Consider the following 112,015-nt stretch of genomic DNA (forward strand, 5'->3'; position numbering starts at 1 on the left):
CGAGTACCTCGACCTGCCGGTGGACATCACCGAGCGCGAGGACCCCGTCCGCCTCGACCGCGCCAAGGGCGAGGTCCGCCTGGAGGACGTCCACTTCGCCTACGACACCAAGAGCGGCCCCACCCTGACGGGCATCGACATCACGGTCCCGGCCGGCGGTTCCCTCGCGGTGGTCGGCCCGACCGGATCCGGCAAGAGCACGCTGAGCTACCTCGTGCCCCGGCTCTACGACGTCACCGGCGGCCGGGTCGCCCTCGACGGGGTGGACGTCCGCGACCTCGACTTCGACTCCCTGGCCCGTTCCATCGGCGTGGTCTCCCAGGAGACCTACCTCTTCCACGCCTCCGTCGCCGACAACCTGCGCTTCGCCAAGCCCGACGCCACCGACGAGGAGATAGCGGAGGCGGCCCGCGCGGCCCAGATCCACGATCACATCGAGTCCCTGCCCGACGGGTACGACACCCTGGTCGGCGAGCGCGGCTACCGGTTCTCCGGCGGAGAGAAGCAGCGCCTGGCCATCGCGCGCACCATCCTGCGCGACCCGCCGGTGCTCATCCTCGACGAGGCCACCAGTGCGCTGGACACCCGCACCGAGCACGCCGTGCAGCGCGCCATCGACAATCTCTCCCGGGGCCGCACCACCATCACCATTGCCCACCGGCTCTCCACCGTCCGCGACGCCGACCAGATCGTGGTGCTCGACGGAGGCCGGATCGAGGAGCGCGGCACCCACGAGGAACTGCTGAAGGCCGACGGCCGGTACGCCGACCTCGTCCGCCGCGACCGGGAGAGTGCGCTCAAGCCGGAGACCTCGGCGTCCGGAGGGCTCCTGTCGGGGGCGCTCGGTTCCGAGATGCGCAAGGCGGATCTGCTCAAGCCCGGGACGTTCAAGCCGGACACCCTGCGCGGCACCGAGCCGACCCCGGTGAACGTGTGATCGTATGACCGGCACACGGGTCGGATGTCGGGAATCTGGCGGTTCGCGGGTTAGCGTGCCCGCATGCGTCATGAGAACCGGCCGTCGTCACCGCGTTCCCGGCTCACCCGCCGGGGCAGGCTGGCGCTCTTCCTCGGAACCGTCCTGGGACTCGGGGCGGCCCTCCTGATCCCCCTGTTTCCCGGCAAGGAACCGCCCGAGAAGCCGCGCCAGTTGCTGATCCCCGAGGGCTGGCGGGCCCCGCAGGTCTACGCCGCCATCGACCGCGAACTGAAGCTCCCGGCCGGCTCCGCCAAGGCGGCGGCCGCCACGGCCGCCCTGCCCCTGCCCGCCGAGGCGAAGGGCAATCCGGAGGGGTACCTCTTCCCGGCCACCTATCCGGTGACCTCACGGTCCACTCCGGCCTCACTGCTCACGTACATGGTCGAGACGGCCAACAGGAGCCTCGCCACCAAGGCCGTCGCTGACGGCGGCAAGGCCCACGGGATGACCCCGTACCAGACGGCCACCCTCGCGAGCATCATCGAGGCGGAGGCCGAGACCCGTGGAGACATGGGCAAGGTCGCCCGGGTGGTCCACAACCGGCTGGCGAAATCGATGCCGCTCCAGATGGACTCCACCATCAACTACGCGCTGAACCGCTCCACGGTGGACACCAAGCTGAGCGAGACGAAGATCGACAGCCCCTTCAACACGTACGAGCGCCAGGGACTGCCGCCCACCCCGATCGACAGCCCCGGCCTGCAGGCCATGGCGGCCGCGGTGGCCCCGACGCCCGGAGACTGGCTCTTCTTCGTCACCGTGAAGCAGGGGGACACCCGCTTCTCGGCGACGTACGAGGAACACAAGCGGCACGTGGCCGAGTTCAACCGGATCCGGGCGGCCTCGCGCACCACCTGATCCGAGCGCCACGCCTCAGGGTCCCGCCTCAAGGGTCACGCCTCAAGGGTCCCGCCTCAAGGGCCACGCCTCAAGGGTCACGCCTCAGTGGATGCCGGACCGGGTGCGGGTGAGCAGGCGGCCGATTTCCCGGACCGCGGCGCCGCCGGCGCGGTTGGCGCCGATGGTCGATGCCGACGGGCCGTAGCCGACCAAGTGGATCCGCTCGTCGCGGACCGCGCGGGTGCCGTCGAGCCGGATGCCGCCGCCCGGCTCGCGCAGGCGCAGCGGAGCCAGGTGATCGATGACCGGGCGGAATCCGGTGGCCCACAGGATCACGTCCGCTTCGACCCGGGTGCCGTCCGACCAGGCGGCGCCCGCTCTCGTGAGGTGGTCGAACATCGGCCGGCGGTCCAGGACGCCCGACTCCAGCCCGCCCCGGACGGCCTCGTTCAGCGGCAGTCCGGTGACGCTGACCACGCTCCGGGGCGGCAGGCCCTGCCGTACCCGGTCCTCCACCAGAGCCACCGCCGCACGGCCCTGCGCCTCGCCGAAGCTCCCGTCGCGGAACACCGGGGGCCGGCGGGTGACCCAGGTGGTCTCCGCCGCCACCTCGGCGATCTCCAGCAGGTGCTGCACCGCCGAGGTGCCGCCGCCCACCACGATGACCCGGGCCCCGGCGAACTCCGCGGGTCCCGGGTAGTTCGCCGTGTGCAGCTGACGCCCCCGGAAGAGTTCCTGCCCCGGGTAGCGCGGCCAGAACGGCCGGTCCCAGGTCCCGGTGGCGTTGATCAGCGCCCGAGCCGACCAGGTCCCGGCCGGGGATTCCACCAGCAGCCGGCGGTCCGCCCCGTCGCGCACGGCGGTGACGTCCACGGGGCGGTGTACGCGCAGGTCGAAGCGGTCTTCGTAGGCGGCGAAGTACTCTGCGATCACCTCGGAGGACGGACGCAGCGGATCGGCGCCGGTCAGTTCCATCCCGGGCAGCGCGTGCATGCCGTGGACCTTGCCGTAGGTGAGTGAGGGCCAGCGGAACTGCCAGGCGCCGCCCGGGCGCGGCGCGTGGTCCAGGACCACGTGGCCGATGCCCGCCCGCGCCAGGTGGTAGGCGCCGGACAGGCCGGCCTGCCCCGCGCCCACGACCACCACGTCCACGTCCTGCACCGCGAATTCGTTCACGGTTCTACTAACTGGGAGCGGCGCCGAGATCTTCCCGGAGCCGGAGCCGGAGCCGGAATCCCGGCCCCCGGCCCCCGGCTCAGCGCGCGAGCAGGCCGCGCGCCGCGAGCTCCGGGGTCACCCCCTCGCCGAACCAGTAAGCCTCCTCCAGGTGCGGATAGCCGGACAGCACGAAGTTCTCGATCCCGAGCGCGTGGTACTCCTCGATCCGGTCCGCCACGTCCCCGTGGCTGCCGACCAGGGCGGTGCCGGCGCCGCCGCGCACCAGCCCGACCCCGGCCCACAGGTTCGGGGAGATCTCCAGTTTGTCGCGCGAGCCGCCGTGCAGGGCCAGCATCCGCTGCTGGCCGACCGACTCGCTCGCGCCCAGCGCGGCCTGCGCCGTGGAGATGGACGCGTCGTCCAGGTCGCCGAGCAGCCGGTCCGCCGCCGACCAGGCCTCCTTCGCGGAATCCCGGGAGATGGTGTGCAGTCGGATGCCGAACTTCACCGTCCGGCCCCGCTCCTCGGCCAGCGAGCGGATCCAGTCGATCTTCTCCTTGACCTCCTGCGGCCGCTCGCCCCACGTCAGGTACACGTCCGCGTGCTCGGCGGCCACCGGACCCGCCGCGGCCGACGACCCGCCGAAGAAGATCTCCGGCAGCGGGTCCGGCGGCACCGCCGTCAGCCCGCCGTCGACCCGGTAGTGCTCGCCGTGGAAGTCGAAGGGCCGCCCGCCCCAGACGCCCCGTACGACCGAGAGGAACTCGGCCGTGCGCGCGTAGCGCAGATCATGTCCGAGGTGGTCGCCGAAGCGCCGCTGCTCTGCCGAATCACCGCCCGTCACCACGTTGAGCAGCAGCCGCCCGCGCGTGATCCGCTGGTACGTGGCCGCCATCTGCGCGGCCAGCGTCGGCGAGATCACCCCCGGCCGGAAGGCCACAAGGAACTTCAGCCGCTCGGTGTGCTGCGCGAGGGCCACCGTCGTCAGCCAGGCGTCCTCGCACCAGGTGCCGGTCGGGGTCAGCACCGCCTCGAACCCGAGCCGCTCGGCCGCCTTCGCGATCTGTGCGAGGTACTCGATGTCGGGCTCGCGCACCCCGGCGGCGGCGTGGTTGTTCGCGTAGGCGTGCCGGTCCACCAGGGTGCGGCCGTCGCCGCCGGTCGGCAGGAACCAGTGCAGTCGTACCGTCATCAGGAAGCCTTCCCGTACGTGCGCGCGGGGGTGGTGGAGGGCGGAAGGTCCCGGTTGAAGCGGGTGTCGACGAAGTCCTTGAAGACGACCTTGCCCGGGATCAGCTTGAGCGCGGTGAAGGTGTCGGCGATCTTCTGCTCGGAGGCCACGGCCGCGTCGTCCACGGCCACCGGAACCCGGGTGCCGTTGCTCCGCTTCACCGCGTCGAAGGCCACCTCGTACGGCAGCCCGGTCTCCTTCGACCAGACCTTCGCCCACTCCTCCGGGTGCTTGAACACCCAGTCCTGAGCGCGCTGGAGGCGCTCCAGGTAGTCCCCGATGGCCTTGCTCTTGGCCTCGTCGGCCAGCGCGCCGGGCGCCGCGACCTGGAAGCCGAGCCCGTTGACGATCCCCTCGCCGCTGGTCAGGATGCGGGCGCCGGAGCGCAGCACCTGGGAGGTGTACGGGTCCCAGACCGCCCAGGCGTCGACCTTGCCACTGTTGAAGGCCGCCAGCGCGTCGGCCGGCTGGAGCAGGGTGATCTGCACGTCGGCCGGGGTCAGGCCGGCCTGCTGGAGGCTCGCTATGAGCTGGAAATGAGCCGAACTGCCCTGCGCCACAGCGATCTTCTTGCCGCGCAGCTCGGCGGGGGACTGGAGGGCGGAGCCCTTGGGCACGAGGATCGCCTCGCCGGTGGAGGAGCCGTGCGTGGCCGCCACCACCGTGATCTTCGACTTGGCCGCGGCGGCGAAGACGGGCGGGGTGTTGCCGACGCCGCCGATGTCGACGGCCTTGGCGTTGACGGCCTCCAGCAGCGGCGGCCCGGAGGTGAAGGTGGACCACTTGATCTCGTAGTCGAGCTTGTCCAGTTCACCGGCGGCCCGCAGCAGCGACTCGTAACCGCCCTTCTGGTCACCCACGTTGAGGGTGACCCTGGCGCCGCTCTTCGCGCCGTCCTTCGCGCCGGAACCGGAGTCGGCCGCCGAGCTGCCGCCGCAGGCGGTCAGGGCCAGCGACAGCGGAATCAGCGTGGCGAGCAGGGGCAGGGTGTGACGTCTCATGTCGCTTCTCTTCGATCTCTCGTACGGGAATCAGGGCAGGGGGAGGCGGACGGGCCGGCCGGAGCTCGGCCCGGCGCCCGGCTCAGCCGACGCCGAGCTCGGCCAGCAGCCGGGCGCGCAACGCGGCGAAACCGGGGTCGCCGACCGAGCGCGGCCGCTCCAGCGACACCTCGGTGTCGTGGGCGATGCGGCCCTCGTCCATCACGAGCACCCGGTCGGCCAGCAGCACCGCCTCGTCGACGTCGTGCGTGACCAGCAGCACCGCGCAGCCGCGCCGCTGCCACAATTCGGCGACCAGACGCTGGGCGTTGATCCGGGTCAGCGCGTCGAGCGCGCCGAACGGCTCGTCCAGCAGCAGCAGATCGGGCTCGCGGACCAGGGCGCGGGCCAAGGAGGCCCGCTGTGCCTCGCCGCCGGACAGGGTCTTGGGCCAGGCGTCGGTGCGGTGCTCGAGCCCGACCTCGGCCAACGCCCGCTCTGCGCGCTCGCGTTCGGGCCGCCCGGGCAGGCCGAGCAGGACGTTGCGCCAGACCCGCTTCCACGGCATCAGCCGGGGAGCCTGGAAGGCCACCGCGCGGCGTTCGGGCACCAGGACCTCGCCCTCGATCTCCCGGTCCAGGCCGGCGAGCACCCGCAGCAGCGTGGACTTCCCGCAGCCGCTGCGGCCGAGGAGCACGGTGAACTGCCCGGCCCGCAGGGTCAGATCGAGTCCGTCGATGACGGCCCGGCCGTCGAAGGCCCGGGTCAGCCCGCGGACCCGTACCGCGGTATCGGCCGGGTCCGCCGTGACAGTGGCGGTGGTGGTGGCGGCAGCGGTCACTGGCCGGTGAAGGTCGGTCGCCATTGCAGCAGCAGCCTTTCGAGAGCGCGGACGATGAGGTCGGCGGTGAGGCCGAGGAAGGCGTAGACCACGAGGCAGACGACGATGACGTCGGTGCGGAAGAACTCGCGGGCCTGGTTCATCAGGAACCCGATTCCGGCGTCGGCGTTGATGGACTCCCCGAACACCAGGGCCAGCCATCCGGTCGCCAGCGAGTACCGCAGCCCGGTCATGAACCCGGGCAGCGCGCCCGGCAGCACCACGTGCCGTACCAGGCCCCAGCGGCCCAGCCCCAAGGCCCCGCCCGCTTCGATGAGTTGCTCATCGACCCCGCGGATCCCGGCGTACACGTTCAGGTACAGGTGGAAGGCCGTACCGAGGGCGATGAGGGCCACCTTCGGCGCCTCGCCGATGCCCATCCAGATGATGAACAGCGGGATGAGGCCCACCCAGGGCACGGTGCGCAGCATCTGCACGCTCGCGTCGATCAGGTCCTCGCCGAGCCGGGACAGCCCGGACAACAGCGCCAGCACCGTCCCGACCGTCCCGCCCAGGACGAGACCGATCGCCACGCGCTGGAGCGACACCCCCATCGCGGCGGGCAGGGTGCCGTCCCCGATCAGGCCGGCCGCGGCGCTCGCGATGGTCGAGGGCGGAGCGAGCGTGTCGGCGGGCAACCAGCCGAGGCTGCTGGCCAGTTGCCATGCGGCGAGCAACAGGAGCGGTCCGATGGTGCGCCGTGCCCAACGGGGCGGGGAGCGCCGTTTCGCCGAGGCCGGTACGACCGGGACGAGCGCGGGGGCGGCCCCGGCCGAGGGCACGGATGGTCCTTTGAGGGATATATCCGGCCGCGCATGGCTGGTGAGGGTCATGGGTGCTCCACGGAAGGGGAGAGGAGGGTGAGGGCGACGGGTGAGGGCGGAGGTGAGGGGCGAGGCAGGGGAGCGCACGCCCGTCGGCCCCCACGCCGGTACGGAGGCGGAGTTCGGGGGCGCGGAGCTCGGAGATCCGGAGCCGCCGAGATCCGGAGCAGCACAGGACCGGAGCCGCGGAGGTCCGCGCTCGGGGGATCGGCTGCTCAGGAGATCAGGGGCTCAGGAGATCAAGGGCTCAGGGCGCGCGAAAGGGGAGCGCGGAGCGCTCGTGCCGCAGGTGAAAGGGCGTCAGTAGCCGCGGCAACACGCGGCGGAGGCCACCCGCAGCAGGTCGATGTGACCGCGCGTGGTGAGCATGACTGAACGCAACATGCGGCGAAACTTAGCCATTCGGTCGCCACCGGTCAATGGGCGTCTCGCTCCCTGGGATCCCGGTCTCCCCCATCGGGACGGGATCCGTCAGGACCCGTGCGCGCGGAGGGTGGCCAGGACCTGGTCCCTGGGCTGGAGGGTGAGACCGGGCAGAACCCTCGCGCGGGTCGGACCGCTGTCCACGTGGAAGCGCTGGGCCACGACGGCCAGCACGAGGGCGGCCTCGACCAGCGCGAAGCGGGCCCCCAGGCAGGCGCGCGGGCCGCCGCCGAAGGGGAACCATGCGTGCTCCGGGATCCGGTGAGCGGCGTCCGCATCCCACCGCTCCGGGCGGAAGGCCTCCGGCTCCGGGAACCAGCGCTCGTCCCGGTGCATCGACCAAGGGCTGGTCCACACCGACAGGCCGGCCGGGACCGGGCGCCCGCCGAGGGTGGCGCCCTCCCTCGCCACCGCGGAGATCAGCCAGATCGGCGGATAGATCCGCAGCGCTTCCTTGACCACCTGCTGCGTCCAGGGCAGCCGCGCGTAGTCCTCGTACCCGGGCAGCCGGCCGCCGAGTACCCGGTCCAGCTCCTCCGTCAGCCGTCTCCGTGCCTCCGGCGCCCCCGAAAGCAGCTGCCAGGCCCAGGTCAGGGTGGTCGACGTGGTCTCGTGGCCGCCGATGTACAGGGTGATCGACTCGTCCCGCAGCTCGGTGCGCGACAGCGGCCCGCCGTCCTCGTCGCGGGCGGAGAGGAGCCTGCTGAGCAGGTCGTCCCGCTCCTCGCCGGCTTCCGAGGCCGTCTCGTGCTCCCGGATCACGTGCTCGATCTCGCGGTCGAGGACGTCCACGGCCGCCCGCATCCGCCGCCGCCCCGGAGTCTGCACCCAGGGAGGCAGGAACATGGTTACGCCGCGGAACTCGGCTCCGAGTTCGCGCTGCGCCGTGGCCATCGCGGCGCTGATGGGCGCCTCCCGCCCGGCCGCGTCGCTTCCGAACAGGGTGCGCACGGCGATCCGTTGGGTGAGCCCGGCCATCTCCCGGTGCACGTCGATCCGCTCGCCGTCGCTCCAGCCGGAGACCAGTGCGTCGGCGCACTCGACCATCGTGCCCGCGTACGCGCGCACTTGGCGCGGACGTACCGAGGGCTGGACCAGTGCGCGCTTGCGCCGCCAGTCCTCGCCGGTGGCCACGACCACTCCGTTACCGAGCAACTGGCGGAAGGCCCATCCCAGTTCGGTCGGGCTGAAGGTGGATTCCACTGCGCCGAGCAGCTCTCCCGCGTGCTCCGGCCGCGAGACCAGGACGTTGCGCTGCGGTCCGAGTGCCCAGGGCACCCAGTCCCCGTACTCGTCGCGCAGCGACTCGAAGAAGGCCAGCGGATCGCGGGCGAAGGCGGGGAGGTTCCCCAGCAGGGGCCAGCGGCGCGGTCCGCGCTCGGAGCCCGGGGGCAGCAGGGTGGCGGTCACCCCGGCATGGTGACAGCGCCGCCCGCAGGACGCCAGAGCATGCCGGAACCCCGGGCCGCCGGAGTGCTGCGGCGAGCCCGGGGGCGTCCGGACGGCTCAGGCCGCCCGGGCCGAGGTGACCCAGGTGTAGGCGCTCTCCGCGCTGAACTCCCTCTGCCCGGAGGGGAAGAGGAGCCCGGCCGCCGCGAAGGCGGGGTCGTCGGCGGTGGCCGCCACGTACGGGACCGCCACGCAGCGCATGCCCGCGGCCCGTGCGGCCAGGGCGCCCGGCGCCGCGTCCTCGACGACCACGCAGTCGGCGGGGTCCGCGCCCAGCCGCCGTGCCGCCTCCAGGAACACGTCCGGGGCGGGCTTGCCCTGCGCCACCTCCTCGGCGGAGACCACCGTGGTCAGCAGCTCGTCCAGCCCGGTGCCCGCCAGGACCGCGTCGATCGCCTCGCGCGAGGAACCGGAGGCCACCGCCATCGGCACGCCCTCGGAGTGCAGCCGCCGCACGAACGCGCGCATCTCGGGGTAGGCCTCGGTGTGGGTCCGGGCGAGCTCCAGGTAGGCGGCGTTCTGCTCGGCGAGCAGCTGCTCCACCGGGGCCGGGATCCCGTACTCGTCCCGGAGGATCTCCAGGGTTTCCAGGGTGCCGATGCCGATGTGCCGGGAGTGCTGCTCCCAGGTGAAATCGGGGACCCCGTGGCGCTCCAGCGTGCGTCGCCCGGACTCGTAGTAGTTCGGCTCGCTGTCCACGAGGGTGCCGTCGAGATCGAATATGACGGAGATCATCCGTAGTGCCCGTCCTGCCGGTGCCTGTCTCATGCCTGTCCCGACCATCTTGTCAGGGTTTGCGTGCTGCCCGTCCCACGGACTCGACCAGGGGGAGGAGCCGGTGCGGCACCCGCTCGCGCAGCGCGACCTCGGTCCGGGTGCGCACCACGCCGGGGAGCCGGATCAGCCCCTGGATGACGTCCTCGAGGTGCGCGTTGTCCCGCGCGGCCACCCGGGTCAGCAGGTCCCCGCCACCGGTGATCGAGAAGGCCTCGATGATCTCCGGCACGGAGGCCAGCGCGTCGCCGACCTCGTCCAGGTGCCCCTGGGTGACTTCGATGTGCACGAAGGCCAGGACGGGATGCCCGAGCGCGGCGGGGGAGAGCGAGGGCCCCGTCCCGGTGATCACCCCGGTGCGCTCCAGCCGGTCGAGCCGGGCCTGGAGGGTGCCGCGCGCGACGCCGAGGATCCGGGCGTACTCCCGGACGCTGGTGCGCGGCTGCTCGATCAGCAGGCGCAGGATCCGTGTGTCGAGCTCGTCCACCGCCATGCCGCGACTGTACCAACGGGCCCCGATATCGGAAGGTATCCGACCAAACGCCCCGTCACCTGCGGCGACCCGGCCGCCGGGGCAGGAAGCCACTGGTCCGGGCCTGGTACGCGGCGTAGCCGGGGCGGTCCGCCATGTGCCGCTCCAGCAGCCGCTTCCCGCTGCCGCCGATCAGCAGGTACGACATCACGAGCGGGGAGACCACCGACGCCGCCACCGCTCCGCCCGAGGTCCAGGCGGTCAGCGACAGCCCCCACCACACGCAGAAGTCGCCGAAGTAGTTCGGGTGCCGGGTCCAGGACCACAGTCCGCGGTCCATGATCCGTCCCCGGTTCGCGGGGTCGGCCTTGAACCGGGCCAGCTGGTGGTCGCCGACCGTCTCGAAGAGCAGCCCGCACAGCCACAGCGCCACGCCCGCCACGGCCGCGGCCCCGGGACGTCCGGTCGCGTACGCCGCCGCCTGCACGGGCAGCGAGACCAGCCAGACCAGGGCGGCCTGGAGCAGGTAGACCATGCGCAGCGCGTACGCGTTCGGGTTGCCCGGAGCCCTGGCGAGCATCCGCTCGTAGCGCGGGTCCTCGCCGTGCCCCCGGCCGCGCCACGCGATGTGTGCGGCCAGCCGCAGGCCCCACAGCACCGCCAGGACCGCCGGCAGGGGGTGCCGGCCGCCCGACAGCGTGTACGTGGCCACCGAGACGGCGACGAAGCCCAGGCCCCAGGCCACGTCCACCACGCGGTGCATGTGCAGCCGGACACCGATGGCGAAGGCGGCCAGCATGACGGCGAGGGCCGCCCCCGCCGAGACGGCCAGGTTGAGCCCGAAGGCGCCCCAGTTCACCGGGCGCCACCGCCCGCCGCGAGCCCCTCCGGGGCCGTGCGCGTCAGCAGGAACTGGTGCACGTCCAGGTAGCCCGAGGCGAAACCGGCCTCGCAGTACGCCAGGTAGAAGGTCCACATCCGCCGGAACGTCGCGTCGAAGCCCAGCTCCGCCACCCGGTCGGCCCGCTCGGCGAAGCGCTCCCGCCACAGTCGCAGCGTCTGCGCGTAGTGGGCCCCGTAGGCCTCGGAGCGGGTCACGCGCAGCCCCGTGTGCGAGCGCGCCGTCTCGTCCACGACCCGCACGGACGGCAGCATCCCGCCGGGGAAGATGTACTTGTGGATCCAGGTGTACGTGTCCCTGGTGGCGAGCATCCGCTCGTGCGGCATGGTGATCGCCTGGAGCGCGACCCGCCCGCCGGGCGCCAGCAGCCGGTCCAGCGTGGCGAAGTACACCGGCCAGTACTCGGCGCCGACCGCCTCGATCATCTCGACGCTCACGATGGCGTCGTAGCTGCCCTCGGCCTCCCGGTAGTCGCAGAGCCGCACCTCGACGCGGTCGGACAGCCCCGCGGCCGCGATCCGGCGCAGGGCCAGCTCCCGCTGCTCCCGCGACAGGGTCAGGGTGACCACGTGCGCACCGCGCCGGGCGGCCCGGACGGCCAGCTCGCCCCAGCCCGTGCCGATCTCCAGCAGCCGGGTGCCGGGACCGGTCTCCGCGAGGTCCAGCAGCATGTCGATCTTGCGGTGCTGGGCCTCGGCGAGTTGCTCCCGGCCGGCGGGCAGGGTGCGGAACACCGCCGAGGAGTAGGTCATCGTCGGGTCGAGGAACTCGGCGAAGAGCTCGTTGGACAGGTCGTAGTGGCGTTGGACGTTCGACCGCGAGCCGTCCGGGGTGTTGCGCTCCGCGGCAGGATGCCGGGATGCCCACAGGCCGCGCAGCCGCTGGAGCGGGGCCGGGACCAGCCCCGTCACGTGCCCGGCCAGCACGGTCAGGACGGCGACCGGGTCGCGGGCGTCCCACTCCCCGGCCAGGTACGACTCGCCGAAGCCGATCAGCCCCTCGGCCGCGATCCGGCGTTCGAAGGCGTCCGGGTCGTACACCGCCATCGCGGGTCCGCCCCGGCCCAGGGTCCCGTCGGGGCCCATCCGGACCTGGAGCGGCAACCGGTCCAGGGCCCGGCGGATCAGCAGCCGCCCGACGGCGGCCCTGGCCCGTGAGCAGGGCGGCACGGCCGGGGCGGTGGCGGTGGTGGTGGTCGACGTGCTCACTTCAAGCCCTCCTGGGGTACGTGTCGGGGACGCGGCCGGACCGGCAGGCCGCGCAGCCACAGCCGGACGCCGTGGAAGCGGATGCCGACGCTGACGGCGGCGGTGGACCAGGGCCGGCGCAGCGCCGCGCACAGCAGTCCGTGGGCACCGGCGGGGCGGCGTTCGCCGCGGACGGTCGCGGTCAGCCGGGCACCGTCCGCGCCCCCGGCCAGCCTGACGGTCAGCGCGAGGTGATCGCCCGGCTCGGGCAGCTGCATGCGGTAGGTCCCTTCCACGGCGAGGAAGGGGGAGACGTAGAACTCCTTGGGGACGGGGGCTACGTCCAGGTCGCCCCGGTCGCCCCGGGCCGTCTCCGGAGGGAGCAGGTAACAGTGCCGTTCGCCGTACGTGTTGTGCACTTCGGCGACCACGTGGCGCAGCGAGCCGTCCGGGCCGTGACACCAGTACACGGTCAGCGGGTTGAAGACGTGGCCGAACACCCGGGCGTGCGCCAGCATCAACACCCTTGCCCCCGACGGCAGTCCGGCGCCGCGCGCTGCGAGGAAAGCGTCCAGCCCGGCCCGGATCGAGGGGGCGCCGCCGCCGAAGTGGTCACCCGCCTCGAACCGTGCGAGCGGCCGCAACGGCCTTGGGAGGCGGGGGAGCCGGTCGAGGTCCACCAGCCACAGGTAGGTGCGGTGCCGCAGCCGGTAGCGGCTCCCGCCCGACCGGACGTGCCGGATGTCGGCCAGGTAGAGGCGCGGCTCGACCGGGCCGGGGTTCACCACGTCACCCCCAGCGCGGCGGCCGCCGCCACGCCCGAGCGGCAGCCGTCCTCGTGGAACCCCCACCCGTGGTAGGCGCCGGCGAAGGCCGTCACCGGCCCCGACAGTGCGGGCAGATGCCGCTGGGCCGACACCGACTCCGTGGTGTAGACGGGGTGTTCGTACTCCATCTCGGCCAGGACCAGCTCCGGCCGCACCTCCTCGCCCGCGTTCAGCGTGACCACGTACGGCTCCGGCCCGTCCAGCCCCTGGAGCCGGTTCATGTCGTAGCTGACCCGTACGTGGGCGTCGCCCGGCCGGCACCCCGACAGCCGGTAGTTCCAGCAGCCCCGGGCGCCGGGCGTGCGCGGCAGCACAGAGGCGTCGGTGTGCAGCACGGTCCGGTTGCGGGAGTAGCGGAAGGCGCCCAGCGCGGTGCGTTCCGCGTCGGTCGGATCGGCCAGCAGGCGCAGCGCCTGATCGGCGTGGACGGCGACGACCACCGAGTCGTAGAGGCCGGTGGCCCCGCCGGCGGTGGTGACCGACACGCCCTCCCGGGTCCGCGCGAGGGCCCGTACCGGAGTGGCCGGGTACACGGCGTCGAGCCGGTCGCGGAGCCGCTCCACATAGCGGGCCGAACCGCCCTCGACCGTGCGCCAGCTCGGCGAGCCGCCCACCGACAGCATGCCGTGGTGCTCCAGGAACCGGAACAGGTACCGGGCCGGGTAGCCGAGCGCCGTGTCCGGCGGGCAGGACCACACGGAAGCCACCAGCGGGATCGCGAAGTGCGCGGTGAAGTAGGCCCCGAAACGGCCCCGTTCGAGGAACTCGGCCAGGGTGATCTCGGACGCGTCCGAGTCGGTGTCGGCATCGGCGGCCAGCAGCCGCCTGGCCCGGCGGTGGAACGCCGGGATCCGCGCCAGCATCCGCAGGTACTCCGGGTTCACGGCGGACCGGCGGCGGGCGAAGAGACCGCGCGGCCCGCGCGCACCCGCGTACTCCAGCCCGCACCCCTCGCAGTGCACCGACAGGCTCATCGTCGTCGGCCGGGTGGCCACGCCCAACTCGCCGAAGAGCCGCAGCAGTTGCGGGTAGGTGCGGTCGTTGTGGACGATGAACCCCGAATCCACCGCCCGCACCACCCCGTCCGGACCCTTCACCTCGTGGGTGTGCGCGTGCCCCCCCAGCCGGTCGTCCGCCTCGTAGAGGGTCACCTCGTGCGAGCGCGCCAGGACGTACGCCGCCGTCAGCCCCGACACGCCCCCGCCGATCACGGCCGTCCGCGGGCGCCGCACCCCTCGCTCCGTCATCGTGTTCCTCCTTCGTCACCCCGTCACCCGGCGCACCTCGACACCCCTTCTTCGGAGCCGAGGGGGGTCTTGGATGTGCCGTACGGGGGAATCCCGCATCCGATCCGGTGCGCAACGGAGAATCGGAGGGAGAGGGCGGAGGTACCGAAGAACAGGGCTCGAGGAGCGGAGACAGCCATGACGGGCAAGAACTGCCTGGTCACCGGGGCCACCGGATACATCGGCGGACGCCTCGTACCGGAACTCCTGGACGCCGGGCACCGGGTCCGCTGCCTGGCCCGTGCCCCGGAAAAACTGCGCGACCACCCCTGGGCCGGCGAAGCCGAGATCGTCCGGGGCGACGTCACCGACCCCTCGACCCTCGCCGGGGCGATGACCGGCATCGACGTCGCCTACTACCTCGTGCACTCCCTCGGCACCGGCTCCGGCTTCGAGGAACGCGACCGGGACGCCGCCCGGGCCTTCGCGGACGAGGCCCGCGCCGCAGGGGTCCGCCGCATCGTCTACCTCGGCGGTCTCATCCCGGCGGACGTCCCCGTCCGGTCCCTCTCACCGCACCTGCGCTCCCGCGCCGAAGTCGGGGAGATCTTCCTCGCCGGAGCCGTCCCGGCGACCGTGCTGCGCGCCGCCGTCGTCATCGGGTCCGGATCCGCCTCCTTCGAAATGCTGCGCTACCTGACCGAACGACTGCCCGTCATGGTCACCCCCAGCTGGGTCGGCACCCGCTGCCAGCCCATCGCGGTACGCGACGTGCTGCGCTACCTCGTCGGCAGCGCGGGCATGCCGCCCGAGGTGAACCGGGCCTTCGACATCGGCGGACCCGACGTGCTCACCTACGAGGAGATGATGCGCCGCTACGCCGCCGTCGCGCGGCTCCCCGCCCGCCTGATCCTGCGGGTCCCGATGCTCACCCCGCGGCTGTCCAGCCACTGGATCGGTCTGGTCACCCCCGTGCCGAGGGCGTTGGCCAGGCCGCTCGCCGAATCCCTGCGGCACGAGGTGGTGTGCGCGGAGCACGACATCGCCGTCCACGTCCCGGACCCGCCGGGCGCGCCCATCGGCTTCGACGAGGCCCTCGCGCTGGCCCTCCGGCGGATCCGGGAGGCCCGGGTGACCACCCGCTGGTCCTCCGCCGCCGTCCCCGGCGCGCCGAGCGACCCGCTGCCCACCGACCCCGACTGGGCGGGCGGCAGCCTCTACACCGACCGGCGGGAGCTGACCGTCGAGGCCCCGACGGCCGCGCTGTGGCGGGTGGTGGAGGGCATCGGCGGGGAGAACGGCTGGTACTCCTTCCCGCTGGCCTGGGCCGTACGGGGCTGGCTGGACCGGCTCGTCGGCGGGGTCGGCATCCGGCGCGGCCGCCGGGACGCGGCGCGGCTGAGGGTGGGGGACTCCCTGGACTTCTGGCGGGTCGAGGAGATCGAACCGGGCCGGCTGCTGCGGCTGCGCGCCGAGATGCGGCTGCCGGGGCTGGCCTGGCTGGAACTGCACGCCGATCCGCCGTCCCCGGGGGAGTCCGGCTCCCGCTACCGCCAGCGGGCCCTGTTCCATCCGCACGGCCTGCTGGGCCACCTGTACTGGTGGAGCGTGTCACCGTTCCACGCCGTCGTCTTCGGCGGCATGGCACGCAACATCGCCCGCGCGGCGGAGCGCGCGGATGCCTCCGGCGGTGGTGCGGGGTAGCCCCGTGTGCGGGGGACCGGCGGCCGCGCCGCTGCCCCCGCCGACCGATGCCGCCCGACGGCGTGCGGAGGGCTCCGCGGGCGCGGGATCAGAGGCCCCGAATGCGCAGGGATCCCGGCCGACGGCGCACGGAGGGCTCCGTGAGGAGGCCTGCCGCGCGCGGCTCCGGGCGGGGTGCCGAAGGGCGGGAGCCCGGCGCCCGCCGACCGGCGGCCTTGCCCTCGACGGTGACGGCCGGGTCGGCACGGCGGGGGCTTCCCCGACCACAGCGCACTGCTCCGAGCGCGCCGACACCCTTCGGCGAGGCCACCTGGGAGCCCCCGCACCGCGCGGCAGCGCCCCCGCATCCGGGAGCGGGCCCGGCGCCGAAGTACTTCACGACACCCCGTCCCCACGTCCCCCCCAAGCGGAGCGAACCCCATGAACGTCGCGGTGGTCCTCTACACCTCCGACCTCCGGCTGCACGACCATCCGCCGCTGAGGGCCGCCCTGTCCTCTTCCGAGCAGGTGGTGCCTCTCTTCGTGCGCGACCCGGCGGTCGCCGCCCCGCCCAACCGGCTCGCCTTCCTCGCCGACTGCCTCGCCGGCCTCGACGCCGGGCTTCGCTCCCGCGGCGGCCGCCTCGTCGTGCGGTCCGGCGACCCGGTCGCCGAAACCATGGCCCTCGTACGGGAGGCCGACGCCGACGAGGTGCACATGGCGGCCGGGGTCAGCGCCTACGCCCACGCCCGTGAGGAGCGGCTGCGGGCCGCACTGGAAGCCGAGGGCCGGCGGTTCCACGTCCACGACGCGGTGATCACCGCGGTGGCCCCGGGGGCCGTCACCCCCACCGGGTCCACCGGGGCCGACCACTTCGCCGTCTTCACCCCGTACCACCGCCGCTGGTCCGAGCACCCACTGCGCGCCGCGGCCCCCGCGCCCCGCGCCGTCCCGGTGCCCGACGCCATCCGCTCCGAGCCCCTGCCCGAGCGCGCCGCCGTCACCGGAACCTCCCCGGGCCTCGCCCCCGGCGGTGAACCCGAGGCGCGCCGGCTCCTCGCCCGCTGGCTGCGCTCCGGCATCGACCGCTACGGCGAGACCCATGACGACCTGGCCGGCGACGCCACCTCCCGGCTCTCCCCGCACCTGCACTTCGGCACGCTCTCGCCCACCGAGGCCGTCCACCGGGCCCGCGCCGCCGGTGGCCTCGGCCCGGAGGCCTTCGTACGGCAGTTGTGCTGGCGCGACTTCCACCACCAAGTGCTCGCGGCCAGGCCCGGGGCCGCCGCCGCGGACTACCGGGACCGCGGCGACCACTGGCGCACCGGCCCCGCCGCCGAGGAGGAGACGCTGGCCTGGAAGGAGGGCCGCACCGGCTACCCGATCGTCGACGCGGCCATGCGCCAACTGGCCCACGAGGGCTGGATGCACAACCGCGGCCGGCTGCTGGTCGCGAGCTTCCTCACCAAGACCCTGTACGTCGACTGGCGCGTCGGAGCCCGGCACTTCATGGAGCTCCTCGTCGACGGGGACCTCGCCAACAACCAGCTCAACTGGCAGTGGGCGGCGGGCACGGGCACCGACACCCGCCCCAACCGGGTCCTCAACCCGGTCCGCCAGGGCCTGCGTTACGACCCCGACGGCGGCTACGTCCACCACTGGGTCCCCGAACTCGCCGGACTCCCCGCACCACGCGTGCACGAGCCCTGGCGGCTCCCCGGCCTGGAGCGGGCGCGCTACGACTACCCCGACCCGGTGGTCGGCCTCGCCGACGGCCTGGACCGCTTCCGCAGGGGCCGCGGGACGGGTCCGGATTCCGCGGACGGGCCGGAGCCCGGCTCCGCAGGACGCCCGGGACCGGGGTGACGGCCCGACGGCCCGCCGCGCCGTACGGTGGAGGGGTGGAGCCCGAACCCCCGCAGCCCCGGCCCCGGCATCAGCCCCCGCCGGTCGCCCTCGGCACCGGCGCGGTCGCCCGACGCCTCGGAGTCTCCCCGACGACGCTGCGCTCCTGGGAGCGCCGCTACGCCATCGGACCGGACCGCCGCGAGGAGGGCAGGCACCGGCGCTGGACCCCTGCGGACATCGCCCGGCTGGAGCTGATGTGCCGCCTCACCGCCCAGGGCGCGCCCCCGTCCGAAGCCGCCCGGGTGGCCCGGGGAGTCGCCCCGGACGGCCCGGCCGCGGCCGATCCCGCCGCCCCGGCCCCCGGAGGGCCGCGCGCGCTGCGCCTCGGGGACGTCCGCCCGGAGTGCAGGGGGCTCGCGCGGGCCGCCGTACGGCTGGACGCGCCGGCCGTGGAGGACCTGCTGGCCGCCGTGCTCGCCGAGCTGGGCCCGGTCACCGCCTGGGAGGAGGTCATCGCGCCGACCCTGCACGCGGTGGGCCGCAAATGGGCCTCGTCCGGGGAGCGTTACGTCGAGGTGGAACACCTGCTGTCCTGGTACGTCTCCGCGGCCTTCCACCGGATCCGGCCCGCGCCGGAGCCGCTTGTGGCCCCGCCCGTACTGCTGGCCTGCACGCCGGGGGAGCAGCACAGCCTCCCGATGGAGGCGCTGGCCGCCGTCCTCGGCGAACGGGCCGTGCCGGTAAGGATGTTCGGAGCCGCCCTGCCGGCCGAGGCCCTGTGCGAGGCCGTCCGGAGGACGGGGCCGCGGGCCGTCGTCCTGTGGGCGCAGTCCCGTACGACCGCCGACGCCGCGCTCGCCAGGTCGGTTGCGGGCATCGAGTGGGGCCCGCGCGGCGCCCGCGGCCACTCGGCGCTGCTGCTGGCCGGACCCGGCTGGGGTGCCGGAGCCGCGTCCCGACCAGCCCGGTCCGAGCGGCTGTTCGGGCTCCGCTCCGGGCTGGCCGTCATTGAATCGGTTGTGGCACCCCGGCCCCCGGGAGCCGCTCCGGGGACTGCCTCGGGGGGCGCTCCAGGGACTGCCGCATGACGTGCAGCGCCCGCCGCATGTGGCTCTTGACGGTGCCCAGCGGGAGACCGGTGCGGTCCGCGATCTGCGACTGCGTCAGGTCCGCGTAGAAGGCGAGCCGGAGGACCCGCTGCTGCGCCGACGGCAGCCGGGCCAGCTCGCCGAGCAACAGGATCCGTTCCACGGCCCGCTCCGGCCCCGGCTCCGGTTCGGGCCGGCCCTGCGCGCAGACGCGCACAGCGGCCTGGACCACCCGGGCCCGCCGGGTGCGGGCCTCCAGGGCGTCTGCCACCTTGTGCCGGGTGATGCCGGTCAGCCAGGCCCCGAGTCCGCCCGGTCCGGGCCGGTACCCGGCGCGGCCCCGCCACGCGGCGAGGAAGACCTGCTGGGTCACGTCCTCGGCCTCCCGCTCGTCGCCGAGCGAGCGGGAGGCCAGCGCGTGCACCAGCGGCCGCCAGCGCCGGTAGACCGCCGCCACGCTGTCCTCGTCGCCTGCCGCGAAACCCGCTGCCAGCCGGGTGCCGTCCTGGTCGTCCATGCCCCGAGCCTCGCGAGCGCGGCCCCTCCGGCCAAGTTGCACCGCTTGCGCAGCGTTTTCAGCCCAGCCCAGCCCAGCCCAGCCCAGCCCCGGGCCGCCCCGCTCAGCCCCGCCCCGCCCCCGACCGCCCCGCTCAGCCCCGCCCCCGGCCCGACCGGCCCGATCGACGGGACACCCCCTCAACCGAGGCCTCCCCGCCGGGGTGCATCAGCGGCTGGGTCAGGTACGCCAGCGCCACCGCCACGACCAGTACGGCGGCCGGCAGCAGCAGCCATCCCACCGACCAGCCGGTCCGTACGAGCAGCGCCCCGGCCAGTCCGCCCGCGAACATCGCGCCGACCGACCACGCCCGCCGCACCCAGGCCGCGGTCCCGTACCCGAAGGCCCGGTCCCACCCCCAGGGCGAACGCGGACAGCGAGACGGCGGGCGCCAGCGAGGGCACCGGGCCCGCGTGGGCCACGCCGAAGGCCAGGAACAGCACGTTGCCCGTCTGCATCGCCGTGAAGACGGGACCGAGTGCCAGCAGGCTGACCGCTTCGGTCAGCCCGGTCACCGCGGTCAGCACGAGCAGCAGGAGGGTCAGCGGGGGTCGCGTCGTACGGGAACCGGGGCTCATGAGCCCCGACACCGACAGGACCGGCCCGCTCGCCCGGCGCCGACATGCCGCAGGGACTAGGGTCCGAAGAGTGAGCGACCTGCTGCTGGTGAGGCACGGCGAGACCGCCTGGAGCGCGACCGGACGGCACACCGGGCGCACCGACGTCCCGCTGACCCCGCACGGGGTCGAAGAGGCCATCTCGCTCTTCCCGTACTTCCGGGACAAGCACCCGGCCATGGTGCTGACCAGCCCGCTCCGCCGGGCAGCCGCCACGGCCGAGCTCGCCGGCCTGAGCGGGGGCGTCACGGACCCCGACCTGTACGAGTGGGACTACGGCGGCTACGAGGGCGTCACCACCGCCGAGATCCAGCGCGAGCGCCCCGCCTGGTCCCTGTGGACCGATGGGGTACCGCCCGGCGACGAGGAGCACCCCGGCGAGAACGCCGCCCAGGTCGGCGCCCGCGCGGACCGGGTGCTCGCCCGGGTGGCCGGGGTACTGGGCGAAGGCCGGGGCAACGTCGTCCTGGTCGCCCACGGGCACCTGCTGCGGGTGCTGACCGCCCGCTACCTCGGTCTGCCCCCCGAGGCCGGACGGCTCTTCATGCTCCGGACGGGCACCTTCAGCGCGCTGTCCACGGAGCACGGCCTCCCGGTCATCGCCAGCTGGAACTCCCGCCCCTGGGGCACGCGGCCCCCGGGAACACCGACGCCCGGAACACCGACGCCCGGAACACCCACCCTGGGACCCCCCGTCCCCGAACCGGAACGCCCGCCCCGGTAGCGCTCCCCCCGCCTCGCGCGCCGCCGCCTTCTGCGTGACGATGCGTACATGGCCCATGATGGCTCGGACGGCGGTCTCCCAGAGCCCCCGGAACCGCAACCGGCACCGGACCGGGAGCCGGGCGCGCGTGCGGCCACGGACGCCGACACAGGCGCGGAACCGGGGCTCAAGGCCAACGCGATCGGCTTCCTCGACGCGCTCGTCATCGGCCTGAACTCGACCTCGCCCGCCTACTCCCTGGCCGCGGTCATCGGGCCCATCGTCGCGCTCGCCGGCATCTACGCGCCCGGCGTCATGCTCGCCTCCTTCGTCCCGATGCTGCTGATCGCCGCCGCCTTCTACTACCTCAACAAGGTCGACCAGGACTGCGGGACCACTTTCTCGTGGGTGACGCGCGCCATGGGCCCCTGGGCGGGCTGGCTCGGCGGCTGGGCCATCGCCATGACCGGCGTCCTCGTCATCGGCTCGCTGGCCGACGTCGCCGTCCACTTCGGACTGCTCGCCGCAGGACTCGACAGCTGGGCCGCGAACGAGGCACTGCGCCAGAGCCTGACCGTCGTCGTGATCCTGGCCATGACGGCCGTCTGCGTCATCGGCACCGAGATGTCGGCCCGGCTCCAGGACGTCCTCATCCTCGCCCAGGTCTTCTTCCTGCTGGTCTTCGCCGTCGTCGCCCTCTACCGCGTCTACGCCGGCACCAGCAGCCTCGACGGCACCAGACCCGCGATCGAGTGGCTCAACCCCTTCGGCGCCGGCGGCGCCGCCCTCACCGGCGGCCTGCTGCTCGGCGTGTTCATCTACTGGGGCTGGGAGTCGGCGGTCAACCTCACCGAGGAGGTCGAGAACTCGGCCACCGCACCGGGCAAGGCCGGCATCTGGTCCACCGTGGTCCTGCTGGTGACGTACCTGTCCGTCGGCTTCGCGGTCGTCGGCTACGCCGGGACGAAGTTCCTCGCCGAGAACGCCGGCGAGGAGGAGGCCGTCTTCGCGGTCCTCGCGCACGAGGTGATGGGCGGCTGGGACTGGATCGTCCTGCTCGCCGTCTGCACCTCCGCGCTCGCCTCCACCCAGACCACGATCATCCCCGCCTCCCGTACCGCCCTGTCCATGGCCCGCCGGCACGCGCTGCCGCCGAACCTCTCGCACATCCACCCCCGGTTCCGGACCCCGGACGTCAGCACCTGGTGGGTGGCCGGCATCGCCATCGTCTGGTACCTCGCCGTCAACCAGATCAGCGAGAACGCCCTCCTGGACTCCCTGACCGCGCTCTCCCTGCTGATCTCCTTCTACTACGCCCTCACCGGCCTGGCCTGCGCCGTCTACTACCGGCGCCACCTGCTGGAGAGCGTGCACAACTTCCTGCTGATCGGACTCGGCCCGGTGCTCGGCGCCGGACTGCTGGCCTGGCTGCTCGTGCAGTCGGTCGCCGACATGTCGGACCCGGAGAACTCGGCGAGCGGCGTCTCCTGGTTCGGCCTCGGCCCGCCGCTGGTCATCGGGATCGGCATCGCCGTCGTCGGCGTGCTCGTCATGTGCTTCTGGCGGATCAGGGACGGCCGCTTCTGGCAGGAGCGGCGCGGCGTCGCCGACCCGGCCCTCGTACACGCGGCCAGGAAGCCCCGTAGGCCGGAAGTGCCGAAGCCCTGAACCTCGCCTTCCGCGGTCCCGCGTCCCGTACCACCGGCCGGAAGCCGGAGAGGAGCCCCGATGTCCGTCGTCCTCGGGTACGACGAGTCGCCCGGAGCCGAGCGCGCCCTGCGCGTCGCCCTGGAGGTGGCCGCCGCCTTCGGCGAGCCGCTCGTCCTCGTCTACGGGGCCGCCGCCCCGGGCCCCACCGGCGAGGAGTCCCGCGCGCACCGGGAGGCCGTCCGGGAGGCCGGCCGCAGCGCCCTCTCCCGGGCGGTGGAGGCCGCCGACGAGGCGGGAGTGCCCTCCACGGTCGAGGTGGCCGACGCGAAACCGGCCCAGGCGCTGCTCGACGCCGCCGAACGGCACGACGCCCGGGTGATCATCGTGGGGAGCTGGGGCGACAGCCCGATCCGCGGCGCCCTGCTCGGATCCACCCCGCACAAGCTCCTGCACCTCTCGCCGGTCCCGGTCCTGTGCGTCCCGACGGAGCACGCTCCGGGGGACTGACCCGCCGCCCGGTCCGTTGGTCCGCCCATGGCCGAAGATCGCCGCTCAGGAGTGCGCCAATGGCCCACCAGGGGAGGGCCGACTTGAGCCATTGCCCCTGTGGATGCTTATCTGTGTCCTATCCATGTATCTACGGCGCCACGCAGCGCCGGACGGCAACGAGGCCGCTCCGGACCGTGGCGCCTTCGCCGTGCCCGTGTGCCGCCCACCACCCCCGGGCGGACGCGGGTCCGGCGTGCTCCATCGCAAGGGGGGCGGCACACCGCCGTGAAGAGGATGTTCGTGGCTCCGGATCCGGGGCGCGCAAGACTCAGGAACGCCACGCGGGCCGTCATCGGCGTCGCTCTCGCGGTGGCCGTGGCCGAGCTCTGCGGACTCTCGCTCGTCGCGTCGATCACCGGGGGACTGGCGGCCCTGCTCGCCCTCTTCACCGTGACCGACTCGACCGTGCGCGCCCAGCGGGTGACCACCGCCCTGCTGCCCGCCGCCGGTTTCCCCGTACTGGCCCTGGCCACCACCCTGCACGGCGTGCCACTGGCCCGTGACGCGGCGTTCGTCGCCGTCGTGTTCGCCGGTGTCTACGCCCGCCGCTGGGGGGCGCGCGGCCACGCCCTCGGCATCTTCGCCTTCATGAACTTCTTCATCACGCAGTTCCTGCACGCCCGGCCCGGCCAGCTGCCCGAGCTCTACGCGGCCGTCGGCCTGGCCCTGCTCTCGGCCGGCGCCGTGCGGTTCGTGCTGTGGCCGATCGAGCGGCGCGTCCCGCCCCCCGCCGTACCGCCCGCGGCGCCCGGCACCGGGCTGGCCCGGCCGACCACCCGCCAGGCCTTCCAGGCCACCGCCGCCTGCGCGGTGGCGCTGGGCATCGGCCAGACCCTGTCGGAGGACCGCTGGTACTGGGCGGTCGGCACCGCCTGGTGGATCTTCGTCAACACCGCGTCGCGCGGCGAGACCCTGGTCCGCGGCTTCCGCCGGGTCCTCGGCACGGTGTTCGGGATCGGCGCGGGCCTGCTGATAGCCATCCCGCTGAACGGTGCGCCGGCGCCCACGGCCGTCCTGGTGGCGCTCTGCGTCTTCGGGATCTTCTACACCGCCGCCGTGTCCTACAGCTGGATGATGCTGGCCGTGACGGTGATGGCCGGCCTGCTCTACGGGCTGCTGGGCGTACTCGATCCCGGTCTGCTCGTCCTGCGCCTGGAGCAGACGGCCGTCGGCGCGGTGTGCGCCGGGCTGGCCGTGATCCTGGTGCTCCCGGTGACCACCCACGCGACCAACGACATGTGGATCCAGCGCGCGCTGCGCTGCGTCCGCACCTGCACGGCCGAGGCCGCGGCCCGGCTCGCCGGTTCCCCGGTCGCGGACCCCGCGCCGCACGCCGCGGAGCTGGAGCTCTTCCTGGGCCGGGTACGGCTCTCCCTGGCTCCGCTCGTCCACCCGCTGAGCCCCTACCGCGGCCGCAAGGCCAGGGCCCGCCGGGTGCTCGCGCTGCTCGACGAGTGCGCCGTGGAGGTCCGCGGGCTGGTCTCCGTGGCGGCGGACCCGGACGCGAGCCACGACGCCCGGCTCGCGGCGGCGTGCTGGCGGGTGGAGGCCGCCGTAGAGGCCCTGCTGACGCCGGAAGCGGAACGCGCCACGGGCGCGGAGCACCGGTCGGCCGCCGCGGCCCTGAACCCCGCGCGGTCCGCCTCGGAGCCCGCGCTGGCACATCTGCACGGTCTGGAGCGGCTCCTGGCCCAGCTCGACGGACCCCTGCGCACGGCGTCACGCTCCCCGCTGGTGGGTGCCTGACCCCTGCGGCCCGGTGCCCGTCCCGGCCGGCGTTCGCCGCCACCGCCGCGGATGGTACGTCCCCCCAAGTCCCGTCCGCAGGCCGATCGATGAAGATCACACGGAGGAGTGTTCCGGGCGCGCCTTCTGCACGCCGCTGACCTGCGACGTGTACAACGGGTGATTGTTCATTGCACATTCATCCGGCATGGCGCCGCTTCACGGCGCGCGGGGTGGACCTGGTCGGATCGGACAGGGGGTAACCGCCGGAATGGAAATACTTCAACAGTGCTCGAGCACCGCGCAGGTGTGGGAAGCGGCCGAGGAGTTCATCCGACTGTTCCACAGGGAGAATCCGGGCGCGGGTGATCCGCGCGAGCGGCTCGCCGCCGTACGGGCCGAGCTCGCCGAGACGGACACGTACCGGCACACTCCCGAGGAACTGGAGCACGGCGCCCGCGTCGCGTGGCGCAACAGCAACCGCTGCATAGGCAGGCTGTACTGGAACTCGCTGCGCGTCCGCGACCGCCGCGGGCTCACCGACGCCGACGGGATCGCGGAGGAGTGCTTCGAGCACCTGCGCGAGGCCACCAACGGCGGCCGGGTCCGGCCCACCATCACGGTCTTCGCCCCCGACACCCCGGACCGCCCCGGCCCGGTCATCTGGAGCGAGCAGCTGGTCCGGTACGCCGGCTACGGCGACCACCCCTCGATAACCGTCGGCGACGCCCGCAACGCCGAGCTCACGAGCGCGTTGCTCGCACTGGGCTGGTCCCGCGGCCCGGGCACCCCCTTCGACCTCCTTCCGCTGGTCGTGCAGGGGGTCGACGACAAACCCCGCTGGTTCGACGTCCCCCCGGACGCCGTCCTGGAGGTGCCCATCGAGCACCCCGACGGAGCGGCCGGCGGTGACGGCTGGTCGGACTGGGCGCTGCGCTGGCACGCCGTACCCGCGATCTCCAACATGTGCCTGGAGATCGGCGGAATCCACTACCCGGCGGCGCCCTTCAACGGCTGGTACATGGGGACCGAGATCGGTGCCCGCAACCTAGCGGACACCGACCGCTACAACCTCCTGCCCGCGGTCGCCCGCCGCATGGGCCTCGACACCGGCAGCGACCGTTCCCTCTGGAAGGACCGCGCGCTCGTCGAGCTCAACCGGGCGGTCCTGCACTCCTTCGACCGGGCCGGGGTCACCATCGCCGACCACCACACGGAGTCCCGGCGCTTCCTGACCCACCTGGAGAAGGAGGAGCGCAAGGGCCGTGACGTGGGCGCGGACTGGTCCTGGATCGTGCCGCCCATCTCCGGGTCGGCGACCCCGGTCTTCCACCGCACCTTCGAGGACCGGCCCAGCTCGACCGCCTACGTCCACCACTCCGGCGCCCAAGAACGGGCCCAAGGGCGGGATTTGGTCTAGACCTTCTGTTACCGTCGCTCGGGAACGGATCCGGAACGGCGGAGAGGGGCTTCTCGTGGGCGACGCGGACAGTGGTGTGGGCGGTACGGACCGTACGGCCGGCGGCGGCGGACACCTGGCCTGGATCGGCTCGTTCACCTCGGGGGGCGGCCGCGGTGTCACCACCGCGGCCGTGGATCCGGCCACCGGAGCGCTGACCCCGCTCTCGGCCACGGACGCCGTCGCGGAGCCCTCGTACCTGGTCCACGAGCCCGTCACCGGCGTGCTGTACGCCGTGAGCGAGGCCAAGGAGGGCGCTGTGGGCGCCTTCCGGACGACCGCCGCGGGGCTCGTACCCCTCGGCGGGACCGTCCCCGTCGGCGGCTCCGGCCCCACCCACCTCGGCGTGGCGGGGCGCCGGCTGCTGACCGCCAACTACACCTCGGGCAGCGTCAGCAGCCTCCCGCTCGCCGCCGACGGCTCGATCGGGGGGCCCGCCGCCGTACTGGCCCACCGGGGCTCCGGCCCCGACACCGGCCGGCAGAAGTCCCCGCACGCCCACCAGGTGCTGCCCGCCCCCGGCGGCCGCTGGGTCCTCAGCGTCGACCTCGGCACCGACTCGGTACGGGTCTGCGCGCTCGACCCGGCCACCGGAGCCCCGGTCCTGCACGCCGAGACCGTGCTGCGCGCCGGGACCGGCCCCCGGCACCTCGCCTTCCACCCCTCCGGCGAAGTGGTCTACGTACTGCACGAGCTGGAGCCGCAGCTGACCGTCTGCCGCTGGAACGGAGAGTCGGGCGAGCTCCAACCGGTCGGCGAGGTTCCGGTCGCTCCCGCGGGCGCTCCAGGGGCTCCGCGGGCCTACCCCTCGGCGGTCGTGACCTCGTCCGACGGCCGATTCGTCTGGGCGGCCGTCCGCGGAGCCGACACCATCGTCACCTTCTCCCTCGCCGGCGGCGCGGAGAAGCCGCAGCTCACGGGTACCGTGCCGTGCGGGGGCCGGTGGCCGCGCGATCTCGCCGCCGACCCGTCGGGGCGCCGGCTGTACGCGGCCAACGAGCGCTCCGGGGACGTCACCTGGTTCGATGTGGACCCGGTGACGGGCGAGCCGCGCCGGGCCGGCGCGGTGGCCGTGCCCGCCGCCACCTGCGTGGTCTTCGGCTGAACCCCGGGCGGCACCGGACGGCACCCGACCGCCGTACGTACGAGGGCCCGCGCTCCGGCTCGTTCGATTCGGAACGGTCCGGGGCGCGGGCCCTCGTGCGCACGGCATGAGCGGGGGGTCAGTGGGCGGCGGCACCCTGGGTGATGCCGAGGGCGGCGGAGTACTGCGCGACGGCCAGCTTGCCGAGCGCGGGGTACGCGCCGAGCACGTCGGCGGCGCTGCAACCGGCCTCCTTGCAGGCGGTGTCGAGGAGACCCTCGGCGGCCTCAGGGCCGATCAGGTACGGGGCCAGCGCGAGCTGCGTCGAACCCTCGCGGCGGAGCTGGTCGGCGATGGCGGCCACCGAACCCTCCTCGTCCAGCGCGGCGGCCATCACCGGCACGGCGAGACGGGCGGCCAGCAGCATGCCGGTGATGCCCGCGGCCTGCACGGCCTCCTCGCCGCCGGTGGTGGCCAGGACGATGCCGTCGGCGGCCGTGGTCACGCTGAAGAGCCTGGCCCGGTCGGCGCGGGCGAGGCCGGCCTCGGACAGCCGCACGTGCAGCCCCTCGGCGAGCAGCGGGTGCGGGCCGAGCGGGTCGGCCAGCTCGGCGGCGGCCGAGGAGTCCATGAGGGCCTGGCGCACGCGGCGCAGCAGATCACCGTCGGGGCCGGCCAGCAGGGGCACGACCACGGCGTCCGGACCGGTCGGCGCGGGCACTTCCTGCCCGGCGGCGCGGGCCGACTCCGCGCGCGCGGCGCGGTCGCGGGCGACGGAGTTCAGCACGCCCGACAGGGACGGGAACTCGGTGGCGTCGTCACCGTCGAGGAAACCGACCCGGGCGTCCAGGCCGGGCAGCTCGGAGCGGCCGATGCTGATGATCTCTTCCGCGAGCCCCCGCGAGGCGGCCGAAGGGGCACCGGGCACGGCGAGCACCAGCGCGGGCGCGCCCTCGGGCGCCACCGCGGGCTCGGGCCGGCGGTGCCGTCCGGTCTGGCGGGGTCGCGGCATTCGTACGGGCAGGCCATTTGCGGGCCCAGTGGGGGAGCTCATGGCGCCGCATGCTACTGGTTTATCGAAACCGGGTGTTCGGGCAGGGCCTTCTTCGGCGGCATCTGTCCGTATTTATCCGAGGAATGTCAGATACGGTTCAGGCCTTCGGTCACCCTGCGGAGGGAAGCCGCCAGTCCACGGGCTGCGCACCCTGGCGGACCAGCAGGTCGTTCGTCCTGCTGAACGGCCTCGACCCGAAGAACCCGTTGTCCGCGGACATCGGGGAGGGGTGCACCGATTCCACGGCCGGCAGGTCGCCCAGCAGGGGCCGCAGGTTGCGCGCCTCGCGCCCCCACAACACCGACACCAGGGGCTTGCCGCGGGCCGCGAGCGCGCGGATCGCCTGCTCGGTCACCGCCTCCCAGCCCTTGCCGCGGTGCGCGTTGGGCTTGCGCGGGGCCGTGGTGAGCGAGCGGTTCAGCAGCAGGACGCCCTGCCGGGTCCACGGGGTCAGATCCCCGTTCCGGGGCTTGCCCGTGCCGAGATCGGCGTGCAGTTCGCGGAAGATGTTGTCGAGGCTCGGGGGCCACGGGCTGACTTCGGGGGCCACGGAGAAGGACAGGCCGATCGCGTGACCAGGCGTCGGGTAGGGATCCTGCCCGACGATCAGCACCTTCACCTCGTCGAAGGGCTGCTGGAACGCGCGCAGCACGTTCGCACCAGCGGGGACGTAGGTCCGGCCCGCCGCGATCTCCGCGCGCAGGAAGTCGCCCATCGCGGCGATCTGCGCCGCCACCGGCTCCAGAGCGCGGGCCCAGCCCGGCTCGACGATCTCGTTCAACGGTCGTGCTGCCACGGGGGATCACTCTACTGGCCCAGTCCGCGGCCCGGTGCCACCCCTCGCGGGACGGGTCCCGGGCCGGCCGCTCCTCGACGGGGGTCACGGGCCCCCGGGTGCGGGAACCTCAGGCGTCGCTTCCGACGCCGCGACCGGGGGCGCTCATGTCGCCCGTCGCGGGAGTGCCGTCCGTGAGCCCGTAGCGCAGGAGCACGGTCCCCTTGGTGCCGGTGGCCGGAGGCGCGAGGAGCTCGAGGTTGGTGGGCACGGCGCCGTCGTCGAACACCTTCTTCCCGACGCCGAGCACGATCGGGTGCACCCAGAGGTCGAGGCGGTCGAAGAGCTTCTCGCGCAGGAGCGTCTGGACCAGGTTCAGGCTCCCGACGACCTTCACGTGCTCGTGCCGGTCACGGATCTCGCGCACCGCGCCGGCGAGGTCCGGGCCCAGCCTGGTGGAGCCGGCCCACGACAGGTCGGGCCTGCCACGCGAGGCCACGTACTTCGGGACGCGGTTGAAGAGGGTGGCGATCTCGCCGTCCTCGCCGCCCTTCTGGTGGGGCCAGTAGGCGGCGAAGATGTCGTACGTCCGCCGTCCGAGCAGCAGGGCGTCCGTGCCCTCGTACGCGGCTGCGACCTGCGCCCCGGTGACCTCGTCCAGCAGGGGCGCCTGCCAGCCGCCGAACGGGAACCCCGCCGGGTCCTCGTCGGGGCCGCCGGGCGCCTGCCCGACGAGGTCGAGGGTCGCGAACATTTCGATGTGGATGAGGCCCATGGCGTGCTCCCGGTGATTCGGACGTCTTCGTCAAGGGATAGACCGTCCGGCACCCGAAAACTCATCGCCACGACGGATCGCTCCTGCTGCCGGGCGGTCGGGGCACGGGGACGGGCGGCCGGGAACCCGGGCCCCGTTGTCGCTTCGATACCTGTTCGCAACAGGTTCGATTGCTCCAACTCTCCACCCCGGGCGTCCCATTCAACACCGATGACGTTCGAGGGAGACCGCATGGAGCCCCACGAGGACCGCACGCCCGGCACACTTCGCGCGCCCGGCGCGCCCCGCACGCCCAGCACCCCCGGCACGTCCCGCAGGGGCCGTCCGACCCGGCGGAGAACCCAGGGCAGACTGACCGCCGCGCTCCTCGCCGGCGGCCTCCTGCTGGCCGGCTGCGGAAGCGGCGGCTCGAACCGCAGCGCCGACGGGGAGTGGAAGGGCGGCGACTCCGGGCCGCGGCCGTCCGCCAGCCGCCCCGGCGGAGAAAGCACGGAAGGGGAGAGCGACGGGCGGCGCCCCACCGGACCGCCCGCCGACTACCTCTCCACCTTCGCGCTCGACGTGGACACCGCCAGCTACGGGTACGCCCGCCGCACCCTCGCGGACGGCAAGCTCCCCGACCCCGCCACCGTGCGCCCCGAGGAGTTCGTCAACAGCTTCCGGCAGGACTACCAGGAGCCCGACGGCGACGGCTTCTCCGTCACCGTGGACGGGGCCCGCACCACCGAGCCGAACTGGTCCCTGGTCCGGGTGGGCCTCGCCACCCGCGTCGGGAACGGCGGGGCGGACGGCGCCGAGGCCCGGCCGCCCGCGGCGCTCACCTTCGTCGTGGACGTCTCCGGTTCCATGGCCGAGCCCGGCCGCCTCGACCTCGTCCGCAGCTCCATGAAACTGATGACCGACCAACTCCGCGAAGACGACTCGGTCGCCGTCGTCACCTTCAGCGGGGAGGCCCGGACCCGGCTGCCGATGACCCGCGTCGAGGGCCACCGCGAGCGGATCCAGGAGGTCGTCGCCGCGCTGCGCACCGCCGACTCGACCAACGTGGAGGCCGGGGTCGTCCGCGGGTACGAGGTCGCGGTCGAGTCGCTGCGGCCCGGCGCCACCAACAGGGTCGTCCTGCTCTCCGACGCCCTGGCCAACAACGGCGCCACTTCCGCCGACACCATCCTGAACCGGATCGGCGAAGCCCGGACCAAGCACGGCATCACCCTGTTCGGCGTGGGCGTGGGCAGCGAGTTCAACGACGCCTTCATGGAACAGCTCGCCGACCGGGGCGACGGACACACCACCTACGTCTCCGACGCCGAGGGCGCCCGCAAGGTGTTCTGCGAGGACCTCCCGGCGCAGGTGCAGCTGCGGGCCCGCGACGCCAAGGCGCAGGTCGCCTTCGACCCGCAGACCGTCGAACGGTTCCGGCTGATCGGATACGACGACCGCCGCGTCGCCGACGGCGACTTCAGGAACGACACCGTGGACGGGGGAGAGGTCGGCTCCGGCCACACCGTGACCGCCCTGTACGCGGTACGGCTGCGCCCCGGCGCCACCGGACACCTGGCGACGGCGACGGTGCGCTGGCTGGACCCGCGCACCCGGGCGCCGCACGAGGAGTCCGGCAAGATCGAGGCGGCGGCCCTGTCCGGCGACGTGTGGACCGCGGCGTCCACGCGCTTCCAGGTCACCGCGGTGGCCGCCTACTTCGCCTCCGCCCTGCGCGAGCGCGACGGCGGCTGGGAGCGGGTGCCGGGCGCCGCCCCGCTGGAGAGCCTGGCCGGGCACGCGGACCGGCTGGCCGGGAGCACCGAGGATCCTGCCGTACGCCAGCTGGCGCAGGCCGTGCACCAGGCCCGCTCGCTCACGGGCTGAGGCCCGGACGAGGGTGCCGCGGGGTACGGGTCGCGGCGGCTAGTGGTTCAGCACGGCGGCCCGTACGCACAGGACGTCGGGGAGGTGCTCGGCCAGCAACTGCCAGCTGTCCCCGTCGTCCTGGCTGGCGTACAGCTCGCCGTTGCGGTTTCCGAAGTAGATCCCGGCCGGGTCCGCGTCGTCCGTGCAGAGCGCGTCCCGCAGCACCGTGCCGTAGTGGTCCCCGGCCGGGAGGCCCTTCGTCAGGGGCTCCCAGGTCGTCCCCGCGTCCCTGGTGCGGAAGACCCGGCAGCGGTGTTCCGCGGGGACGCGGTCGCTGTCGGCGTTGAGCGGGAAGACGTAGGCGGTACCCGGCCGGTGCGGGTGCGCGGCCACGGCGAAGCCGAAGTCGGAGGGCAGGCCGTCGCCGATGTCCGTCCAGCGGGTCCCGGCGTCGTCGCTGCGGTAGACGCCCCAGTGGTTCTGTAGGTACAGCCGGCCGGTGTCCCCGGCGTCCTGGGCGATCTTGTGCACGCACTGGCCGAACTCGGGGTCCGGGTCGGGCAGGAACACCGCCGAGACCCCGTGGTTCGACGGGGTCCAGCTCGCCCCGCCGTCCGTGGTCCGGAACACCCCGGCCGTGGAGACCGCCACCGTGACCAGGTCGGGGTCGCCCGGGTCGGTGATCACCGTGTGCAGGCCCTCGCCACCGCCGCCCGGGACCCACTTGTCCCGGGTCGGGTGCTCCCACAGGGGGCGGACCAGCTCGAAGGACTCGCCGTGATCGGCCGAGCGGAACAGGGCGGCCGGTTCGGTGCCCGCGTAGACCACGCCGGGGGCCTCGGGGCCGGCCGGATGGAGCTGCCAGACCCGCTCCAGGGAGGCTCCGGTGTCCTCGGGGAACTTCACGGCGGCCGCGGCGGGCTCCCGCCAGGTCGCTCCCAGGTCGTCGGAGCTGAACACGGACGGCCCCCAGTGGGTGCTGTCGCCGGCGACCAGGAGCCGGGGCGCGCCGCGGCGCCGGTCGATGGCGACGGCCGAGACCGCCTGGGCGTTGAAGTGCGGCTCGTCGAACTCCCAGGTGCCGCCGGAGTCCCGGCGGCCGATGAACAGTCCCTTGCGGGTTCCCGCGAGCAATACCACGTCGGTCATGGCCGACACCTCCGGACGTCTTTGTCCTGCACGGCAGCTTTCCGCCAGTCTGCACCCGGCCACTGACAGGGGCAGGTCGCGGCGCGCGCCTCCGGTCGTACGAAGGGTCTCGTAGTACGAGGAAATTCGTAGTACGGTGACTCTCGTACTTAGCGGCCGGTTCCCCGGCGCGCTTCCGGTCGCCCCTGGAGACCCCTCATGAGTGCTGCTCCCGTTTCCTTCGCCGCCCTGTTCCAGCCGTGGACCATCCGCTCGGTCACCGTCCCGAACCGGGTGTGGATGGCCGCGATGTGCCAGTACAGCGCCGAGCCCTCCGGTCCGGACGCCGGGGTCGCCCACGACTGGCACTTCGCGCACTACGCGGCCCGCGCCACCGGCGGAACGGGCTTGATCATCCAGGAGGCCACGGCCGTCGCCCCCGAGGGGCGGATCTCGCCGTACGACCTCGGGATCTGGAACGACACGCAGGTCGAGGCGCTGCGCCGGATCACCTCCTTCGTGAAGGGCCGGGGCGCGGTCTCCGGCATCCAGCTCGCCCATGCCGGCCGCAAGGCTTCCACCGACCGCACCTGGAAGGGCGGTGGGCCGCTCGGCCCCGAGGCGCACGGCTGGCGGCCCAGCGCCCCGAGCGCCGTGCCGTTCTCCGCGGACCACCAGGTCCCGCACGAGCTGACGGTCCGGGAGATCCGGGACGTCGTGGAGCAGTTCGCGGCGGCCGCCCGGCGTTCGCTCGCCGCCGGCTACCAGGTCGTCGAGATCCACGGCGCCCACGGCTACCTGATCGGCGAGTTCCTCTCCCCGCACAGCAACAAGCGCACCGACGAGTACGGCGGATCCTTCGAGAACCGCACCCGCCTCGCCCTCGAAGTCGTCGACGCCGTACGGGCGGTGTGGCCCGAGGACCTGCCGCTGTTCTTCCGGATCTCCGCCACCGACTGGCTGGAGGAGGACGGCTGGACCGCGGACGAGACGGTCCGGCTGGCCGGCCTGCTCGAGGAGCACGGCGTGGACCTGCTCGACGTCTCCACCGGTGGCCTCGCCCCCGACGTGACGATCCCGGTCGGCCCCGGCTATCAGGTGCCCTTCGCGGCCCGGGTCAAGGCCGAGACCACCCTCCCGGTCGCCGCCGTCGGCCTGATCACCGAACCGGAGCAGGCCGAGAAGATCCTGGCCAACGCGGAGGCCGACGCCGTCCTGCTGGGCCGCGAACTGCTGCGCGACCCGTTCTGGGCCCGCCGCGCGGCCGCCGCGCTCGGCGCGCAGGTCCGTACGCCCGAGCAGTACCACCGTTCCTGGTGAACCGGTGCGGTGCGGGGGCCGGGCTCCCGCGCCGCACCCGGCCGTTCGGCTCCGTTCCTACGATGGTTCTCGTACGATGGAGGAATGCCCGGCATCGCGGCATCACCCAGCGAGTGGAGTACGGACATGACGGAACGTGACGCGGCCCGTGTCCTCGCCCACCCCGAGGCCGCCGAGATCCGGCTCGAAGGCGTCCTGCACGCCCTCTCCGACCCGGTCCGGCTGTCCATCGTCCGCGACCTCGCGGCCACGGACGCCGAGCTGGTCTGCTCGCACTTCCGGCTCCCGGTCACCAAGTCCACGACCACGCACCACTTCCGGGTCCTGCGCGAGAGCGGTGTCGTGCGCCAGTCCTACCGGGGCACGGCCAAGTTGAACGGGCTGCGCCGCGCCGAGCTGGCGGAGCTGTTCCCCGGGCTGCTCGACGGCGTCCTCGCGGCGGCCGCAGCCGAGGAGGCGCGCGACCGGGGCTGAGGCGCACCCGGGACCGAACGCGGCGGGAAGAACCGCGGAGATGGAGCCGGTGCCCGGGGCCGGGACCGCGGGTCAGTCCGTGCCGCCGGCCGCGGCCAGCAGGCCCGCCCAGTCCGGGATCTTGACGGAGCGCCGGCCCAGGGACCGCCCGAGTTCCGCCTCGGCCGTCTCGATGGCCAGCCACCCCGGCCACCGGACCGGGTGCAGCCCGGCCCGGAGCATCGCCTCCAGCGGGTCCCGCTCCCGTTCGCGCCGGGCCAGCGCCCCCGCGTCCTGGAGCAGGGAGGAGGCCGTCTCCTTCGCGCAGGGCCTGTTGGTGCCGATGACCCCGGTCGGGCCGCGCTTGATCCAGCCCGCCACGTACTCGCCCACGGAGGCGCGGCCCTCCCGGAGCACCCGGCCCGCCGCGTGCGGGACCGTACCGCGCCGCTCGTCGAAGGGCAGCCCGCCCAGCGGGACGCCCTGGTACCCCACCGAGCGCAGGACCAACTGCGCCGGGACGTCCTCGTGGACACCCGTGCCGGTGACCCCGCCCCGGCCGTCGGGAGCCGTCCGCTCGAACCGCATCCCGGTGACCCGGCCGTCCGGGCCGCCGAGCACCTCCACCGGGCGCAGGAAGAACCGCAGCGCGATCCGCCGGTCCCCGCCGCTCGCCGGATCCGCCGCCCAGCCGCGCAGCACCTCCACGTTGCGCCGGTTCACCGCGGGCAGGGCCGCGCCAGGGTCCGCGTACGCCGGGTCGAGGGCCAGCTCCTCCTCGTCGGCATGTACGTCCACGCCGGGCAGCGTGCCCAGTTCGCGCAGCTCCTTGGTGGTGAACTTGCCCTGCGAGGGACCGCGCCGGGCCACCATGTGCACCGCGCGCACCCCGCTGGCGCCGAGCGCGCCCAGGGCCGGCTGCGGCATGTCGGTCGGGGCCAGCTCCGGCACGCCCCGGGCCAGGATCCGCGTCACGTCGACCGCCACGTTCCCGGCGCCGACCACGATCGCCGACTCCACCCCGGGCAGCCCGAAGGCCTCGGCCGCGGCGTCCGGATGGCCGCTGTACCAGGCCACGAAGGCCGTGGCGGAGTGCACTCCGACGAGCTCCTCGCCGGGGATGCCGAGCATCCGGTCCCGGGCCGCGCCGACGCAGTACACCACCGCGTGGTACAGCTCCAGGAGCCGGGCGGTGGGCAGGGCGTCCCCGCCCACCTCGACGTTGCCGAGGAAGCGGATCCGCTCGTCCTCCAGCACGGTGCGCAGGCTGCCCTGCAGGGACTTGATCTTCTCGTGGTCGGGGGCCACCCCGTAGCGCACGAGCCCGTACGGAGCCGGCAGCCGGTCGAGCACGTCGACCCGGATCCCCGGCACCTCGCGCTGCTGTACGAGTGTCTGTGCGGCGTAGACCCCGCTGGGGCCCGATCCGACGACGGCGATACGAAGCACGGCGGAGCTCCTCCCGCAGGTGTTCCCAGCATGACACCGGGTGCCCGGGCCGTCAGCCCATCGCGCGCATCCGGTGGACCTCGGCGCTCTGGGTGGCCGCCACCTCGTTGGCCATCTCCTCCACGGCGGCATTGTTGCCCGAGGCCAGGACCTCGCCCGCCATCTTCAGGGCGCCCTCGTGGTGGGCGGTCATCAGGGCGAGGAAGAGCCGGTCGAAGTCCGCACCCCGGGCCGAGGTGAGCTCCTCGAGCTGCTGAGCGGTGGCCATGCCGGGCATCGCCGCGTGGTCGTGGCCTCCCGGGGCGGCGGTGGGCGCCGGGTTGCGGGCCGCCCATCCCTCCATCGCGCCGATCTCGGGCTTCTGCGCGGCCGCGATCCGCTCGGCGAGCCGCTTGACCCCGTCGGCCGCGGCCCGGTCCGGAGCGAGCGCGCTCATGGTCAGTGCCTGACCGTGGTGTTCGATCATGTTCCGCACGTACGCTCGGTCCGCCGCGTTGGGGGTGTCGTCGGGCAGTTCCTTCGCGGCCTGTTCGGGGGAGATGGTGCGCGCCTTCTCGCCGGGTTTGCCGGGGGCGATGACCATCGGCTTGCCGTCCGCCGCGCCGTCCGTCCCGCCGCCGTCCCGGCAGCCGGTGAGGGGGAGCAGGAGCCCAACGGCCAGGGCCGCTCCGACGATTCGCCCGAGTGAGACTTTCGCCATGTCCATGCTAAGGACCATACTGCCGGGGTCCGCGTTCCGTTCCCACGACGGGCGGAATCGACCGGACCCATGGGAGGGCACAGTGACCTCGATGCACAGCAGCAGACGGCGCGGATCCCTGGGAGTGGCCGCAGCCGCGGCCGGACTCCTCACCACGTTACTGGCGGCCGGACCCGCGGCCGCCACCCCCGACCCGGGAGACCTGCTCCCGGGCGGGGGTGCGTCGCAGAGCGCCGCCACCGCGGCCGGCGCGGGCCGCGAGTCGGCGCCCGGCGAGATACCGGGCCAGGACGAGATCGTCCACAGCAGGAACATCAAACCCCTGGCCAACATCCCCAGTTCCGACCCGACCGGAATCAACTCCGACATGGCGTTCCAGGGCAAGTACGCCTACGCGGGCAGCTACAACGGCTTCACGATCTACGACATCGGCAACCCCAAGGCGCCGAAGAAGGTCACCGAAGTGCTGTGCCCCGGCGGGCAGAACGACATCTCCGTCGACGGGGACCTGCTCTTCCTGTCCACCGACTCCTCGCGCAGCGACGACTCCTGCAACAGCGTCTCGCAGCCCGCCACGGAGAAGTCCTCGTGGGAGGGCATCAAGATCTTCGACATCAAGGACAAGAAGAACCCCAAGTACATCAAGTCCGTCGAGACCCCGTGCGGCTCCCACACCCACACGCTGGTGCCGGGCGGCCGGGACGCTTACCTCTACGTCTCCTCGTACAACCCGAGCGACGCGTTCCCCGACTGCAAGCCGCCGCACGACGGCATCTCGGTCGTGAAGGTTCCGAAGAAGAGCCCGACGCAGGCCGCGGTCGTGGCCTTCCCGATCCTCTTCCCGGACGGCGGCAACCCGGGCGCGCCCACCAACCCGGGCGTCTCCAAGACCACGGGCTGCCACGACATCACCGTGCTGCCCTCCAAGGACCTCGCCGCGGGCGCCTGCATGGGCGACGGCATCCTCTTCGACATCAGCAAGCCCGAGGAACCGCGCGTCATCGACCGGGTGCAGGACAACGTGAACTTCGCGTTCTGGCACTCGGCCACCTTCAACGAGCGGGCGAACAAGGTGGTGTTCACCGACGAGCTGGGCGGCGGTGGCGGCGCCACCTGCAACGAGGCCACCGGCCCCACCCGGGGAGCCGACGGCATCTACGAGATCACCGGCCGCGGTGACCAGCGCAAGCTCGTCTTCAAGAGCTACTTCAAGATCCCGCGCATGCAGGCCGACACCGAGAACTGCGTGGCCCACAACGGCTCGCTGGTCCCGGTCGGCGGCGGCCGCGACATCATGGTCCAGGCCTGGTACCAAGGCGGCATATCCGTCTGGGAGTTCACCGATTCCACCAGCCCGAAGGAGATCGCCTACTTCGAGCGGGGCCCGCTGACCACCGACAAGCTGGGCCTCGGCGGCTCCTGGTCCGCCTACTACTACAACGGGCACATCTACTCGAACGACATCGTCAAGGGCCTCGACGTCCTGCGGCTCGACGACTGGCGCACCGACAGCGCCAAGTGGGTGTGGCTGGGCCGGCTCAACGTGCAGACCCAGCCCGAATACCACTAACGGGGCGAGGGAAACGTCCCGCCGGGCGGTCCTCCGTCCGGCGGGACACCCGACTCCCAGTCCAGCCCGTACCGCTGGAACAGCTCGGCCCGCAGCCGGGACGCCGGCATCGGCGCGCCCGGCAGCAGCACCGCCACCACCGCACCCATCAACAGCGCCCGCAGCAACGGGTAGTCGGTGTCCACCTCCACCGATCCGTACCGTACGACGGTGTCCCGCAGCAGCTCCGCGAGCCGCTGCTGCTCGACGCACTGCACGAACCCCTCCGCCTGCAGGATCCCCGCCATGTGGGTCCGCATCAGCCGGGGATGGTCCCGGGCCAGCCCGAGGACCGCGTCGATGGCCCGGGCCAGTCGCTCCCGGCCGTCCTGTGGACGGGGCTCCCGCTCCAGCGCCGCTTCCAGGGTCAGGTGCATCAGCCGGTGCACGGCGGACTGCAGGAGCTGGCGCTTGCCCGGGAAGTAGTAGGACACCAGGCCACGGGCGGCTCCGGCCCGGTCGGCGATGTCGCCGAGGGTGGTGGCCTCGTAGCCGCGCTCCGCGACCAGCTCGACCGTGGCCTGCAGCAGCCGCTCCCGGGAACGCCTGCGCAATTCTTCATTGACCGATGCGCTGCGCGGGGACATGCTTGCTCCTGCGTTGACTGGTTCGGAGCCAGTATACTCAGCGTGCCGGACCGCCTGCTCTGGGCGACACGGGGGATCGCCCAGAGCAGGCACCGTCCGAGACCGAGACCGCCACTGTGAGCGCCACGAGCACCGCGCCCAGCAGCCAGCCCGCCAGGACGTCCGAGAACCAGTGGACGCCGAGGTAGATCCGGGTGAAGCCGACCCCGAGGACCGAGACCGCTGCCAGGAGCAGCGCAAGGGCCGGGACGGACCGGGTGAGCGGGCGTGCGTACGGACGCGCGCGCGGCCCCGCTGACCGGTGTGCGACCAGCCACACCAGCAGACCGCAGACCACCGTCGCCGTCAGGGCGTGTCCCGACGGATAGGCGGCGTAGTCCGCCGAGGCAACCGGATCCGGCCATGCCGGCCGCTCCCGCCCCACCCAGACCTTCAGTCCCTGACTCACCGCCGAGGCCGCGAGGGTGGCCAGCGCGATCCGCAGCGCGCACCGGCCGCTGCCCCGCCACCACAGCCACAGGCAGGCCGCACCCGCCAGGGCCCGCATGGTCCACGGATCCCAGACCCAGTCGCTGAACACCCGCACCAGCCGCGTGACCCCGGAGTGGGAGACGGCGTAGGAGTGCAGGGCCCGCGCGATCCGGCCGTCGAAGGACAGCAGCGGAGCCCAGCCGGTGGCCACCAGGACCGTCAGAACGGTCGACGCGACCGCCACGACCGCCAAGGCGAACAGCGCGCACGCCAGTGGGGTCGGCAACCGTACGTGGGCGTTCCGCATCCCCCGATCCTCGCATCCGGCGGCGTCGACGCCCCGCAAGGGCGGCTGCCCCGCGATCCCCGGCGCTCGGCCCTCAGGCGAGCGCGCCCAGCCCCGGTCCGAAGGCCACCAGCAGCGGAACCGCCGGAGCCAGCGTCGCCAGGGCCGTCAGCCGCATCCGGCGCACCGCCGACAGCCGGGGCGCGGCCGCGAGCAGCCGCCGCACCCGCTCCGGGACGTGCGCGTCCTGCGCGGGGGACGGGCCGAAGACTCCGCGGTCCTCGTTCAGGCCGATCAGGGCCAGGGCCGTGGTCAGGCGCCCGTACCGCCGCGAGGCCACGTCGTCGGCCGCCAGCTCCACCAGCCGGTGCATCTGCGCCTCGAACGCGGCGAAGACGGGGACCTGCGGGAACCCCCCGGACAATGCCCGCGAGCAGTGCAGCAGCCAGTCGTGCCGGGCCGCCGCGTGCCCCTGCTCGTGGGCCAGCACGGCGTCCAGCTGGCTCCCCTTGAGCCGGCCCAGTGCCGCCGTCGTGACCACCAGCCGCGGAGCCGGACCGGGCAGCCACCAGCTGTCCGGCCGCTGCCCCTCCAGGACCACGAGCCGCGCCCCGGAGGCCTGCTCCCCGGGTAGCAGCGGCGCCCGCAGCCTCAGTTCGGCGCCCTGCGCACGGCGTCGGGTGCGGGCCCGCAGGATTTCCCGCGCCAGCATCGCGCCGGTCCACAGCCCGCAGCCGGCCAGTACGACGGCGGTGCCCGCGGCCCAGAGCCCGCCCGAGGCGTCCAGCGCGTAGGCGTCCACCACGCCGTGCGGAGCCGGGGCGAACAGCCCGCCCCGTACGGCCTGCCAGGCGGCGGCCGCGCTCAGCAGCATCGACAGCGCGAGGCACAGGAGTACGGCGCCCACCACGCACTGCCAGGTCCACAGGGCCACGACGGGTTCACGCTCGGGCCATCGGGCCCGGGCCAGCAGGCGGGGCGCGAGCACCGCGGTCAGGGCGCCGAGCAGCAGGAGAACGGCGGGGACCATCATGGGCCCCAGCCTAGGAGGGTGCGGCTACCTGCGGGTATGGTCCGGGCCAAGGGTGATGCAGGACACGTTTGCCGGGCTCGCCCGTGGCCTCACATCGTGAGCAGCATCGCGAACATCCCCATTCCCATGGCCAGTCGGCAGGCGCGGATCACCTCCGCCGGTCCGGCGGGTGCTCCGGGGCCGCCTGCGCCGGGCCCGCCGTCCGCGCCCGGCCCGCCGTCCGTGCTCCGCGGACCGCCGACCGTGACCAGCCGGGAGCCGCCCAGCACCACGTACCCGGCGTAATAGACGAGCAGCAGGCCGGTGAGCAGCGGCAGTCCGGAGCCCTGTCCGTGGGCGTGGCCTGAGGATCCCGTCCCTGTGCCGGTACCCGCGGCCAGCGCCATGTAGACCATGGTCAGCGAGCCCACCAGGTGGTGCGCGTGGTGTGGTCCGCCGCGCAGCAGCCACAGCGCGTGCAGCGCCGCGCCGCAGAAGACCGCGCCCAGCACGGGCGCCTGCCAGCCGCCGCCCAGCCGGAGCGGCACCGCCATCAGGGCCATGCCGAACCCCATCGCCGCCTCCCCGGCCGCCGGTCCGCCGCCGGCTCTGCCCGCGCGCCGCAGACAGTACGCACCGCTCACCGCGCAGAGCAGGACGAGGAGCCAGGCGGAGACGGAGGCGGAGAGGGACGTGGCGGGACCGTGCACGGCGGAACCTCCCGGTTCGTCGGCTTCACCGGAAGAGATGCCCCCTTCACAGGGCCATCACGCCGGGCGAGGTTAGGCTCTGTGCGACCACCGAAGAAGCACGTCGCAGACCTCGCGCAGAACGGAGCCCTCGATGCCGAGCGCCGCCCCCCGGGACTTGACCTACCGCAGTGCTGTGGAGGCGGACATCCCGGAGCTCGTGGAGCTCGTGGAGTCGGCGTACCGGGGAGACGCGAGCCGTGGAGGCTGGACCACCGAGGCGGACTTCCTGGACGGGCAGCGGACCGACGCCGAGGACGTGGCCCGGATCGTCGGGCACCCCGAGGGCATGCTCCTCGTCGTGGAGCGCGCCGGCGAGATCGTCTCCTGCTGCCACCTGGAACACCGTGGTGACCACGTGTACTTCGGCATGTTCGCGGTTCGCCCCGGGCAGCAGGGCGGCGGGCTGGGCAAGGCGGTCATGGCGGAGGCCGAGCGCCGCGCCCGCGAGCAGTGGGCGGCCAAGGAGATGCGGATGACCGTGATCAACGTACGGGAGGAGCTCATCGCCTTCTACGTGCGCCGTGGTTACGAGCGCACCGGCGAGTTGAGCCCCTTCCCCTACGGGGACGAGCGCTTCGGCGTCCCGCTCCGCGACGACCTGGCCTTCGAGCTGCTGGTCAAGCCGCTGTAGTCGCGGGGGCGGGGCCCGAGGGTCCTCCGTGAGCCCTCCGCGGTCCGTCCGCGGTCCGTCCGCCGCCTGCGGAACGCCTTGCGCGGTCCTCAGGCGGTGAAGCGGCCCGTGGAGCGGATCTCCGGGAAATCGGTGAGCACGCCGTCGAGTTCGAGGGCCCGCGCCAGCCTCAGCCGCTCCAGCGTGTTGACCGTCCACCCCGTCACGCGCAGTCCTGCCTCGTGCGCCGACTCCACGGTGTGCAGGGTGAGGTGGCCGATGTTCAGGGCCACCGTCTCCGCGCCCGCCAGGGCGGCCCGGGCGACGACCTCCCCGGCGTCGGCCGGGGTCTGGTTCGCGTAGAGCACGGTCCGCACGCCCGGCACCAGGCGGGCAGCCTCCAGGAGCACCTCGTCGTGGAACGAGGCCACTTCCACCCGGCCGGTCAGATCGCGGCGCAGCAGCAGCTCCGCGAAGGTTCCGACGGCGGCGAGGTCGTGGACCTGGATCCGCAGCGGTGCGCGGACCGCGTCGACGACCTCGTCCAGGACCGGCACGTGCTCGCCGTCTCCGGCGTCCAGCCCGCGCAGTTCGGCGAGCGTCAGATCGGCCACGGCCCCCGAACCGTCGGTGGTCCGGTCCACCTCGGCGTCGTGCAGGACGACGAGGGCACCGTCCTTGCTGAGGCGCACGTCCAGCGCGACCACGTCCATGCCGGACCGTTCCGCGCGGACGAACGACCGCAGGGTGTTCTCCGGTTCGACACCCATGACCCCGCGGTGCCCGATGGTGAGGAAAGTCAAGGTTCTCTCGCTTCCGTCGACGGCGGCCCCGCGCGGTCGCGGTGTCCCGACCGGCCGCGCGCGATATGAGGACGCATGCTAGTGCGCCTCCCGTGCGATGAAACCGCCTTTGCGGGGCCTCCGCAACGGCGTCCGGCCGCCTCCCGACGGGCTCGCCGGGGGCCGGGGAGCCCCCCGAGCGGCCCGCGTGGTCACCCGGGGGTGGGCGCGTCCCCGCCGGCTTGACGTTCCTGCGCGCCGAGGCCCTCCAGGTCCGCCAGCAGCGCCCGCGTCAGCTCCAGTTCGGCCAGGTGCTGGCGCTCGCTCCAGCGCAGGGCGAGCACCGGGAAGGCCCAGTCCGGCTCGGTCGCCGCGTGCGCCATGGCCTCCCGTACGGCGGCCAACTCCTCGGTGGTGCGCTCCAGATGCTCCGTCACCATGCCGCGCAGCCGCTCCGGCTCGGCCAGGTGTCCCAGCCAGACCCGCAGCAACAGCCCGTGCTTGAGCACCGGGGGGCCCGCCTCGGCGACGTCGGAGGCCCAGCCGGCCAGCGCCTCGCGCCCCGCGGGGGTGATGCCGTAGCGGCGCTTGGCCCGCACCTCTTCGGGCCCCGAGCGCACGGAGGCCGCGTAACCCAGTTCCTCCAGACGGCGCAGTTCGGCGTAGATCTGGCTGATGGCCGGGGACCAGTAGAAGAAGCGCAGCGAGGAGTCCGCCCACTTCTTCAGCTCGTAGCCGGTCCGCTCCCCGGGGAAGGAGAGCAGGCCGAGAACCGCCCACGCGGTCGGTGGAAGCTCTTGCTTCTTCGACGTCTGACTACTAGTCATATTTCGAATAGAAGTGAGACCGGGTACGGGACGCAACCCTGGAGGCACCGTGAAATTCTCCGTGATCTTCGAAGCTCAGCTCGCCGACCCGACCGTGGAACGGGAGCACCAGGTCATCCGGGACTGCGTCGAGCAGGCCGTGCTCGCCGAGCAGATGGGGTTCGACCGGATCTGGGCCGTGGAGCACCACTCCTTGAAGTGGTACGCGCACATGAGTGCTCCCGAGATCTTCCTGACCTGGGTGGCGGCCCGGACCAACACCATACGCATCGGGCACGGAGTCGTGTGCATGCCCTTCGCCTTCAATCACCCCGTCCGCGTCGCCGAGCGGGCCGCGATGCTCGACCTGCTGTCCGGCGGGCGGGTCGACCTCGGGGCCGGGCGGGGCGGGACCGTGCAGGAGACCTCGCTGTGCGGGGTGGACAAGGACCGCACCACGGCGGAGGTGGAGGAGGCGCTGCGGATCATCGGGAAGGCCTGGCAGGAGGACGAGCTGGAGTACCACGGGGAGCTCATCGACATCGATCCGCACCCGATCCTGCCGCGGCCGAGCCAGCGGCCCCATCCGCCGCTGTTCCTCGCGTGCAGCCGGGCCGAGACCCTGGTGCGGGCCGCGGAGCTGGGCGTCGGGGCGCTGGTGATGGGATTCGCCGGGCCGGAGTCCATCGCGGGGATGCGTTCCGTCTACGACGCCGCGATCGCCGGCCGGGACGGCCGCCGATTCGTCTCGACGGCGGTCAACGACCACTTCTCGGTGCTCTGCCCGACGATCGTGCTCGACGACCCGGAGGAGGCGCGCCGGATCGGAATCCGGGGACAGCGGTTCTTCGCGCAGTCCATCGGCCACTGGTACGGCGGGGCGGGGGTGCCGGACGAGGCGGTGGCCGAGGGCGCTGACGAGGGGGCGGAGATGCGCAGGGCGGCCGAGCAGGTGGTCGCCCGTCTGCACGAGCAGGACATCCCGGTACGGCCCACCGCCACGGCCACCTTCAACGCGGACCACGCCTACGGGAGCGCGGACGAGGCGATCGCGTACGTGGAGCGGCTGCGGGAGGCGGGGGCCGACGAGATCATGTGCCTGATCCAGATGGGGACCGTGCCGCAGGAGGCCTGCCTGGAGACCCTGCGGCAGTGGGGCGAGAAGGTCATCCCCCACTTCGCGCCCCAGCGGGCGTAGGGGCTCGCGGCTGTGACGGGGGTGACTGCTGGGGCCGCCGGGGTCACTCGGGCGATTCGGGCCGACGGGGTGGTGGACATGGCCGACGGGGTGGATCGGGCCCGCAGGGCTGACGGGGCGGACGGGGCGGACCGGGCTCACGGGGCGGACGGGGCTTCGGGGTCCCGGCCGACCGTGGTGTTCCGGCACGGCGGCGGCTGGGTCCTGGGCGACCTCGGCGCCACCGCTCGGGCGCTCTGCCGCGCCTCCGGCTCCTTCCTGGGGAGGCGTACCGCCACCGGCCGCTCGGCGCCGGGGCCGTTCGGCCCTGGATTCCCGCCCCGGAATGTTCCACGGGTTCCCCGCCCCGGCCGTAGTGCTCCCCGAGGCCCGTCAGGCCTTGGTGCGTCTGGGCGAAGTCACCGACTCCACGCACAAGAACGGGAAGACTTCCCGTGAAACCGGGGGTGACGCAGGATAATTTCCCGGATCTCCTCTTGAGTAAGAGAGCCTCACATGCCTACCCTGTCGCGACGTGAGGTTCTCCTGTGGAGGAAGTGACATGACGGAAACTCTTGTGCCGGGTACCGGCGGTGCCGTGATAACCGCTGGTGTACGGGTGGTCGACCACCCGGCGTGGCCCGAGCTCAAGGCCGCCGTGGAGGAGATCCGGCCCTGGCAGTCGGCCGACGGCTCCATCGACTTCGAGCGCGAGGGGCACCACGCCCGCATCGCGGCTCCGGCCGCGGTCGAGCGCGTGATCGAGGGCATCGAGACCCTGTCTCCGCTGCTGCCGCACGGTGAGGCGTACCACCGTGCCCTCGTCGGCGACCTGCGCAAGTGGTCCGACGGCGGCTTCGGCGTGCCCGACTTCCTCGACTCCCTGCTGGCCTTCGCCCCGGCAGCCGAGCGCGCCGACGGGCTCCAGCACCTCGTGGTCTTCCCCATGTACACGCAGAACGGCAACCCGGACCGCAACCTCGAAGCCGTCGTGCTGAAGATGGTGTGGCCCGAGTGGCTCTCCGAGCTGGAGCGCACCCGGTACGACAACCCGCTCTTCCTCGGCATCACCTTCGAGGACTTCACCCCGGGCTACGACACGCACTCCGCCGTGCTCTTCCCGGAGACCATCGCGGTCCGCGAGGCCCCCGAGCGCTTCACCTGGGGCGGCATCTTCTGCGACCGCGAGGCCGCCCGCTACCGCAAGGTCACCGAGGCCGCCGTGGACATCCTGGGCATCGAGCTGCCCGAGGACATCGCCCGCATGGTCGAGGACCAGGAGCGCTGCGAGAAGGCCTTCGTCCTGTGGGACATGGTTCACGACCGCACCCACAGCCACGGCGACCTGCCGTTCGACCCATTCATGATCAAGCAGCGCCAGCCGTTCTGGATGTACGGCCTCGAAGAGCTGCGCTGCGACCTCACCGCCTTCAAGGAGGCCGTGAAGCTGGAGTCCGAGGGCAACGAGCACGGCCGCGACGTGCAGTACGCCGTTCTCTTCGACCGGATGTTCCGCTTCCCGGTGTCCGGCGACCGCACCCGGAACTACGACGGCCTCGGCGGCCAGCTCCTCTTCGCTTACCTCCACAAGCACGACGTAGTGCGCTGGACGGACAACAAGCTGAAGATCGACTGGATGCGTGCCCCGCAGGTCACCAACCAGCTGTGCGCCGAGATCGAGGACCTCTACCGGGCCGGCATCGACCGCCCGAAGCTGGTCCACTGGTTCAAGGCGTACGACCTGGTCGCCGAGTACCTCGCCCCCCACCCGGGATCCAAGTGGGCCAAGGGCCCCGACGCCCTGGACCTGACGCAGCCGCCGCGCAAGCTCGTGGACGACGTGCTTCCGGACGAGTTTCCGCTGAGCATGTTCTATGAGGCCCTGGCCAAGAAGCTCAAGGGCGTGATCGCCTCGACCAAGGGCATCACGGCAGGGAACGCCGCGGACCGCGAGACCGCCGCGCGGGTCGCCGCGTGAGCGCTCGCCCACAGGAGGCTGCACAGATGAACGGCTCCGGTAACGGGAACGGGAAGCTCCACGGGGCGGTAGTGGCGGTGGCGGGGGCCGGCGGGCCCGCCGGCCGCGCCACCCTGCTCCGCCTCGCCGAGGCGGGAGCCGTGGTCGTCGCCGCCGACGCCGACGCGGCCCGGCTCGCCGAATCGGTGGACGCCGCGCGCTACGCCCACGGCGGCGCCACCATCACGGGTGACACCGTCGACCTGCTCGACCTGGACGCCAGCAAGGCCTGGGCCGAGCAGACCGAGAAGGAGTTCGGCCGCATCGACGGCCTGGTCCACCTCGTCGGCGGCTGGCGCGGCAGCACCACCTTCACGGACACCGACCTCGCGGACTGGGCCTTCCTGGAGAAGCTCCTCATCCGCACGGTCCAGCACACCTCGCTCGCCTTCCACGACGGGCTGCTGCGCAGCGACCGCGGACGCTACGTCCTGGTCAGCCAGTCCGGTGCGCACAAGCCGGTCGCCAACAACGCCGCGTACAACGCGGGCAAGGCGGCGGCCGAGGCCTGGACGCTCGCGATGGCGGATTCCTTCCGCAAGGCGGGTGGCGATGACGGTCCGGGCGCCGCGGCTGCGATCCTGGTGATCAAGGCATTGGTGCACGACGCGATGCGCGCCGAGCGTCCCACTGCGAAGTTCGCGGGCTTCACCGACGTCAAGGAGCTGGCCGAGGCCATCGCCGGCGTCTGGGAGCGGCCCGCCACCGATGTGAATGGACAGCGTCTGTGGCTCACCCCCCAACCGTGAAGACCGGTGCCGTGAAGACCGCGATACGGAAGTCCGCGGCGAAGACCGATGCCCGCCGGCACCACGACCCGGCGGTGCGCGGTTTCGCGAGCGACAACTACGCCGGGATCCACCCGGAGATCCTCGCGGCCATCGCCCTCGCCAACGGCGGCCACCAGGTCTCGTACGGCGACGACGAGTACACCGAGAACCTGCAGCAGGTCTTCCGCGCTCACTTCGGCCCGCACGCCGAGGCCTACCCGGTCTTCAACGGCACCGGCGCCAACGTGACCGCCCTGCAGGCGCTCACCGACCGCTGGGGCGCCGTGATCTGCGCCGAGTCGGCGCACATCAACGTCGACGAGGGCGGTGCGCCCGAGCGGATGGCGGGCCTCAAGCTGCTCACCGTCCCCACGCCGGACGGCAAGCTCACCCCCGAGCTCATCGACCGGCAGGCCTGGGGCTGGGAGGACGAGCACCGGGCGATGCCGCAGGTCGTCTCGATCACCCAGAACACCGAGCTCGGCACGGTGTACACCGTGGACGAGATCCGTGCCATCTGCGAGCACGCGCACGCCAAGGGCATGAAGGTCCACCTCGACGGCGCCCGGATAGCCAACGCCGCGGCCTCGCTCGACGTGCCGATGCGCAGCTTCACGAACGCGGTCGGCGTGGACGTGCTCTCCTACGGCGGTACCAAGAACGGAATGATGGCCGGCGAGGCCGTCGTCGTGCTGAACCCGGACTCCGTCCGGCAGATGAAGCACATCCGCAAGATGTCGATGCAGCTCGCCTCCAAGATGCGCTTCGTGTCGGTGCAGCTCGAGGCGCTCCTCGCGAAGGACCTGTGGCTGCGCAACGCCCGCCACGCCAACTCGATGGCGCAGCGGCTGGCGGCCGGGGTGCGCGAGACCGACGGGGTGGAGATCCTCTACCCGGTGCAGGCGAACGCGGTGTTCGCGCGGCTCCCGCACGAGGTGTCGCGGCGGCTTCAGGAGCGCTACCGCTTCTACTTCTGGGACGAGATCGCGGGCGACGTCCGGTGGATGTGCAGCTACGACACCCAGGAGGAGGACGTGGACGGCTTCCTCCAGGCCCTCAAGGAAGAGCTGGCCCGCTAGCTCGTCCTCGCATCTCACGGCATAAATCTATAGGCATGCGGAACTCTGCATGAGTATGCTCCTGGATCATGGAATTGATCCAGGAGCATACTGGCCTTGCCGCCTATCTGGCCGCTGATGACGTGATAGATCACGGCCATCCGCTGGTCCAGGAGACCGCCGACGCCCTGTGGACCGCCACGGGCGATGCATATTCATACGCCAAAGCGGCCTTCGAGTTCGTCCGCGATACCGTCCCGCACTCCGCCGACTCCGGCGACGACCGCGTCTCGTGGCGCGCCTCCGACGTCCTGGAGACGCGCAACGGGATCTGCTACGCCAAAGCCCACGCACTGACCGCGCTGCTGCGCGCCCGGGGCATCCCGGCCGGCCTCTGCTACCAGCTCCTGGGTGACGACGACGGATCGAACCTCGCCCTCCACGGCCTCGTCGCGCTGCGCCTGCCCGGCGGCGAGGGCTGGTCCCGGGTCGACCCCCGGGGCAACAAGCCCGGTGTGGACGCCCAGTTCACCCTGGACCGAGAACAACTCGCCTTCCCCGTCCGCACGGAGCTCGGCGAGATCGACTACCCCGCGCTGTACGCGGCCGCGCATCCGGGCACGCTCAAGGCGCTCCAGGAGTCCGCGGACCGGCCGCAGTTGTGGCGGAACCTGCCGACGGGCCTGTAGCCGAGGGGCCGGCGTCCGAGGCCGGGGCCGCGTCCCGAGCGGGGCCGCGCGCCGCCACCACGGTGTGCAGCAGAGCCGCGGCCAGCTGCAGGGCGGCGATCGCGAGCACCAGGATCCAGGGCGGCACGTCGGCCGCGAGCCCCACCAGCGCGGCGCCCGTCGACGCGGCCGTCACCTTCAGCCCGGCGCCGAGGGTGAACACCTGGGTCCGCGCCTGCGCGGGCGCGAACTCCGAGCGGATGCGCAAGGTGGCCGTCAGCAGCGGGCCGTCGCACACCCCGGCCGCGGCGAACGCCACCGCCGTGAGGGGTACGGAGGGGGTGAACGCCGCCGCCGTCAGCGCCACCCCGGTCGCCGCCATGGCCCAGCGGGCCAGCCGGCCCGGCGGCACGGACGTGATCCGGCCCAGCGTCAGGGCGCCGGTCAGGGCGCCCAGGGCGAAGGCGGTCATGAGTACCCCGCCGCCGCCGGGGCTGCCCAGCGTGGTGGCCAGCAGCACCGCTGTGGTGGTGAGCGCCCCGATGCCCACGAAGGCCAGGGTCGTGGCCGAGGTGACGGCCCGCAGCTCCCGGACCCGCCACAGGGCGGCCAGTCCGGCCCCCAGGCCGGCCCGGGGTGCGCCTTGGGCCGGTCCCGGGTCCGCATAGGGAAGGGTCGCCGCCAGAGCCGCCGCCACTGCGCCGGACGCCGCGAGGAGGGCCATCGCCGGCCCGGCCGAGCCGAAGGCCGCGACCAGGCTGACGGCCGCCGGAGCGGTGACGGCGGCGCCGTTGTACGTCGACGCGTCCCAGCCGTACGCCCGGTCGCGCGCGGGACCGGCCGGAACCAGCCCCGCCACCAGGCTCGACAGCCCGCCCGTCACCATCGGCCCGCAGGAGCCGCCGAGTACGGCCACCGCGAGCACCACCGGCGTCGGAGCCCGCCCGAGCAGCAACGCCAGTGCCGCCACGGCCGTGGTGAATCCCGCCAGGGCCCCCACCTGGAAGAGGCGCGGCCGGCGCGACCTGGCCGCGGCGGCGCCCGCCAGCGGGGCCGCGAGCACGTGCGGGGCCAGCCAGGCGGTCAGTACGAACGCGCCGTGGGCGGCGCTCCCGGTGCGCTGGAGGGCGAGCAGCACGACGGCCATGCTCATGCCCTCGGAGGCGAAGCGCGCCGCCAGCGCGGCGGCCAAGTACCGTCCGAGCCCCGGCATCCCGGCCCCTTTCGCCCGGTGACGTGGCAGAGGGGTGCGAGGTTACGCCATACGGGTGTAGGGCGAAAGGATCGCTGTTTTCGGTCAATAGGAAACTTTCCTGTCTGACATCGTTGTCAGTCCGGCAGGTGCATGAGTATCTTCGGCCGCAGGAATCCCCCCACGGACCCTGAAGTACCCCTGAAGTACCCCCGAACGCCCCCTCGAAGGACCCTCGAAGGACCCCCCACCTGCGATCTCCGACCTCCGACCGGAAGGCGCTTCATGCGTTACGGAGTCCCCGCCGGGCTGCTCGCCGCGGCCCTCGGCCTGGTCGCGGCGCTCACCCTCGCCCCCACCTCCGCCGCCGTCACCCCCCACACCCCCGTCACCCCCGCGGTGCCCGCCGCGGCCCCCGCGGCCTTCGCCCATCCCGGAGTCCTGAACAGCCGCGCCCAGCTGGACTTCGTACGCACCAAGGTGCAGGCCGGACAGCAGCCGTGGAAGGCGGCCTTCGACGCGATGCTCGCGAGCCGGTACGGCTCGCTGTCGCGGACGCCCAAGCCGCGCGAGATCGTCGAATGCGGCTCCTTCTCCAACCCCGACATCGGCTGCACCGACGAGCGGGAGGACGCCATAGCCGCGTACACCGACGCGCTCGCCTGGTACATCACCGGCGACGTCCGGTACGCCAGGAAGTCGATCGAGCTGATGGACGCGTGGTCCGCCCGGATCAAGGACCACACCAACAGCAACGCCCCCCTGCAGAGCGGCTGGGCCGGTTCCACCTGGCCGCGCGCCGCCGAGATCGTCAAGCACACCTACACCGGCGGCTGGCCGAACCAGGGGCGCTTCGCCACGATGCTGCGCCAGGTCTACCTGCCCGAGGTGATCGGCGGGAAGCCGAACAGCAACGGCAACTGGGAACTGATCATGATGGACGCCGCCGTCGGCATCTCCGTCCACCTCGACGACCGCGCGAGCTACGACAAGGCGATGGCGATCTACCTCGGCCGGGTGCCCGCCTACTTCTACCTGGCCTCCGACGGGCCGCAGCCCGCGTACCCGCCGCGCTCCACCATCGACACCAGGAGCGAACTGATCGGCTACTGGCACGATCAGGGCACCTTCGTGGACGGTCTGGCGCAGGAGACCTGCCGGGACTTCGGCCACACCGGCATGGGCATCGCGGCGACCATGCACGTGGCCGAGACCTCGCGCATCCAAGGGCGCGACCTGTACCCCGAGTTCAAGGACCGGTTCCGCCACGCGCTGGGCTTCCACGCCAAGTACGAACTCGGTGAGGCCGTGCCCTCGTGGTTGTGCGGCGGGAGCCTGGCCAAGGGCCTGGGCCCGGCGACCGAGGTCGGCTACAACGCGCTGCACACCCGGCTCGGCGTCACGATGGAGAACACCCGCCGGCTCACCGAGGGCCGCCGTCCGGCGGGAACCGAGAACCACTTCGAGGCGTGGGAGACGCTGACCCACGCCGAGAACCCGAGCTGACGCACCCCCGACGGCAGACCGCGGCCCCGCCCGATGGGCGGGGCCGCGGTCTGCCGTAAGGGCCGGCAGGCCTCAGCCGGCTTCCTTGACCTGCGCCGGGGTCGGCGCGGTGCCGCCGAGGTGGGCCGGCAGCCACCAGGAGTCCTCCGCGCCCTTGGGCTTGGCCGGGTAGGCGCTCTGGGCGGCTTCCAGCAGCTCCTGTACCCGCTCGCGCACCCGGCGGGTGATGGCCCCGGCGTACTGGTCGGTGGGCGCCTCCAGCGGCTCGCCCACCCGCATCGTCACGGGGATGTGGCTGCGCTTGAGGTCCTTGGGGCGGCCCTTGGTCCACATCCGCTGTGTTCCCCACAGTGCCACCGGGATCAGCGGGACACCGGCTTCCTGGGCCATGCGCGCCGCACCGGACTTGAAGCTCTTGAGCGTGAAGGACTGGGAGATCGTCGCTTCCGGGAACACGCCGATGATCTCGCCGGAACGCAGCGAGTCGAGCGCGTGCTGGTATGCGGTCTCACCCTGGGCGCGGTCCACCGGGATGTGCTTCATCGCGCGCATCAGCGGACCGGACACCTTGTGCCGGAACACCGATTCCTTGGCCATGAAGCGGACGAGCCGCTTCTGCGGGCGCGCGGTCAGCCCGGCGAAGATGAAGTCGAGGTAGCCGATGTGGTTCGACACCAGAACCGCCCCGCCCTTGCGCGGGATGTTCTCGGTGCCCTTCATGTCGATACGGACGTCGAGCGCACGGAAGAGGGCGTGCGCTGCACCGATAACCGGGGGGTAGACGAGCTCAGCCATGGTGGGGAGACCCCGCTTTCTGCCTGGAGGTGCTCCCGGCCGGAAGTTACGGCAGCGTAGGTACGCGGCCATGGGGATCGTGCCCCATACGAGAGCCGCAGGCCAGCCCAGACGCCCGCGCCCGGCGAGATTCTCGTCACGCCGGGAATGCGGCGCGCCCGCGGGGCGCTCCGATCAGCGTACGACCGTACCGGGATGATGGAGAGTGCCCGTACGGGTCAGGCGACGGCGGAGACGGGGACGCGGGTGCGCGCAGGCGAGCGGGACGAGAGTGCGGGCGAAGGCCGGCTGGGCATCGCCGAACTGGGCGTCGAGCCGGGGGAGCGGGCCACGCTCGTGCAGTTCTCCAGCGCCTTCTGCCAGCCCTGCCGGGCCACCCGGCGCATCCTGGACGAGGTCGCGGCCCTGGTCGCGGGCGTCCGGCACATCGAGATCGACGCCGAGAAGAACCTGGACCTCGTGCGGGCCCTCGGCATCGAGAAGACCCCGACGGTACTGGTCCTGGACGCGGCGGGCCGGATCGTGCGGCGCGCCGCCGGAATGCCGCGCAAGGCGGACGTGATCGCCGCCCTGGGCGCCGCGGTATGACGCGGGCGCGGACCCCGGCGGGCGCGGGCGGCGGCGTCCGGTGAGCCGGTACACACATCCGTACGCAGCGTGACGCGTCCTACATCTACCCGTGGAGGCTTGACTGTGTACACGAGAGATCGCCAGGCTTGCGATATGCGGTATGAACTCCTGCTTTACGGACGGGGCACCTCCTGATGACGGCTCCGACGGCTCCGACGGTTCCGTCCCCACGGACCGGCGCCGGCCTGCCCGGCTCGCCCGCGCTGCTGCGCTCGGTGTTCCGCCGGCATGCCGCGGGCGTCGCCGTGATCACCGCCGAGAGCGGCGGCCGGCCGGTGGGTTTCACCGCGACCTCCCTCAACTCCGTCTCGGCGGACCCCCCGCTCCTGTCGTTCACCATCGGCACCGGGTCCTCCAGCTGGCCCGCGATACGGGACTCCGAGCACCTCGGGGTCCACATACTCGGCGAGCGGCAGGGGGAGCTGGCGGGCCTGTTCGCCCGCAACGGGGCCGACCGTTTCGGGCCGGCCACCGACTGGGCGCCGGGCCCGCACGGGGTTCCGGTGCTGGGCGGCGTCCTGGCCTGGCTGGTGTGCCGGGTCGTGGCGCGGGTTCCGGCCGGCGAGCACCGGGTGATCATCGCGGAGGCGGTCGCCGGGGACCCGGTGGGCGACCCCGCGGGGGATCCGGGCGGTGAGGGCCGCCCGCTGCTGTACCACCAGGGGCGCTTCAACGCGTTGAGGGACTGAATCGTCCCTGCTGGGGCCCGTTTCCCCGGCGTTGGCCAGATCACAGTTCACCGGCCTTGCAACCTGACGGAACCCGCTGTGTACTGACGAGTAACATTCCTGAACGGGGCGCGGGCCGCCCCGGCGGGAACGGCCCGAGATGGCGCCTATGCTGCCTGAACAAGGCGGTACCAGAAATGTCGATGCGGTAGGAGAGCCGGCGTGAGCCTGAGGATCGTTGTCTGTGTGAAGTACGTGCCCGACGCCACTGGCGACCGGCAGTTCACCGAAGACCTGACCGTCAACCGTGACGACGTCGACGGCCTGCTGTCGGAGCTCGACGAGTACGCCGTCGAGCAGGCGCTGCAGATCGCCGACGAGGCCGACGACGCGGAGATCACCGTCCTGACGGTGGGCCCCGAGGACGCGAAGGACGCGCTGCGCAAGGCGCTGTCGATGGGTGCCGACAAGGCCATCCACGTCGAGGACGACGACCTGCACGGCAGCGACGTCATGGCCACCTCGCTGGTGCTCGCCAAGGCGATCGAGAAGGCCGGCTACGACCTGGTCGTCACGGGCATGGCCTCGACCGACGGCACCATGGGCGTCCTCCCGGCGATCCTGGCCGAGCGCCTGGGCATCCCGCAGGTCACCCTGCTCTCCGAGGTCAAGGTCGAGGACGGTGTCGTCACCGGCCGCCGCGACGGCGACTCGGCGAGCGAGCAGCTGGAGGCCTCCCTCCCCGCGCTCGTCTCGGTGACGGACCAGTCGGGCGAGGCCCGCTACCCGTCCTTCAAGGGCATCATGGCCGCCAAGAAGAAGCCGGTGGAGTCCTGGGACCTGGAGGAGCTGGAGATCGAGTCCGACGAGGTCGGCCTCGAGGGCTCCTGGACCGCGGTCGACTCCGCGACCCAGCGTCCGGCCCGCACCGCCGGCACGATCGTCAAGGACGAGGGTGAGGGTGGCAAGTCGCTGGCCGCCTTCCTTGCGGAGCAGAAGTTCATTTAAGAACTGTCTGGCCCGGCCGGAAGCTCATCCAGAGCTTCGGTCACCTCTCGATACCCCCTGACTACTTCGCATTCGCAGGAGCATCCCCATGGCTGAAGTCCTCGTCTACGTCGACCACGTCGACGGCGCCGTCCGCAAGCCCACCCTCGAACTGCTGACGCTGGCCCGCCGCATCGGCGAGCCCGTCGCCGTCGCCCTCGGCGCCGGTGCCGAGGCCACCGCCGCCGTGCTCGCCGAGCACGGTGCCGTCAAGGTCCTCACCGCCGACGCCCCGGAGTTCTCCGACTACCTCGTCGTACCGAAGGTGGACGCGCTCCAGGCCGCGTACGACGCTGTGTCCCCGGCCGCCGTGCTCGTTCCCTCCTCCGCCGAGGGCAAGGAGATCGCCGCCCGCCTGGCGGTCCGCATCGGCTCCGGCATCATCACCGACGCCACCGACCTGGAGGCGGGTGACGAGGGCCCCGTCGCGACGCAGGCCGCGTTCGCCGCGTCCTTCAGCGTCAAGTCCCGCGTCTCCAAGGGCACCCCGGTCATCACCGTGAAGCCGAACTCGGCCCCGGTCGAGGCCGCTCCGGCCGCCGGCGCCGTCGAGGCGCTCGCCGTCACCTTCGGCGCCCTGGCCACCGGCACCAAGGTCACCTCCCGCACCCCGCGCGAGTCGACCGGCCGCCCCGAGCTGACCGAGGCCGCGATCGTGGTCTCCGGCGGCCGCGGCGTCAACGGTGCCGAGAACTTCCACATCATCGAGGCCCTCGCGGACTCCCTCGGTGCGGCCGTCGGCGCCTCTCGCGCCGCCGTGGACGCCGGCTGGTACCCGCACTCCAACCAGGTCGGCCAGACCGGCAAGTCGGTCTCCCCGCAGCTGTACATCGCCTCCGGCATCTCGGGCGCGATCCAGCACCGGGCCGGCATGCAGACCTCCAAGACGATCGTCGCGATCAACAAGGACGCCGAGGCTCCGATCTTCGACCTCGTCGACTACGGCGTGGTCGGCGACCTCTTCGCGGTCGTCCCCCAGCTGACCGACGAGATCAAGGCGCGCAAGGGCTAAAACCCTGCCGCAGGCGCTGACCTGCGGGTAAGTGGTCTCCGGGGCCGTGTGGTGTTTCTCACCGCACGGCCCCGAGTCGTTTGTCCAGGACGGCGGAGGGACCATTGACTGAGCGGAACCCCGTGACTAAATTCTGTAATGCGGATCTAAGATTCCGTGAAGCGGAAAAGAGGAGAGTGCACGATGGGTCAGCAGGAGAAGGTGGCGACGAGCCTCGCAGGCGCGGTCAGCGAGGGCATCAGCGCTTCCCTCAAGCCGGTGGACGCGGAACTCGCGCGCCACTACCCGGGCGACCCCGGCACCCGTCAGCCCATCCACACGGTCTACGTGCCCGGTGACGTCTTCGCGGCGGACACCATCCGCACCTGGGGCGACCAGGCCCTCGCGGCCCTGGACGAGCACGCCCCGGACGCCGCCACCTTCGCCAAGGTACTCGGCATCTCCGACGAGCTGGCCGTACCGGTCTACGACCGCGTCCGCGCCAAGCTCGCCTCCGAGCCCATCGAGGACCTCCGCGTCGACTTCGAGGACGGCTTCGGCGTCCGCTCCGACGAGGAGGAGGACCAGGCCGCGGCCCGCGCCGCCCGCCTCGTCGCCGAAGCCTTCTCCAACGGCACGAACGCCCCGTACATGGGCATCCGGATGAAGTGCATGGAGTCCAACGTCCGCGACCGCGGCATCCGGACCACCGACATCTTCCTCTCCGGCCTGCTCGCGCACGGCGGCCTGCCCGAGGGTCTGGTCCTGACCCTGCCCAAGGTCACCTACCCCGAGCAGGTCACGGCCTTCGTGCAGCTCCTGGAGGCCTTCGAGACCGCCCGCGGCCTGCGCCCGGGCCGGATCGGCTTCGAGATCCAGATCGAGACCAGCCAGTCCATCCTCGCCTCCGACGGCACCGCCGCGGTCGCCCGGATGATCGAGGCATCGAAGGGCCGCGCCACCGGCCTGCACTACGGCACCTTCGACTACAGCGCCTGCGTCGGCGTCTCCGCCGCGTACCAGTCGAGCGACCACCCCGCCGCCGACCACGCCAAGGCGATCATGCAGGTCGCGGCCGCCGGCACCGGCGTGCGCGTCTCCGACGGCTCGACCAACGTCCTGCCGATCGGCACCACCGAGCACGTCCACGAGGCCTGGAAGCTGCACTACGGCCTCACCCGCCGCGCCCTGGCCCGTGCCTACTACCAGGGCTGGGACATGCACCCGGCGCACCTGCCGACCCGCTACGCGGCCGTCTTCGTCTTCTACCGCGAGGGCCTCGAGACGGCCGCCGCGCGCCTGAAGGCGTATGTCGCCAAGATCGAGGGCGACGTCATGGACGAGCCCGCCACCGCGAAGGCCCTGGCCGGCTACCTGGTCCGCGGCCTGGACTGCGGCGCCGTCGGCGCCGACGAGGTCACCGCCCTGACGGGCCTGACCCGTGCGGAGCTCGACGCCTTCGCCATCCCGCGCCGCTCGGCGACGCTGACGGCCACCGCCTGAGGCGGGTAGCACCCCGTACGAGGCCCGGCCGGTCTGCCCCCGGCCGGGCCTCGTACGGCTTTTCGAGGCCCGGCTCCGGATCACCAGGGCCGGGCCGTCCGCGTGTGCGGGGCCGGCAGGAGCCAACAGCGCAGGGTGCCGTCGTCCCCGGAGGTGGCCAGCAGGCTCGAGTCGGGGGAGAAGGTGACACCGCGCACGGCTCCGCTGTGACCGGTCAGCGGCAAGCCGGTGATGGCCTCACCCGTGGCAGCGTCCCAGAGCTGCACGGTGCCGTGCGCACCCGCGCTGGCCAGCCGGTTCCCCTGCGGGGAGAACACCAGGTCGTGCACGGGTCCGGCGTGCCCGGCGAGACGACGGAAGAGGGGGGCGGGGGCACTCACGTCCCACAGCAGGATGTGCCCGTCGGCGTCGCCGGTCGCCAGGAGACGGCCGTCCGTGGAGAAGGCCATGGCGCAGACGGTGCTCGAGTCGGCCTCCAGCGCGAGAACGGACCCTGCCGGGGCGGCCGGATCCCACAGCACCACCCGCTCGCCCACGGCGGCGGCCAGCACGCCCCCGATCGGAGCGGCGGCGAGGGCGAACACGTCCGACACCCCGTCCGGAACGTGTGAGGCGGCCCTCCGATCGTCGGACCAGTCCAGGATCAGTACCCGCCCCTCCGCCCCGATCACGGCCGCCTGCCGGGCAGCGGCGCGGAACGCGACGTGCTGCACCAGGGACACGGGACGGCTGGGCGGCCCGGCCGGGGACCACAGCCTGGCCGGCCCGCCGTCGGAGGGGAAGTCCAGTCCCCAGGGGGCCATGCCGGTCGGCGCGGGCAGGGACCCGGGCAGCTGGACGCGTGCCGCGGGGTCCCAGGTGAGGATCCGACCGTCCTTGGTGCGGACCAGGAGGCGGGTGCCGTCTGGGGAGAAGGCCAGCCTGCGCAGAGCAACTCCGCTCTCCGCCGACAGGGCAGGCAGAGCCACGGCCTGATGCGTGCGCAAGGCGGACGCGAGCGCTCGTGCCGCGAGCGGCGCCGAAGGCGAGGGTGCCACGTACGGCTCGCCGTGGTAGACCACGAGGGTGTCGGCCTCGCCGCAAACGGCGAGCATGCGGCCGTCAGGGGACACGGCCAGCCGGTCGAACGGACCCTTGTGCCCCGCCAGGGGCGGGCCCAGAAGGGCGCCGGTAGATGGGTCCCACAGGCGTACGGTGCCGTGGTCGTTCATCGTGGCCAGCAGGCGGCCGTCCAGGGAGAAGGCCACGGTGTCCCCAAGGCCGGCCGCTTCGGGCAGTTCGTACGAGACGGCGCCGGTCGCGGTGTCCCACAGCAAGGTCTCTCCCCCGACGGTCGTGGCCAGCAGGGCGCCGTCGGCGGAGAACGCGGCTCCGATGGCGGTCTCAGTAACCTTCTCGAGGAGGGGCTTGCCGATGCTCGCATCGGTCGTCAGATCCCATAGGCGTAGCGTGTGTTTGGTCCTGAGCACGCCCAGGATGCCGCCGTCGGAGCGGCAGAAGATCGCCTTGATCTCGCCGATGAGAGGCGGTCCGGCGGGCTCTCCGGTCGTCGTGTCCCACCGGTGGACGGCATCCTCGTCGGCCGTGACCAGTGTCAGGCCGTCGGCCGCGAAGGCGACCAGGTCGATGCAGCTGTCGTGGCCGAGTAGAGGCGGACCCACCCGTTCAAATGTCTCGGTATCCCACAGGGTGACCGTGCCGTCGTCGTCTCCGACGGCCAGGAGGCGGCCGCTGGGGGAGAACGCCATCGCGAAGGAAACTCCTCCGCCTTCGAGCAGGCCGACGGGGACTCCAAGGACGGGATCCCACAGTTGGACCACTGCGTGCTCCTCGTTCATCCCGGCGACGGCGAGGACCCGGCCGTCGGGCGAGAACGCCGCACACCAGTTGTTGTCCGCCCAGGTGGTGAGCAGGTGGGCTACGGCGAAGCAGGTCCCGCCGACAGGAGCGCGTGAACGCTCCTGAAGGGGGGCTTGCTTCGTCGTGAGGGGTCCGGGTGCCGACGGGCGCCGGACCGGATCCAGAGCGGCCAGCTCGCGCCAGCGGCGGCGCCAGGGTTCCAGCTCGGGGGAGTTGTGGGGCGGGACGGGCCGCTCCTGCCCGAACTCGTCGTACGAGTGGAGGATCCGGACCAGGCCCATGAGGCGGTCCAGGCCCGGAAGGCGGTCCCCGCGGAACGCGTCGCTCTGGGTGGACACGGGAAGCCGGATGCCGGTCTGGGACTTCGCCGCACGCGCGGCCAGTTCGCGGTAGGACGGCTTGCCCCGGTCGAGCCGCAGTCGGCGCAAGTCCGCCGCGAACGACTCCAGTTCTTCGCTGAATGCACGCACGCTGTCCATCACCGCACAGGTTAGGGCCGTGCCGGGCGCTCCGCCGGACAATCCCGAACAGTGCCGGTCGGCGCCGGTCAGCGCTGGTGTCCGGCGGTGTCCGGAGGTGGTCCGGGTCGTTCGATCCGGGCGGCGCCCGGGCGCGAAGGGCGGTGCAATCGGGGCATGACCACACCTTCGGACACCGAGCCGCCCTTCCTGACCCTGCACGCCGCAGTCGTGCTCCTCGGCGCCTTGTTCGCCGGCCTCGTCACCGGCTCGCTGAGCTACCTCGGCGGCGTGCACCCCGCCCTGTCCGCCCTTGCCGGGCTCACCACCGCCGGCGGGGCCGTGCCCGGGCTGCGGTCGCTCATTCGGTGACCGGCGGGATCTCGCCCGAGCCGCGGGGGATCAGGCGGGTGGGGAGCTCGATGCGGGCCGGGGGGAGGTCCGCGCCCGCCAGGCGCTGGAAGAGGCGGTCGGTGGCCACGCGGCCCAGGGCCGCGGCGTCCTGGGCGATCACCGTGATCCCGGGGTTCAGCAGGTCGGCGAGTTCGAAGTCGTCGAAGCCGACCAGGGCCACCGGGCGGGGCAGGGACGCCAGGACGCGTACGGCCGTGACCGTCACGCGGTTGTTCCCGGCGAAGAGCGCCGTCACCGGCTCCCGGCCGGACAGCATCGACCGGGCGGCGGCCGAGACGCGCTCCGGGGCCGTCGTGCCGAGGGAGACCCACGCGCCGTCGACCGGCAGGCCGGCGTCCGCCATGGCCGCGCGGTAGCCCCGCAGCCGCTCGGTCGCGGTGTGGATGTGCGGGTGGTCGCCGATGAAGCCGATCCGGCGGTGGCCGCCCGCGATCAGGTGGGCCACCCCGTCCCGGGCGCCGCCGAAGCTGTCGGACAGTACGACGTCCGCGTCGATCCGGCCCGCCGGGCGGTCCACGAACACCGTGGCCACCCCGGCCCTGATCTCCGGCTCCAGATAGCGGTGGTCGTTCCCGGCCGGGATCACCACGAGTCCGTCCACCCGTCGGGCGCACAGCGCGAGCGCCAACTCCCGTTCGCGCTCCGGGTCCTCGTCGCTGGAGCCGTTGATGAGCAGGGCGCCGTGGGCGCGGGCCACCTCTTCCACGGCCCGGTTGAGCGGTCCGTAGAAGGGGTCGGAGAGGTCCTCCAGGACCAGGCCCACGGTCGCGGTGCGGCCCTTGCGCAGGACCCGCGCGCTGTCGTTGCGGCGGAAACCGAGCGCGTCGATGGCCTCCTGGACCCGCTGCTCGGTGTCCGGGGTGACCCCCGGCTCCCCGTTGACCACGCGTGACACCGTTTTGAGGCCCACGCCGGCCCGGGCCGCCACGTCCTTCATCGTCGGCCGGTTGCCGTAGCGGGGCTCGGGCGGGCGGCGGGTGTGGGGCACGGTGTCGGACCTCCGGAGGGGCGGGCGCTGTGGCTGTGCGGGCCCGACGCTGCGGCAGGCCCCTGACCTTGAGGATAAGCACTCGGCGGGACGCCGGGGTTTCCGTGGCAGGGTGGTGCGGGCAAGCCACTGGGGGCATCGGGAGAGGGGTAGACGTGATTGTCTGGATCAACGGCACCTTCGGCGCCGGGAAGAGCAGCACAGCGCGCGAGCTGACCGGCCTCCTGCCGGAGAGCACCTTGTTCGACCCGGAGTTCATCGGTGACGCGCTGCGCGTGCTGCTGCCGCGCAAACGCCTCGCGGAGGTGTCCGACTATCAGGACCTGCCGAGTTGGCGGCGGCTCGTCGTGGACACGGCCGCGGCGATGCTGGCGGAGCTGGGCGGGGTGCTGGTGGTCCCGATGACGCTGCTGCGGCAGGAGTACCGCGACGAGATCTTCGGCGGGCTCGCGGCGCGCAGGATCGCGGTGCGGCACGTGCTGCTCGCGCCGGAGGAAACGATCCTTCGCGAGCGGATCGCGACCCGGGAGGAGCCCGGCGCGGCGGCGGACGTGGACCTGAGGGTGCGGAAGTGGGCCTACGACCACATCCCGGCCTACCAGCACGCGCTGGGCTGGCTCGCGGCCGACGCCCACGTCATCGACAACGGGACCCTGACCGTCCGGGAGACCGCCGAGCGCATCGCCGACGCCGTGCGCACCGACACGGCCCGGGTCTGCGACATCGTGCAGACCCCGCAGCCGACGCGCGAGACGGTGGCGGCAGGGGTACTGCTCTTCGACGACGCGGACCGGGTGCTCCTGGTCGACCCGACGTACAAGCCGGGGTGGGAGTTCCCCGGCGGGGTGGTCGAGGCCGGGGAGGCCCCGGCGTGCGCGGGGGTACGGGAGGTCGAGGAGGAACTCGGCCTCGTACTGGAGCGCCTCCCGGAGCTCCTGGTCGTGGACTGGGAGCCGCCGGGCCCTCCGGCGGGCTATGGCGGCCTGCGGCTGCTGTTCGACGGCGGCCGGCTGTCGGCGGCGCAGACCGGGCGGCTGCGGCTGCCCGGGCCGGAGCTGCGGGCCTGGCGGTTCGTGACGGAGGAGGAAGCGGCGGACCTGCTGCCGCAGGTGCGGTACGAGAGGCTCCGTTGGGCCCTGCGGGCCCGCGAACGGGGCCGGGCGGCGTACTTGGAGGCGGGGCGGGCCGTTCCGTAGCCGGGCGGCCGGGCGGAAGGGCGGCCGGGCGGCCGGGCGGTCAGGCGCCGCGGCGGCGCGGCCGGGGGCCGGAGCCGGGGGTCGGATGCCGGAGGCAGCGGGCCGGGGACGGCACCCCGGCCCGCTGCCCGGATCAGGCCGTCGGGTCAGCTGCCGCTCGCGCCGCCGCCAGGAGGGTGGCCGCGGTGTCCGAGACCAGGGGGTCGCCGTGGCCGAAGCAGGCCACCGAAGGGGCCAGTGCGGCGAGGCGGAGCATCGAATCGACGGCCAGGGCACGGTCCACGTTGAACACGCCGAGCATCACCCGGCCGACACCGGCGACGCAGTCGCCGGTGAACAGCACGCCGTGCTCCGGGAGATGGATGCCGATGCTGCCCGGGGTGTGACCCGGAGCGTGGACGACGACCGCACCGTCGCCGAAGGGGAGTACCTCGCCGTCCTTCAACTCCCGGTCCACCGGGGTCGGCGGTGCCTGCGGAACCGTCAGGCCGTGTGCGTACAACGGGAGTTCCCAGTCCAGCAGGACCGGTTCCGGGACCGGCTGCTCACCCCGGATCACCGGTGCGTCGAGCGCGTGCGCCAGCACCTCCGCGCCCCGGCGGGCGGCGAGTTCGCCCGCCGCGCCGACGTGGTCGCGGTGGCAGTGCGTCAGGACGATCCGCTCCAGCCGCTCCGGCGCCAGCCCGAGGGAGCGTATCGCCCCTTCGATCGCGTCCGCCGAACCGGCGTGACCCGCGTCGATCAGGGTCAGGGCGTCACCGTCGCGCCAGAGGTAGGCCTGGCCGATGGGGTAGCGGAGCATGTGCAGGCGACCGGGGACGACTTCTACGAGATCCATCACCCGAACGTACGCGGACGAACCACGCCCCCGGCCGAGATTGCGCCGGTAGCGTGGTTCGCCCGTGGCGGATCCACGGGGATCCGCCCGCGACACCGTCAGGCGCGCTTGGACTCCGCGTAGTTGACGAGGAACAGCGCCTCGGTGACCGACAGGCGCTCCAACTCCTCCGGGGAGACGCTCTCGTTCACCGCGTGGATCTGCGCCTCCGGCTCGCTCAGGCCGATGAGCAGCATCTCCGCGTCCGGGTAGAGCTCCGTCAGCGTGTTGCACAGGGGGATCGAGCCGCCCATGCCGCTGATCTGCATCTCCTGGCCCGGGTAGGCCGCCTTCATGGCCTGCGCCATCGAGGCGTATGCGGGACTGTCCGTGTCCGCCTGGAACGGCTGTCCCTGGCCGACGACTTCGAGCTCCAGACGCGCCTTCCAGGGGGTGTGCGCCACCAGGTGCGCCTCCAGCAGCTTGATCGCCTGCACCGTGTCCACACCCGGCGGCACCCGCAGGCTCACCAGCGCGCCCGCGCTCGCGTGAACCGAGGGGGTGGCACCGACCAGCGGCGGGGAGTCGATGGCCAGCACCGTGACGGCCGGCCGGGACCAGAGCCGGTCCGCGATCGTGCCCTCGCCGATCAGCTCGACCCCGTCGAGCACCTTCGCGTCGGAACGGAAGTCGGCCTCCGGGTACTGGAGCCCCTCCCACACCGCGTCCGAGGCCAGCCCGTCCACCGTGGTCGAACCGTCCGGCGCGCGCAGCGAGGCCAGCAGCTGGATCAGGGCGGCCATCGCGTCGGGGGCGGCCCCGCCGAACATCCCGGAGTGCAGGTTGCCGCCCAGGGTGTCGATCTTGATCTTCAGCAGGCACATGCCGCGCAGGGTCGCGGTGACCGTCGGCAGGCCCGTGCGGAAGTTGCCCGCATCGCCGATCACGACGGCGTCGGAGGCCAGCAGTTCGGGGTGGGCCGTCGCGTACTGCTGGAGACCCCCGGTGCCCTGCTCCTCCGACCCCTCGACGATCACCTTCACGTTCACCGGCACACCGCCGTTGGCCTTGAGGGCGCGCAGCGCGAGCAGGTGCATGATGAACCCGCCCTTGCAGTCGGCGGCGCCGCGGCCGTACCAGCGGCCGTTCCGCTCGGTCAGCTCGAAGGCGGGGGAGATCCAGGCCGCGTCGTCCAGCGGGGGCTGCACGTCGTAGTGCGCGTACAGCAGGACGGTCGGCGAGTCCGCCGGGCCGGGCAGGAATCCGTACACCGACTGGGTGCCGTCGGGGGTGTCGAGCAGCGCGACGTCCTGGAAGCCCTCGGCGCGCAGCGCGTCGGCGACCCACTTCGCGGCGGCCCGGCTCTCGCTCTGGGGGAACTGGGCCCAGTCCGCCACCGACTGGAAAGCCACCAGCTCGGACAGCTCCTGCTTGGCGCGGGGCATCAGCGAGGCGACGGTCTCGGCGATCGGATGAGACGGCATGGGCACGCTCCTCTTGGGTGCGACGTTGGTGTACGTGTACGGGTTACGTAGACGTGTCCCGCATGCGCGGGGTGTGCGTACGCGGGCTACGGCAAAAGACTCTTCCGATCCTCGCACAACGAGGCAGTCGATCTCGCGCCGTAGGATTTCCCCGGCATCGGAGCAATGGCATGAACCGCATGATCAGGAGCAGCAGCACATCGTGAGCAGCGACGAGAGCGACAGCGGCGACGTAGGCGACGCGCAGGCAGGGCAGGCCGCTCAGGGGGCGGACGCGCAGACGGCCGGGGGGACCGGCGAGGTGTGGGACGTGGTCGTGGTCGGGGCCGGGCCGGCCGGGTCCTCGGCCGCGCACGCGGCGGCCGCCGCGGGACGGCGCGTTCTGCTGTTGGAGAAGGCGGAACTGCCCCGGTACAAGACCTGTGGCGGAGGCATCATCGGCCCCTCGCGCGATGCGCTGCCGCCGGGTTTCGTACTGCCCTTCAAGGACCGTGTCCACGCGGTCACCTTCTCGCTGGACGGGAAGTTCGCCCGGACCCGGCGTTCGAAGCAGATGCTGTTCGGGCTGATCAACCGCCCCGAGTTCGACGCGGCGCTGGTGGCCGAGGCGGAGAAGGCCGGCGCCACGGTCCGTACGGGTACGGCCGTCGCGCGGGTGGAACAGCACGGGGCGTCCGTGCCCGACCGGCGGACCGTCGCCGTGATCCTCGCCGACGGCGAGACGGTGCTGGCCCGGGCCGTGGTCGGCGCGGACGGCAGCGCGAGCCGGATCGGCGCGCACGTCGGCGTCGAGATGGACCAGGTCGACCTCGGCCTGGAAGCGGAGATCCCCGTCCCCGAGACGGTCGCCGCGGACTGGAAGGGCCGGGTCCTCATCGACTGGGGCCCGCTGCCCGGCAGTTACGGCTGGGTCTTCCCCAAGGGCGACACGCTCACCGTGGGGGTCATCTCGGCCAAGGGAGAAGGGGCCGCGACCAAGCGGTACCTGGAGGACTTCATCGCCCGGCTGGGCCTGTCGGGCTTCGAACCGGCACTCTCCTCCGGGCATTTGACCCGCTGCCGCAAGCCCGGATCGCCGCTTTCGCGCGGGCGGGTCCTGGTCGCGGGCGACGCGGCCGGCCTGCTGGAGCCGTGGACCCGGGAGGGCATCTCCTTCGCGCTGCGCTCGGGGCGGCTCGCCGGTGAGTGGGCCGTGAAGATCTCCGAGGCCCAGGACGCCGTGGACGCGCGCCGCCAGGCCCTCAACTACGCCTTCGCCGTCAAGGCCGGGCTGGGCGTGGAGATGGGTGTCGGCAGGCGGATGCTGGAACTCTTCGAGGCCAAGCCGGGCCTGCTGCACGCGGCGATCACCGGCTTCCGGCCGGCCTGGCTGGCCTTCGCCCGGATCGCCCGGGGCTCGCTGACGCTGGCCGAGATGGTGCGTACGTACCCGCTGGCGCGCAAGGCGCTGCACGTGCTCGACGCACGGCAGGCGCGGAGCCGGGGCGGGGCCGGCGAGGCCGGCGCCGAGGCCGGCGTTGAGGTGGGGTCCGGGTCCGGGGAGCAGGACGGAGCCCAGGGAGGGGTCAAGGGCTGATCCCGGGTTCGGGCCCTGGTCCGGGGCTGGGGCTGGGGGCTGGGTCCTGGGCCGAAGTCGCCGTCCCCGGTGGGGGGAACGGTGGCGTCGAAGTGCGGAGTGTGGCGGTCTTGCCGGAGGTATCGGCGAGGCCGCCGCCGCGTTTCGCGGCCGGGTGGGCGGCCGGTCAGGAGGTGACCGTGATGCGGAAGACCGGGTGGTCGGGGGCGGCGGCCCGGAGCTCGGACTCGGAGGACTTCGCGGTGACCCCGTCGAAGAACCGGTTGACCTCCCAGCCCCACTTCTTCAGGTATCCGCGCAGGACGACGGCCTGCTCGGCGGGGTCGGTGAGCTCGGTGACGGTGAACGTGTGCACGGTGCGGCCCAGGCGGAGCTCGCCGCCGCCCGCGGCGCGCATGTTGCGGACCCACTGGGAGTGGCCGCGGGCGGAGACCAGGTACCGGGTGCCGTCCTGGTGGTACGGGTTCACCGGGATCCGCTGCATCGTGCCGGAGGTGCGGCCGCGCACCGACAGCTCGGCGGTTCCGGCCAGGCTCATGCCGAGGCGGGCCAGCTTGCCGACGAGGGCGTTGAAGAGGATGTCGAGCCGGCCGGCCTTGACGTAGTACGGCTTGGGCGCGTTCATGCTGGCCTCCGAGGAGTTTGGGAGAGCACTGCTCTCGCTTGAGAACAGTGTGCACGGATCGGCGCTCCAAAACAAGAGCAGTGCTCTCGAAATGGATCGGTGCTCGCGTTATTGGGCAGTGCTCTGCCTGCGTGGCACACTGACCTCCATGAGCACCGTGCGAGGGGCCAGGGAACGAGCCCGCATCGAAGTCACCGCCGCCATCAAGGACGAGGCGCGCCGCGCACTCGCGGCCGAGGGCGCCGCCAAGCTCTCGCTGCGCGCCGTCGCCCGCGAGCTGGGCATGGTCTCCTCCGCCCTCTACCGCTACTTCCCCAGCCGCGACGAGCTCCTCACCGCCCTCATCGTCGACGCCTACAACAGCGTCGGCGCCGCCGCCGAGGGCGCCGACGCCCGCTCGCTGGCCGCCGGCGGCACCCCCCGCGCCCGCTGGGCCGCGGTCTGTGAGTCCGTCCGTGCGTGGGCGCTGGAGCACCCGCACGAGTACGCCCTCATCTACGGCTCGCCCGTCCCCGGCTACACCGCCCCCCTCGACACCATCGGCCCCGCCTCCCGCGTGGGCAACACCCTCATCGGCATCGTCCGCGCCGCCTACGAGGGCCGTGGCATCTCCCTCCCGCCACTCCCCGACGAGCTGCGCCCCGAGGCCGCCCGCATGGCCGCGGACTTCGCCGAAGGCCTGCCCCCCGAGGCCGCCGCGGCCCTGGTCGCCGCCTGGGCGCAGCTCGTCGGGCTGATCTCCTTCGAACTGTTCGGCCAGTTCGACCGGGTCGTCGAGGAGCGCGCCGCCTTCTTCGCGCACGCCGCCGGACAGCTGGCGCACGGGGTCGGGCTGCCCGCCGTCTAGGCCGGGCCGTACGGGCGGGGCCGGGGAAGGTTCGCTTGTCAGTTCCTCCTACTGAAGGTGCGGAATCGGCCCTGGTGTGCGCGGCGGCCCGTCTAGTGTTCCTCGGGCCGGGCTCCCGTCCCGGTTGCCGTCCCCGGCGCCCGGCCATCGCCACGGCGCCGCCCCGCCGTCGCCCTGCCGTCGCCCCGAGGAGCAGCCATGACCCGCGCCGCGAAGGCCGTTTACGCCGTCCTGGCCACCCTCTTACTCGCCGCGCCGGCGCCGGCCGTCACCGCGTCGGCGAGCTCGGAGCCGGGCCGCTCCCAGGCCCGGGACCGTACCCCGGCCCTCGCCCCGGCGCCGACCCCCGAGGTGAGACCGACCCCCCGGGCGGCCGGTGTGCGGGGCCTTGAGATAGCCGTCCCGGCCTACGTCTGGGCCAACGACCCGATGCTCGTCGATCTCACCGCCACCAGCCCGGCCGCCTCGGTGGTGGTCCTCAATCCGGGCAACGGCGATTCTCCGTTCGACGCCCCCTGGCGGGCCCGCGCCGATGTCCTGCGCACCGGCACCACCGCCACCGGCGAGAAGACCAAGGTGCTCGGCTACGTCCACACCGACCACGGCAACCGTGACATCGCCGAGGTCAAGGCCTCCGTGGACAACTACCTGAAGACCCCCGACGGCCGGCTCCACGTGGACGGCATCTTCTTCGACGTGGTCAGCCGCGACTGCGGCCCGGCCAACGCCGTCCGCGACCACTACGCGGAGCTCCGCACGTACGTGCAGGACACCATGGAAGCCATCGCCCCCGGCGCGCCGGACCTGGTCGTCAACAACCCCGGTACGGCCATCGCCGACTGCTTCCTGGAGCCCGGCCACCGCACCGCCGACGTCTTCGTCACCTTCGAGGACACGTACGCCGCCTACACGGGCGCCGGCTGGCTCGGCGGCAACGTCTTCGACGCACTCACCGGCTACCGCTCCGGCGCCGAACTCGACCCGAGCGGCACCGCGTTCTGGCACCTTGTCCACGACGTCCCCGACGCCCCGGCGATGCGCGCGACGCTCCGCACGGCCTTCGAACGCGGCGCGGGCTACGCCTATGCGACCAGTGCGGAGATGCCGAACCCCTGGGACGCCCAGCCCGGCTGGAAGTACCGAGCCCAGACCTCGTACGCCTCGACCCTGGGCTGAGCCGGTCTCCGACCGCCCGGCGGCGGTGATCTCGACGGTAGGGCCGTCGGGGGCCGTCAATTCCTGTTCAGCGTACGGGATATGCCGGCGACGACGGCCGTGGTGAGGATCCAGCCGATGGTGATCAGCACGTATGCCAGCCACTGTGCCGACCCCGTCCAGTGCCAGGCGCTGCGCTGGCCGAAGTCGCCGATGGGGAAGAGCAGGTCGAGGGTGTAGACGAACGGATTGAACGGGGCGCCCTCGCCGGACTTCGTCTGGACCGGCGAGCGGGCGCTGAACGCGAGGCTGCCGAGCAGCCACAGCGTGGCCATCCACAAGGCGGACAGCCAGGGCCGGTAGCCGTAGCCGACGGCGGCGTCGAGCAGGTATCCCCACACCCGTCCGGGCGGGTTCAGGGTGCGGCGGCGGTGGCGCTGCTTCTCCAGCAGCACCCTCCGGGCGTCGTCGTCGTGGCCGGCCTGTCGGTAGCAGGCGGCGAGCTGCTCGTACGGCTGCGGGGCATAGCCGGGGCTGCGGCGGATCCACGCCAGGCGGTGGGCCACGTCCTCGTGCAGGAAGGTCCCGTCGGAGCTCAGGGAGTCGTAGACGAACCCGTCCAGCCGCACCACCCTCGGCCAGCTCCGCCTGCGGTCGTGCAGAACGGTCGCCCTCGCACCCTGGAGGTCCACCGCTCCCGCAGGCTCCGCGGCAAGGCCGAAGTCGAAGGTTCCCACCTGCATCCCGACCCCGAACAGCGCCGTGTCACGGCCGGCGAGGGTCGCGCCTTCAAGGGTCAGCAGGTCTGATATCCGGGCACCCCGCAGCCGCAGGGTTCCCACCGCGCTGAATCCCTCGGACAGCTCCACCACGGTGGCCGTCACGTTGTCCGCGAGCAGCGCCATGCCGCCGGGGCTCTCCAGGCGTGCGCCCCGCATGAACAGGCCTCCGGGCAATTGCGCGCCCGGCAGCCGCACCCCGCCCCGCGCGGTGAAGCCCTGGCAGAAGACGCCGCCTCCCATGATCAGGCCTCCCGCGAACACCGCCCACTGTCCGGGCGCCGATATCAGGGCCCCGTTCAGGACCAGCTCGCCGGCCGCGTGAGCGTTGATGAGTGAAAGGCGGCCCGTTTCCATCACGGAACCGTTCAGGTCGAGATGGCCCTCGATGCGGGCCAGTCCGGCGTCCACGCCGGGGACCCGGCTGTTCGTGATCCGGACCGTCCGCGTAGAGGCCGCGTAGAGGCTGACCGTCTGTTCCAACCGGCATGCCTTCAGCCACAGCAGGTGGTTGATCTCCGCACCGGCCAAGTCGAGCCGGCCGGTGATCAGCGCTCCGGCGAGGCGCAAGGAAGCGACACTGCTCGACGGCTCCGTGTTGCCGCCCAGCAGAAGGGCGGCCAGGACCTCCGCACGGACCGTGCGCTCGGGCCCCCAGCGCTCTCCTCTTGCGGGATCGTCGTCCTCAGGCGTCCCGGTGCTCAGATCCACCCACCGACCTGTGGGGAAGGAATCCCACAAGGTGCGCTCGGCCACCGTCAGTTCGTCGTAGTTCAGCACCGCCACAGGCTACGAGTGCTGCACGGCTGCCGCATGCGAGCACAAGGAACCGAGGCCTGAGCCGTCTCTTTCGGGTCTGGCCCGGCAGGCAAGATCCGAAGGACACGGCCGAGGGGTCAGATTCCGGCCGTGTCCACCCAGAGCCGGGCCAGTTCGGCGTCGCCCGTCACGCCCGGTCCGGTGAGCGGCTGCCGGTTCCACAGAGCCGAGTAGAGCCAGGAGGCCTCGCCCGTCAGCGTGCAGTCGGCCTCCTCGCCGTCCGCATCCCCGCGCACCGTGCGCGCCGGCTCCTGGGACAGGTGTACGGTCCACACCGCGCCCGTGTCGGAGGCCCGTACCCGCATCACCCGCGGCTCCGCCGTCCGTACCCGGCTCTGCGGCCGCGCGTGGAAGCCGGTCAGCAGCTCGTCCACCCCGTCCTGCGCGAAGCCGGGATCCACGGCCCCGAAGGGCACGCCCAGCGCGGCTTCCGCGTCCATCCGGTGCACGGTGGTCTCGTGCGCCTGGCGCCGCGCCCAGAAGGCCAGCGGCGAAGGCGGGGCGGTGGGCAGGAAGGTCCAGCACCGGGCGTCGGCCGAGGTCCCGGTCAGCGTCCGCACCAGCGTCGCGTGGCCCTCGCGGAACCAGGCCAGCAGTTGCGCGCCCACCAGCTCCGGAGCCTCCGGGAACGGCGCCCGCTCGGTCAGGCCCTGCGCCACGTACCCGGTGGCCCAGCGGTGCACGGAGCCGGTGTGGCGCAGCAGATCGGCGACCCGCCACTGCGGACACGTGGGCACCAAGGCGTCCGTACCGGCCCGTTCGGCTGCGTCGGCGAGCTGCTCGCCCTCGCGGGCCACGGTCTTCACAAAGCTGATGATCTCCATGCCGGGAGTCTCGCAGCCGCCGCGGGGACGCACAACGAAGGATGATGGAGGTCAGGGAGGCGGTGGAGCGCGTCGCGGAGGAGTGCGTGGAGGAGACGGTGGAGGCCATGGAGCACCCGGGGGGCGAGCTCTTCCCGCGCGAGCGCACCGAGATCGTGCCCGGCGCCGTGCACGTGCCGGACTGGCTGGGGCCCGGGCGGCAGCGGGAGTTGGTGGAGGCCTGCCGGGGATGGGCCCGGCCGCCCGCCGGGCTGCGGACGGTGCGCACACCGGGCGGCGGGACGATGACCGCCCGGCAGGTGTGCCTGGGGCTGCACTGGTACCCGTACGGTTACGCGCCCACGGCCGTCGACGGGGACGGCACGCCGGTCAAGGCGATGCCCGACTGGCTCGCGCTGCTGGGGCGCAGCGCCGTGGCCGCCGCGTACGGGCAGGCCCCGGATCCGGACGTCGCCTACGACATCGCCCTGGTCAACTTCTACGGGGGCGACTCCCGCATGGGCATGCACCGGGACGCCGAGGAGCGCTCGCAAGCCCCCGTGGTCTCGCTGAGCCTGGGTGATTCCTGCCTCTTCCGCTTCGGCAACACCGCCTCGCGCGGGCGTCCGTATCGGGACCTTGAGCTGCGCAGCGGGGATCTGTTCGTCTTCGGCGGGCCGGTCCGACGGGCCTTTCACGGGGTGCCGAAAGTCCTGCCCGGCACCGCCCCGCCGGGCCTCGGGCTGGCCGGGCGGCTGAACATCACGCTGCGGGTCGGCGGGCTCGGCTAGCGGGCGGCGTCCTCGAGGCTCCGATCATGCGAGGATCGCTGTCATGAACGGCAACGGGGCCCCGCGGCGGGTGGGGGATGTGACCACGGTGTCCGCTGGGACGGACGGGACCGAAGGCGCCGGCGGCACGGCCGAGGGGTCCGACGGGACGGGAGCGTCCGTCGCCCCGACGGCTTCCGGGGCGTCCGCGGCCGCGGCGCCGGCGATGCCCCCGGCATCGGCATCGGCTTCGGGCTCGGCGTCCGCCTCCGCTTCGGGCTCGGCGTCCGCCGCCGGCTCCGCGCGGACCAAGCTGGAGCGGGGCCGTGGCGCACTCGGCCCGGCGCTTGAGCTCGTCCACACCGGCCGGGCCCCGACCCGCGCGGTTCTGACGGCCGAGCTCGGTGTCACCCGAGCCACCGCCGGAGCCGTCGCCGCAGAGCTGGAGGCGCTCGGCCTGATCCGCGTGGACTCCCGCCCCGGCGGGGCCGGCGGAACCCAGGGCCGCCCCTCGCACCGGCTCTCCGTGGACGAGAACGGCCCGGTGGCCCTGGCGGCGCAGGTGCACTCGGACGGGTTCCGGGCTGCCCTGGTCGGCCTCGGCGGCCGGATCGTCGCCACCGCTCCCGGACGGGTGCCCGTGTCGGCCGACCCCGCGCAGGTGCTCGGCGCGGTCGTCGAAGCCGGGGCCGCGCTGCTCGCGCAGACCGGCCGGCGCTGCATCGGGGCAGGCCTCGCGGTGCCCTCGGCGGTCGCGGAGCCGGAGGGGACGGCCCTGAACCCGCTGCACCTGGCCTGGCCGGCAGGTTCCCCCGTACGGGCCATCTTCGCCGACTGCGTGAAGGAGGCCGGGATCGACGGCCCGGCACTGACCGGCAACGACGTGAACCTCGCCGCGCTCGCCGAGCACCGCCACGGCGCCGGCCGCAGCGCGCAGCACCTGCTGTGCGTGGCCACCGGGCACCGCGGGGTCGGCGGGGCGCTGGTCCTGGACGGCCGCCTGCACAGCGGGAGTTCGGGCCTGGCCCTGGAGGTCGGCCACCTCACCGTGAACCCGGAGGGGCGCCCCTGTCACTGCGGCAGCCGCGGCTGCCTCGACGTGGAGGCCGACCCGCTGGCCTTCCTCACCGCCGCCGGGCGCACCCCGGGCCCCGAGGTGTCCCTGCTCCAGCAGGCCCGCGACCTGCTGCGCGAGGAGTCCGCGGACCCCGGGGTGCGGGCGGCCACCGAGGAGCTCATCGACCGGCTCGGCCTGGGCCTCGCGGGCCTGGTCAACATCCTGAATCCGGACCGGATCATCCTGGGCGGACTCCACCGCGAGCTGCTCTACGCCGACCCCGAGCGGCTGCGCGCGGTGGTCGCGGACCGCAGCCTGTGGGGGCGCAGCGGCGGCGTGCCGATCCTGCCGTGCACGCTCGACCACAACAGCCTGGTCGGCGCCGCCGAGCTGGCATGGCAGCCGGTGCTCGACGACCCCCTCGGGACCCTGGGCACGGCGGCCTGAGCGTTCGACGGCCCCTCCGGGCGGCTGCGGCGGCCGGAGGCTACCCGGGCCGGGCGCCGACCGTGGCGGACACCGACAGGCGGGCGGAGACCGGCTCGGGGGGTGCGGCGACGGGCGGGGCCGGCGCGGGGTCCCGTACGGTCATGCCGGCGTGCGGCACCGGCTTCTCGGCCGGGAGCACCGGGTGGGCTTCCGGTGCGGCGGGGCCGGGGGCGGCGCGCAGGGAGAACCACACCACCTTGCCCGCGCGGTCGTCCTGCTGACGGGCCCCCCACGCCTCGCTGAGCGCCTCCACGAGCGCGAGCCCGCGTCCGGAGGTCTCCAGGGCGTCGACGGCGGCGATGCCCGCCGGGCGGGTGGCCCCGGAAGCCTCGGCGGCCCGGGAGTCCCGGAGCATGGGGAGGCGGGGGTCGCTGTCGTAGACGGAGACGGTCAGCCGGCCGAGACGGAGCTCGATCTCGACGGTGCACGTCTTGTCCGGCTGCGCATGGCGGTGGACGTTGCTGAGCAGCTCCGTCACGCCGAGCGCGGCCCGGTCTATGAGCGGATCGAGCTGCCAGTGGCGCAGTTGCGCCGAAACGATTCGGCGGATCTGTCCGATCCGCAAGGGCAGGGCCTGCAGTTCGACGACGCAGTGCCTGCGGGAATGACTGATCACGGCTGCGACTCCCCGACATCAGTGTTACGGGTGCTGCACCCTCGGTGACGCCTCCCCAGGGTCACCCACTGTGGGCCGGTGTGCAACCGAACGCGATCGAAAGCGATCCGCATGGATACCCAAAGTGACTGTTTGTGCAGGTGAGGGGGGTACATTGCGAAAGCGGGCAGCGAACGGCGAAGAGGCGCCGGGCCGACCGAGCGCTCGAGGACATCGGGACATTCAGGGCATACGAAGGAGCACGGCGCATGAGCACCACCGGTACGACCGCCACGACCACCGACGTCGACCGCAGCGACGCGGACTACCGCGCATGGCTGAAAGAGGCTGTCCGCAAGGTGCAGGCCGACGCGAACCGTTCCGCCGACACGCACCTGCTGCGCTTCCCGCTCCCGGAGGCCTGGGGCATCGACCTCTACCTCAAGGACGAGTCCACCCACCCGACGGGGTCCCTCAAGCACCGCCTCGCCCGCTCCCTGTTCCTCTACGCGCTCTGCAACGGCTGGATCCGCCCCGGGCGCCCCGTCATCGAGGCCTCGTCCGGTTCCACCGCCGTCTCGGAGGCCTACTTCGCCAAGCTGATCGGCGTCCCGTTCATCGCCGTCATGCCGCGTACGACGAGCCCCGAGAAGTGCCGGCTCATCGAGTTCCACGGGGGTGAGTGCCACTTCGTCGACGACTCGATGAAGATGTACGAGGAGTCGGCCGAGCTCGCCGCCCGCACCGGCGGCCACTACATGGACCAGTTCACGTACGCGGAGCGGGCGACGGACTGGCGCGGCAACAACAACATCGCCGAATCGATGTACCAGCAGCTGCGGTTGGAGCGTTACCCCGAGCCCGCCTGGATCGTGGCCACGGCCGGCACCGGCGGCACCTCCGCGACGATCGCCCGCTACGTGCACTACATGCAGCACGACACCCGCATCTGCGTCCCGGACCCGGAGAACTCCTGTTTCTTCGAAGGCTGGACTCAGGGCGACCCGCACGCGACCAGCGACTGCGGCTCGCGCATCGAGGGCATCGGCCGGCCCCGGATGGAGCCGAGCTTCGTGCCCGGGGCCATCGACCGGATGATGAGGGTCCCGGACGCCGCGAGCGTCGCGGCGTGCCGCGCGCTGGAGCGGGTGATCGGCCGCAAGGCGGGCGGTTCCACCGGTACCGGCGTGTGGAGCGCACTGAAGATCATCTCGGAGATGGTGGCGGAGGGGCGCACGGGCAGCGTGGTGACCCTGCTCTGCGACGGGGGCGAGCGCTACCTGGACAAGTACTACTCCGACGCGTGGCTGGCGGAGCAGGGGCTCGACATCGCGCCGTACGCACGGACGCTCGACACCATGCTGGCGACCGGTGTGTGGAGCGAGCCCATCGCCTGATGAATCGTTTTCCCTGGCCGGGGACGGGGGCGCTGGCTACGCTGTGCGGACTTTGGACGTGGGGCGGGCGGGGCAGGGCAGGGTGGGGAGCGATGGCGGAGAACGCGGGTAACGGCGGCGGCGGTTCCGGGAGCGGCAGCGGTGCGGGCGGTGAAGGCGCGCGCGGGGGCGGTCCGCCGGCCTGTCCCCGGTGCGGCCGGGAGGACCAGGTGCTCGGCGTGTCGGCCGCGTACCTGCGGTCCAAGGCCGCGATGCGGGTGGAGCGCGGTGGCGGCGAGGACGACAGCGTCACGACCCGCGAGGAGAACTCGGCGCTGGCCAAGGCCCTCGCGGTCGCCCCCGAGGAGCCGGACAACGGCGCCGCGGGCTGCGTCGGGGTGCTGCTCCTCCTCGCCGCGGTCGGCGTCTTCGTCTGGGGGGCGATCGCGGGGAAGTGGTTCGAGGACGGCACGACCCCACGGCTCTACGGGACCGACGGCGGCGGCCCCTTCGCGGTCGACCAGCCCGCGACCTACCTGGCCTGGATCGGCGCGGCCCTACTGCTCCTGGGCATCCTCCTCCTCGCCCTGTCGGGCCGGTCCGTACGGACCTGGCGCCGCCGGACCGAACCGGGCCGGGTGGCCGCCGACCGCGTCTGGGCGGACGGCTGGTACTGCGGCCGCTGCGGCACTGTGCACTTCGCGGGCGAACGGGCCCTGACCCTGCAGGAGTTCCGGACCCGGGTCTGGTCGGCGGGCGGCTACGGGGACCTGGCGGTGCGGCACCCCGCGATCTGACCCGTGACGGGGCCGTGGCGACACAGCCTCATGGGGGAGGCGGGCCCCGTCCGGTTGCGGCACTCGTCTGTGCGGACTTCGGCCACAGCGGATTTTCGGGGGAATCACGGCAGGCATCGAGTACAACAGGCCCGTGTACCCGCCGGAGGGTACGGGGACCTGGCCGAAACACATCCCGCGGTCGAGCTTGTCATCGCCCGCCAACCCGACGTTTCCTACTGATCCGTACCGGTCCTCCGCGCCGCCAGCCGCAGGTCCAGCGCGCGGACGGCCGAGCGGAACGAGTGGCCGAGTCCCGGCCGGGCCGCGGTCAGGGCGAGGCGTACGGGGAGCGGGCCGTCCGCCGCGAAGGTCCACTGAACGTGGGTGCCGGAGCCGGAGGGAGTGAGGCGCCACTCCTCCAGCAGGGCCCGTATGCCGGGGGCGTTGGTCTCGTCGACCCGGTACGCGTAGCGCCGCTCCGGATCCGCGGCCATGATCGTCTCCTGGAACCGGACCCCGCCCGCGAGTTTGATCTCGCGCCCCGCGCCGCCGTGGGTGGGCCGGGCCAGGATCACGGCCCGGAACCAGCGCGGCCAGCCCTCGACCTCCTCGGCCAGCGCCCGGTACACGTCCTCGGGAGCCGCCGTGGTCCGGCCGGCGAAGACCAGGCGGGTGGGAGCGACCTCGATGAAGTCCAGTCCTACGGGGCGGAGTCGGCGGGCCATGGCGGCACTCCCTCGGTTCGGCGGACGGCCGGCGGCGGCCGGCGGGCTGTCACCCTAGCTGTCGCTCCGTCAGTTGTCCGCCGCGGAGCCGCCGGGCGCGGTGGCGAACCCGTTTCGCGGCCCCGGTCCCGGCGGGACAATGCCGTACATGCTTATCAGAGCAGCGCACATCGACGAACTGGCCCTCCTGCAGGACATCGAGCGGGCCGCCGGGGAATGCTTCCGGACCATCGGCATGCAGGAGATCGCCGACGACGAACCGCTTCCGCTGGAGGAACTCCGAGGCTACCGGCGGGCCGGCCTGGCCTGGGTCGCGGCCGAGGGCGCCGGGGCGGGGAACCCCGTCGGCTACCTCCTCGCCGACCGCGTCGACGGGAACCTCCACGTCGAGCAGGTGTCGGTGCACCCGGACCGTGCCCACCGGCGCATCGGACGGTCCCTGCTGGACCATCTCGCGGAGCGGGCCCGGGTGGAGGGCGCCCCCGCGCTCACCCTGACGACCTTCACCGACGTGCCGTGGAACGCCCCGTACTACGCCCGCTGCGGCTTCCGCACCCTGGACGAGGGCGGCCTCGGCCCCGGCCTGCGGGACATCCGCGACCGCGAGGCCGTGCACGGGCTCGCCCGCTGGCCCCGGGTGTGCATGCGCCGGGACCTGTGAGGGGCTCCGGTGGGCCTGTACCCGTACCCGTACCCGTAGCTGCACGTGCGCGGGGCTGCGGTCAGAGCTCCGGAAGGTCCGCCGGGTAGAGCAGGGTGAGATCGTCCTTGCTCGGCTCGGACAGCTGCGCGACCCGCCCCGCGTGCCGCTCGACCATCGACTCGAAGGTCTGGCGCGCGGTGCGGCCGTTGCCGAAGGCGGGCCCCTTGGGCAGGTCGGTGAAGTACGTCAGCAGGGCGTCGGCGGTCTTCTCGCCGAGCAGGTACTCGTGCTCCTCGGCCTGCTGCTCCACGATCCGCAGCAGTTCCCCGGGCCCGTAGTCCCCGAAGGTGATGGTCCGGGAGAAGCGGGAGGCCACCCCCGGGTTCACGGTCAGGAAGCGGTCCATCTCCGCCGTGTACCCGGCGACGATCACCACCACCGCGTCCCGGTGGTCCTCCATGAGCTTCACCAGCGTGTCGATCGCCTCGCGGCCGAAGTCGCGGCCCGAGTCCTCGGGCGCCAGGGCGTACGCCTCGTCGATGAACAGCACCCCGCCGCGCGCCCGGTCGAAGGCCTCCTGGGTGCGGATCGCGGTGGACCCGATGTGCTCGCCGACCAGGTCGACGCGGGACACCTCCACGAGGTGGCCGCGCTCCAGGACCCCGAGGGAGGCCAGGATCTCCCCGTACAGCCGGGCCACGGTGGTCTTGCCGGTGCCGGGGGAGCCGGTGAAGACCAGGTGGCGGCGGACCGAGGCGGCCTTGAGCCCGGCCAGTTGCCGGCGCCGGCCCACCTCGATCATGTCGGTCAGCGCACGGACCTCGCGCTTGACGCTGTCCAGCCCCACGAGCGCGTCGAGGTGCCCCAGCACCTCGACCGAACCGCGGGCCGCCGGCTGCCCGCTCGCCGCGGCCTCCGTCTCGTCGGCCGGCCGCTGGGCCGGCACCCGCTCGGCCGTGCCGGCCGCCACGGGGCTCGCGGCGGCCGATACCGTACGGATCCCCGTACGCTCCCCGGCCGCCGCCCCCGCACCCGAGCCGGCGCCCACGCCGGAGGCGGACCGGGCGGCGAGGCGCGGTCCGGACTCGTCGCTCGTGCAGTCCTCGGCGACCGGGCCGTCCTCCGCGAACTCGTAGCCCCCGCGCGCGCAGCGCTCGGTGTGGCAGCGGTGCAGGGAGGTCCGGCAGCCGTCGATGACATGGAAACCGAAGCCCGCGCTGCCCGTGACCCGGCACGCCGTGAAGGTGCCGCGCCCGCCCGCCGACACGTAGAACCCGGCTTCGGCGGGGGAGCTCACCGTGCACCGCTCCAGCGTGGGATCCGCGCCCTTGGTGACGATCACGCCGGTCTGGACGGAGTCGATGGTGCAGTTGGCGAGCGTGCCGCCGCTGCCGTGGTCGCGGAACCAGGCCCCCGTGGCCGCCTCCCGGATCCGGCAGTCGTCCAGCTGGGCCGTCGCACCGTCGCTCACCGAGACGGCGGTGTTGCGGACTTGGGAGATGTCGCTGTCCACCACGTCCACCCGCGAACCCCGGTCCAGCACGAACAGGGCGTCCGGTACGTCGTGCACCCGGCAGGAGTCCAGCGACACCCCGGCCCCGTCGCTGATCCAGACGGCCGGATAGTCGCCGGTGCTGTCGTGGATCTCGCAGGAGTCGGCGACGACGCGGGTGCCCGGATCCCACACGGACAGGCCGTTGCGGCCGAAGCGGCGGACGGTCGTGCGGCTGAGCGTGAGCACGGAGCGCGAGCGCAGGTCCACCGCGTTCTCCGGGATGTCGTGGATGTCGCAGCCGGCCAGCGTGAGGACGGCGTCCGTGTCGAGGGTGACCCCGTCGGCGGAGGTGCGGTGGACCGCGCAGTCGGTGAGCACGGCCGTGGCCCGCGCGGCGACTTGCACCCCGGCGCCCTTGATCTCGTAGACCTCGCAGCCCAGCGCCTCCAGGCCCGAACCATCGCCCGTCACGGCGATGCCGGCGCCCGTGGCGTGGTGGATCCGGCAGCGCTCCAGCCGGGGGCGGCCGCCGCCCCGCACGGAGACCCCGGTCTGGCCGGCGGCCACGACCTCGCAGTCGGCGAACACCCCGCCGCCGCCGTCCAGTACGGCGATGCCGATTCCGGCCGGATTCTCCACCGTGCAGCGCCGGACCAGGGGCCGGGCACCGCTCCCGCGGACCTCGATTCCGGCCGCCGAGCGGGTGCTCACCCGCAGGTCGGTGAGCTCGGGGGAGCCGTCCTCGACGAGCAGCGCGGGCGCCGTGGGGTCCTGGCCCTCCAGGTGCAGGTCCTGGATGACCGCCGAGGCGCGGACGGTCAGCGCGACCCCGTCGAGCGGTGCGATCCGCACCGAACCCAGCGAGCCCTCCGGCCCGCGCAGGGTCACGGCGTGGTGCAGCACCAGGTTCTCCCGGTAGGTGCCGGGCGCGATGGACAGGACGTCGCCGTCGCCCGCCGCGGCCAGCGCGGCGTTCAGCGTCGGATAGTCACCGGAGCGGCGACGCCACCGCGAGGAACCGCCGTGCGTCACCTGGACCGTGCCCTGAGCCATGGTGCTGTCGTGCCCCCACCCTGGTGTTCCGTGTGTCCGCCTGCTGATCTTTCGACGGCCCCGATCGGAGCAGCCGCTCCGGCGCTCCACCGTAGCGCGCGCGGGGCCGGTGAGTTGCCAGGTCAGCTGCCCGCGCCCGCCCGGCCCCAGTCCGGTCCCGCCGCGGCCCATGCGCGGTCCAGCCGGATGTACCGCCGATGCATGAGCCTTCGTACGACCAGCCGGCGAAGCGTCTCCACCAGCGCGGCCATGCCCAGGGCCGCCGCGAGCCCCGCCATGCCCGCGTGGAAACTGGCGGAGGAGGGGTCGAGGGGCTGCCCGACCAGGCGGCCGTGCGTATCGGTCCATATCCGGAACCGGTCGCCGGGATGCGGCGGTTCCTCCGCGGCCGGCACCGTGCCCTGGTGGCTGCTGCCGTCGGGCGCCGTCCACGACGCGACGATCTGCGTGCGCTGCGGGGTCTGGCGCTGCGCCGCGGGATCGGTGGCCGCGCCGGGGAGCGGATCCGGTGTCGGCCGGACCACCACCGCCGGTACGAGGTGGCGCTCGACGCGCTGTTCGCGCGCGGCACGCTGCAGCGTGCCGTCCACCCGCACCCCGGCCGCCCAGCCGATGGCCGGAGCCACCAACAGGACGCACAGCAGCGCCGCGAAGGCCACCCAGGCCTCGAATAGATCCGTCTGGCGGCGCAGCGGATTGCGCCGCCAGCGCCACACTCCCATTGCTGTCCGCACGGTCCGGCTCCCCCTACTTCTGCCAGTCTGCGCCTGCCTGCCGTCCCAGCCTCCCGCATGCCCCGGCCACCCGCATTCCGGGACGCGCGAGACGTGTGTCACCCGATCGGTGCCCACGTCCCGAATGCTCCAACGGGCAGGCGGTGGCGGTTGGTTCCAGGGGGGCGCCAGAGCCCCTCGAAGGTGTCAATCCGGATGGTCTCACCGGCCCCTGGAGGCGGCTCCGCGTTCGTTCCTGCGCGTGCGCTCGCGCCAGGCCCCGCCCCGTGCCTGGACTCATGCCTGGGCTCACGCCAGGACGTGCACCTCGTCGCCGATCCGCAGCGTCCCCAGCCGCACCGGCACCAGCAGCCGCCCGAAGGCCAGGGACTTCCCGATCCGCCGGTGCCTGGCCAGGGTCTGGAGCGGCTCCTTGCCCCGCAGCGCCGTCGTCTGGTCGGTGGTCGTCACGACACAGCGTCCGCATTCGCGCGCCCCGCGGAAGACGGCGTCGCCGATCGCGACGCGCTCCCAGCCGTCCTCGGCCCAGGCCTCCGCTCCGGACACCACCACGTTCGGGCGGAACCGGTTCATCGGCAGCGGTCCCTCGTCCGGGTGGTCACCCCGGGCGATCAGCGCGTTGAGCGCGTCCAGCGAGGCGAGGGTGGCGATCAGCAGCGGATAGCCGTCGGCGAGGCTCACGGTCTCGCCGGGCAGCGCGTACTGGGGATCCACCGGCCGCCGTACGGCCGGGTCGTCCAGGTGCACCAGGTGGGCCGGTACGCCCAGGTACGCGGTGAACCAGTCGGCGGCCGCCCGCGCCGCCGCCACGGTCTCGATCTTCTTGCCGAAGAGCATCACCGGCTCCAGCGGACCCCGCCCCGGGACCTCCACCGTCAGATCCGCCATGCCCGGCGCCGAGACCTCGAACCCGCCGCCCCCCAGCGGACGGGCTCGCGCCAAGGCCAGCCTCGGCTGCTGGCGTTGGGTGATGACCGCGCCCTCCCCGTCCACCACCGCCCATCGGCGGTCGCCGGACAGACCCCAGGGCTCCACGGCCACCTCGTCGGGTGCCGTCCCCGCCACCGATTTGACGGGATGGACGTGGAGCGCCTGGACACGCAGTTTCACCATGGGGAAATTCTGCCAGCCGCTTTCACGGACTCCGCAGCGACCTCGTCGGAAAGGGCCGGCCGGGCGCAGCGGTCAGTAACCGCGCCCCTGCGGCTGGTACGGACGACCGTACGGGTCCTCGAACGAGGCGGCCGGCACGGGCGCGGGCTGCGCCTGCATCGGACGCGGTGCGGCCGGGCGCATCGCCTCGTACCCGGTGCCCGTGGCGACCGGACGGGGCTGCTGCGGCTGGGGCTGCGGAACGTAACCGGTGCGGGCCGCGAAGGGCTGCGGCTGCTGAGGCACGTACGGCACCGGCGCCTGCTGGAGCGGCATCGGCATCGACATGGGCTGCGGCATCTGCTGCATCTGTTGCATGTGCGGCATCTGCTGCGGCGCGGCCTGCTGCTGGTACGGGTACCCGTACGCCGGGGCGTGCTGCTGTTGTTGCGGGCGGGCGGGCGGCAGCGCTGCCGGCAGGGCGGGGAGCGCGGACGCGAGGGCCGGGAGGTACCCACCGCTCGAGTAGCCGGCACTCGGCGAGTCGTAGGCGGCGGGGACCCGGATCGGGGCGATCTGCGGGGTCCCGCGTTCGGCGACGAGGGAGTCGTAGATAGGGGTGTCCGGGAAGGAGGGCGCGGAGTAGTAACCGCCGCCATAAGTGGAGCGGGGGGAGGTCATGGACCTAAGTTAAGCCCACGACTTCACCGGGTCCATAGCGAGGTGTCGTCAACACCGCCCTGACCTGCATATTCGCAGGTCAGGGCCACAGGTTTCACTTCACGTTCACGTGCACGATTTGGTCACTTCCGCCCCATCTTGCTCCTACTCGTACTCACCGGTTGGGTGTTGCACGGATCGCACGCCGGCTCTTCGCTGACGAAGCGTCATAACCCACTGACCTCGGAAGACGTGAAGGTGAAGGGCGGAGTCCGGTTTCAGGCGTCGCCGGGGCGGGCATAGGTACGTCCCTTCCAGGCCGCTCCGTGTCCGCGGTAGTGCTGCACGGCCGAGTCGACGGTCATCAGGAGGTACAGCAGCGCGGTGAGCGGGAGGAACGGCGCGAGCACCGCCGGCTGGCGGTAGTAGCGCAGCATCGGCAGGTAGGTGCCGGCCATCAGGAGCCAGGCCAGGCCGCCCGCCCAGGCGACGGCGGGCCGGCCGGCGGCGAGGCCGGCGAGGAGCGCGGCCGGCGGCACGAGGTAGACCAGGACCAGCCCGGCCACCGTCCCGGCCAGCAGCGCCGGCCGGTGGCGCAGTTGCGCGTAGGCGCTGCGCGAGACCATCCGCCACAGGTCCGCGAGCGAGCTGTACGGGCGCACGCTGTCCACCCGCTCCGCGAGCCCGAGCCAGATGCGCCCGCCGGTGCGCTGGACCGCCCGGGCGAGCGAGACGTCGTCGATGACGGCCTGCCGGATCGAGTCCGGGACTCCGGCCCGCACGGCCGCCTCGGTGCGCAGCAGGACGCACCCGCCGGCGGCGGCCGCGGTGCGGGCGCCGGGGCGGTTGATCCAGCGGAAGGGGTAGAGCTGGGCGAAGAAGTACACGAAGGCCGGGACGATCAGCCGCTCCCAGGCGCTGACGGCGCGCAGCCGGGCCATCTGGGAGACCAGGTCGAAATCGCCCGCCGTCGCGGCGCAGACCAGCTCGCGCAGGCTGTCGGGTTCGTGGGCGATGTCGGCGTCGGTGAGGAGGAGGTAGTCGGGGGCGGGGCCCGGGCCGGGGTGGTCGCGGACGCCGGCGCCGGAGCGGGCGTGTGCGATGCCGTGCCGCAGGGCCCAGAGCTTGCCCGTCCAGCCCGCGCCGGGTTCGCCGGGGGAGAGGACCGTCAGGGGCAGGCCGGGGCGCGCGTCGGCGAGCCGCCGGGCGAGGGCGGCCGTGCCGTCCGTGCTGCCGTCGTCGACCAGGATGACCTCGGCTTCGCCGGGATAGTCCTGCGCGAGCAGGGACGGCAGGCTGAGCGGCAGCACCCCGGCCTCGTCCCTGGCCGGGACCACGATCGCGACGGACGGCCAGCGGGCGGGGGTGTGCCGGGGCGGCAGGCGCGTATCGGTCCGCCAGAACATGCCTTGGCCGAGGGTGAGCCAGAGCCAGACGGCGAGCGAGGCGCACGCGGCGACGAGGAGGTAACCCATCCCGGCAGTGTGCCGGGAGCGGCACCGCGGGACCCGCGGGACACCGGGGTTCGGCGGCCCCGGTTGGGCCGGAGGCCGCTCCGGGCCGGGGAGCGGCGGTCCTGTCGACCCGGGCGGGGCGGGGGGATCGATTAAGGTGACCAAGTGAAGATCGCCCTCATGGACTCCGGTATCGGCCTCATCGCCGCGGCCGCCGCGATGCGACGGCTGCGGCCGGACGCGGAGCTGGTGCTGTCCTGCGACCCCGACGGGATGCCCTGGGGTCCGAGGACCCCGCAGGACCTCACCGGGCGGGCCCTCGGTGTCGCTCGGGCCGCCGCCGCGCACCGGCCGGACGCGCTGATCGTCGCCTGCAACACCGCTTCCGTCCACGCACTGCCCGCGCTGCGCGCCGCGCTGGAGCCCGCGATCCCGGTCATCGGGACCGTGCCGGCGATCAAGCCCGCAGCGGCCGCCGGAGGGCGCGTGGCCATCTGGGCCACCCCCGCCACCACCGGCAGCCCCTACCAGCGCGGCCTGATCCGCGACTTCGCCGACGGGGCGCGCGTCACCGAGGTGCCCTGCCCGGGTCTGGCCGACGCCGTCGAGGCAGGCGACGAGGCCGCCGTCGTACGGGCCGTCGCCGCGGCCGCCGCGCTGACCCCGGCCGACGTCACCGACGTGGTGCTCGGCTGCACCCACTACGAGCTGGTCGAAGAGCCCATCCGGGTCGCGCTCGACCGGCGCACCGGAGGCGGCGCGTTCGTCTTCCACGGCTCCGCCGAACCCGTCGCCGTCCAGGCCCTGCGCCGGCTCGGCGCCCGCCCGGAGCCCGGCCTGCCGCACACCGGCAGCCTGACCGTCCTGCTCAGCGGCCGCCCCGGCGCGCTGCCCGAGCCCGCCCTCGGGTACGCCGAAGGGCGTCTGCTGGCCGGGCGGAGCGCCATCGTCGGGGGATCCCTCCAGGGGTGACCCCGGAGGCCGCGGACCCGTCGCGGCCGCGGGAGACGGGTCCGGGCCGGCCGATCAGCAGCCGGGCTCGCGCCGACCCGGGGCCGCAGCAGCCGCCGCCGCGTCGGCTCCGGCTTCCGCGAGGCGACGGGCCAGTTCCCGTAGGCCGCCCGCGTCCAGCACGCGGTCCCCGAAGCCCGGCAGCGGTACGTGCAGGCGGGCCGTCCAGGACTCCGGGACGGCCGCCGCGCCGTACCGCGCCCCGGCCAGGGTGCCGGTGACCGCCGCCACCGTGTCGGTGTCGCCGCCCAGGTCCACGGCGGCCCGTACGGCGTCGGCGAAGCCCGTCGTGGTGCGCAGCGCCCACACCGCAGAGCCCAGGCAGGGCCACACCGCCCCGTTGAACTCGGTGGCCAGGTCCGGATGCCAGTCCGGGGCGAGGACCCGCGCGTACCGCTCGCGGTGGTCCGGGTGCACCCGCGCCAGCGTCGCGGGGAGCGCGGACAGGGGATCGCCGCCCTCCAGCGCCACGCGCACGAGTTCGTGCAGGACGGCCGTGCCCTCCCATGCGGCCCGGTCCCCGTGCGTCAGCGCGGCGATCCGCCGGGCGGCGTCCATGGTCCGCTCCCGCCCGGAGGGGGCGAAGTACACCGCCGAGGTCGAGGCGCGCATCAGGGAACCGTTGCCCGCCGCCCGTGCGTTGGTCTGGAAGTGCAGCGCGGCGGCCAGGTCCCACGGGTCGCCGCTCGTCAGCACGATCTCCGTCTGCAGCCCGATGTCCTTGGGGTCCCCGGCCGCCCAGCGCCGGAACCGGCCGAACACGTCGGGGAGTTCGAGCCCGCCGCGGTCCAGCAGGGATTCCCCGACCAGCACCGCCATCTGCGTGTCGTCGGTGGCTTCCCCCGGATCCCATCCGCCGCCCCCGCGCATCTCCTCGCCCCGGGCGCTCAACTGCCCGGCGGGGCCGAACTCGTAGGGCGCGCCGAGTGCGTCCCCGGCCGCCGAGCCGAGCACGGCTCCGACGGCACGGTCGGTCGGGATGGTACGGATGGTCACGGGGTCTCCTCGTGCGGTCCGGGGCACACACGGTCCAGTACCCCGCGCGTGAAGGCGTCCAGGTCGTCGAGCCCGGCCGCGGCCAGGGTGGCCGGGGCGCCCGCCAGGAGGTGGAGCACGGCTCCGTGCAGCGCGAGGGTGAGGGCGCGGGCGTGCTGCGGACCGGCCGGCAGTCCGGCGGCGCCCAGCAGGTGCCCGAACGCCGCGAAGTCCGCCGTCGCGATCGGGTCCAGCAGCTCCGCCAGCCACGGCCGTCGGGTCGCCTCGGTCTGGAGCTCCAGGTAGGCCACCATGCGCGGCCGCCCGGCTCCGGCCGTATCGCGGAGCAGTCCGGCGAGCACCGCGGCGAGTGCGGCCCGGTCGGCGGGTCCGGGCCCGGGCCCCGCGAGCCGGTCGGCGAGTGCCCGGTACTGCTCCAGGCAGCGCCCGGCGACCGCGCGCAGCAGTGCGTCGCGGGTCGGGAAGTAGTTCTTGGCGGTGCCCGGCGGCACGTCGGCCGCGGCGTCGACGGCCCGGTGCGTCAGGCCCCGCCCGCCCGCCTCGGAGAGGACGGTGATGGCCGCGTCCCGCAGCCGGTCCCTTCGGTCCTGGTTCACCTTGTCAGCATAACCACACCCGTGGTACCACAGGTGTGGCACCACGGGTGTGGTGGTCGAGCGGAAGCGACTCGAACAAAGGGTGTGCCGTGGGCGTGCGTACTGGGGACGGGGACAGGGGCAGGGAGAAGGGCTTGGCGGTGGTCGTCGGCGCCGGGGTCGGCGGCCTCGCCACCGCCATCGGCCTGCGCCGGGCCGGATGGGCGGTGACCGTTCTGGAGCGCCGGGCCGAGCCGGAGCAGTACGGCACCGCCTTCGGCATCCATCCCGCGGCCCAGGTGGCGCTCGACCGGCTCGGCCTCGGCGGGGCGCTCCGGGCGCGCGCGGTCCCGTACCGGGACGCGCAGATCCGACGTCCCGACGGCCGGGTCCTGGCCGCACTCCCACTGGAGCGGATCGAACGCAAGGCGGGTCGACCCGAACTCCTCATCTCGCGGCCCTACCTGATCGACGCGCTGGTCGCCGAGCTCGCCCGGCTCGGCGGCACGGAGATCGCGTACGGCCGGGCCTACGAGGCTTCGGCCGCGCGGGGCGCGGACCTCCTCGTCGGCGCCGACGGAATCAACAGCGCGGTCCGCACCGATCGCTTCGACGGCGGGAGCCGGCCGCGCGAGCTCGGGTCCACGGCCTGGATCGGCACCGCCGGATTCGAGACCGGCGTCTACGGCGAGACCTGGGGCCGGGGCCGCTTCTTCGGGATGACCCCGGTCGAACCCGGCCGCACCAACTGGTACGCCACCGTTCCCGAGGCGACCACGGCGCAGGAACTGCGGGCCGCCTTCGCCGACTGGCACGACCCCATCCCGCGCGTGCTCGCCGACACCGACCCGCAGACCTGGATCCGCTACCGGATGCGCCACCTCCACCCGGCGCTGCCCTCCTTCACCCGCACGGCCCCGCCCGGACCGGTCGCCCTGGTCGGCGACGCGGCGCACGCCATGACCCCGAACCTCGGCCAGGGCGCCTGCACCGCCCTCCTCGACGCGGAGTCCCTCACCCGGGCCGTTGCCTCCCATGACCCCGGAGGTATACCCGCCGCCCTGCGCGCATACGAAGGCGAGCGCCGCCGCAGCGCCCAGCGGGTCGCATTCGGCTCCCGGACCCTGCACCGCTTCATGACGGTCCGCCGCCCGGCCCTGCGGGACGCACTCGTCGGCCTGCTGCCCGGTTAGCGCGTCCCGGCCGAGGCCGGTATTCCTCCACGGCCCCGAAGCCCCGTACGGAGAAGGCCAGGGCGCCGACCGTGGCCAGAGGCCGGTGGCGTCCCTGCGGAACGTGAGTACGCTGCTACACATGACGGGTCACCCCCCGGGTCCGCTCTGGACGGGCCGGGCCTCCAACCGCGTGCAGTGGATCCTCGCCGGAGCCGGTGCGGCCTGTCTCGCGCTCGGCGTCGAGCTCGCGGTCGACCACGCCTGGGGCGCCGGCATCGTGGCGCTGCTGATGGCGGTGATCGGCTGCCTCGCCGCGGGCCTGCTCATCCTCTTCGGCACCCTCGCCTTCGTGCACGCCGCCGTCACCGTCGACGCCGAGGCCATCGAGGTGCGCTGCGGGCACATAGGGCTGCCGCGCCGCAGGATCCGGCTCACGGAAGTGGAGGCCGCCGAGTACGTGCCCCGGATCACCCCGCAGCAGTGGGGCGGCTGGGGCTACCGCTGGCGTCCCGAGCGCGGCACCGCCGTCATCGTCCGGCGCGGGGAAGGGCTGGAACTCCGGCTCGGCGACGGCAAGCTCTTCACCGTCACGGTCGACGACGCGGAGAACGCGGTCCGGGTGATCCGCACCCATCTGCGCGCCCTGGCCCACTGACTCCGTCACCGGCACAGCGAGGGGACGTACACTCCGCCAGATGAGCAGCAGTGCGACCCGCGCGGCCGGGAACGATGCCGTGAACGAACCGCAAGGGCACGCGGAAGCGGAAGACGGCGTGCGGAACCGAGCGCCCCGGGCGGCGGCGGTCGCGGGTTCCCCCGCGCGGCGGTGGCCCGGACGGCTGGCGCGGCCCGGGCTCGCGGTCCTGTCCGGAGCGCTGCTCTACCTCAGCTTCCCGCCCCGCACGCTGTGGTGGCTGGCCCCCCTCGCGCTCGCCCTGCTCGGATGGTGCCTGTACGGGCGCCGCGCGCGGGCCGGGTTCGGCCTCGGTGTGCTGCACGGGCTCGGCTTCCTGCTGCCGCTGCTCGTCTGGACCGGCGAGGGTGTCGGCCCGGTGCCGTGGCTGGCACTCGTCACCCTCGAGTCCCTGCTGATCGGCCTCACGGCCCTCGGCATCGCCCTCGTCAGCCGGCTCCCCGGCTGGCCGCTGTGGGGCGCCGCCGTCTGGATCGCCGGCGAGGCACTGCGCGCCCGGGCCCCCTTCGGCGGCTTCCCCTGGGGCAAGCTCGCCTTCGGACAGCCCGACGGGGTCTTCCTGCCGCTCGCCGCGCTCGGCGGCACCCCGCTGCTCTCCTTCGCCGTGGCCCTGTGCGGATTCGGGCTGTACGAGGTCCTGCGCGTCGGCGCCGACACCCGCCGGGCCACTGCCGCGCTGCTCGCCGCCACCGCCGTGGCCGCCCCGCTCGCCGGGGCACTCGCGGCCCGGCCGCTGATCTCCGACGCGGCCGAGGACGGCACCGCGGTGGCCGCCGTCATCCAGGGCAACGTCCCGCGCGCAGGGTTCGACTTCAACGCCCAGCGCCGCCAGGTCCTGGACAACCACGCCAACCGCACGATCCAGCTCGCCGAGGACGTCAAGCTCGGCAAGGTCGCCAAGCCCGACTTCGTCGTCTGGCCGGAGAACTCCTCCGACATCGACCCGTACGCCGAGCCCGACGCCTACGCCGTCATCGACAACGCGGTCAAGACCATCGGGGTGCCCGTGGCCATCGGCTCGGTGCTGGCCCCGGAGACGGGCCCGCTGCGCAACACGATGATCCTGTGGGACCCGGTCAAGGGCCCCGTGGACACCTACGACAAGCGCAAGATCCAGCCCTTCGGCGAGCGCATCCCGATGCGCTCCTTCGTCCGGCTCTTCAGCTCCGACGTGGACCGGGTGCGGCGCGACTTCGGCCCCGGCAAGGAGCCCGGCGTCTTCGGCATGGCGGGCAGCGGAGTCGGCATGGTCACCTGCTACGAAGCCGCCTTCGACGACGCCGTCCGCTCCACGGTCCAAGCCGGCGCCCAGGTCATCGCGGTGCCCAGCAACAACGCCACCTTCGGCCGCACCGAGATGACCTACCAGCAGCTCGCCATGGACCGGGTCCGGGCCGTGGAGCACAGCCGGACCGTGCTCGTGCCCGTCACCAGCGGGGTCAGCGCGGTGATCCGCCCCGACGGCGAGATCGTGCAGCAGACGAAGATGTTCACGGCCGACGCCCTGGTCGCCGAGATCCCGCTGCGCTCCACGCAGACGCCGGCCACCCGCTTCGGCCCGCTCGCCGAGTACCTGCTGCTGGCCGTCGCCGCGGCCGGGCTCGGCTGGACCCTGGCGCGCCGCCTGCGCAGGGCGCCGTAGGGACTTGGGCCGCGCGGGGCCGTCGGCCTCGTAGGGTCGGGGGATGACCACACCTGACTTCATCCGGACCCTGCGCGCCACCGCCGGTCACCAGTTGTTGCTGCTGCCCGGGGTGACCGCCATCGTCGTCGACGACGAGGGGCGGGTCCTCCTGGGCCGGCGCGCGGACACCGGGCGCTGGTCGGTCGTCGGCGGCATCGCCGAGCCGGGGGAGCAGCCGGCCGAGACGGCCGTCCGCGAGGTGTACGAGGAGACGGCGGTGCGGTGCGTACCGGAGCGCGTGGTGCTGGTGCAGATGCTCCCGCCGATGACCTACCCGAACGGGGACGTCTGCCAGTTCCAGGACATCACCTTCCGCTGCCGGGCCACGGGCGGGCAGGCGCGGGTCAACGACAACGAGTCGCTGGAGGTGGCCTGGTTCGCCCCGGACGCGCTGCCGGAGCCGCTGGAGTCCTTCGCCGTCGACCGGATCCGCCAGGCCCTGCGCGACGAGCCGACCTGGTTCGAGGCCGCCGACGCGGCGACCCTCGGCCTCTGACCGCTCGGACGGCTCGGAGCGCTCTGACCGCTCCGGCCTCCGGCCCGGCGGCCGGGCTCAGCCGTTGTCGGCGGCCTCGCGGTACAGCTCCACCGCCTGGTCGCCCATGACCGCGCTGTACGAGATCTCCGGCACGGTCCCGCCGCCCTCGTGGCCGCCGAGGACGCCGGCCAGGGCGCCGTCGACGAGCCACGGGCTGCCGCTGGTGCCGCCGCTGAGGTCCGGGCACTCGATGCGGCGCTGGGTCTCGGAGAACAGCGTCGTGCCGTTGGCGCAGGACAGCGGGGACTCGTCACGGCTCGGGTAACCGACGACGGACACGGTGGCGTCGGCCGGCTGCTCGGCCGCGACCGGGAAGCCCCCGACGAGGTCCTCGATCCGCGGGCCGTCCACCTCTTCGCCGACCGGCACCACCCTCGCGAAGGCGATGTCGGCGTCGGGGTCCTCGCCGTCCGTCCAGCCCGGGGCCACGAACATGCCGGTGAGCTTCCACAGGCCGTACGGGGCTTCGCCGTCGCGGTAGCCGGGGGCGAAGTAGGTGGTGTCCGGGCTGCCCAGGCAGTGCGCGGCGGTGGCGATCACATCGCGGTCCTCGCTGCGCACCACGGACGCGGTGCAGAAGTGCCCGCCGTCGAGGCCGCCCGCGAACAGCGCGCCGACCCGCGCGGACGTCGCATCGGCCGCGGCCGCGCCGGTGACCCCGAGCGGCGGCTCGGCGAGCGCGTCGGGGAGGTCGACGCCGGTCAGGGCCGTCATCACGGCCAGCGCGAGCAGGACCCTGGAAGCGCGCCGGCCACGGGCGCGGGGGCGGCGGTCCGGTCGGGAGCGAAGGCGCTGGATCATGCTCCGAGCCTCCCGGGTGAAGCTGTGACCGGAACCGGGGAATCCGTGTGAATTCGCTGTGAATCCCCGCGGTGGGTCCGAGGCCGCCGGTCAGCGAGGCGGTCGCCTACGCCCTGCCCGACCGCCTCGACGCGGTTCCGACGCCTTGGCCTACCGCCTCGACGCGGTGCCCGCGCCCTGGTCCGGACCCCGCCGCCGCGGAGGCGGACCCATCGACGCCCCCACCCCGGTGGACGGCAAGCCGCCGGACGGCAAGCCGCCGGACGGATAGCCGGTCCGGCGTCAGCCGCGCCGCTCGTACACCGTCACCCGGCGGCCGCGGACCTCCCGGTCCGCCACCACGGTGAACTCCGCCCGCAGGACGGCCGCCTTCGCCCGGTCCGCCGCGGAGCCCGGGGGTTTGGCGGCCTTTCGCGAGTCCGTCACCAGGAGGACCCGCCGCTGCTCCCGCAGGGCCGCCGAGATCCGTGCCGGGCCGGCCTCCTCGCCCTTCAGGGTCCCCGACTCCGCGGGGCCGCGGGACAGGGCGATGTCCTTCAGGCCGGCGAACGCCCCGGGCGAGACCAGTGCGGTGTCCCGCCGGGCCGCCGGGACGAAGAGCACCGCGTCGCCGTCCCGCTTCAGCACGGACACCTCCCCGGCCACCGCCAGTACGTCGTCCACCCGGCTCGCCGGAGACCTGTCGGCCAGGGCCACCGGCAGCAGCGCCACCGCCGAGACCGCGACCACGACCGGCACGAGCGCGCCCGACGCCTTGGGGTACCGGGGCGCGAGGGCCCGTACGGCCGCGCCCAGCGCCGCTCCGATCAGCAGGGCCAGACCCAGCATGGAGAACAGCACGTAGCGGTCCAGGAACAGCGGCTGGACCAGGGAGGCGGCGGCCAGCCCCAGCAGGGGCACCGCCAGCAGCGGCAGCCCGACCGAGGCCGCCGTCAGCCGGGCGGGGACGCCGGTGCGCGGTCCGCCCGCGCGGTCCGCCCACGCGCCCAGCGCACCGACCGTCAGCAGGACGGCCGGGCCGATCATCATGTGCCAGGTCAGCGGCGGGATCCAGGAGACCTGCCCGGACTGGGTCCGGCTGAACAGGATCAGCGGCAGCGCCCCCGCCACGGCCGCGGCCGAGGCGAGCAGCCAGGGCGCCACGACCTCGCGCCGGGCCCGTGCCCACCACAGGGTCACCGCGTGGGCGGGCAGGATCAGCAGGGAGAACCAGTTCAGCAGGGCGCAGACCAGCACGAGGGCCCCGTACGCCACCCAGCGCGGCCCCGTCCGCCGCGCCGGACCGGCTCCGGTGCCCGCGATCGGCGAGACCAGGAGCAGGGTCGACAGGCCGACCCCGCCCGCGATCAGCGCGTACGACCGGCCCTCCTGGAGCTGGAACTGCACGGCCGGCAGCAGTCCGAGGGCCAGCCCGCCGCCCAGCCCGGCCCACGGGCCCGCCAGTCGGCGCCCGATCAGGGCCACACAGCCGGCGGCGACCGCCACCGCCAGCACCGAGGGGAGGCGCAGGGTCGTCGTGCCCGCCCCGAACACCTCGAAGAGCGCGTGCATCACCAGGTAGTACAGGCCGTGCACCGCGTCCACGTTCCCGAGGAGGTGCCAGATCTCACCGGGGGTGCGCTCCGCCACCTGCCAGGTCGCCGCCTCGTCGCGCCACACGCTGTTCTGCCGGGAGAGCCCCCACAGCCCGAGGGCCACCGTCCAGAGGACCGGGAGCAGCCACACGAGGTACGGCCGCCGTCGGATGCCGGTGGATATGTGGGAAGTCATGAAAGCGTACGGATCCTCGGGCATCAGTTCGGGCGGAAAACACCAGTCTATGGACGATACGGAGGGTTCCCGGACCGGGTGTTGTGCACGACGGAGCGTGATCGGTGTGCCCGCACGCCCCTAGCCTCGCGGCAGCAAGGTGCGCAGCAGGCACGCAGGAGCACGAACGAGGGGCGGTACCCGGTGAACTGGCTGATCCACGACTACCGCGAGAGCGATCTCGCGGCCGTCGTCCATCTGATCGACACCACGGCCGAACTCGGCCAGGAGTCGGTCTTCTCACTCGCCGAATGCATCAGCGCCCTCACCGACCGGCAGCCCTGCGTGGTCGCCGTCCACCAGGGCGTCCCCATCGGCGCCGCCCTCGCCTGCGTCACCGGCGAGCGCGCCTGGGTCATGCGCATCGCCATCGCCGCGGGCTGGCGCGGCCGGGGCCTGGCCAGCGCGCTGCTCGTGGAGCTGGAGCGGCGGCTCATCGCCGCCCGCGTCGGGCGCATCGCGTACGTCCTGCCCGAGGAGGACCTGCTCGGCGAGGGCCTGCTCAACGCCGGTTACACCCGCCAGCCCGCCGTCGCCTACTTCGAGAAGACCGAGCCGCTGCACGGCCCGGCCGCCGGTCTCCTGGACGACCTCGGCGGCCGCTTCCTGCCGAACGACCTGTGGGCCAAGGTCGCCGGCATGGAGACCGAGAAGGACCTCATCGAGAGGCGCGTGGTGCTGCCGCTCGCCGAGCCCGAGAGGGCCGCCGCGCACGGGGTGCGGCCGCCGCGCGCCATCACCCTCTTCGGCCCGCCCGGCACCGGCAAGACCACCTTCGCCCGGGCCATCGCCTCCCGGCTCGGCTGGCCCTTCGTGGAACTGCTGCCCTCCCGCCTCGCCGACGAGGGCAATCTCGCGGCGGCCCTGCGCGACGCGTTCGCCCGCATCGCCGAGCTGGAACGGGTGCTCGTCTTCATCGACGAGGTCGAGGAGATCGCGCCCGTGCGCACCGAGCCCGCCCAGCCCGGCGGGATCCACGGGGTGACCAACGAGCTGCTCAAACTCATACCCGGCTTCCGCGAGGGCGACGAACGGCTGCTGGTCTGCGCGACCAACTCCATCCGCTCCCTCGACCCGGCCTTCCTGCGTCCCGGCCGCTTCGACTACCTGATCCCGATCGGAACCCCGGACGCGGGCGCCCGCGCCGCGATCTGGGCCCGGTACACGGCGGGCCGTCCCGATGTGGACGTGGCGGCGCTGGTCGGGGCGAGCGAGCTGTTCACCCCGGCCGACATCGAGCACGCGGCGCGGATCGCGGCGCAGGTGTCCTTCGAGCGCGACCTGGAGGCGGTGGGCGCGCGGGGCGCGGCGGCCGCCCAGCTGGGCGCGAGCACGGAGGACTACCTGGCGGCGGTGGCGCAGTGCCGGCCGACGGTGACCCCGGCGATGACGGGGGAGTTCGCGGCGGACATCACCGCGCACGCCCGCTTCTGAAGAAGGAGCGATCCGAGCCGCCCGCCACGGACGGGCAGGCGAGATGGCCCGCAGCCACTCCCCAAAGCGGCTGCGGGCCTCCCGCGCGGACTTGGCATCCGTGCGGGACGGCCACGTTCCGTTGGGGTGTATCGCCGGCTGGAACGTGGCAGCAAGGGTGCCGTGAGGGCCATCCCTGATGCCCTCGCCAACACATTCGAGTCAACCAGGAGCGGGGGCGGCGGCGCCTCGGCCGCACGGCCACGACCGCCCCGGCCGGAAGGACGGGCCGGCGTGCTCGGGCCGTTGGCCGAAAGGAGGACCGGGGTTAGGGTCGGGCCATGGCCTTCGTCGTCTTCATGACCCTTCCGGGGCTGGCCCTGCTGCTCACCGGCATCGCCTTCCTCGACCTCACGCTGGAGCGCGCGGGCCGTGCCGGTCTGCTGCCCTGGCGCTGGAACGGCCGCAAGGGGCAGATGTCCGCGACCGGCTTCGAGCAACTGCACGCGAGCTTCTCGCCGGGCAAGCAGAACGAGCTCAAGGAGCGGCAGAGCGCCCTGGTCATGCGCGACGACGAGGAGGACGGAGCCCCGCCCCGGTCACGCGTCGACCTCGACGGCGGCCTCGCGGTGATCCGTCTGCCCGGCAGGGCGCGACCGGGCGGTCGCTCCTGAAGGCAGCGCCCGTCGCGTGCCGTCCGCGTCGGACGGTGGCGTCCGAGCGCTGCCACGCCGGCCGGATCCCCTCGCGGCGGCGGGCGCCTACGGGCGGCAGCGGTACGTGAACTCCGCGGCGGCCGTTCGCCGTACGGGCGAGACGAGCTCGAGCTCGGCCTTCGCGGGGTAGGTGCCCGCGCCCTGGAAGGTCCACAGCAGGTGCAGGCGGGCCTCCTTGCGGCCGCTGGGGACCCGTTCGGTGAGCTGCTCCGAGCGGGTGCCGTCACTGCGGAGCCAGCGGTACGCGAGGACCCCCGGCCGCCCGTTGGTCCGTACGACGGCCACCACGTCGGCGGTGCCGTCGCAACCCGGACCCTTGGCGTCGGTGGTCACCACGGTGTCCCGGACCTCCAGGGCCGGGCCGTAGCGCTGCCAGCCCAGATAGCACAGGACGCCGATCAGGACCACGGCGGCCAGGGTGTAGCGCCGCCATTCGCGGCGGCGCCTGCGGGGGGCCGGGACGGGGAACAGCGGGAACGGCGCGGGCAGCGCGGCCGTCACCCCGGGTCCGAAGCGCAGGACCGAACCCTCGACCCGGTCCGGCACGGCCCCGACGGGCACGTCGAACCGGGCGGTCGGGCCGGTGCCTCCGGTCGCACCGGCGCCGTCGAGCCGCTCGGTCCGCTCCGTGCCCCGGGGCGGTCCGGTGATCCAGTGGCTGCCGAGGACGGTGGCGCTGTAGTCGTCGTCGCCCTGCGGGGCGCGGGGATCGCTCATGCCGGCTTGCACCCCCTGATGTAGATGCTCTGGACGGAACTCTGGTTGGCCGCGGCCGGCGTGGTGGTGGCGCGGACGCTCCAGTAGCAGCCGGCGCCCTGCGCGAAGGTGTGCGCGAGGGTGTGGGTTCCCACGCTCCCGGCTCCGAAGGGGACCGTCTGGCGGCCGTCGGGCACGGTCAGCGCGCCCTTGGTGTCACCGGTGAACCACTCGACGACCAGGGTGTACGGGCCCGCGCCGTCGCTTTCGACGGAGAAGGCGGCCTCGGTGGTGCCCGGGGCCGTCTGCCGGAAGGAGGTGACGTTCACCGCGGAGATCTTGACCTTCGGGGAAGGGGTCGGGGTCGGCGTGGGTGTCGCGGACGGGGTCGGGGTCGGAGGCTTGGTCACCGTCCAGGTCGGCGTCGGAGTCGGCGTGGGCCACGGGTAGCTGGGACTCGGGCTCGCCGACGGCGACGCGGACACCGACGCGGATACCGATGCGGACGGCGTCGGTGTCGGAGCCGGTGTCGGAGAGGCGGACAGGCCGGGTCCGGGCGCCGGGGTGGCCGGGCCCGGCGCCGACGCGCGCGACGTCGCGAAGGCGTTCAGCGCCCGCGCGCCGCCCGGCTCCGAGCCCACCGCCTGGTAGCCGAGGACGGCCACCAGCCCGAGCACGAGCGCGGCCCCCGCCGCGAGCAGACCGCGCCCGCCCGGGCTCCAGGGTGTGGGCGGCGGTGGCAGGACCGTCGTGGCCAGTGCAGTGGAGCCCTGCGCCGGGGCTCCCGCGGAGGGGAACAGCAGCGGCAGCAGGGCCGCCAGCGCGGCCAGCTTGCGCTGTCCGCGCTCCTCCCACTGGGGCCCGTACGCCGCCAGGGCCACGGCCTCCAGCTCCGCGACGAACGCGTCGGCGTCCTCGGGCCGTTGTTCGGGGGACTTCGCCAGTCCCCGCCGGATCAGCGGGCGCACCGGCTCGGGCGCCTCGGTCTCCGGGACCGGCGCCTCGATGTGCTGGACGGCGAGCTCCGCGAAGTTCTGCCCGTCGTAGGGCTTGCGGCCGGTGAGGCATTCGAAGAAGGTCGCCGTCGCCGCGTACACGTCGGCCTCGGGCGAGGCGGGCCGGCCCTGCCACTGCTCCGGGGCCATGTACGCCGGAGTGCCCGCCGCCCCGGGCGTGGTGCCCAGGGGGGTGGCGATGCCGAAGTCCACCAGCTTGGAGGTCCCGTTGGCCGCGACCAGGACGTTCGCCGGCTTGTAGTCCCGGTGGACCACACCGGCCCGGTGGGCGTCGGCGAGCCCGAGCAAGGAGCCCTTCAGCAGGACCAGCGCCGCCTCCGGTCCGGTCCGCCCGCACTGCTTGAGCAGGGCGTTCAGCGGGATGCCGTCCACGAGTTCCATGACGATCGCGGCGCCGCCGGGCGCCTCGACGTACTCGTACAGCCCGACCACGTAGGGGGAGCGCAGGGCGCCGAGCAGCTGGGCCTCCGCCCGGAACTCCCGGACGAAGACCGGGTTCTCGAGCATCCGGTCGTTCAGGTACTTCACCGCGACGGCCGTGCCGGTGCCTTCGTGGACCGCGAGGACCACGCGGCCGCTGGCGCCCGAACCGAGCTCGCGGACCTCCGAGTAACCGGGAACCGACCACACGCCGTTCATGCCTTCCCCCTTGCCGTGGCGTGACCGCGCCCCGGAGCCGCTCCTTCCAGGGGACCGGCCATCACCTGGGACACATTTCCGCCACGGCCGGTTCCCTGTCGGGGGAGCCCGGGTCAGGCGGCCGCGGCCCGCGCTCCGATCATGGAGTGCAGCCGGTCGGCCGCCGCCCGCCCGAAGGCCGGATCGTTGATGTGGGTGTCGTAGTCGTGGGTCCGGACGGCGCTTCCCCGCAGGCCTTCGCGGAGCGCCGAGAACAGGGCCCCGTCGGCGCCGGGGTCGTGGTAGGGCCCGCCCGGGGCGCCGAGCGTGGACAGTCCGCGCAGTGGTACGCAGACGGCCGTGGGGCCGGTGGCCGCACGGAGTTTGGCGGCGACCCGGCGGCCGAGCTCGGCGCATTCGGCCTCGGTCGTACGGATCACCGTGATCGAGGGGTTGTGGACGCGGATCCGGCGGTAGCGGACCCGTTCGGGCAGGCTCTCCATCGTGCCGAACTTCACCATGTCCAGCGCCCCCAGGCTCACCACCTGCGGGATCCCGGCCCGCCCGGCGGCGCTGAGCCGGTCGGGCCCGGCGGTCAGGATGCCGCCGCACAGGTCGTCGGCGAGCTCGCTGAGCGTGAGGTCGAGGACACCGGCGAAGATCCCCTGGCCGGCCAGGGTCTCCAGGGTCCGGCCGCCGGCGCCGCTGACGTGGAAGACCAGGACCTCGTAGCCCAGTTCGGTCAGGCGTTCCCGGGCCGCGTCCACGCCGATCGTGGTCACGCCCGCCATGCTCGCCGCGATCAGCGGCCGGGGCCCCGAGCCCAGCAGGGCCGGCCTGCGCAGCTCCATGGCGGAGCGGGCGTAGGCCTCGGCCATCCCGGCGACCGCCGCGACGGCATTGGCCAGGACCGGCGCGGAGATGCTGTTGATCCCCGCGATGTCCACGACGCTGTACATCATGGTGATGTCCGCCGATCCGACGTACGGGGCCACGTCCCCGGACGCCATCGAGGAGACCATCACCTTCGGAACGCCGAGCGGCAGTGCGCGCATCGCCCGGGTGGCGATGGAGGTTCCGCCGCTGCCGCCTATCGCGAGCACTCCGTGCAGCCGGCCTTCGGCGTGCAGGCGTAACAGGGTCGCTTCGGCGCCCCGGGCCATCGTGGTGACGGCCGCGCCCCGGTCGGCGGCCGCGCGCAGTTCGGACAGTTCCGTTCCCGCGGCCCGCGCCACCGCTTCGCGCGGTACGTCGGCGGGCATGCGGGGCTCGTTCATGATTCCTGTGTCGACCGTGATCACTTCGACGCCGGCGCGCAGCAGCCTCTCGCGCAACCAGCCGTACTCCACACCCTTGGTGTCCAGGGTTCCCACCAGCACGACGTTCGTCATACGTGCAATGTCCATGCAGGTGGGGTTTGTTGGCAAGTAAAGGTCGGGTCAACCCTGGCTCCCAAGGCCCTTCAGGAGTTCTCCAGAACCTCCAACAGCCGTTCCAGGAAGGGGATCTGAGATACCACCATTTTGGTTCTGGCCACCGGGGGAGCGAACCACTCGACCCGGTCCAGCTCGGGGAACTCCGCCGTCCGCCCCGATTTCGGCGGCCACTCCATGGTGAAGGTGCCGGGCACCGCGAGGGCCGGATCCAGGTCCGCCCGTACCGCCCAGATCGTCACCAGCTTCCCGCCGATCATCCGCACCTCGCCCAGCGGCAGGTACGGACCCTCCGGCGGCGGCAGCCCGAGCTCCTCCTCGAACTCCCGGCGGGCCGCGTCGCGCGGGGTCTCCTCGGGGCCGTACTCGCCCTTCGGGATCGACCAGGCGCCCGCGTCGCGGCGCTCCCAGAGCGGGCCGCCCATGTGGCCGAGCAGTACCTCGATGGACCCGGCAGGGGGCGAGGGGGCGTCGTCCGTCGTGTCGGGCCGCCTGAACAGGAGGAGCCCGGCGCTGCGCTTCGCGGTCATGGCCACATCCCTACCCCGTCCGGGCGCCCCTCAGGCGGCGGCTCAGTGGTCGTGCGGACCCTGGCGGTGGACGGGGCCGTGGGCGTCCGCGCAGTGGGTGTCGGGCTGGTCCTCGCCGTGGCGGCCGACCGTGAGGAGGGAGTCCTGGACGTGGTCCACCTGGAGGGTGGTGTGCGTGATCCCGTACTCCTTCGCCAGCAGGGCCTCCAGGTCCCGGCGCACGGCGTGGCAGTCGCCCTCCGGGGCCACCAGCACGTGTGCGGACAGCGCGGCCTGCCCGGAGGTGATGGTCCAGATGTGCAGGTCGTGGACCTCGGTGACCGGGGGCTGCCCGACCAGGCGGTCGCCGACCGTGTCCGGGTCCACGTGGGCCGGGGCGGCCTCCAGCAGGATCCGTCCGGACTCCCGGACCAGTCCGTAGCCCGCCTTGACCATCAGGACGACCACGACGAGGGAGGCGATCGAGTCCGCCTGCCGGAAGCCGGTGGTGAGCACGATCAGGCCGGCGACGGCGGTGCCGATGAAGGCGAACAGGTCGTTGAGGATGTGCTGGTAGGCGCCCTCCACCGCGAGCGAGGTGCGGTTCGCCTTCGAGATGCACCAGGCCGCCACGATGTTGACGACGATGCCCGCGAGCGCCGTCACCAGCACCAGCCCGCCTTCCACGGGCGGCGGATCGAGCAGCCGCCGCACGGCCTCGTACGCCAGCCAGACAGCCAGCAGCAGCAGGGTGAGGCCGTTGGCCTGCGCGGAGAGTATCTCCGCGCGCTTGAGGCCGTACGTGAAACCACCGCGTGCCGGCCGGGCGGCCAGTCGCATCGCGATCAGCGCGAGGACGATCGAGACGGCGTCCGTCAGCATGTGCGCGGCGTCGGAGATCAGGGCCAGGGAGTGCGCCAGGACGCCGACGACCACCTCGATGGCCATGAAGCCCGTGATCAGGCCGAGGGCGATGCCGAGCCAGCGGCGGTCCGCGTCGGCGGCGACACCGTGGCTGTGACCAGCGTGCCCGTGACCTTCGTGGCCGGCGGCGCCGTGGTCGTGCGGCGCGTGGTCGTGCGCGCTCATGGTGTCCCCCGTGAGTCGTGGTGCGCGGCGTGTGTGTGGATTGCGCTTCCGCACGGTGTCGGCTGACTTCCGTACGTGTCGCCTGAAGTGAAGCGCACCTCGCGGCGATGGGCAAAGGCTGCAACGGGGACCGTTGTCATTACCCATAACGCCTGTCTGACCTGCGGTTATGCCGGGCGCGCCGGATCGTGGGAAAATCGGCCCATGGTCCAGCGCCCCGGTGTGCCGACCGCGCCAGAGCTCCTCCTGGAAACGGACAGGGGCTCCACCGCGATGAGCCCGCGCCGGACGTACCACGTCGGCCGGGACCCCCTCTGCGAGATCTGCCTCGACGACGCACGCGTCTCCTGGCACCACGCGGTGCTGCGTCCGGACGGCGACCACTGGACGCTGGAGGACGAGGACAGCACCAACGGCACGTGGGTCGACGGCCACCGCGTCCGCGAGTGGGCGGTCGGCGTCGGCAGCGAACTGCGCTTCGGCAGCGCCGCCGACGGACCGCGCGTCCGCTTCGCCGAACCGGCCGCCGTCTCCCGGCCCTCCTCGGTCTCCCGCCCGGACATGACCAGCACCTTCCGGCAGCCGACCTCGGTCCGCCCGCTGGCCGACCGGGCCGCCGTCCGCATCGGCCGCGGCCCCGACAACGACCTCGTCATCAACGACCTCGTCGTCTCCCGCCACCACGCCGAACTGCGCGCCCGCCCCGACGGCAGGTACGAGATCGCCGACCTCGGCAGCCACAACGGCACCTACCTCAACGGTGCCCGTCTCGCCGGGGCCGCCGCCATCGGCGAGGGCGACATCGTCGGCATCGGCCACTCGGCCTTCTGCCTGGTCGGAGACCAGCTGCAGGAGTACGTGGACACCGGCGAGGTCTCCCTCGACGTCCAAGACCTCGGCGTCGCCGTCGACCAGGGCCGCAAGACCCTCCTCGACCACGTCTCCTTCCCCGTCGGCGCCACCTCCCTGCTCGCGGTGGTGGGCCCCAGCGGCGCCGGCAAGTCCACCCTGCTCGGCGCGCTGACCGGCCTGCGCCCCGCCGACCACGGCACCGTCCTCTACGACGGCCGCGACCTCTACCGGGACTACGCCGAACTGCGCAGCCGCATCGGCCTCGTCCCGCAGGACGACATCCTGCACGCGCAGCTCACCGTGCGCCGCGCCCTCGTCTACGCCGCCGAGCTGCGCTTCCCACAGGACACCGCCAAATCAGAACGCGAGGCCCGGGTCGACGAGGTGATCGGCGAACTCGGCCTCCAGCAGCGTGCCGACCAGCCCATCCACAGCCTCTCCGGCGGCCAGCGCAAACGGGTCTCCGTCGCCCTGGAACTGCTCACCAAGCCCTCCCTGCTCTTCCTGGACGAGCCCACCTCAGGACTCGACCCGGGCATGGACCGCTCGGTGATGAACATGCTGCGCGGCCTCGCCGACGACGGCCGCACGGTCATCGTCGTCACCCACAGCGTGCTCAACCTGAGCGTCTGCGACCGCCTCCTGGTCCTCGCACCCGGCGGCCGCATCGCCTACTACGGCCCTCCGGACGAGGCACTGGGCTTCTTCGGCTTCGAGCAGTGGCCCGAGGCCTTCGAAGCCTTCGAGAACGAGCGCGAGCGGGACTGGGCCGGGGAGCACCGCGCCTCACCGCTGTACGGCCGATACGTCGACGTCGCCGGCCGGGTACCGCTCGCCGGCGCCGGCGACCGGGCCGCCGGCGTCGCGCCGAAGCCGCCGCCCAAGGCGCAGAGCTGGGGTTCGCAGCTCTTCACCCTGATCCGCCGCTACGCCGCCGTGCTCAGCGCCGACCGCACCTTCCTGATCATCATGGTCGCCCTGCCGTTCGTCATGGGCGCCATGGCCCGCGCCCTGGCCGGCAGCGAGCTCACCGCGGAGACGGCGCTCAACGCGCTGTTCATCCTGTGCGTCGGCGGCGTCCTGACCGGAGCCGCCAACGCCGTCCGGGAACTGGTCAAGGAACGCGTCATCTACCAGCGCGAACGTGCCGTGGGACTCTCCCGGTCCGCCTACCTGATGTCCAAGGTGGTGGTCCTCGGCGCCATCACCATCGCCCAGGCGGTGGTCCTCACCCTGGTCGGCCTCGCCGGGGTCAAGACCAACGCCCCCGGCGGCAAGGGCCTCTTCCTGCCACCGCTCATCGAGATCACCCTCGTCGTCGCCCTGCTGTCCGTCACCGCCATGGTGCTCGGACTGCTGATCTCCGCCCTGGTGTCCAAGGAGGAGGTCACCATGCCGCTGCTGGTCCTGCTCACCATCGTGCAGGTCGTCTTCTGCGGCTCCCTGCTGAAACTCACCGGGGTCCCCGTCATCGAACAGTTCGCCTGGTTCGTGCCGGCCCGCTGGGCCATGGGCGCGATGTCGGCCACCATCGACCTCGGCGCCATCGTGCCCGGCAAGATCACCCAGGATCCGCTGTTCGACCACAAGCCCCGCCTGTGGCTCATCGAGGTCGGGATGCTCGCAGCCCTTGCCGTGCTGTTCGGCGTGCTGACGGGCCGGGTGCTGCGCCGCCACGAGCCGACGATCATGCGGAAGTAGCCGCGATGACCAGCCCCGGCCAAGCCGCGGACTTCCGGCCCACCCACATCGTCCCGCAGGACGGCCTGCCCGCGTGGGAGACCCCGGACCTGTCCCGCCCGACCGTCCCGCTCGACGCCTTCCTCCCCGTACGGCTGCTGTCGCGGCGCGGGGAATGGGGGGAGATCCTGTGCGCCAACGGGTGGTCCGCCTGGGTGGACGGACGCCTGCTGCTCGCCGTGCCGCAGCCCCCGCCGACCGGCGGGCGGCCGCTGACGCGCGTCGAGGACCCGCAGCCGCTGCTCGCCCGCTGCACCGAGGAGCTGGAACGCTACCGGCGGGCCGTCACCGACCTCGCGGCCGGGCGGACCGACCCCGAATCCTTCCGGCGCTCCCTGCGCGGAGTGCGCGTCGGCGTCGTGGTCGACGGGGAGTCCGTGTGGCTCTACGACGAGACGGCGGGACGGTGGATGTACGGGGACGGGAGCCGCCTGGCCACCTACGCGGTCGTCGCGGGACCCGGTGCCCCGCCCGCGCCCCAGACACCGCCGGAGGAAGCCGACACCGAGGGCGGTGTCGACGTACGAGACGTTCCGCGCGGTCCGGATGTTCCGCACGAACCCACGAAGATCGTGGAGCTGCCCGGGCCGGAGACGGGCTGATGGGCTCCCATCCGGGTGCGCAGCCGTTCCGCGGGCGGGAGTCCGACCTGCGGGGGCGGCGGATCGCCGGGTACGTGGTGGAGGCCGAGATCGGGCGCGGCGGGATGGCGGTCGTCTACCGCGCGCACGACGTACGGCTGGACCGGACCGTCGCGTTGAAACTCCTCGCGCCCGAACTCGCGCGCAACGACGTCTTCCGGCAGCGGTTCGCTCACGAGTCGAAGGTGGCGGCGGCCATCGACCACCCGCACATCGTGCCCGTCTTCGAGGCGGGGGAGACCGACGGGATGCTCTACATCGCCATGCGGTACGTGGCCGGCCAGGACCTGCGGGCCATGCTGGACCGGACGGGCCCGCTGCCGGTGGAGGCGGCTGCCCGGATCGCGGGTCAGGTCGCCTCGGCACTGGACGCGGCGCACGCCCACGACCTGGTGCACCGGGACGTGAAACCGGGCAACATCCTGGTCGCGGGCGGTACGGACAGCGAACACCCCGAGCACGTCTACCTGACGGACTTCGGGCTGACGAAGAAGTCGCTGTCGCTGACCGGGTTCACGAGCGTCGGGCAGTTCGTCGGGACCCTGGACTACGTGGCGCCCGAGCAGATCGCCGGGAAGCCGGTCGACGGCCGGTGCGACGTCTACAGCCTGGGGTGCGTGGTCTACGAGACCCTGGCCGGAGGCCCGCCGTTCCAGCGCGACGACGACATGGCCCTGCTCTGGGCCCACCAGTACGATCCGCCGCCCGCCGTGTCCTCCCGGCGGGCGGGCCTGCCGGCGGGGGTGGACGAGGTGCTGGCGCGGGCCCTGGCCAAGGCGCCGGAAGACCGGTGGGGAAGCTGCCTGGAGTTCACGGGGGCGCTGCGGCGTGCGGGAGCGGGCGAGGGGACGGGCCCCGGCGCGGCGGCGATCGTCCGTCCGCCCGCCCGGGCGGCTTCCGACGGGCCGCCGCCACCACCGCCCCGGTGGGCCCTGCCGGTGTTCTAGAGGGTGTCTCCGGGTCGTGATCAAGGCGATGGGCCGGCCGCGACACCGCCCGCAGCCGCGTCTAGCCTGGTGTCATGGCATCGGTGCAGGTCGGCGGGGTGGAGGTGGCCTACGCGCGCGCGGGTCACGGTCCGCCCCTGGTTCTCGTGCACGGAGCAGGCGCGGACGGCCGCATGTGGCAGCCGCAACTCGATGATCTGAAGGACGAGTTCACCGTGGTGGCCTGGGACGAGCCGGGAGCGGGACGTTCCTCCGATCTGCCGGCCGGCTTCAGCCTGGAGGACTTCGCCCACTGTCTCGCCGCCGTGATCGAGGCGCTGCGGCTCGGCCCGGCGCACGTTGCCGGGCTCTCCTGGGGCGGGACGGTCGTGCTGGAGCTGTATCGCCATCGTCCGGAGCTGGTCAGGACGATGATCCTGGCCGACACCTACGCCGGGTGGAAGGGCTCGCTGCCTCCGGAGGAGGTGGCGGCCCGGGTCGAGGGGGCCGAACGGATGCTCGCCGCGCCCGGGGGGCGGTTCGATCCGACACTGCCGGGGCTGTTCGCCGGTGACCCTCCCGCCGAGTTCGTGCCGTTGCTCGACGCAATGGCCGACGACGTGCGTCCGCAGACCATGGGAGCGGAGCTGTTCATGATGGCCGGGGCCGACGAGCGCGACCTGCTGCCCGCGATCACCGTGCCGACCCTGCTCCTCTGGGGCGAACTCGACGTGCGGTCACCGTTGAGTGTCGCCCGTGCGTTCCAGGACGCGGTGGCGAACAGTGAGCTCGTGGTGCTCCCCGGCGTGGGGCACGTCAGCAATCTCGAGGCACCGGAGCGGTTCAATCACGCCGTCCGCCGGTTTTGCCGTGCCCGTGCGTGATCGGGTGTCCGGGGTCTCGTTCTCGTTCCGGTTCTCGTTCTAGTCGTCGTTGGCGGGAGCGGGCGTGCACACGACGTGGGCCGTGACCTCGGCGTGTGCGGCCGAGGCGTACCAGCCCTTGCGGCCGTCCGCGTCGACGACGGGGTGGGAGGCCAGGAGGGTGTGCCGGAGCGTGCCGTCGCGGCCGTGGTCCCAGTGGGTGGTGGAGTACCCGCCGGACTGCACGGCCGTACCGCGAGGACAGAACACCGTGCTGACGGACACCGCCTGGGCGGAGGCGTCCTTGCGGCCGGTGTCGCCGGAGAGGTGGCGGGCACCGGGGCCGGTCGCCTGGGTGGGGAGGGCGGTGGAGAGGGTCAGGGCGAGCGCGGAGAGGGCGATCAGGCCAGCGGCGTGAAGCGGCCGGAACAGGCCTTTGGTCATGTTCACGGAGACGAGCGTGTCATGCGGAAACGATCCCCCGATGAGCCGATTTGCGACTGTTCACTCGAACGGCGCAAGAGGCGGGCGGCGGGTCAGCGGTCGGTGGGGTGGGCGCGGTCGGCGGATTCGGCGGATTCGGCGGGGGCTCGGCGGCCGGATCCGCCCCGGCGGCGGGGGAACAGGGCGCCGAGAAAGCCGGCCACCGCGCCCGCGAGGAAGCCGAGACCGACCGTGCGCCAGAGCAGCGGGCTCAGCTCCACGTCCCCGCTGAGGTCGGAGACATCCCCGAGGCCCAGCAGGGAGAGGCCGAACTGGGCCTCGATCCGGGCCAGCAGGCAGACCACCAGGGTCGCCAGGGCCAGGGCGACGGCCAGGTGGAGGGCGTGCTGCCAGGGGCGGACGTGCGCGGGCGAGCGGGCGGCGGCCAGTGCGCCGGCGCCGAGCAGGAGGACGACGGCCAGTACGACCAGCCACCAGGCCCGGGAGTCCCGCTCCGCGAGCGAGGCCACGTCGATGGTGGACAGGTCCGAGGCGGAGCCGGAGCCCTGGCCGGTGGCGCGCAGCACCTCGTCGAGGACCTGCGGCACGGGCAGCCCGAACGGGCCCTCGGCCTTGCCCTCCCAGGCCCCGCCGAAGCCGAGCGTGAGGGCGGGCCAGACCAGATTGGGCAGGCCCAGCAGGATCACCGCCACGGTGCGGTCCGCGTGCCCCTGGGTCGCGGCCACGACCAGACCGACGCCGACCCCGACGGCAACGTACGCCAGGAGGAGCGCGACCACGGCGAACGCCGCCGGCCGCACCGCCGCGTGGAAGCGGACCAGCCCCGCCGGGAGCGGCGCGCGCCGGGACACCAGCAGGGCGATCAGCAACAGGCCCAGGATCCAGAGCAGTCCGAAGCCGAGGGTGGCGGGGATCGCGGCCTCGAAGCCCACCGTCGGGCCGGCATCGAGGACTTCACCGATGTCGCCGATGATCGAATCGCCGGTGGAGATCGCGAAGTCCCGGCGGGCCAGCAGAGCGATTCCGGTCAGCGCCACCAGCCAGAGGAACACCAAGGGCGCGGCGCGGGCGAGCAGTTCGCGCGTCCCCGCCACGGCCCGGTTGTGCAGGGGACGCAGGAAGAGCCAGCCGGCGGTCAGGGCGCCGGCCAGGCTGACGGAGAGGGGGAGTACGGACAGGCTCGCGTCGGCCCCCGCCAGGAAGCCGGCCCCGCCCGTCACCTCGACCGAGCCGCCCGCGGCCATCAGCACGACGGCGGCCACCACGTGCGGGAACGCGCCGCCGGGCAGATCGCCGGCGCCGGCGAGGGCGAGCCCCGCGGAGGCGACGACCGCCATGACCACGAAACCTGCCAGGACCGCGACGAGGGCGTCGCGCCAGGCTCGCGCGGCCGGTGCCGTTGTAGAGCTCACCCTGCCACCGTAGGCAGCTCCGCTTGCGGCCACCACCCGGACGGCGCACACAATGGTCGCCAGGAGTGCACTGAATCCGGAGATTTCCGCTGATGATCCGCGGAAGTTCCATAACGGAACATCCATAACGAAATTTCCGTAACGGAACGTCCGAAACGGAACGTCCACCGAGCACCGTCCGCAGGGTCCGCAAGGGCCCGGAAGGTCCGCAGGGCCGCAGGGCCGCAGGGTCCGCAGCGGAACGTCCACAGGGGACCGGAACCCCTCCGCCTGGGAAGAAGAGCCCGTGACCACTCAACCCTCCGGCCAGCAGCCGCCGTGGCCGACACAGCCGTCACAGCCGCCCTCGCAGCCGCCGTCGTCTTCGTCCGGGCGCCCCACGGGCCCACCCTCCGGGCCCCTGTCCGGGGGCCGTGAAGGCCCCCCGCCACCTCCGCCGCCCGCCCCTCCCGGAGGATCCGGGAGCGGGGTGCCCCCCGGACCGCCCGAGCCCCCGCACAAGGCCTGGTGGCGCTCGGTTCCCCGGCTCGCCACCACGATCGTCGCCCTTGCCGCCGCCGTGACCCTGGCCGTCGTCCTGACCAGGCCCAGCGGCGGCGGGGGCACCACCACCTCCGCGGGAAACGAGGTCTTCCTGCAGCCCGCGGCGGCGTCCGGGCCCGACCCCTTCACCGAGTCCACCGCCGCCAAGGACGCCACGGCCCCGCCCGAGAGCCCGCCGCCCCCGACGACGCAGACGAAGCCCGAGTCGAAGGCCCCCTCGGCCACGGGAACCACGGCCACCCGCAGCGTCAGCGGATCTTCGCCGGAGCTGTTCGGGGGCACGAGCAACGTGGCCAGCTGCGACGTCGAGAAGCAGATCCGGGTGCTCTCGGCGCAGCCCGCCAAGAACGCCGCCTTCGCCTCCTCGCTCGGCATCCAGCCGACGGCCGTGCCGGGGTACCTGCGCTCCCTCACCCCGGTCCAGCTCCGGGTGGACACCCGGGTCACCAACCACGGCTACCGGGACGGCGCCCCCACCAGCTACCAGGCCGTGCTCCAGGCCGGGACCGCGGTGCTCGTGGACGACCGCGGGGTGCCCCGGGTGCGCTGCGCCTGCGGGAACCCGCTCGGGCCGCCGGTGGCGCTGCAGGCCAACCCGAAGCGGTTCGGGCAGCCTTGGACCTCGTACCAGCCCTCGCGGGTCGTGGTCATCGCGCCGTCCGTGACCATCGTGAACAACTTCGTGATCTACGACTACCACGACCGGCGCTGGTTCGAGCGCGACCGTGGTGACCACCACGGCCGGCACGACAGGCCGATCCCGCCGCCGGTGATCCCGACGCCGATCTTCACCACCCCGCCGCCGTCGCCGACGTTCACCTCGCCGTCCCCGACGCTCACTTCCCCCTCGCCGACGTTCACCTCGCCGTCCCCGTCGGTGTCGCCGTCCGAGTCCCCGTCGCAGTCCCCCTCCGAATCGCCTTCGCAGTCGCCTTCGGAGTCGGTCTCGCCTTCGGAGTCCGTCTCGCAGTCCCCGTCCGAGTCGGCCTCGGAGTCGGCCTCGGAGTCCCCGTCGGAGTCGGTGTCCGCATCGGTGACCGGGTCGGAGTCACCGTCGGAGTCCGCGTCCGAGTCGCCGTCGGAGTCCCCGTCCGTGTCCGCCTCGGTGTCCGAGTCGGCCTCGACCTCGCCGTCCGCGGACCGGCGGGCGAGCTCGCCGACGTCGTCCGTGTCGCCCTCGAAGAGCGCGGTGGCGCCGTCACCCTCGCGGAGCTCGTCGGAACCACGGTCTCCGGCCCCGCCCAAGGTCTCCTCGGCGGCGCCGGTGGTTCCCGAGCCCCCCGTGACCTCGGTGCGGCCTGAGCCGCCGAAGCCGACACCCCCGCCGCTCGTCTCGCCGCAGCCCGAGGTCCCGCCGCCGCCCCCGCCGCCCCCGCCGGTGACCTCGGTGCGGCCCCAGCTCCCGCCGCCCCCGCCCTCGCCCTCGCCGATCGAGCCCGGATCCGGTGGCGACGCGGGTCAGGACGGAGGTACGGACAACGGCGGCGGTGGCCAGTAGGGCCCCCGCCCGAAACGAAGACCTCCCCGAGGGCCGCCGGCCCTCGGGGAGGTCTGGTACTGCCGTCGTGCGCGGGAGGCTGCTAGCGGACGCGCCCGTACAGGTTCGGGTTGTACGCGCTGAAGCTGGAGACGCGAACCTGCCTGCCCGGGCGGGGGGCCTCGATGTACTTGCCGCCGCCGAGGTAGACGGCCACGTGGTGGATGCCCGAGACGCTGCCGTTCGAGGTCCAGAACACCAGGTCTCCGCGCCGCAGTTCGGAGCGGGAGATCGGGGTGGTGGCCCGGTACTGGTCGGAGGCGACGCGGGGGAGGCTGATGCCCGCGGAGCGGTACGCGGCCTGGACCAGGCCCGAGCAGTCCCAGCCGCGGGGACCGTTGCCGCCCCAGACGTACGGGTCGCCCAGGTGGCTGTTGGCGAAGGAGATGGCGCCCTCCGTGCCCTGGCGAACGGGGGTGCCGGAGGAACCCGAGGAGCCGGACGAGCCGGATGAGCCGGATGAGGAGCCGGAGCCGGAGCCGCGGGCGAAGCGCTCGTACTTGGCCTTGTGCTGGGTCCAGCGCCACCAGCCGGTGCCGTCCTTGTACCAGTACACGCGGTCCGTCGCGTCCCAGCCCGCGCGGCCGCGGAAGGTCGGCTCGGAGGTGCGTACGGAGGAGGGTGAGGAAGACGAAGAGGAAGAGGAAGAGGAGGCGCCGGCGGAGGAACGGCCGGTGTTCGCCACGTACTTGCTGTAGTGCTGGGTCCAGCGCCACCAGCCGGTCGCGTCCTTGTACCAGTACTTCGAGCCGTCCCAGCCCGCGTGCGCCGGGGCCGGTTCGGCGGACGCGGTGCCCACTCCGGTGCCCATCAGCAGCGTGGCGCCGACCGCCGCGACCACGGCGCCGCGCAGGGTGCAGCGACGGCGGCGGGCCGCGGCGGCCGTCATGGCCGTCGTGCCGCGCGCGCAGCCGGTGCAGTCACAGCTGTCGGGTATTTCTTCGGTGAACTCGGGCGTGCGCATGCATGGTTCCTTATCCATCGGGGGTGTTTTCACAGGGCGTCGGCGGCAGGGCCGCGCGCGGTGTAGAAGGCCACGGTCAAGTCCTTGACCAGGGCCTTGCGTTCGTAGTCGTCCAGGCTCACGAGCCCGCGGTCCGACATCCGGTGAACGGTGTCGTCGACGGCGTCGAGCACGGAGGTCAGGACGGAGTCCCGGTGCCGGGCGTCGATCGAGGCGATCCGGCGGCGCTGCATCGCGGCGGCGACCTCCGGTGCGTATTCGACGTGCAGCGGCCGGGCGGAGAAGACTTCGACGCCGACGGCCTTGCACTCGGCGGCGAGCAGCTGGGTCAGCTCGTCGCCGACGGCCTCGGTGTCGCGCAGGGTTTCCGGTGCGGCCGGTCCGCCCGGTCCGGGGCCGAAGGAGTCGGCGGGCATTCGGGAGAGCACCCGGGCTGTGGCGGACTCCACCTGCCCGCCCAGGTACGCGGTGTGGTCGTCGACCGCCAGCAGTGCGCGGGCGGTGTCCCTGACCCGCCATACGACGAGGACCACGGACCGCAGCGCGGTGCCCTCGGAGTCCACGACGCACAGCGGCTCGCTGCGCCAGTGGCGCAGCCGTACATCGACGCGGGTGTGCCGGGGCAGCGGGTTCGACCAGAAGAGGCCGGTACGCCGGACCGTGCCGTGGTAGCGGCCGAACAGGGTCAGCGACCAGGCCTGGCCGGCGCGGCCGCGCCGCAGTCCGCAGAGCGCGGCGAGGGTGAGGAGCGCGCACCAGACGACGAGGGCCAGGGGCCAGACCTCGGTGGGCGAAGTGGAGAGGCGGATCTCCTCGAACCAGGGGAGGAGGGCGGCGCAGGCCGTGGCCGGCGCCGCGGTGAGCAGGGCCCACCAGCCGGAACAGGCCCGCGCGGGGCGTTCGGTCAGCTCGGGATCGAGCACGGCGGGGAGAGTCCGCGGGGTGGCCGGCGCGGCCATCGCCGGTCGGGCGGGCCGGGGTATCGCCCCGTGTGCGGCGGTCTGCCGGAGGGTCTCGGGCTCGGC

General features: G+C 73.3%; 103 protein-coding genes and 3 pseudogenes (2 of these 106 running past the window's edge). 49 read left to right on the forward strand and 57 right to left on the reverse strand.

Going from position 1 to position 112,015, the window contains the following annotated elements; translation table 11 throughout:
* On the forward strand, nt 1-937 hold the final stretch of the coding sequence (locus tag ACFYM0_RS01000; RefSeq protein ID WP_388495323.1) for an ABC transporter ATP-binding protein. Its footprint begins 1,016 nt before the window's first position; only the last 937 of its 1,953 coding nucleotides appear in the window; its start codon lies beyond the left edge, outside the window; it ends in the stop codon at nt 935-937.
* A 63-nt stretch (nt 938-1,000) separates the two neighbouring features.
* Nucleotides 1,001-1,837: an endolytic transglycosylase MltG gene (gene mltG, locus ACFYM0_RS01005; protein ID WP_388495325.1), complete on the forward strand. Its 837-nt coding sequence runs from the start codon at nt 1,001-1,003 to the stop codon at nt 1,835-1,837.
* Between the two features lie 84 nt (nt 1,838-1,921).
* Here the strand turns inward: mltG and ACFYM0_RS01010 are convergent, their stop codons facing one another.
* The 13 genes from ACFYM0_RS01010 to ACFYM0_RS01070 form a co-directional block, all read right to left on the reverse strand.
* Nucleotides 1,922-2,995 (reverse strand): NAD(P)-binding domain-containing protein, encoded by a 1,074-nt coding sequence (locus ACFYM0_RS01010; protein ID WP_388495327.1) that lies wholly within the window; start codon nt 2,993-2,995, stop codon nt 1,922-1,924.
* 79 nt (nt 2,996-3,074) lie between these two features.
* On the reverse strand, nt 3,075-4,169 hold the full coding sequence (locus ACFYM0_RS01015; RefSeq protein ID WP_388495328.1) for an LLM class flavin-dependent oxidoreductase: 1,095 nt from the start codon (nt 4,167-4,169) through the stop codon (nt 3,075-3,077).
* Nucleotides 4,169-5,209, reverse strand: coding sequence for an ABC transporter substrate-binding protein (locus tag ACFYM0_RS01020; RefSeq protein ID WP_388495330.1), 1,041 nt, complete (start codon nt 5,207-5,209; stop codon nt 4,169-4,171). Before ACFYM0_RS01020 ends, ACFYM0_RS01015 begins: the two co-directional genes overlap by 1 nt.
* Before the next feature lie 82 nt (nt 5,210-5,291).
* Nucleotides 5,292-6,053, reverse strand: coding sequence for an ABC transporter ATP-binding protein (locus ACFYM0_RS01025; protein WP_388495332.1), 762 nt, complete (start codon nt 6,051-6,053; stop codon nt 5,292-5,294).
* Nucleotides 6,026-6,901: an ABC transporter permease gene (locus ACFYM0_RS01030; protein WP_388495333.1), complete on the reverse strand. Its 876-nt coding sequence runs from the start codon at nt 6,899-6,901 to the stop codon at nt 6,026-6,028. The genes ACFYM0_RS01025 and ACFYM0_RS01030 overlap by 28 nt, the downstream gene beginning before the upstream one ends.
* Before the next feature lie 291 nt (nt 6,902-7,192).
* The gene (locus tag ACFYM0_RS01035; RefSeq protein ID WP_388495335.1) at nt 7,193-7,294 is read right to left on the reverse strand and encodes a putative leader peptide; all 102 of its coding nucleotides are present in this window, start codon (nt 7,292-7,294) and stop codon (nt 7,193-7,195) included.
* 69 nt (nt 7,295-7,363) lie between these two features.
* Nucleotides 7,364-8,725, reverse strand: a complete 1,362-nt coding sequence (locus ACFYM0_RS01040; RefSeq protein ID WP_388495337.1) for a cytochrome P450 — start codon at nt 8,723-8,725, stop codon at nt 7,364-7,366.
* Between the two features lie 96 nt (nt 8,726-8,821).
* Complete coding sequence (locus ACFYM0_RS01045) at nt 8,822-9,499, reverse strand: HAD family hydrolase (RefSeq protein ID WP_388495339.1); 678 nt, start codon at nt 9,497-9,499, stop codon at nt 8,822-8,824.
* Nucleotides 9,500-9,551: 52 nt separating this feature from the next.
* Entirely contained in the window at nt 9,552-10,031 is a 480-nt protein-coding gene (locus tag ACFYM0_RS01050; RefSeq protein WP_388495341.1) for an Lrp/AsnC family transcriptional regulator, read from the reverse strand.
* Between the two features lie 55 nt (nt 10,032-10,086).
* Complete coding sequence (locus ACFYM0_RS01055; RefSeq protein WP_388495823.1) at nt 10,087-10,809, reverse strand: DUF1295 domain-containing protein; 723 nt, start codon at nt 10,807-10,809, stop codon at nt 10,087-10,089.
* A gap of 56 nt (nt 10,810-10,865) precedes the next feature.
* Complete coding sequence (locus tag ACFYM0_RS01060) at nt 10,866-12,119, reverse strand: class I SAM-dependent methyltransferase (protein WP_388495342.1); 1,254 nt, start codon at nt 12,117-12,119, stop codon at nt 10,866-10,868.
* Nucleotides 12,116-12,883 (reverse strand): DUF1365 domain-containing protein, encoded by a 768-nt coding sequence (locus tag ACFYM0_RS01065; protein WP_388495343.1) that lies wholly within the window; start codon nt 12,881-12,883, stop codon nt 12,116-12,118. The genes ACFYM0_RS01060 and ACFYM0_RS01065 overlap by 4 nt, the downstream gene beginning before the upstream one ends.
* Entirely contained in the window at nt 12,880-14,172 is a 1,293-nt protein-coding gene (locus tag ACFYM0_RS01070) for an NAD(P)/FAD-dependent oxidoreductase (RefSeq protein ID WP_388495344.1), read from the reverse strand. Before ACFYM0_RS01070 ends, ACFYM0_RS01065 begins: the two co-directional genes overlap by 4 nt.
* 177 nt (nt 14,173-14,349) lie before the next feature.
* Between ACFYM0_RS01070 and ACFYM0_RS01075 the strand changes: the two genes are divergently transcribed.
* From ACFYM0_RS01075 to ACFYM0_RS01085, 3 genes are all read left to right on the forward strand, one after another.
* Nucleotides 14,350-15,855: an SDR family oxidoreductase gene (locus ACFYM0_RS01075; protein WP_388495346.1), complete on the forward strand. Its 1,506-nt coding sequence runs from the start codon at nt 14,350-14,352 to the stop codon at nt 15,853-15,855.
* Nucleotides 15,856-16,275: 420 nt separating this feature from the next.
* Nucleotides 16,276-17,700, forward strand: a complete 1,425-nt coding sequence (locus ACFYM0_RS01080; RefSeq protein WP_388495347.1) for a cryptochrome/photolyase family protein — start codon at nt 16,276-16,278, stop codon at nt 17,698-17,700.
* Between the two features lie 35 nt (nt 17,701-17,735).
* The gene (locus ACFYM0_RS01085; protein WP_388495348.1) at nt 17,736-18,770 is read left to right on the forward strand and encodes a MerR family transcriptional regulator; all 1,035 of its coding nucleotides are present in this window, start codon (nt 17,736-17,738) and stop codon (nt 18,768-18,770) included.
* Here the strand turns inward: ACFYM0_RS01085 and ACFYM0_RS01090 are convergent.
* From ACFYM0_RS01090 to ACFYM0_RS01100, 3 genes and pseudogenes are all read right to left on the reverse strand, one after another.
* Nucleotides 18,688-19,287 carry an RNA polymerase sigma factor gene (locus ACFYM0_RS01090; RefSeq protein ID WP_388495349.1) on the reverse strand — a complete coding sequence of 200 codons (600 nt, stop codon included), beginning with the start codon at nt 19,285-19,287 and terminating at the stop codon, nt 18,688-18,690. The genes ACFYM0_RS01085 and ACFYM0_RS01090 overlap by 83 nt on opposite strands.
* A 133-nt stretch (nt 19,288-19,420) precedes the next feature.
* On the reverse strand, nt 19,421-19,645 hold the full coding sequence (locus ACFYM0_RS01095; protein WP_388495852.1) for a hypothetical protein: 225 nt from the start codon (nt 19,643-19,645) through the stop codon (nt 19,421-19,423).
* A gap of 25 nt (nt 19,646-19,670) precedes the next feature.
* Nucleotides 19,671-20,084: pseudogene (locus ACFYM0_RS01100) on the reverse strand (DUF1275 family protein); the annotation flags it as partial.
* Between ACFYM0_RS01100 and ACFYM0_RS01105 the strand changes: the two are divergent.
* From ACFYM0_RS01105 to ACFYM0_RS01130, 6 genes and pseudogenes are all read left to right on the forward strand, one after another.
* Nucleotides 19,975-20,565 (forward strand): annotated as a pseudogene (locus tag ACFYM0_RS01105) (histidine phosphatase family protein); the annotation flags it as partial. The pseudogenes ACFYM0_RS01100 and ACFYM0_RS01105 sit on opposite strands and share 110 nt — an antisense overlap.
* Nucleotides 20,566-20,715: 150 nt before the next feature.
* Complete coding sequence (locus ACFYM0_RS01110; protein WP_388495350.1) at nt 20,716-22,314, forward strand: APC family permease; 1,599 nt, start codon at nt 20,716-20,718, stop codon at nt 22,312-22,314.
* A 60-nt stretch (nt 22,315-22,374) separates the two neighbouring features.
* Nucleotides 22,375-22,803: a universal stress protein gene (locus tag ACFYM0_RS01115; protein ID WP_388495352.1), complete on the forward strand. Its 429-nt coding sequence runs from the start codon at nt 22,375-22,377 to the stop codon at nt 22,801-22,803.
* Between the two features lie 276 nt (nt 22,804-23,079).
* Nucleotides 23,080-24,591 (forward strand): FUSC family protein, encoded by a 1,512-nt coding sequence (locus ACFYM0_RS01120; RefSeq protein ID WP_388495825.1) that lies wholly within the window; start codon nt 23,080-23,082, stop codon nt 24,589-24,591.
* A gap of 250 nt (nt 24,592-24,841) precedes the next feature.
* On the forward strand, nt 24,842-25,990 hold the full coding sequence (locus ACFYM0_RS01125) for a nitric oxide synthase oxygenase (protein WP_388495353.1): 1,149 nt from the start codon (nt 24,842-24,844) through the stop codon (nt 25,988-25,990).
* Nucleotides 25,991-26,066: 76 nt separating this feature from the next.
* A complete protein-coding gene (locus ACFYM0_RS01130) occupies nt 26,067-27,134 on the forward strand; it encodes a lactonase family protein (protein ID WP_388495826.1) in 1,068 nt (355 codons plus the stop codon).
* A 118-nt stretch (nt 27,135-27,252) separates the two neighbouring features.
* Here ACFYM0_RS01130 and ACFYM0_RS01135 read toward each other — a convergent pair whose 3' ends face one another.
* The 3 genes from ACFYM0_RS01135 to ACFYM0_RS01145 form a co-directional block, all read right to left on the reverse strand.
* Entirely contained in the window at nt 27,253-28,167 is a 915-nt protein-coding gene (locus ACFYM0_RS01135; protein ID WP_327251379.1) for a hypothetical protein, read from the reverse strand.
* A gap of 109 nt (nt 28,168-28,276) precedes the next feature.
* Nucleotides 28,277-28,963, reverse strand: coding sequence for a uracil-DNA glycosylase (locus ACFYM0_RS01140; protein ID WP_327251378.1), 687 nt, complete (start codon nt 28,961-28,963; stop codon nt 28,277-28,279).
* Nucleotides 28,964-29,072: 109 nt separating this feature from the next.
* A complete protein-coding gene (locus ACFYM0_RS01145; RefSeq protein ID WP_388495355.1) occupies nt 29,073-29,717 on the reverse strand; it encodes a dihydrofolate reductase family protein in 645 nt (214 codons plus the stop codon).
* Nucleotides 29,718-29,948: 231 nt separating this feature from the next.
* On the opposite strand from ACFYM0_RS01145, the gene ACFYM0_RS01150 reads away from it, so the two are divergent.
* A complete protein-coding gene (locus ACFYM0_RS01150) occupies nt 29,949-31,583 on the forward strand; it encodes a von Willebrand factor type A domain-containing protein (RefSeq protein ID WP_388495356.1) in 1,635 nt (544 codons plus the stop codon).
* 39 nt (nt 31,584-31,622) lie between these two features.
* Here ACFYM0_RS01150 and ACFYM0_RS01155 read toward each other — a convergent pair whose 3' ends face one another.
* Entirely contained in the window at nt 31,623-32,714 is a 1,092-nt protein-coding gene (locus tag ACFYM0_RS01155) for a WD40/YVTN/BNR-like repeat-containing protein (protein WP_388495358.1), read from the reverse strand.
* A 198-nt stretch (nt 32,715-32,912) separates the two neighbouring features.
* Here ACFYM0_RS01155 and ACFYM0_RS01160 point away from each other — a divergent pair, with 198 nt between their 5' ends.
* Together ACFYM0_RS01160 and ACFYM0_RS01165 are read left to right on the forward strand one after the other, a co-directional pair.
* Nucleotides 32,913-34,013: an NADH:flavin oxidoreductase/NADH oxidase gene (locus ACFYM0_RS01160; RefSeq protein WP_388495360.1), complete on the forward strand. Its 1,101-nt coding sequence runs from the start codon at nt 32,913-32,915 to the stop codon at nt 34,011-34,013.
* 126 nt (nt 34,014-34,139) lie between these two features.
* On the forward strand, nt 34,140-34,487 hold the full coding sequence (locus tag ACFYM0_RS01165) for an ArsR/SmtB family transcription factor (RefSeq protein ID WP_388495361.1): 348 nt from the start codon (nt 34,140-34,142) through the stop codon (nt 34,485-34,487).
* Between the two features lie 72 nt (nt 34,488-34,559).
* On the opposite strand, the gene ACFYM0_RS01170 is transcribed toward ACFYM0_RS01165, so the two are convergent.
* Both ACFYM0_RS01170 and ACFYM0_RS01175 read right to left on the reverse strand, forming a co-directional pair.
* Nucleotides 34,560-35,915 (reverse strand): FAD-dependent oxidoreductase, encoded by a 1,356-nt coding sequence (locus ACFYM0_RS01170; RefSeq protein WP_388495362.1) that lies wholly within the window; start codon nt 35,913-35,915, stop codon nt 34,560-34,562.
* A gap of 52 nt (nt 35,916-35,967) precedes the next feature.
* The gene (locus tag ACFYM0_RS01175; RefSeq protein ID WP_388495364.1) at nt 35,968-36,621 is read right to left on the reverse strand and encodes a DUF305 domain-containing protein; all 654 of its coding nucleotides are present in this window, start codon (nt 36,619-36,621) and stop codon (nt 35,968-35,970) included.
* An 85-nt stretch (nt 36,622-36,706) separates the two neighbouring features.
* Between ACFYM0_RS01175 and ACFYM0_RS01180 the strand changes: the two genes are divergently transcribed.
* Complete coding sequence (locus ACFYM0_RS01180; RefSeq protein ID WP_388495365.1) at nt 36,707-38,185, forward strand: LVIVD repeat-containing protein; 1,479 nt, start codon at nt 36,707-36,709, stop codon at nt 38,183-38,185.
* On the opposite strand, the gene ACFYM0_RS01185 is transcribed toward ACFYM0_RS01180, so the two are convergent.
* The 4 genes from ACFYM0_RS01185 to ACFYM0_RS01200 form a co-directional block, all read right to left on the reverse strand.
* Complete coding sequence (locus ACFYM0_RS01185; protein ID WP_388495366.1) at nt 38,182-38,811, reverse strand: TetR/AcrR family transcriptional regulator; 630 nt, start codon at nt 38,809-38,811, stop codon at nt 38,182-38,184. The two genes, ACFYM0_RS01180 and ACFYM0_RS01185, sit on opposite strands and share 4 nt — an antisense overlap.
* Nucleotides 38,812-38,848: 37 nt before the next feature.
* Entirely contained in the window at nt 38,849-39,589 is a 741-nt protein-coding gene (locus ACFYM0_RS01190) for a phosphatase PAP2 family protein (RefSeq protein ID WP_388495368.1), read from the reverse strand.
* 73 nt (nt 39,590-39,662) lie between these two features.
* The gene (locus ACFYM0_RS01195) at nt 39,663-40,601 is read right to left on the reverse strand and encodes a M56 family metallopeptidase (protein ID WP_388495369.1); all 939 of its coding nucleotides are present in this window, start codon (nt 40,599-40,601) and stop codon (nt 39,663-39,665) included.
* 89 nt (nt 40,602-40,690) lie between these two features.
* Nucleotides 40,691-41,290: a DUF5134 domain-containing protein gene (locus ACFYM0_RS01200; protein WP_388495371.1), complete on the reverse strand. Its 600-nt coding sequence runs from the start codon at nt 41,288-41,290 to the stop codon at nt 40,691-40,693.
* A 133-nt stretch (nt 41,291-41,423) separates the two neighbouring features.
* On the opposite strand from ACFYM0_RS01200, the gene ACFYM0_RS01205 reads away from it, so the two are divergent.
* Entirely contained in the window at nt 41,424-41,963 is a 540-nt protein-coding gene (locus ACFYM0_RS01205; RefSeq protein ID WP_388495373.1) for a GNAT family N-acetyltransferase, read from the forward strand.
* An 89-nt stretch (nt 41,964-42,052) separates the two neighbouring features.
* Here the strand turns inward: ACFYM0_RS01205 and ACFYM0_RS01210 are convergent, their stop codons facing one another.
* On the reverse strand, nt 42,053-42,745 hold the full coding sequence (locus tag ACFYM0_RS01210) for a glycerophosphodiester phosphodiesterase (protein ID WP_388495375.1): 693 nt from the start codon (nt 42,743-42,745) through the stop codon (nt 42,053-42,055).
* A gap of 191 nt (nt 42,746-42,936) precedes the next feature.
* Nucleotides 42,937-43,551 (reverse strand): PadR family transcriptional regulator, encoded by a 615-nt coding sequence (locus ACFYM0_RS01215; protein WP_388495377.1) that lies wholly within the window; start codon nt 43,549-43,551, stop codon nt 42,937-42,939.
* A gap of 49 nt (nt 43,552-43,600) precedes the next feature.
* On the opposite strand from ACFYM0_RS01215, the gene ACFYM0_RS01220 reads away from it, so the two are divergent.
* From ACFYM0_RS01220 to ACFYM0_RS01240, 5 genes are all read left to right on the forward strand, one after another.
* Nucleotides 43,601-44,728 (forward strand): LLM class flavin-dependent oxidoreductase, encoded by a 1,128-nt coding sequence (locus ACFYM0_RS01220; protein WP_388495379.1) that lies wholly within the window; start codon nt 43,601-43,603, stop codon nt 44,726-44,728.
* A 541-nt stretch (nt 44,729-45,269) separates the two neighbouring features.
* Nucleotides 45,270-46,685, forward strand: coding sequence for a DUF6421 family protein (locus ACFYM0_RS01225; protein WP_388495380.1), 1,416 nt, complete (start codon nt 45,270-45,272; stop codon nt 46,683-46,685).
* A gap of 26 nt (nt 46,686-46,711) precedes the next feature.
* Nucleotides 46,712-47,473, forward strand: coding sequence for an SDR family NAD(P)-dependent oxidoreductase (locus tag ACFYM0_RS01230; RefSeq protein ID WP_388495381.1), 762 nt, complete (start codon nt 46,712-46,714; stop codon nt 47,471-47,473).
* Nucleotides 47,470-48,573, forward strand: a complete 1,104-nt coding sequence (locus ACFYM0_RS01235) for a threonine aldolase family protein (protein WP_388495382.1) — start codon at nt 47,470-47,472, stop codon at nt 48,571-48,573. Before ACFYM0_RS01230 ends, ACFYM0_RS01235 begins: the two co-directional genes overlap by 4 nt.
* Nucleotides 48,574-48,641: 68 nt before the next feature.
* Nucleotides 48,642-49,241, forward strand: coding sequence for a transglutaminase family protein (locus ACFYM0_RS01240; protein ID WP_388495384.1), 600 nt, complete (start codon nt 48,642-48,644; stop codon nt 49,239-49,241).
* Here ACFYM0_RS01240 and ACFYM0_RS01245 read toward each other — a convergent pair.
* Nucleotides 49,177-50,433, reverse strand: coding sequence for an MFS transporter (locus ACFYM0_RS01245; RefSeq protein ID WP_388495386.1), 1,257 nt, complete (start codon nt 50,431-50,433; stop codon nt 49,177-49,179). The two genes, ACFYM0_RS01240 and ACFYM0_RS01245, sit on opposite strands and share 65 nt — an antisense overlap.
* Before the next feature lie 264 nt (nt 50,434-50,697).
* Here ACFYM0_RS01245 and ACFYM0_RS01250 point away from each other — a divergent pair, with 264 nt between their 5' ends.
* A complete protein-coding gene (locus ACFYM0_RS01250; protein WP_388495387.1) occupies nt 50,698-51,918 on the forward strand; it encodes an alginate lyase family protein in 1,221 nt (406 codons plus the stop codon).
* A 72-nt stretch (nt 51,919-51,990) separates the two neighbouring features.
* Here the strand turns inward: ACFYM0_RS01250 and ACFYM0_RS01255 are convergent, their stop codons facing one another.
* Nucleotides 51,991-52,713: a lysophospholipid acyltransferase family protein gene (locus ACFYM0_RS01255; RefSeq protein ID WP_388495389.1), complete on the reverse strand. Its 723-nt coding sequence runs from the start codon at nt 52,711-52,713 to the stop codon at nt 51,991-51,993.
* Nucleotides 52,714-52,908: 195 nt separating this feature from the next.
* Between ACFYM0_RS01255 and ACFYM0_RS01260 the strand changes: the two genes are divergently transcribed.
* From ACFYM0_RS01260 to ACFYM0_RS01280, 5 genes are all read left to right on the forward strand, one after another.
* Nucleotides 52,909-53,301, forward strand: a complete 393-nt coding sequence (locus ACFYM0_RS01260; protein WP_388495391.1) for a TlpA family protein disulfide reductase — start codon at nt 52,909-52,911, stop codon at nt 53,299-53,301.
* A gap of 176 nt (nt 53,302-53,477) precedes the next feature.
* Nucleotides 53,478-54,032 carry a flavin reductase family protein gene (locus ACFYM0_RS01265; protein ID WP_388495393.1) on the forward strand — a complete coding sequence of 185 codons (555 nt, stop codon included), beginning with the start codon at nt 53,478-53,480 and terminating at the stop codon, nt 54,030-54,032.
* A gap of 201 nt (nt 54,033-54,233) precedes the next feature.
* The gene (locus ACFYM0_RS01270; protein ID WP_388495395.1) at nt 54,234-55,019 is read left to right on the forward strand and encodes an electron transfer flavoprotein subunit beta/FixA family protein; all 786 of its coding nucleotides are present in this window, start codon (nt 54,234-54,236) and stop codon (nt 55,017-55,019) included.
* An 88-nt stretch (nt 55,020-55,107) separates the two neighbouring features.
* Nucleotides 55,108-56,070, forward strand: a complete 963-nt coding sequence (locus ACFYM0_RS01275; protein WP_327251353.1) for an electron transfer flavoprotein subunit alpha/FixB family protein — start codon at nt 55,108-55,110, stop codon at nt 56,068-56,070.
* Nucleotides 56,071-56,253: 183 nt separating this feature from the next.
* The gene (locus tag ACFYM0_RS01280; RefSeq protein ID WP_250738901.1) at nt 56,254-57,552 is read left to right on the forward strand and encodes a DUF6986 family protein; all 1,299 of its coding nucleotides are present in this window, start codon (nt 56,254-56,256) and stop codon (nt 57,550-57,552) included.
* 80 nt (nt 57,553-57,632) lie between these two features.
* Here the strand turns inward: ACFYM0_RS01280 and ACFYM0_RS01285 are convergent, their stop codons facing one another.
* On the reverse strand, nt 57,633-59,891 hold the full coding sequence (locus ACFYM0_RS01285) for a PQQ-binding-like beta-propeller repeat protein (protein WP_388495397.1): 2,259 nt from the start codon (nt 59,889-59,891) through the stop codon (nt 57,633-57,635).
* Nucleotides 59,892-60,047: 156 nt separating this feature from the next.
* Between ACFYM0_RS01285 and ACFYM0_RS01290 the strand changes: the two genes are divergently transcribed.
* Nucleotides 60,048-60,242 carry a hypothetical protein gene (locus ACFYM0_RS01290; RefSeq protein WP_388495399.1) on the forward strand — a complete coding sequence of 65 codons (195 nt, stop codon included), beginning with the start codon at nt 60,048-60,050 and terminating at the stop codon, nt 60,240-60,242.
* On the opposite strand, the gene ACFYM0_RS01295 is transcribed toward ACFYM0_RS01290, so the two are convergent.
* Entirely contained in the window at nt 60,232-61,221 is a 990-nt protein-coding gene (locus ACFYM0_RS01295) for a LacI family DNA-binding transcriptional regulator (RefSeq protein WP_388495828.1), read from the reverse strand. The genes ACFYM0_RS01290 and ACFYM0_RS01295 overlap by 11 nt on opposite strands.
* A gap of 206 nt (nt 61,222-61,427) precedes the next feature.
* Here ACFYM0_RS01295 and ACFYM0_RS01300 point away from each other — a divergent pair, with 206 nt between their 5' ends.
* Nucleotides 61,428-62,468 carry an NUDIX domain-containing protein gene (locus tag ACFYM0_RS01300; RefSeq protein ID WP_388495401.1) on the forward strand — a complete coding sequence of 347 codons (1,041 nt, stop codon included), beginning with the start codon at nt 61,428-61,430 and terminating at the stop codon, nt 62,466-62,468.
* A gap of 133 nt (nt 62,469-62,601) precedes the next feature.
* Here the strand turns inward: ACFYM0_RS01300 and ACFYM0_RS01305 are convergent, their stop codons facing one another.
* Together ACFYM0_RS01305 and ACFYM0_RS01310 are read right to left on the reverse strand one after the other, a co-directional pair.
* Nucleotides 62,602-63,306, reverse strand: coding sequence for an MBL fold metallo-hydrolase (locus ACFYM0_RS01305; RefSeq protein ID WP_388495403.1), 705 nt, complete (start codon nt 63,304-63,306; stop codon nt 62,602-62,604).
* Between the two features lie 98 nt (nt 63,307-63,404).
* Nucleotides 63,405-64,769: a dipeptidase gene (locus ACFYM0_RS01310; RefSeq protein WP_388495404.1), complete on the reverse strand. Its 1,365-nt coding sequence runs from the start codon at nt 64,767-64,769 to the stop codon at nt 63,405-63,407.
* A 301-nt stretch (nt 64,770-65,070) separates the two neighbouring features.
* Between ACFYM0_RS01310 and ACFYM0_RS01315 the strand changes: the two genes are divergently transcribed.
* Nucleotides 65,071-66,345 carry a geranylgeranyl reductase family protein gene (locus tag ACFYM0_RS01315; protein ID WP_388495830.1) on the forward strand — a complete coding sequence of 425 codons (1,275 nt, stop codon included), beginning with the start codon at nt 65,071-65,073 and terminating at the stop codon, nt 66,343-66,345.
* A 166-nt stretch (nt 66,346-66,511) separates the two neighbouring features.
* Here ACFYM0_RS01315 and ACFYM0_RS01320 read toward each other — a convergent pair whose 3' ends face one another.
* Entirely contained in the window at nt 66,512-66,970 is a 459-nt protein-coding gene (locus ACFYM0_RS01320) for a nitroreductase/quinone reductase family protein (RefSeq protein ID WP_388495406.1), read from the reverse strand.
* Between the two features lie 148 nt (nt 66,971-67,118).
* Here ACFYM0_RS01320 and ACFYM0_RS01325 point away from each other — a divergent pair, with 148 nt between their 5' ends.
* Both ACFYM0_RS01325 and ACFYM0_RS01330 read left to right on the forward strand, forming a co-directional pair.
* Nucleotides 67,119-67,817: a TetR/AcrR family transcriptional regulator gene (locus ACFYM0_RS01325; RefSeq protein WP_388495408.1), complete on the forward strand. Its 699-nt coding sequence runs from the start codon at nt 67,119-67,121 to the stop codon at nt 67,815-67,817.
* A gap of 198 nt (nt 67,818-68,015) precedes the next feature.
* A complete protein-coding gene (locus ACFYM0_RS01330; protein WP_388495409.1) occupies nt 68,016-68,993 on the forward strand; it encodes a spherulation-specific family 4 protein in 978 nt (325 codons plus the stop codon).
* 56 nt (nt 68,994-69,049) lie between these two features.
* On the opposite strand, the gene ACFYM0_RS01335 is transcribed toward ACFYM0_RS01330, so the two are convergent.
* Both ACFYM0_RS01335 and ACFYM0_RS01340 read right to left on the reverse strand, forming a co-directional pair.
* Nucleotides 69,050-70,537, reverse strand: a complete 1,488-nt coding sequence (locus tag ACFYM0_RS01335) for an oxidoreductase (RefSeq protein ID WP_388495411.1) — start codon at nt 70,535-70,537, stop codon at nt 69,050-69,052.
* Nucleotides 70,538-70,647: 110 nt separating this feature from the next.
* Nucleotides 70,648-71,394 (reverse strand): maleylpyruvate isomerase family mycothiol-dependent enzyme, encoded by a 747-nt coding sequence (locus ACFYM0_RS01340; protein ID WP_388495413.1) that lies wholly within the window; start codon nt 71,392-71,394, stop codon nt 70,648-70,650.
* 107 nt (nt 71,395-71,501) lie between these two features.
* Between ACFYM0_RS01340 and ACFYM0_RS01345 the strand changes: the two genes are divergently transcribed.
* Together ACFYM0_RS01345 and ACFYM0_RS01350 are read left to right on the forward strand one after the other, a co-directional pair.
* Complete coding sequence (locus ACFYM0_RS01345) at nt 71,502-72,164, forward strand: alpha-ketoglutarate-dependent dioxygenase AlkB family protein (RefSeq protein ID WP_388495832.1); 663 nt, start codon at nt 71,502-71,504, stop codon at nt 72,162-72,164.
* Between the two features lie 43 nt (nt 72,165-72,207).
* Nucleotides 72,208-73,647 carry an ROK family protein gene (locus tag ACFYM0_RS01350; protein WP_388495415.1) on the forward strand — a complete coding sequence of 480 codons (1,440 nt, stop codon included), beginning with the start codon at nt 72,208-72,210 and terminating at the stop codon, nt 73,645-73,647.
* Between the two features lie 40 nt (nt 73,648-73,687).
* On the opposite strand, the gene ACFYM0_RS01355 is transcribed toward ACFYM0_RS01350, so the two are convergent.
* Nucleotides 73,688-74,305, reverse strand: coding sequence for an ATP-binding protein (locus ACFYM0_RS01355; RefSeq protein WP_388495416.1), 618 nt, complete (start codon nt 74,303-74,305; stop codon nt 73,688-73,690).
* Between the two features lie 248 nt (nt 74,306-74,553).
* Between ACFYM0_RS01355 and ACFYM0_RS01360 the strand changes: the two genes are divergently transcribed.
* Nucleotides 74,554-75,681 (forward strand): PLP-dependent cysteine synthase family protein, encoded by a 1,128-nt coding sequence (locus ACFYM0_RS01360; protein WP_388495418.1) that lies wholly within the window; start codon nt 74,554-74,556, stop codon nt 75,679-75,681.
* A gap of 92 nt (nt 75,682-75,773) precedes the next feature.
* Nucleotides 75,774-76,457 carry a hypothetical protein gene (locus ACFYM0_RS01365; RefSeq protein ID WP_388495419.1) on the forward strand — a complete coding sequence of 228 codons (684 nt, stop codon included), beginning with the start codon at nt 75,774-75,776 and terminating at the stop codon, nt 76,455-76,457.
* Nucleotides 76,458-76,672: 215 nt separating this feature from the next.
* Here the strand turns inward: ACFYM0_RS01365 and ACFYM0_RS01370 are convergent, their stop codons facing one another.
* Entirely contained in the window at nt 76,673-77,164 is a 492-nt protein-coding gene (locus ACFYM0_RS01370; protein WP_388495420.1) for an SRPBCC family protein, read from the reverse strand.
* Between the two features lie 148 nt (nt 77,165-77,312).
* On the opposite strand from ACFYM0_RS01370, the gene ACFYM0_RS01375 reads away from it, so the two are divergent.
* Complete coding sequence (locus ACFYM0_RS01375; RefSeq protein ID WP_388495421.1) at nt 77,313-77,825, forward strand: GNAT family N-acetyltransferase; 513 nt, start codon at nt 77,313-77,315, stop codon at nt 77,823-77,825.
* Nucleotides 77,826-77,886: 61 nt separating this feature from the next.
* Here the strand turns inward: ACFYM0_RS01375 and ACFYM0_RS01380 are convergent, their stop codons facing one another.
* The 5 genes from ACFYM0_RS01380 to ACFYM0_RS01400 form a co-directional block, all read right to left on the reverse strand.
* Nucleotides 77,887-80,355, reverse strand: coding sequence for a right-handed parallel beta-helix repeat-containing protein (locus ACFYM0_RS01380; protein WP_388495423.1), 2,469 nt, complete (start codon nt 80,353-80,355; stop codon nt 77,887-77,889).
* Nucleotides 80,356-80,477: 122 nt separating this feature from the next.
* Entirely contained in the window at nt 80,478-81,089 is a 612-nt protein-coding gene (locus tag ACFYM0_RS01385) for a hypothetical protein (protein WP_388495425.1), read from the reverse strand.
* A 288-nt stretch (nt 81,090-81,377) separates the two neighbouring features.
* Nucleotides 81,378-82,202 carry an MOSC domain-containing protein gene (locus ACFYM0_RS01390; protein WP_388495426.1) on the reverse strand — a complete coding sequence of 275 codons (825 nt, stop codon included), beginning with the start codon at nt 82,200-82,202 and terminating at the stop codon, nt 81,378-81,380.
* 72 nt (nt 82,203-82,274) lie between these two features.
* Nucleotides 82,275-82,862, reverse strand: a complete 588-nt coding sequence (locus ACFYM0_RS01395) for a DUF6643 family protein (RefSeq protein WP_388495428.1) — start codon at nt 82,860-82,862, stop codon at nt 82,275-82,277.
* Nucleotides 82,863-83,119: 257 nt separating this feature from the next.
* Nucleotides 83,120-84,316, reverse strand: a complete 1,197-nt coding sequence (locus ACFYM0_RS01400; RefSeq protein ID WP_388495430.1) for a glycosyltransferase — start codon at nt 84,314-84,316, stop codon at nt 83,120-83,122.
* 144 nt (nt 84,317-84,460) lie between these two features.
* On the opposite strand from ACFYM0_RS01400, the gene ACFYM0_RS01405 reads away from it, so the two are divergent.
* Entirely contained in the window at nt 84,461-85,267 is an 807-nt protein-coding gene (locus ACFYM0_RS01405; RefSeq protein WP_388495432.1) for a glutamate racemase, read from the forward strand.
* 54 nt (nt 85,268-85,321) lie between these two features.
* On the opposite strand, the gene ACFYM0_RS01410 is transcribed toward ACFYM0_RS01405, so the two are convergent.
* Together ACFYM0_RS01410 and ACFYM0_RS01415 are read right to left on the reverse strand one after the other, a co-directional pair.
* Complete coding sequence (locus ACFYM0_RS01410) at nt 85,322-86,302, reverse strand: ADP-ribosylglycohydrolase family protein (RefSeq protein WP_388495434.1); 981 nt, start codon at nt 86,300-86,302, stop codon at nt 85,322-85,324.
* Nucleotides 86,299-86,898, reverse strand: coding sequence for a TetR/AcrR family transcriptional regulator (locus ACFYM0_RS01415; protein ID WP_388495436.1), 600 nt, complete (start codon nt 86,896-86,898; stop codon nt 86,299-86,301). The genes ACFYM0_RS01410 and ACFYM0_RS01415 overlap by 4 nt, the downstream gene beginning before the upstream one ends.
* A gap of 134 nt (nt 86,899-87,032) precedes the next feature.
* On the opposite strand from ACFYM0_RS01415, the gene ACFYM0_RS01420 reads away from it, so the two are divergent.
* The 4 genes from ACFYM0_RS01420 (at nt 87,033) to ACFYM0_RS01435 (ending at nt 90,926) form a co-directional block, all read left to right on the forward strand.
* On the forward strand, nt 87,033-88,070 hold the full coding sequence (locus ACFYM0_RS01420) for an FAD-dependent oxidoreductase (protein ID WP_388495438.1): 1,038 nt from the start codon (nt 87,033-87,035) through the stop codon (nt 88,068-88,070).
* 121 nt (nt 88,071-88,191) lie between these two features.
* Entirely contained in the window at nt 88,192-88,707 is a 516-nt protein-coding gene (locus ACFYM0_RS01425) for a hypothetical protein (RefSeq protein ID WP_388495439.1), read from the forward strand.
* A 40-nt stretch (nt 88,708-88,747) separates the two neighbouring features.
* Nucleotides 88,748-90,388: an apolipoprotein N-acyltransferase gene (gene lnt, locus ACFYM0_RS01430; protein WP_388495440.1), complete on the forward strand. Its 1,641-nt coding sequence runs from the start codon at nt 88,748-88,750 to the stop codon at nt 90,386-90,388.
* Nucleotides 90,389-90,431: 43 nt separating this feature from the next.
* The gene (locus ACFYM0_RS01435; protein ID WP_388495442.1) at nt 90,432-90,926 is read left to right on the forward strand and encodes an NUDIX domain-containing protein; all 495 of its coding nucleotides are present in this window, start codon (nt 90,432-90,434) and stop codon (nt 90,924-90,926) included.
* A 57-nt stretch (nt 90,927-90,983) separates the two neighbouring features.
* Here ACFYM0_RS01435 and ACFYM0_RS01440 read toward each other — a convergent pair whose 3' ends face one another.
* Nucleotides 90,984-91,769 (reverse strand): trypsin-like serine peptidase, encoded by a 786-nt coding sequence (locus tag ACFYM0_RS01440; RefSeq protein ID WP_388495444.1) that lies wholly within the window; start codon nt 91,767-91,769, stop codon nt 90,984-90,986.
* A gap of 282 nt (nt 91,770-92,051) precedes the next feature.
* Nucleotides 92,052-93,539 carry a hypothetical protein gene (locus ACFYM0_RS01445; RefSeq protein ID WP_388495446.1) on the reverse strand — a complete coding sequence of 496 codons (1,488 nt, stop codon included), beginning with the start codon at nt 93,537-93,539 and terminating at the stop codon, nt 92,052-92,054.
* Between the two features lie 183 nt (nt 93,540-93,722).
* On the opposite strand from ACFYM0_RS01445, the gene ACFYM0_RS01450 reads away from it, so the two are divergent.
* Nucleotides 93,723-95,012, forward strand: a complete 1,290-nt coding sequence (locus ACFYM0_RS01450; RefSeq protein ID WP_243340769.1) for an ATP-binding protein — start codon at nt 93,723-93,725, stop codon at nt 95,010-95,012.
* Nucleotides 95,013-95,332: 320 nt separating this feature from the next.
* The gene (locus tag ACFYM0_RS01455; protein WP_388495447.1) at nt 95,333-95,665 is read left to right on the forward strand and encodes a DUF6191 domain-containing protein; all 333 of its coding nucleotides are present in this window, start codon (nt 95,333-95,335) and stop codon (nt 95,663-95,665) included.
* Nucleotides 95,666-95,752: 87 nt separating this feature from the next.
* Here ACFYM0_RS01455 and ACFYM0_RS01460 read toward each other — a convergent pair whose 3' ends face one another.
* The 5 genes from ACFYM0_RS01460 to ACFYM0_RS01480 form a co-directional block, all read right to left on the reverse strand.
* Nucleotides 95,753-96,424 carry a hypothetical protein gene (locus ACFYM0_RS01460; protein WP_388495449.1) on the reverse strand — a complete coding sequence of 224 codons (672 nt, stop codon included), beginning with the start codon at nt 96,422-96,424 and terminating at the stop codon, nt 95,753-95,755.
* Entirely contained in the window at nt 96,421-98,058 is a 1,638-nt protein-coding gene (locus tag ACFYM0_RS01465) for a serine/threonine-protein kinase (RefSeq protein ID WP_388495451.1), read from the reverse strand. The genes ACFYM0_RS01460 and ACFYM0_RS01465 overlap by 4 nt, the downstream gene beginning before the upstream one ends.
* 113 nt (nt 98,059-98,171) lie before the next feature.
* Nucleotides 98,172-99,428, reverse strand: coding sequence for a Tm-1-like ATP-binding domain-containing protein (locus tag ACFYM0_RS01470; RefSeq protein WP_388495452.1), 1,257 nt, complete (start codon nt 99,426-99,428; stop codon nt 98,172-98,174).
* 71 nt (nt 99,429-99,499) lie between these two features.
* A complete protein-coding gene (locus ACFYM0_RS01475) occupies nt 99,500-100,000 on the reverse strand; it encodes an NUDIX domain-containing protein (protein WP_388495454.1) in 501 nt (166 codons plus the stop codon).
* Between the two features lie 42 nt (nt 100,001-100,042).
* Nucleotides 100,043-101,068 (reverse strand): cation diffusion facilitator family transporter, encoded by a 1,026-nt coding sequence (locus ACFYM0_RS01480; protein WP_388495456.1) that lies wholly within the window; start codon nt 101,066-101,068, stop codon nt 100,043-100,045.
* A 204-nt stretch (nt 101,069-101,272) separates the two neighbouring features.
* On the opposite strand from ACFYM0_RS01480, the gene ACFYM0_RS01485 reads away from it, so the two are divergent.
* The 4 genes from ACFYM0_RS01485 (at nt 101,273) to ACFYM0_RS01500 (ending at nt 106,111) form a co-directional block, all read left to right on the forward strand.
* Nucleotides 101,273-103,621, forward strand: a complete 2,349-nt coding sequence (locus tag ACFYM0_RS01485) for an FHA domain-containing protein (RefSeq protein WP_388495457.1) — start codon at nt 101,273-101,275, stop codon at nt 103,619-103,621.
* Nucleotides 103,622-103,626: 5 nt separating this feature from the next.
* Nucleotides 103,627-104,262, forward strand: a complete 636-nt coding sequence (locus tag ACFYM0_RS01490) for a hypothetical protein (protein ID WP_388495458.1) — start codon at nt 103,627-103,629, stop codon at nt 104,260-104,262.
* The gene (locus ACFYM0_RS01495; RefSeq protein WP_388495460.1) at nt 104,262-105,248 is read left to right on the forward strand and encodes a serine/threonine-protein kinase; all 987 of its coding nucleotides are present in this window, start codon (nt 104,262-104,264) and stop codon (nt 105,246-105,248) included. The genes ACFYM0_RS01490 and ACFYM0_RS01495 overlap by 1 nt, the downstream gene beginning before the upstream one ends.
* Before the next feature lie 74 nt (nt 105,249-105,322).
* Nucleotides 105,323-106,111: an alpha/beta fold hydrolase gene (locus ACFYM0_RS01500; RefSeq protein ID WP_388495462.1), complete on the forward strand. Its 789-nt coding sequence runs from the start codon at nt 105,323-105,325 to the stop codon at nt 106,109-106,111.
* A 39-nt stretch (nt 106,112-106,150) separates the two neighbouring features.
* Here the strand turns inward: ACFYM0_RS01500 and ACFYM0_RS01505 are convergent, their stop codons facing one another.
* Both ACFYM0_RS01505 and ACFYM0_RS01510 read right to left on the reverse strand, forming a co-directional pair.
* Nucleotides 106,151-106,540, reverse strand: a complete 390-nt coding sequence (locus ACFYM0_RS01505) for a hypothetical protein (protein WP_388495463.1) — start codon at nt 106,538-106,540, stop codon at nt 106,151-106,153.
* Between the two features lie 86 nt (nt 106,541-106,626).
* Complete coding sequence (locus tag ACFYM0_RS01510) at nt 106,627-107,946, reverse strand: streptophobe family protein (protein ID WP_388495465.1); 1,320 nt, start codon at nt 107,944-107,946, stop codon at nt 106,627-106,629.
* A gap of 400 nt (nt 107,947-108,346) precedes the next feature.
* Here ACFYM0_RS01510 and ACFYM0_RS01515 point away from each other — a divergent pair.
* Nucleotides 108,347-109,579 (forward strand): annotated as a pseudogene (locus tag ACFYM0_RS01515) (DUF6777 domain-containing protein); the annotation flags it as partial.
* Between the two features lie 490 nt (nt 109,580-110,069).
* Here ACFYM0_RS01515 and ACFYM0_RS01520 read toward each other — a convergent pair.
* Both ACFYM0_RS01520 and ACFYM0_RS01525 read right to left on the reverse strand, forming a co-directional pair.
* Nucleotides 110,070-110,990 carry a C40 family peptidase gene (locus ACFYM0_RS01520; protein ID WP_388495466.1) on the reverse strand — a complete coding sequence of 307 codons (921 nt, stop codon included), beginning with the start codon at nt 110,988-110,990 and terminating at the stop codon, nt 110,070-110,072.
* Between the two features lie 29 nt (nt 110,991-111,019).
* Nucleotides 111,020-112,015, reverse strand: partial view of an SPFH domain-containing protein gene (locus ACFYM0_RS01525; protein WP_388495467.1) — the 3' portion only. 126 nt of this gene lie beyond the right edge of the window; only the last 996 of its 1,122 coding nucleotides appear in the window; its start codon lies off the right edge, out of view — the gene reads right to left on this strand; the stop codon is at nt 111,020-111,022.

It is taken from the genome of Streptomyces sp. NPDC006487 (assembly GCF_042870555.1).
In the GTDB taxonomy this organism is placed as follows: Bacteria; Actinomycetota; Actinomycetes; order Streptomycetales; family Streptomycetaceae; genus Streptomyces.

Bases quoted from the DNA above. Each gene is read 5' to 3' on its own strand.
- ACFYM0_RS01295 (WP_388495828.1), bottom strand. From the start codon at position 61,221: ATGAAGGACGTGGCGGCCCGGGCCGGCGTGGGCCTCAAAACGGTGTCA.
- ACFYM0_RS01275 (WP_327251353.1), top strand. From the start codon at position 55,108: ATGGCTGAAGTCCTCGTCTACGTCGACCACGTCGACGGCGCCGTCCGC.
- ACFYM0_RS01475 (WP_388495454.1), bottom strand. From the start codon at position 100,000: ATGACCGCGAAGCGCAGCGCCGGGCTCCTCCTGTTCAGGCGGCCCGAC.
- ACFYM0_RS01520 (WP_388495466.1), bottom strand. From the start codon at position 110,990: ATGCGCACGCCCGAGTTCACCGAAGAAATACCCGACAGCTGTGACTGC.
- ACFYM0_RS01455 (WP_388495447.1), top strand. From the start codon at position 95,333: ATGGCCTTCGTCGTCTTCATGACCCTTCCGGGGCTGGCCCTGCTGCTC.
- ACFYM0_RS01425 (WP_388495439.1), top strand. From the start codon at position 88,192: ATGACGGGTCACCCCCCGGGTCCGCTCTGGACGGGCCGGGCCTCCAAC.
- ACFYM0_RS01110 (WP_388495350.1), top strand. From the start codon at position 20,716: ATGGCCCATGATGGCTCGGACGGCGGTCTCCCAGAGCCCCCGGAACCG.
- ACFYM0_RS01325 (WP_388495408.1), top strand. From the start codon at position 67,119: ATGAGCACCGTGCGAGGGGCCAGGGAACGAGCCCGCATCGAAGTCACC.
- ACFYM0_RS01365 (WP_388495419.1), top strand. From the start codon at position 75,774: ATGGCGGAGAACGCGGGTAACGGCGGCGGCGGTTCCGGGAGCGGCAGC.
- mltG (WP_388495325.1), top strand. From the start codon at position 1,001: ATGCGTCATGAGAACCGGCCGTCGTCACCGCGTTCCCGGCTCACCCGC.
- ACFYM0_RS01320 (WP_388495406.1), bottom strand. From the start codon at position 66,970: ATGAACGCGCCCAAGCCGTACTACGTCAAGGCCGGCCGGCTCGACATC.
- ACFYM0_RS01125 (WP_388495353.1), top strand. From the start codon at position 24,842: ATGGAAATACTTCAACAGTGCTCGAGCACCGCGCAGGTGTGGGAAGCG.
- ACFYM0_RS01495 (WP_388495460.1), top strand. From the start codon at position 104,262: ATGGGCTCCCATCCGGGTGCGCAGCCGTTCCGCGGGCGGGAGTCCGAC.
- ACFYM0_RS01075 (WP_388495346.1), top strand. From the start codon at position 14,350: ATGACGGGCAAGAACTGCCTGGTCACCGGGGCCACCGGATACATCGGC.
- ACFYM0_RS01190 (WP_388495368.1), bottom strand. From the start codon at position 39,589: ATGCGGAACGCCCACGTACGGTTGCCGACCCCACTGGCGTGCGCGCTG.
- ACFYM0_RS01370 (WP_388495420.1), bottom strand. From the start codon at position 77,164: ATGGCCCGCCGACTCCGCCCCGTAGGACTGGACTTCATCGAGGTCGCT.
- ACFYM0_RS01280 (WP_250738901.1), top strand. From the start codon at position 56,254: ATGGGTCAGCAGGAGAAGGTGGCGACGAGCCTCGCAGGCGCGGTCAGC.
- ACFYM0_RS01030 (WP_388495333.1), bottom strand. From the start codon at position 6,901: ATGACCCTCACCAGCCATGCGCGGCCGGATATATCCCTCAAAGGACCA.
- ACFYM0_RS01225 (WP_388495380.1), top strand. From the start codon at position 45,270: ATGACGGAAACTCTTGTGCCGGGTACCGGCGGTGCCGTGATAACCGCT.
- ACFYM0_RS01400 (WP_388495430.1), bottom strand. From the start codon at position 84,316: ATGGGTTACCTCCTCGTCGCCGCGTGCGCCTCGCTCGCCGTCTGGCTC.
- ACFYM0_RS01020 (WP_388495330.1), bottom strand. From the start codon at position 5,209: ATGAGACGTCACACCCTGCCCCTGCTCGCCACGCTGATTCCGCTGTCG.
- ACFYM0_RS01360 (WP_388495418.1), top strand. From the start codon at position 74,554: ATGAGCACCACCGGTACGACCGCCACGACCACCGACGTCGACCGCAGC.
- ACFYM0_RS01245 (WP_388495386.1), bottom strand. From the start codon at position 50,433: ATGCCGGGGCTCGGACGGTACTTGGCCGCCGCGCTGGCGGCGCGCTTC.
- ACFYM0_RS01340 (WP_388495413.1), bottom strand. From the start codon at position 71,394: ATGGAGATCATCAGCTTTGTGAAGACCGTGGCCCGCGAGGGCGAGCAG.
- ACFYM0_RS01470 (WP_388495452.1), bottom strand. From the start codon at position 99,428: ATGACGAACGTCGTGCTGGTGGGAACCCTGGACACCAAGGGTGTGGAG.
- ACFYM0_RS01435 (WP_388495442.1), top strand. From the start codon at position 90,432: ATGACCACACCTGACTTCATCCGGACCCTGCGCGCCACCGCCGGTCAC.
- ACFYM0_RS01265 (WP_388495393.1), top strand. From the start codon at position 53,478: ATGACGGCTCCGACGGCTCCGACGGTTCCGTCCCCACGGACCGGCGCC.
- ACFYM0_RS01195 (WP_388495369.1), bottom strand. From the start codon at position 40,601: ATGATGGTCCCCGCCGTTCTCCTGCTGCTCGGCGCCCTGACCGCGGTG.
- ACFYM0_RS01155 (WP_388495358.1), bottom strand. From the start codon at position 32,714: ATGACCGACGTGGTATTGCTCGCGGGAACCCGCAAGGGACTGTTCATC.
- ACFYM0_RS01480 (WP_388495456.1), bottom strand. From the start codon at position 101,068: ATGAGCGCGCACGACCACGCGCCGCACGACCACGGCGCCGCCGGCCAC.
- ACFYM0_RS01490 (WP_388495458.1), top strand. From the start codon at position 103,627: ATGACCAGCCCCGGCCAAGCCGCGGACTTCCGGCCCACCCACATCGTC.
- ACFYM0_RS01465 (WP_388495451.1), bottom strand. From the start codon at position 98,058: ATGAACGGCGTGTGGTCGGTTCCCGGTTACTCGGAGGTCCGCGAGCTC.
- ACFYM0_RS01285 (WP_388495397.1), bottom strand. From the start codon at position 59,891: ATGGACAGCGTGCGTGCATTCAGCGAAGAACTGGAGTCGTTCGCGGCG.
- ACFYM0_RS01290 (WP_388495399.1), top strand. From the start codon at position 60,048: ATGACCACACCTTCGGACACCGAGCCGCCCTTCCTGACCCTGCACGCC.
- ACFYM0_RS01395 (WP_388495428.1), bottom strand. From the start codon at position 82,862: ATGACCTCCCCCCGCTCCACTTATGGCGGCGGTTACTACTCCGCGCCC.
- ACFYM0_RS01445 (WP_388495446.1), bottom strand. From the start codon at position 93,539: ATGACTTCCCACATATCCACCGGCATCCGACGGCGGCCGTACCTCGTG.
- ACFYM0_RS01185 (WP_388495366.1), bottom strand. From the start codon at position 38,811: ATGTCCCCGCGCAGCGCATCGGTCAATGAAGAATTGCGCAGGCGTTCC.
- ACFYM0_RS01015 (WP_388495328.1), bottom strand. From the start codon at position 4,169: ATGACGGTACGACTGCACTGGTTCCTGCCGACCGGCGGCGACGGCCGC.
- ACFYM0_RS01145 (WP_388495355.1), bottom strand. From the start codon at position 29,717: ATGGGCCTCATCCACATCGAAATGTTCGCGACCCTCGACCTCGTCGGG.
- ACFYM0_RS01080 (WP_388495347.1), top strand. From the start codon at position 16,276: ATGAACGTCGCGGTGGTCCTCTACACCTCCGACCTCCGGCTGCACGAC.
- ACFYM0_RS01175 (WP_388495364.1), bottom strand. From the start codon at position 36,621: ATGGACATGGCGAAAGTCTCACTCGGGCGAATCGTCGGAGCGGCCCTG.
- ACFYM0_RS01305 (WP_388495403.1), bottom strand. From the start codon at position 63,306: ATGGATCTCGTAGAAGTCGTCCCCGGTCGCCTGCACATGCTCCGCTAC.
- ACFYM0_RS01345 (WP_388495832.1), top strand. From the start codon at position 71,502: ATGGAGCACCCGGGGGGCGAGCTCTTCCCGCGCGAGCGCACCGAGATC.
- ACFYM0_RS01165 (WP_388495361.1), top strand. From the start codon at position 34,140: ATGACGGAACGTGACGCGGCCCGTGTCCTCGCCCACCCCGAGGCCGCC.
- ACFYM0_RS01205 (WP_388495373.1), top strand. From the start codon at position 41,424: ATGCCGAGCGCCGCCCCCCGGGACTTGACCTACCGCAGTGCTGTGGAG.
- ACFYM0_RS01120 (WP_388495825.1), top strand. From the start codon at position 23,080: ATGTTCGTGGCTCCGGATCCGGGGCGCGCAAGACTCAGGAACGCCACG.
- ACFYM0_RS01350 (WP_388495415.1), top strand. From the start codon at position 72,208: ATGAACGGCAACGGGGCCCCGCGGCGGGTGGGGGATGTGACCACGGTG.
- ACFYM0_RS01025 (WP_388495332.1), bottom strand. From the start codon at position 6,053: ATGGCGACCGACCTTCACCGGCCAGTGACCGCTGCCGCCACCACCACC.
- ACFYM0_RS01375 (WP_388495421.1), top strand. From the start codon at position 77,313: ATGCTTATCAGAGCAGCGCACATCGACGAACTGGCCCTCCTGCAGGAC.
- ACFYM0_RS01045 (WP_388495339.1), bottom strand. From the start codon at position 9,499: ATGATCTCCGTCATATTCGATCTCGACGGCACCCTCGTGGACAGCGAG.
- ACFYM0_RS01135 (WP_327251379.1), bottom strand. From the start codon at position 28,167: ATGAGCTCCCCCACTGGGCCCGCAAATGGCCTGCCCGTACGAATGCCG.
- ACFYM0_RS01500 (WP_388495462.1), top strand. From the start codon at position 105,323: ATGGCATCGGTGCAGGTCGGCGGGGTGGAGGTGGCCTACGCGCGCGCG.
- ACFYM0_RS01150 (WP_388495356.1), top strand. From the start codon at position 29,949: ATGGAGCCCCACGAGGACCGCACGCCCGGCACACTTCGCGCGCCCGGC.
- ACFYM0_RS01090 (WP_388495349.1), bottom strand. From the start codon at position 19,287: ATGGACGACCAGGACGGCACCCGGCTGGCAGCGGGTTTCGCGGCAGGC.
- ACFYM0_RS01380 (WP_388495423.1), bottom strand. From the start codon at position 80,355: ATGGCTCAGGGCACGGTCCAGGTGACGCACGGCGGTTCCTCGCGGTGG.
- lnt (WP_388495440.1), top strand. From the start codon at position 88,748: ATGAGCAGCAGTGCGACCCGCGCGGCCGGGAACGATGCCGTGAACGAA.
- ACFYM0_RS01390 (WP_388495426.1), bottom strand. From the start codon at position 82,202: ATGGTGAAACTGCGTGTCCAGGCGCTCCACGTCCATCCCGTCAAATCG.
- ACFYM0_RS01255 (WP_388495389.1), bottom strand. From the start codon at position 52,713: ATGGCTGAGCTCGTCTACCCCCCGGTTATCGGTGCAGCGCACGCCCTC.
- ACFYM0_RS01250 (WP_388495387.1), top strand. From the start codon at position 50,698: ATGCGTTACGGAGTCCCCGCCGGGCTGCTCGCCGCGGCCCTCGGCCTG.
- ACFYM0_RS01310 (WP_388495404.1), bottom strand. From the start codon at position 64,769: ATGCCGTCTCATCCGATCGCCGAGACCGTCGCCTCGCTGATGCCCCGC.
- ACFYM0_RS01115 (WP_388495352.1), top strand. From the start codon at position 22,375: ATGTCCGTCGTCCTCGGGTACGACGAGTCGCCCGGAGCCGAGCGCGCC.
- ACFYM0_RS01230 (WP_388495381.1), top strand. From the start codon at position 46,712: ATGAACGGCTCCGGTAACGGGAACGGGAAGCTCCACGGGGCGGTAGTG.
- ACFYM0_RS01440 (WP_388495444.1), bottom strand. From the start codon at position 91,769: ATGATCCAGCGCCTTCGCTCCCGACCGGACCGCCGCCCCCGCGCCCGT.
- ACFYM0_RS01485 (WP_388495457.1), top strand. From the start codon at position 101,273: ATGGTCCAGCGCCCCGGTGTGCCGACCGCGCCAGAGCTCCTCCTGGAA.
- ACFYM0_RS01180 (WP_388495365.1), top strand. From the start codon at position 36,707: ATGCACAGCAGCAGACGGCGCGGATCCCTGGGAGTGGCCGCAGCCGCG.
- ACFYM0_RS01460 (WP_388495449.1), bottom strand. From the start codon at position 96,424: ATGAGCGATCCCCGCGCCCCGCAGGGCGACGACGACTACAGCGCCACC.
- ACFYM0_RS01070 (WP_388495344.1), bottom strand. From the start codon at position 14,172: ATGACGGAGCGAGGGGTGCGGCGCCCGCGGACGGCCGTGATCGGCGGG.
- ACFYM0_RS01055 (WP_388495823.1), bottom strand. From the start codon at position 10,809: ATGCTGGCCGCCTTCGCCATCGGTGTCCGGCTGCACATGCACCGCGTG.
- ACFYM0_RS01035 (WP_388495335.1), bottom strand. From the start codon at position 7,294: ATGGCTAAGTTTCGCCGCATGTTGCGTTCAGTCATGCTCACCACGCGC.
- ACFYM0_RS01050 (WP_388495341.1), bottom strand. From the start codon at position 10,031: ATGGCGGTGGACGAGCTCGACACACGGATCCTGCGCCTGCTGATCGAG.
- ACFYM0_RS01240 (WP_388495384.1), top strand. From the start codon at position 48,642: ATGGAATTGATCCAGGAGCATACTGGCCTTGCCGCCTATCTGGCCGCT.
- ACFYM0_RS01330 (WP_388495409.1), top strand. From the start codon at position 68,016: ATGACCCGCGCCGCGAAGGCCGTTTACGCCGTCCTGGCCACCCTCTTA.
- ACFYM0_RS01215 (WP_388495377.1), bottom strand. From the start codon at position 43,551: ATGACTAGTAGTCAGACGTCGAAGAAGCAAGAGCTTCCACCGACCGCG.
- ACFYM0_RS01160 (WP_388495360.1), top strand. From the start codon at position 32,913: ATGAGTGCTGCTCCCGTTTCCTTCGCCGCCCTGTTCCAGCCGTGGACC.
- ACFYM0_RS01260 (WP_388495391.1), top strand. From the start codon at position 52,909: ATGATGGAGAGTGCCCGTACGGGTCAGGCGACGGCGGAGACGGGGACG.